This is a genomic window from Vibrio sp. S17_S38 (assembly GCF_014694375.1).
In the GTDB taxonomy this organism is placed as follows: domain Bacteria; phylum Pseudomonadota; class Gammaproteobacteria; order Enterobacterales; family Vibrionaceae; genus Vibrio.
This window is the reverse complement of the sequence record NZ_JAAUWW010000004.1, coordinates 57,672-173,014: the sequence shown is the minus strand read 5'-3', so window position 1 is coordinate 173,014 and position 115,343 is coordinate 57,672. Positions and strand designations below refer to the sequence as shown.

The following is a 115,343-nucleotide window of genomic DNA, read 5'->3' as shown; positions in this document are numbered from 1 at the left end:
TCCGTTTGTATCGTCATTCTTGATGAGCTTTACTGATTATGATCTTATGACCACACCAAACTTTGTGGGTCTGGATAACTATCAGTACATGCTTTTTGAAGATGATACGTTTTGGAAATCAATGAGCGTGACATTTATGTACGTTTTCTTGACCATTCCAGTGAAGTTAGCCTTTGCGTTGTTTATCGCCTTCATTCTTAACTTTAAGTTGAAAGGCATCGGATTCTTCCGTACCGCGTATTATATACCATCGATTTTAGGCAGTAGTATCGCTATCGCAGTATTGTGGCGTGCTCTATTTGCAATTGATGGGGTATTAAATGGCATGCTTGACGTCATTGGTATCGATCCAATTAACTGGTTAGGTGAGCCTTCTTTCGCTCTTTTATCCATTACTTTATTACGAGCTTGGCAGTTCGGTTCCGCGATGGTTATCTTTTTAGCGGCGCTACAAAATGTTCCACAATCTCAATATGAAGCCGCGATGATTGATGGAGCCAGCAAATGGCAGATGTTTACAAAAGTGACAGTGCCACTTATTACCCCCGTCATTTTCTTTAACTTCATCATGCAAACCACTCAAGCTTTCCAGGAGTTTACCGCGCCATATGTTGTGACGGGTGGTGGTCCAATGAAATCGACTTATCTCATCTCACTTTATATCTATGAAACCGCATTCAAATTCTTTGACATGGGCTATGGCAGTGCGTTGGCATGGGCATTGTTCGTCATTGTTGCCATCTTCACCGGCATCACGTTCCGCTCATCTAAGTACTGGGTATTTTATTCTGGCGATAAGGGTGGGAAATAATCATGGATACAATAACGAAAGACAATAATGTTATGAATAACAGTACCAAAGCCGACAATGCTGAAAACAACCGCACATTACGACGTGAAAAAATCAACGCTTTCATTCGTTATGTTGTATTAGGTGTCGTCGGGTTAATGATGCTGTATCCACTGTTATGGATGTTTACTGCAGCCTTGAAACCGAACCATGAAATTTTTACTTCAATGAGTTTGATCCCAAAAGAATGGAGCTTAGAAGGCTTTATCAATGGTTGGAAAACCGGCACGGAATTTACCTTTGGTCACTACATTATTAATACCTTTTTATATGTTGTGCCAAAAGTGTTCTTTACCGTCGTATCTTCGACCATTGTTGCTTATGGCTTTGCTCGCTTTGATATTCCATGGAAAAAATTGTGGTTTGGTACTTTAATCGCGTCAATCTTATTACCGCAAACTGTACTGCTTATTCCTCAGTATCTGATGTTTCGCGAAATGGGCTTGCTAGACAGTTATTTACCTTTGTATTTGCCATTAGCATTTGCAACACAAGGTTTCTTTGTCTTTATGTTGGTTCAGTTCTTACGTGGTATACCAACGGATATGGAAGAAGCAGCAATGATCGATGGTTGTAATTCACTGCAAGTCCTTTGGCATGTTGTGGTTCCGGTTATTCGCCCTGCGATTATCTCGGTGGCTTTGTTCCAGTTCATGTGGTCGGTGAATGACTTCTTAGGTCCGCTGATTTACGTATCAAGTGTTGAGAAATTCCCTATTGCTCTTGCATTGAAAATGTCTATCGATGTCACCGAAGGTGCGCGTTGGAATGAGATCCTTGCAATGGCTTCTATCGCTATCATCCCGTCAATTGTTGTCTTCTTTATGTCACAAAAATACTTTGTGGAAGGCGTCTCAAACAGCGGTATTAAAGGTTAATTTTGGAGTGACAAATTATGGCTCAAGTTCAATTTAAAAAATTAGAAAAAGTATATTCGAATGGTTTTAAAGCCGTGCACGGTATTGATTTAACCATTCGTGATGGTGAGTTCCTCGTTATCGTCGGCCCATCAGGCTGTGCTAAATCCACCACACTCCGCATGTTAGCGGGTTTGGAAACCGTCAGCGGCGGCGAAATCCGCATTGGTGACCGAGTGGTGAATAATTTAGTACCTAAAGATCGTGGTATTGCGATGGTGTTCCAAAACTACGCACTGTATCCACATATGTCGGTTAAAGAAAACTTAGCCTTTGGCTTAAAACTGCAAAAACTGCCTAAAGAAGAAATTGAAACTCGCGTACAAGAAGCGGCTGCGATTCTAGAAATTGAAGATCTGTTAGATCGTCTGCCGCGCCAGCTTTCTGGTGGTCAAGCGCAACGTGTGGCAGTAGGGCGCGCGATTGTAAAAAAACCAGAAGTGTTCTTGTTTGATGAGCCTTTATCTAATTTGGATGCAAAATTACGAGCGTCAATGCGTGTGCGTATCTCGGATATTCATAAGCATTTGAAGAAAGAGAAACACCCAGCAACGGCCGTGTACGTTACGCATGATCAGACAGAAGCCATGACCATGGGCGATCGTATTTGCGTAATGAAACTCGGTGAAATTATGCAAGTAGATACGCCAGAAGAGCTTTATAACAACCCTGTAAATATGTTTGTCGCAGGCTTTATTGGCGCACCAGAAATGAACTTACACGAAGTAAAACTAGTGGAAGAACAAAACGATTTATTGGTTGAAATTGGTGGACAGCGTATTCGTTTACCAGAAGAAAAAGCTCGTAATATTAAGCAAAGAAGTTATTCAAAAACCGTACTCGGTATCCGCCCGGATAATATTACGGTTGCAACAGACCAAGATGATGAAAATAAAGTCATTTCTGGTGAAATCATCCGAATGGAAAACATGGGACATGAAGTGTTTGTCTATTTCCGAGTGGATAAAAATACCTTCACGGCCCGTGTACCGGTTGATGTCGTAAAAGGTCAAGTGGGTTTTGAAATTGATCAAACCGTTAAATTTGCTGTGGATGTTACCAAAGCACACATTTTTGATGCAATAACTGAACAAAACATCTCATTAGAACGTCAATAAATACAAGGATAGAGAACATGAAAAAGCAGTTAATTACTACCGTCACCGCTTTAGCATTGGCAACAATGTCTGCGGGAGCTTATGCAAAAACGGAATTACGTATGTCTTGGTGGGGCGGTAACGAACGCCATCAAGCAACTAACGATGCATTAGAGCGTTTTCAAAAAGCCAACCCAGATATTTCTGTAAAAGCAGAATACACCGGTTGGGATGGCGCATTGACTCGTATCACCACTCAAATTGCGGGTAATACTGAACCGGATGTGATGCAAACTAACTTAAACTGGATGCCGATCTTCTCTAAAACGGGTGAAGGCTTCTATGACATGAACAAAGTCAAAGCTGACTTACATGCGGATAACTTCTCCGATTCAGCGCTCAATACCGTGACTTTTGGCGGTAAATTAAATGGTGTTCCTGTCAGCATGACATCACGTGTTTTTTACTACAACAAAGAGACATGGTCCAAAGCTGGTATTGCTTACCCAACTAATTGGGATGAGTTAATGGCTGCAGGCAAAACGTTCAAAGAAAAATTGGGCGATGAATATTACCCAATTGTGATCGAAGCTCGTGACGTGTTTGCTATGAACCGTTCATACATGATCCAAACGACAGGCAAAGACATCATCACACAAGATGGTAAATTGAATTATAGCCAAGATGAAATGACGAAATTCTTCGAGCTTTATACTAAGCAAGTTGAAGATCATGTTTTCCCATCGACTAAAGAATATGCATCGTACGGTCGTTCAAATCTTTATGAAATGCGTCCATGGATTGAAGGAAAATTTGGTGGTGTTTACATGTGGGATACCGCAATCACTAAATATTCAGATAACTTGAAACCGCCAATGGGACTTGAACTTGCACCATACCCAATGGCACCGGGGGCGAAAGATGCTGGCTTGTTGTCTCGTCCATCAATGATGTTCTCAATTGGTCGTAACACTAAGCACCCTGAAGAAGCAGCGAAACTTATCAACTTCTTACTTAATGATCCTGTTGGTGTGAAAGCACTTGGCTTAACTCGTGGTATTCCACTGAGTGCTGCTGGTGTGAAAGAGCTGAAATCTGACGGCACGATCCAAGAATCAAGCCTATCATTTGCTGGTTATAATCAAGCTCGTTCTTTACCTCAAACGATTGTTTCTACCCCTTACACCGATAATGCCCAGCTAATGGATATTTTCAGTGAAGAGATGCAAGCACTGGATTATGGGAAATCAACCCCAGAGCAATCTGCGCAAGAATTCCTTCGTAAAGGTAAGCGTATTCTAGCTCGTTTGACTAAATAATATTAAGAACCTAGTAATATTAAGGGCTTAGTAATACTAGGATCTTAGTAAGCTCAAGCGCTAGTAACATTAATAATCTAGAAACAAGCTTCAACTAAGTGTATCGCAGCATAGTTTTATCGAAGCTTAGATCCTATAGAAGATTCGTTTCTAGCACACTGCCTTTCACCCTATCTTGTGTAATCGTCAAGGTAGGGTGCTTTTTTGTTTTTACCCATTTGAACGATTAAGCGCAGTAATTAAGTTTTACTAACTAATCATCGATATGAAGGAGAGTGGATGTGCCTTCACTGAACAAGAACTTTTTGCTAGATAAAAAGCGTCGATTAAATAAAAAGAAAATCACTTGGGTGGTCTCTCAAGAAGAAAGCGTGGGCGATTTCAAATCTATTCAACAAGCAATAGATGCGCTTTCTGGAGATGATCTAAAGGATTCTTGCTACCAAATTATGATCAAAAATGGGCTTTACCATGAGCGCATACATCTCACACATAACAACGTGCAATTGATTGGTGAAGATGCCGAAAAAACTATTATTAGCATGAGTTTGTGCAATCAAATGATAGTGCAAGATGGCAGCATTCCCGGCACTTATGGCTCTAACGTTGTCAATATTGATGCTAAATGTTGTGAAATAAAGAATCTAACTATACGTAATGATTTTGATTTCATCACCAATCAACAACGTGATGTGGATGATCCCGAACAATATAAACATACCCAATCGGTTGCCTTATTATTGGGCCATAATGCTGATCAAATTCATTGTGAAAATATACAACTTATTAGTTATCACGACACCTTGTATGCGAGTGCAGGCCGTAGCTATTTCGATAATTGTATGGTGAGTGGCAGCATTGATTTTATCTTTGGTGCTGGGCAAGCGCTATTTCATGAATGCGATATTGTGGCACGCAAGCACCTAAATCCAGCTAAGGATAAACGCTGGGGTTATTTGACTGCGCCAAGCACTGATATTAATCAACCACAGGGATTTATCTTTCATCATTGTCGACTTTTAAAAGAAGAAGGCGTACCAAAGCTTAGTTATGCGTTGGGGCGACCTTGGCATCCTACGACTGTATTTGACGATGGTCGATATGCTGACCCTAATGCGATAGGGCATTGTGCTTTTTTAGAGTGCCAAATCGATGATCATATTTATGGTTGGGATCGGATGAGTGGGAAAAGTCTAACAGGTGAAATGATGTGGTTTGAACCTGAATCGGCACGCTTTGAAGAATATCAAAACATGGCTCTCACTCATTCTAATTTATCTCTATCCTTTTTTAGCCCCTTGCCAAGACAAAAGGCAGATCAATTAATGCAACAAGCACAATTTTCATTACAACAATGGTTACCCACTCTCAGATGCTTTGGGTAATATTTTTCTACTTTTCAGGAGTTTTCTATGCAACGTCAATCTTTTCTCCCGTTATTAAATGATTATTATCAACACGTTCTGATTCATGCGCTAAATCCTAATACACCATTACTCGCCGATGGTTTGGATACGTTAACCGATAAACCTGTGTATTGGACGTATCCTGACGGCAGTACTGCGATCATGAGTAATTTTGCCAGCCAGCAAAACTTCCTGCGTGGTTTATGTGGCATGACACAAGTGACCGGAAATGAAAAATGGCAACAAACGGCAGAGCAAGTAACTCATTACTTTTTGGATAATTATTGCGATAGCGCGAGTGGGTTATTTCATTGGGGTGGGCATAGATTTATTAACCAACAAACTGGTGAAATTGAAGGTCCTGCCAGTAAAGAGCGAGTGCATGAATTAAAGCATCATTTTCCTTTTTATGATTTTCTTCACCAAGTCAATGCAAAAAAGACTGAAGATTTTTTACATGGTTTTTGGGCATCACATGTGTTGGATTGGCAAAAGCTGGATCTCAGCCGTCATGGACAATACGGACAGAAACCGATTAATAATGTATTTGCCCATTATCAACCAGAGCCTGTTGTGGATCCTAACAAATGGCCGGAATTGCCCGAGACGGTGGGACTGACGTTTGTAAATGCGGCCACTGATTTAATTTATGCGGCTTGCCATTATTCGCAATATACCGATGATCAACATGCCGCAACGTGGGCGAAACATTTGTATCAGCAGTTTGTACTTGCTCGAAATCCGAAAACAGGCATGCCGGTTTATCAGTTCTCTTCGCCGAAGCAACGAGAGCCAATCCCTGAAGATGATAAGTTGACTTATTCTTGGTTTGGCGATCGGGCGAAACGTCAATTTGGTCCTGAATTTGGCGAAGTGGCTAGAGAGGCGAATGCTTTGTTTCGTGATTGCTGGCCTGTGGTAGTGGATAATCCACTGGCGATTTTACTGTGTGCGAAAAAGCTGAATGACCCAGAACTGGCTACAGGTGCGATTGCAGGCATTAAAGCCTACTTTGCTCATGCTTGGGATACCTTTGATAATCAAATGATCCCAATGTGGAATAATGGTGATGACCTGACGGGTTATATCTTTAAGCGCGATGGTTATTATGGCGAAAAAGGCACAGAACTTAAGCGTCAAGCAGCTGACCCCGCTTATCTTTTACCATTGATTCGTGCTTGTATTATGAGTGATGATTTTGAGCTTCGTCAGTTAATGGCGACCATGTTTGCTCGCTTTGAATTGGGTCTGATCAATCCTGAAACTTTAGTACTGAGCGAGATCAATCCACTCACAGAAATCGCCTCGCCATACTTGGTTTTTGCATTACTGGATTTACATCAACTAACGCAGCAAGAATTGGTGTTAACCCTTGCAGATTGTATTGCTAATAACATTGTTCAAGCGCATTATCACCGTGGTTATTTTGTGGAATCAAGCCTGCATAGATTTGCTCGTATTGATGATCCAGCACCGTATGCTTTATTGGCATTAGAAGCTTCCTATAAAGGGTGTTATGACCAATTAGCCGTGCAAATTTCAACGGGTGGATACTTGCATGGAGAAAGAGATATGCATGGTGAAATCAAGACGGTTTACGACCGCGATGTTATTTATGATTCGTTAATTGAAGAGGCCTAATGCTAAGTACACTGTCAACCCGATGGCCATTTTGTCATATTAGAAAGCGCCATTGGGTTTTGCTTCGTAAAGAGGTATTGCCGTTCTCTTGGCCTATTTTTATCGAATTACTTGGCGTGGTGCTCATGGGGATAGTGAGCACGATTTTGGTGAGCCGTTTAGGACAATCTCAAACCGCCGCGATTGGTGTCAGTGACAGCATGACCTATATTATTTATTCGGTACTAGCCGCAATAGAATTAGGTGGTGCGGTATTGGTCGCCCAATCTTATGGGCGCAGAAACAAACCACAAGCGATTGAACAAGCAAGACAAACGTTAAGCTTGAATATGTTGATTTCGACTCTTTTTTTAGTGGCGATTCTGCTCTTCGGTCAATCGATTTTAGGGATGATTGCCGTTGGCGCCGATCAAGATGTTATCCAACTTGCGGAAATCTACCTTACATCCATAGCACTCAGTTATCCTGCTCTTGCCATTATGCTTGCTGGCAGTGGAGTGTTACGCGCAGTAGGAAATAGTCGTTTGCCAATGCGAGTGAACATCCTTATCAATATTCTTAATATCATTTTCAGTTATCCACTTATCTATGGCTTTGCTGGTTGGGATGGTTTAGGTTTATTAGGTGCGGGGTTAGGTGTCTCTTGTGCTCGCTGGGTGGGGGCGATCATTATCTTAGTATACTTGGCTAAAAACGATCGTTTACCGATCCCATTTAAAAGTTATTTTTCACCTTTTAGCCGCGCAATATTAAAAGATATTTTAGGCATCGGGATCCCATCAAGTATTGAATCGTTAATGTTTAACATTGGTAAATTAATCACTATGTTAATGGTGGCAGGAATGGGGACGGTTGCTATGGCCGGTAACGTCATCGCCTTCTCTATTATCTTACTGATTAATATTCCCGGTAATACTTTAGGTATGGCAGGAACGGTATTAGTGGCGAAACGGCTAGGGCAAAATAAACCTAAAATGGCCTATCAAGAGTTGAAATTAATCTTCTGGGCTGCCACGATTTTACTGATTATTTCCACATTACTATTACTCCCTTTTATTCATCCTGTGATTGCGTTTTACACGACCGATCCAGAAGTGAGCAGTGTGGTCGTGAAGCTGTTTTATTTGAACGCAATTATGATGCCTTTCTGGGCTGCTTCTTTTGTTTTACCTGCCGCATTTAAAGGCGCAAAAGATGTAAAATCGACCATGTGGACGGCCATTTTTAGTATGTGGGGCTGCCGTATTTGCTGCGGTTACGTGCTGGGTATTGTTTTGGGATTTGGCGTGTATGGCGTTTGGATCGGTATGTATGTTGACTGGCTCGTTCGAGGCGGCATTTACTATTCTCGCTTGATTAAAATGACATGGCTGAAGAAGTTCTACTCGACGCGGGTTGGTTAAGTTTTACCCCACTGAAACTAAATAGATTGATTTGGTTTCAGTGGGAGCAGTATTGTGTATTTAATCTTTATTCCGTTTAAATTGATCATCCAACCAATTGAAAGCGGACTCTTGCATGTCTTTAGTAAAGGTATGTCCTTTATCCGGCCAGATTTTAGTCGTGAGCTTGTCTCCTGCATAATTTGCATTCCATACTTGGTGCATTTTAGCAAAAGCCTCATTAACTGAATCAATTGGGAACAGACTATCTTTCCCGCCAGCGTAAACCAGTAAAGGTTTGGGCGCACTCAAGGCTGCTACATCAGGATAATCCATATATTTACCTTGTTCAGGGTGCAGCATGCTAAAGGCAGAGTATCCTTTTAGCTGATTATTTCCCTGAACCATTAAGCCTTTCATCGTACCCATCCAGCAATCAGCAATTCCTGCGGTAATGGCATCAGAAAGTGCAGTGACTTGCCAAGCTCGGAATGCCCCCATCGAAAACCCAACTGCGGCGACTTTTTCCTTGTCTACTTGAGGCTGGCTTGCTAAAAATTCAGACGCACGTACATCATCGAGTGCAATGATGCCGGCAAATGAAGTACCTAGATTGAATAGGTTAGCGGCTAATGCTTGTTGTGATTCCATTTTAAAGCCGGGGACAGAACGATCTCCCCAACCGAGTGCATCAATGGATAAAACGACATAGCCACGCTTGGCTAATTCATCACCAGGGAAGCGACCAGAAAAGAACTTTTCACTCCATGCTTGTGATGAGGTTAATCGTGCATCGTTATTCCATGTTTGAACAAATTTTTCCTTTCCAATATCAAATTTACTGCCGTGATCGTGTAAAAATAGAGCTGCGGGAAATGGGCCTTTTCCTTTTGGAATTAACATTAACGCCATCACACGGCTTTCTTGATCGATATTGAATACGACTTTTTGCGCTGTGTAACTGCCGCGATCTATTTCATCAATCACGACCGGATTAAAAGGAGTGTTATCAGCATAAGGTAGGCTGAATTCCCGTGCTTTCATTAACCCTTGAGCTTTCCATATCTTCGGATCTTTGGTGTCATCTTTCCAGCCGAAAGGAAACGTCATACGATCTTTGAGTTGCTTATAAAATAAAGGAAAACTGCGATCTGGAGAGTCAATGGCTTGAGTTTGATAACTTTTACCAGCAGGTGCGGTATTTTCGACTGGCTTTATGGTATTAGCATAACTGAGGGAAGCGTGCGAGAGCAGTGAGATAAAAAGTATATTTTTAATCGGGGTCATGGAGCATGTCCTTATATTTTGTCTGATATTTCAAGTTGAGAACATCCTTATCTCAAATGAAAAAGCCTCATTTACTCAACGATTATGTTTAAAGTAAATAAGGCTTAATTTTTTTAATAATGCAGCTGAAAATTAACCGCGTAATTTTTCTGGGATCTCAGCAATGTAAATCGCTGGAACACCTTCAAAATCACTGGTAAATAATACGCCAGTATCACCCGGTGTAAATGATGGGTGAGGGTGGGTAATTTGACGGTCACCAGCTAATACATCCCAAGAAGTGCTGTGTTTGGCAAGCTTGGCATAGCTTTTCTTTTTCGTGTTTAGAATGTATAGGAATGGGTCATTTTCAATATCGTACCCTTCGCTGTCTGCTACATCGACAGGGGCATCACTGCCATCGCCAACCATCAAAGAACCATCGTAGTTACTCATTAGGTGGGAGCATTGTGGCATGATCATCACTTCTTCATTTTCCAGTGTTTCTGGATTCGCTTTGTAGATAACACGTTCGGTTTGACCTTTAAAGTAAGACACATAGGCCATCGCGCTACCATCTGGGATCCAGAATTCGTGAGTACAAGATTCGCCTTTTGCATGCGTTTTAATGGTTCTTACATTGCTGCCATCTTCATTGACAAGCCACATGCGTGAATCGACTAAATCGTGTGGACCTTCGTGACAAAAACCGATGGTGTTATCATCAAATGGGCGGAAAATAGGGTGACCAAGCCATGCATCTTCTTGATGAACAACATCTAATGCACCGGTTTGAATATCGACTTTAATTAAGCGACACGTTGGATTGGTGTGATAGAACTCGGCGAATTTTTCCCAAGAAGTCAGTGGTTGGTAGCAGCTTTTTTTGATTTCAATGCCTACTAATTTAGTACAATCTGAGTTGGCAACCCAAGTACCGTAACCTTTCCATTCTTCATCAACCGTGTAAATAATGGTTTCCTCTAATGTGTTTAAATCAACTTTCATCAGATTTAATTCATTTTTCACATAGAAGAAGGATTGATCATCGGTTGAGATAAAACCACCAAAAGTGTTATCGCCTTTGCCTTCGGTTAGCTGTGTAGCTTGTTTCGTTTTGATATCAAGCAAATAGTAATTACGGTTTGCTTGACCAGATGAGGTATCAAAATCACCAGCAAACAATAATTTACTTCCATCAGTGGTAAAGCATTTTTGATAGAAATAGTTACGGTGACAAATCACGTCCGTTGGGGTTAAACGTGTCACCTTATTGTTAGTATCTGAGTCGATAAAGGTTTCGTACTCTAAATCGATAATGTTGCCTTTAGCCATGAGAAATGCTCCGAAATGGAGCAGCCAACGTAAGAATGTTGGCTGCTAATTGGTAAATTAACTATTATGTTGTTTCGCTATTTATTACTTAGTTATCTAATTATTTGTGGCAAGTGATGGGTTATCCGCCTTGGCACTTTTCTTTAATAAATAACCAATGATTAAGATGGATACTGCACATGCTAAGAACAATCCTCGTCCCCATAATGGGTTTGGAATTAAGACCATTGCTGTTAAACCGTAGCCCATGTAGTTCACAAGAGAGCCTAGCTTATGACGTTGCATGCGATCGATTTCATCTTGGCCTTCTTCTGCTACACACTCGGTATCCACATCTTCAAAGAATGCTTTGGTGTTTTCGATGTTCACATCATTTTCTTCTTTATAGAACAACGTTGTGGCACAGAAGAAACCAGCCGTGATGAATAAGTGAGCCGCAATGGTAATCATAGTACGGAAGTCAGATGTCTCACGACCCGTTAATGAATCGATACCGAACCAGCTTGCAACGAAGTTTGGTGTGAAAACAGTTACCACTAAGTAAGATACAAGCATACCAACAATAACCGTTACCCAAGGTGCCCATTTTGGCGTTTTACGGATAATGATACCTAGGAATAGTGGTACTAAGATTGGTGATTGTAGCAATGTCGCGACTTGCATCATTAGATCGAACAAGCTTAGGTGCTTCAATGAGTTGAAGAACTGAGCCATCAAAATAACTAAGATACCGTTAACAAGACAAGCAACTTGACCTGCACGAAGTAATTCTTTGTCTGTAGCTTTACCTTTGCGAACCACGGTTGCCCAGAAGCTACGAACAAAGATCCCAGAGTTACGGTTTAAAGCTGAATCCATAGAAGACATCGTTGCTGCAAACAAACCAGCCATTAATAGACCAACGGTACCAATTGGCATGACTTCGCGAGCGAATACAAGGTAAACGGCATCGGCAGCTTTCGCACCAAGGTTTGGATAAGCGGCAGCTGCATCTGGGTATAGGATTGCGGTTGCCCAAGGTGGGATGAACCAAACAATGGCACCGAAGAACATCATACCAAGCGCCATTAATGCCGCTTTGCTGGCATTTTTAGAATCTTTTGCGTTAAGGAAACGATAAGATTCTTGCATGTTGTTGATACTTTGAAGTTGCTTCACAAGGAAGAACAAGCATGAACCGACAAGTAACATAGGGTAGTTCATGTCAGGGCCAATAAAGAAACCGCCAGGAAATTCAGTTACGATTTCACTTGGTCCGCCAACCACAAAGATAGCGACAACCGCACATGCAATTGAGATCACCGCAACCACAAGTGTTTGTATAAAGTCAGAAGCCACAACGCCCCATGCACCACTGATTAGCGAGATAGCTAATACTGCTGCGCCTGTTACGTAAATAGTGGTAATGATGTCAGCATCAAATACCGCAGAAGCAAACACACCTAAACCGTTTAACCATACGCCAGCGTTAATCACGCTTAATGGAATGATTACCCAAGTAAAGAATTGTTCGTTCACAGAGCCGAAACGACGACCGACTGCTTCTGTTGGCGTATCCACACGCATTTGGCGGAAGCGACGTGCAAAATAGAAATAAGCGAACACATAAGCGAGCATATTGCCGAAGAATACAAAAAGAATTGCAAAACCATCAGTAAAGGCTTTACCAGCTGCACCAGTGAAAGTCCATGCAGAAAATTGAGTCATAAAGGCTGTTGCACCTACCATCCACCAGAGCATTTTACCGCCCCCTCGGAAATAGTCGCTGGTGCTGTTGCTGGCCATTTTTTTAAAGAGAACACTGATCATTACCATTAAGGCAAAGTAACCAGCTATTACTAGATAATCGTAGTTCATAAAATCCATCCTGAAACGTTGTTTTAATTTTTATGAATGATACGGGTAAAAGTGAGATCAAAATGTGCGCGAAATCAAAACAAGGGTTCAATAATTTGTAACTTCGTGTGTAACTGTGATCTATGCCACGTTATTCAGCTTTAATTGATTGGGTAGAATACATTGTTGAAATAGGTCGCTTGGGTAGGGAAGTTGTCGGCAGGTTTTTATGGACAAGCCATGCAAGAAATACGGTACGCTTAGAAGTGGTTCATCTATATCTCTATCTTTCAAACAAAAAATCGAGCCACTCAAAGGCTCGATTTTTTGTTTTATTACTGCTGTAGGCAAGCTTGTGACTAATATTAATTAAGCAATAACTTGGGCAACACCAGCAACTAATACCGCTAACTCATCCCACTTTTCATTATCAATCAAATCATTTGGGATCATCCAAGTGCCACCGCAAGCAAACACGGCTGGAATCGCAAGGTAGTCATTCACATTTTTTGGGTTAACGCCGCCAGTTGGCATAAAGTTGACAGGGTAAACCGCCGTTAATGCTTTCAGCATGTTCACGCCGCCAGAAGGCTCAGCAGGGAAAAACTTCAATGTATCTAGACCCAATTCCATCGCTTGCTCAACGAGACTTGGGTTGTTCACACCAGGGATGATTGGCACACCACGTTGTTGGCAGTATTTTACTGTGGTTGGGTTCAAACCCGGGCTTACTACGAAATCCACACCTGCTTCAATGGATTCATCCACTTGCTTTGCGGTTAATACAGTACCTGAACCAATTAACATATCTGGGTAGGCTTCACGCATGTTGCGAATGGCTTGTGCTGCAGCTGGTGTACGGAAGGTAACTTCAGCGCAAGGTAGGCCGTTTTCAACTAATACTTGAGCCAGTTTTGCTGCTTTATTTGCATCATGAATAGCAATAACCGGTACCACTTTGATTTCACTTAGACGTTGATTTAACGTTTTCATTTTGAGTCCTTGAGAATGATTTCAATAAAATACAATTTAATTAAGTGCAGGCATTTTGTCGCTTGGGATAATAGCGCCCGGAAAACAAATCACGGTTCCTGCTAATGTGTGTCCCATTTTTGCGGATTCTTCTAATGTACCGCCAAGTAGGCGTTTAGCCAGATAGCCCGCACTGAACGAATCGCCCGCGGCTGTTGTATCGACAATACCAGATACAGGTTTCGGCGCGACTTCAATACGCGCCTCTTTGGTGATAACAAAGCATGCTTCAGCGCCACGTTTGATCACAATTTCACTTACCCCTAATGCTTGAGTACGATCTATCGCTTGTTGTTCAGCAGTATCACCGTATAGCATTTCTTCATCATCGTAAGTTAAGAAAGCAATATCGGTTAATTGCAACATGGTTTTATACGCTTGTTGGGCTTGCTCTTTACTTTCCCATAATGCTGGGCGGTAGTTATTATCAAATGCGATTTTACAGCCTTGCTCTTTACAGGCAGTTAAAACCATAAATAGTTTATCCAGAGCTTCCGATGGCAGAATCGCAAGGCTCACACCGCTTAAATAAATCAGTTGGTTTTGGCTTAATGAGTCAATGACGGCGTTGGTGTCTTTTTCGAGTAACCAGTAGCGTGCTGCGGCATCGTTGCGCCAATATTGGAAAGTACGCTCACCATCGGGTGTGGTTGAAATCGAATATAATCCGGGTAATTTTTTATCTGAGATATGAACCAAGTCGGTATTAATGGACTCATTTTTCCACGCTTCTAACATGGCGGCGCTGAACGAGTCTTTACCTAAACCTGTGACATAAGATGTGGTGAGCTGATGCTGGTGAGTAAGACGAGATAGATAAAGCGCAGTATTTAATGTATCACCACCAAAGCTTTGCTTGTAAGTCGCATCGCCTGTTTTTTGTAGTTCAACCATACATTCGCCAATGATGGCAATACGATTTGCTTGCATGGAAATTCTCCTTGATCAGTATGTAATTATTATCATCAATTACATACTTTAGGTCAATTAAATTGAAATTATGTTTCATAACTGTATGGGCTAGATCACTTTTTTGGCCAAAAAACAAAATAACGTGATCAATGCTGTAGTTTTATTTCTTTAATGGCCAGTATTTGAAAAAGATGTGCTCAGCCTGAAAGTTGACCTCATCTTTTTCTTTTTGGCTGCTATTCTTGTGCAAAATCTTAGCGATGGTGAGAGCGAATTCAAAGCTGACACCTAAACCGCGACCACTGATGAATTGATCATCAACCACCACATCTTGTTCTTGGTATTGTCCATCGGGAAATTTATCACGCAGATCGAGACTTGCGGTATATTTGTGATCACCAAGCAGTTGATGCGCCGCGAGCACTTTGGCACCAGCAGAACAGAGTGCACAGATGTATTTACCGGACTCGATATGGCGTTTAACAAACTCAATCACTTTAGGATTCGCGGTTAAGTTATCGGTGCCACTTGGACCGCCAGGGAGTAATACGGCGTCGTAAGTGTCATCCCATTTTTCTTCCAGCATCATGTCCGCTTGTACTGGAACATTGAAATAAGACAGTAACTGCGGGCTGTCTGCACAGGAAATAACATCTACATGGATAAGAGCCCGACGTAGTATATCAATACAAATCATGGCTTCTGCAATTTCGAAACCGTTATCTAAAAGCACTGCAATGCGTGGGGAATGACTCACGTTTCTATTCCTTCTTAAACAAAAAAGCCGACCACGAAGGTCGGCAAAAATAATAGGCTTAATTAAAGGGGGGATTAAGCTAAAACTTCGCGTACGAATGCTTTGATTTCATCATTTTGACAGTTGTCGAAGAAACATTTTTGGAAACGCTCGCCAGTTACGGCTGTTTTCACAAGTTCAGGGTCGATAGCACGTAGTGTATCAAGGTAGTTTTCTTTGTTTACTGCTGCTTTTACTTGACCAAGAATTCCCGCATTTTGAACTTGTGGCGCTTTACGCTCAACAGGATAGCCTTCACCGCGTGGGCCTGAGAATGCTTTTTCGAAGATATAACGAGCATTCAATTCTGCCGCCCAACCAAAGCCTTTCGCAAAAGCAAGTGCAAGCGCATTACCGTTGTTGATTTGATTGAAAAGGAAAGCATCGGATGGGTCTAGGCAGTAACCACAAGATACACCTGGGTGTAGGTTAAGTGACATCATTGCGCCTTGGCCAGTACCGCAACCTGCTACTACGAAATCAACGGCTTGAGAGTTAAGAAGCAAGCTCGCTTGGATACCAAGGTGAATGTAAGTTAGGTGATGATCGTTTTCATCGCTCATGCCTACGTTTGCAACAGAGTGACCTAGTGGCTCAACAACACTTGTTAGCTCATTTAAGATAGTTGCGTTTTTGCCAGCTTGGCTGTTTTCCATCATTAGTGCGATTTTCATTGTATTCTCCAGTAGGGCGAGCCTACATAAATTAAAATTTCTTAGAATGACCACTGTGGCGATAAGAGTGCTCACAGTGGTCGATTTTATATTCTGATTTTTAGCTTACAAAATCTTTACGCATTGGGGTAAAGGTATCGAGTAATACGCCCGCTTTTAAGCAAGTACAACCGTGCATTACATTGGGTTCTTTGTAGAGCGCGTCGCCTGCTTTTACAATCTTGGTTTCATCACCAATAGTGAATTCAAATTCACCTGATAGCACGTAAGTTAACTGCTCGTGCGGATGATTGTGCAGTGGGCCAATGGCTCCGTCTTCGAAGTAAACTTCAACCGACATAATATTGTCACTATAAGCCATGATTTTGCGTGAAACGCCATCACCTAGGTCTTCTAATTTAATATCTTTGTTATAAACAAACATGCTCAGTTGTCCTTTGTTTATAGAATGAAATAGTGGTATTAACGAGCTAACCAACCACCATCAACGGCAACAGTGTAGCCATTAATGTAGCTTGCTGCATCAGAAGCTAGGAACACACAAGGGCCGGCAACATCAGCAGGTGTACCCCAACGATCAGCTGGAATACGTTCAAGAATGGCTTTGCTGCGTTCTTCATCAGCGAGTAGAGCCGCTGTGTTGTTAGTAGCCATATAGCCTGGTGCAATAGCGTTTACGTTAATGCCATGTTTTGCCCATTCGTTTGCCATGGCGCGAGTAATACCCATAACCGCACTTTTTGATGCAGTGTAAGAAGGTACGCGAACCCCGCCTTGGAAAGAAAGCATAGAAGCGATGTTGATGATTTTGCCGCCATTACCTTGAGAGATAAATTGCTTAGCAACCGCTTGAGACATGAAGAATACTGTTTTTGAGTTAATGTTCATTACGTCATCCCAGTTTTGCTCTGAGAATTCAATGGCATCTTCACGGCGAATGATACCGGCGTTATTCACCAGAATATCAACTTTGCCAAACTCAGTAATAGCGGCATCAATAATGGCTGGGATTTCGTCTTGTTTTAGTAAGTTAGCGCGAACGTCTAAGAATTTGTGTCCCGCTGCCTTCATTTTTTCAATTGTTTCTTCTGGGGCCGTGTAGTTAACACCGACAATGCTACAGCCAGCTTCGGCTAAACCTAAAGCCATACCTTGCCCAAGGCCAGTGTCACAACCAGTAACGATAGCCACTTTACCTTGTAGATCAAAAGAGTTCAGAATCATAACGTGTCCTTAAATTCAGCTTTTCAGCCAGTAGGTTTATTGATATTGAGGTAAATCCTCAGCAAGTGAAATAACAATAGCAATAGTGAAACGCCATTTCAATTAAAAATAAAAAGCTGTTTCATAAAAAGTGACCTAAATCGTGTTTTATATATTAAAGTGATTTGTGTTTCATTTTTTTGAACCATGCATTTCAAAAAAATCGATAAAGGATATAGAATGATAAAACGATAACAATGATGACTGGCTTTTTAAGGTCTAATCAAATTCAAGGTCAACTCTAATGGAAAAAGCAAAACAACCCGATGCAGTGTCATCAGTCATGAAAGTGTTTGGTATTCTTCAAGCACTTGGTGAGCAAAAAAATATCGGTATTACCGAACTATCCCAGCGCTTACTGATGTCAAAAAGCACCACTTATCGTTTTCTGCAAACGATGAAAATGTTGGGCTATGTTGATCAAGAAGGTGAAGCCGATAAATATTCGCTTACTTTGAAGTTATTTGAGGTAGGAGCAAAGTCGTTAGAATATGTTGACCTAATTTCTTTAGCCGATAAAGAGATGAGTCATATTTCTGAGCAAACCAATGAAGCGCTGCACTTAGGGGCGCTAGATGTTGACCAAATCATTTATACCCACAAAATCGATTCTGGCTATAACCTACGCATGCAATCGCGTATTGGTCGCCGTAATCCACTTTATAGTACCGCTATCGGTAAAGTGTTACTGGCTGAGCGCAGCGAGTCTTTTGTGCGCGAAACCTTAAAAAATGTGAAATTTGTTAAGCATACTCAAAAAACTCATGACAATGTGGATCAGCTTCTTGCAGAGTTAAAGCGTGTGAAAGCACAAGGTTATGCGGAAGATAACGAAGAGCAAGAGCCAGGTTTACGTTGCATTGGCGCACCTGTGTATGATCGTTTTGGTCATGTTATTGCTGGGCTGTCGATTTCATTTCCAACCATTCGCTTTGATGAGAGCAGAATGCCTTATTATGTTGGTTTACTGCAACATGCATGTAAGCGAGTTTCTGAACAACTTGGCTATCATGATTACCCAATGGCAGAAGCTTCATAAGATTCTTTTCTCTTAGATGATGAAGATAATTTGAAAATAAAAAAGCAGCATATTTGCTGCTTTTTTTGTGCCGATTTTTTGTTTGGAGTTCGATTACATGATGCAATGCATAAAATTAAAACCATGTTTTGATATTATCGTTACACTTCAAGCCATCGGTGTTACATTTGATTCATTGAGTTGGATTGGTAGTAAAGCACTTATTCTAATCTGAGATAAATTGAAATGGGAAGTCGGACATCATGAGTCATGCATTATTACCCAACATCTACAACTTTATGGCTCGAATTGATCCATTTGATAAGTTGCCAGAAGCGGTGGTTCAAGAAGTTGTGCGTAAAGTTAAAATCACCTATTTGGCAAAAGGGGAGGAAATCCATTTTAGTTCGGGTTGTGATGAGCGTTTTCTTTATGTGATCCGCACTGGTGCGATTGAGCAAAGAATGCAAGATGGGTCTCTGCGAGCTCGTCTTGGTGAAGAAGATCAATTTGGTTTTACCTTTTTAGAACCTTTAGCCGACAGTGAAGATGGCTATCGTGCGGTTGCTTTAACTGACTCTCTTTTGTATTTGATCCCACATTCAATTTTGCAGCATCTTCTAGAACATAACCCAGAATATTCGGAATTTTTTGACTCTCGTGCACGGGCACGTCTTAACTCTGCGCTTTATCATGTTATGCCCAATGGCAAGGGGCCGTATTATAGAAAAGTGTCTGAAATTGCCAGTGAAAATATTGCTATTGTTGATAAAAACGTCAGCATAAAAGAGGTCGCTAAATTGATGCAAGATGAGATGCGATCATCTTGCGCGGTGATTAAAGATGGAGAAAATATTGTAGGGGTTATCACCGACAGGGATATGACAACCCGAGTGGTCGCTCAAGGCGTGAACACGGATTTACCGATTAGTGAGGTGATGACCACGAATCCACAGTTGATTCATGGTGATGCCACGGTGCTTGAAGCCATTTCATTGATGATGCAATTTAATATTCGCTGTCTGCCGGTGGTGTACGGTAAAAACGTGGTCGGGTTAATCACGACTACACATTTAGTGCATAACCACCAAACTCAAGCCTTGTTCTTAATTGAAAAAATTAAATATTCGAACTCGGTTCAAGCACTACAAACGCTAAAAGAAGAGCGTAAAACTATTTTTAATTCGCTGGTGGAAAGTCGTGTGGGATCAAATATAGTCGCATCAGTGATGTCGATGATCATGGATGCGTTCAATCGTCGTATTATCCAGTTAGCTGAATCCCAACTAGGCCCTGCTCCTTGTGATTATGCTTGGATAGTGGCGGGATCACATGCTCGTAATGAAGTGCATTTATTGTCGGATCAAGACAGCGCTTTAGTGATTGATGATTGTGCAACCACTGCCGATATGGCCTATTTCACCCACCTAGCCATGATCGTTTGTAATGGACTAGATGTGTGTGGATATCCGTTGTGTGATGGTAAATACATGGCAGCAACGCCCAAATGGTGTCAACGACTTTCACGTTGGAAAGAATATTACCGTAAATGGGTCGCCGCGCCAGAGTATAATAAGCTGTTAAATATCAGCGTGTTTTTAGAAGTTCGTTCTTTGTATGGCAATAAAGATTTAGTCGATGATCTGCAGCAGCATTTACATGATTGTATTGAGAACAGTAGCCGTTTTATTCCTTCACTGGTGAGAGATGCGGTCGAAACACAACCGCCATTAGGGATCTTTAATAATCTTGTACTTGAGAAAAGCGGTGACAATAGCCGTACTCTTAATATTAAAAAGTATGCGCTTAACTTAATTATTGATTTAGCCCGAATCTATAGTTTATCGGCCAAAGGAACTTTAACTGGAACCGAAGAGCGTTTCCAATACGCTTATGATCAAGGTGTAATGCAAGAAGACAGTTATAAAAATATTATCGGGGCCTATCGCTTTATCACTCAAGTCCGCTTTACTCATCAATGTGAAGCGTTAAAGCTGGGTAAAACGCCAGATAATCATATTGATCCAGAAACTTTTAGTAGCTTTGAGCGTAAACATTTAAAAGATGCCTTTAAGATTATTAATGAATTACAAGACGGCGCGAAGCTGCGCTTTAGTAAAGGCTAGGTTATGTATCAACGCTTAAAACAATTTTTTCACCCAATCACCAAGCTTGAGAAAAGCCGTAAAGCGTTAGTGATCCCTGAAGGTTGCTCTCAAGAGCTGCGCCGTTTATTACTCACGCCCTTGCCAAAACCAGATAAATGTTTAAATGATCTTGATTTTTTGGTGATGGATTTTGAAACCACAGGGTTAGATTGTTTTGAAGACAGTTTATTAAGTATTGGCAGTATTCGTATCGAAAAAAATCAAATCGATATGGATACCGCTGCGCACTGTTATGTGGATGATAACCAAACAATTAAAGCCGCGAGCGCGGTGGTCAATCATATTACGCCACAGATGTTGCTTGAAGGTGAGCAGCTAGATGAAGCGATGAATCGTTTATTTGCGAAAATGACCGGTAAAGTAGTGATGGCCCATGGCGCAGTGATTGAGCGCAGTTTCATGTTGTCCTATGTTGCCAAACGTTATGGCTTGCTTGAGTTGCCGATTATCTGGTTAGACACACTAAAAATTGAAAAGCATTTGGCTTATCACAATAAAGGCGAGAGTCTAGAATTGCAGTTAAATGATGTTCGTCAACGCTATGCGCTACCGACGTATTCTGCCCATAATGCATTGGTGGATGCGATAGCAACGGCTGAGTTGTACATGGCGCAAAAGATTAAAATTTTCGGTGCTCAAGCCAAAACCACTACGGTGGGGGAGCTATATTGCCGAGCTACTTGTTGATTCGCGGGTTCGATTCCCGCCGCACGCTCCAAATCTTCTCGCAACACACTTCTAATTTAGCCTATTAAAAAACAACACTCTTCATTGAGTGATTTTTTATGCCCAGTATCTTACTGATGGTGTTATAAAAAACGATCAATAGAAATTTGCTAGCACTTTAATTTAAATTGAGTGTAAACGATAAAGCTCTGACGGAGGGAAGCCGAATTTATTTTTAAAGGCTTTGCTGAAATGAAAAGCATCATAGAAATTAAGCTTAGCAGCTGCTTCTTGTACTGTGTATTTCTTATGCTTTATTAATGATTTTGAAGCAATCAGTCTAGTGTTTAAGTAATACTCTTTAGGCGTCTGATTTGTGTATTGTAAAAACATTTTCCTTAAGTGCTGTTCCGTACATTCTGCTAATTGTGCCATTTCTTTTACTGTCCACTTTTTTGTCATGTTCAAGTGTATCTGTGTGATAACCTCTTGCACCGTATTTAGCTTGTGATCTTGCTCTCTTACTTTGGTCAAGGTAAGCCAGTGATAAATCGTCTTAGTTAAGCTTGCGGCAGCTAAATGTTTGTATGTGGACTCCTGCTGCTTGAATAATTCAACAACTTGATTCATTTCTTTATGGAAGTATTCGTTATTAGTCAGTGATATTAGGTGGTTATAAACGAGGTTAATTGCTCCGTTTGGAATGAACTCCATTAAGAAAAGCTCCCAAATCAAACCCTTGCAGCGATATTTCTTTATAGAAGTTGGATGTAGAAATATAACGGTACTTCCTTCTAATTGCAGGGTTTCGCCAGAGCTTAGTTCAATTTCTCCGTGCCCCTGTTTTGTATAAAGCGCGATCACACTGCCTTCGATTAAAGGACGTAAACGATCTTTTGGCCACTCCACTTGATAATGTTTATCCGCAAATGTATTCCATAATGCTAATAACGTAATGCCGCTTGAAGTCACATTTTTATCAATTACTATCGGGATGTTGTAAGTTGTTTCGTTTTTTACATGCAATTGATGATTCATTCCATTCACTAATGAGGTCGACTGAACAAGAATTGATGATAGCAGCAATCAAAACCGAACCTTACTAAATATATAAAAAATTGATTCTGCTTCAACATACAAGGTAGCGATGTCGTTAATGTTATCTCATATGAATCCAATAACAGAAAATGGAGTTCAATATGTTCACCTTATTATCTTTTGTCTTTTTTACCGCACTGGTTGCCGTAATATCTTATATAAAAACAAGAAAAGACAACTTAAATACAGAAAGTGGATATTTTCTTGCAGGAAGAAGTTTGTCATGGTTTGTGATAGCAGGATCTTTATTCCTCACAAATATATCCGCAGAACAGTTAACCGGTTTGAATGCTAATGCTTTTGCGAATGGCGCCAATGTGATGGCATGGGAGACAACATCAGCATTGACTTTGATAGTGCTGGCATTTGTCTTTCTACCTCGATACTTAAAATCAGGCATTGCCACCGTTCCTCAGTTTTTAGAGTTACGTTATGGTAAGCGAATGCGTGTTGTTTCATCCGCTATTTTTATCTATGCCATTGTGATCGGCTTTCTGCCATTTGTACTCTATGCCGGAGCAATTACGCTCGGTAAATTGTTCAATATCAGTGAGTTGTTTGGTACGACAGATTATGTCACTACTTGGATTATGGTCATCGCTATTGGTGTTATTGGTGGTATTTACGCGGTGTTTGGCGGCCTCAAAGCGGTTGCGGTTTCAGATACTATTAATGGTGTTGGATTATTAATTGCGGGTATGTTAGTTCCTGCGATTGGATTATATCAACTAGGCTCTGGCAGTATGGGTGATGGATTCTCCATTTTGTTAACTGAAGCCCCAGAGAGAATGCAAGCGGCGGGTTTAACCGCGGATGCTAACATCCCTTGGCATGGCCTTATTTCAGGCGTTATGATCATCAATTTATTCTTCTGGTGTACTAACCAAGCGATCGTACAGCGTGCTTTTGCGGCTAAAAATTTGGCAGAAGGGCAAAAAGGCGTATTGGCTGCAGGCGCACTAAAAATTATTGGTATTTTGATGTTGGTTTTACCGGGCATTATTGCGTGGCACATGTTCCAACGAGGTATGATTGATATTCCATTTAAGATGATTGATGGCGTCCCATCTAATCTCTTAAACCGTGATATGTCTTACCCTATTTTGGTTCGTGAAGTATTGCCAACATGGTTAACAGGATTTTTTGGCGCGGCATTATTTGGGGCAGTATTAAGCTCATTTAATAGTGGTGTGAATAGCCTTTCAACCATTATCAGTTTGGACATTTATAAACAGCTGATTAAACCGAATGCTAGTGATATTGAAACGGTTCGTATTGGTCGCCTATTTGGTATCGCGACTATTATTATTTGCATCATTATTGCACCATTTATTGCGACTTCAGACAGCTTGTACACTCTAATGCGTACCATTATGGCCGTGATTAACGTGCCGATTTTTGCTGTATTACTGATGGGGATATTATCCAAGCGAGCACCCGCAATGGCCGGTTACATCGGTTTAGTGTTTGGTATGGTGTTCTTCTATGTGACTCATTTTGTATTAGGTGATGATTTAGGTTTCGTGAAACTACATTGGTTGAACCTAGTAGGATTAAATCTCGTGCTTATGCTCACCATTATGGCCATTGTTCGTTATATCAAACCAATGGATAAACCGTATGTGCAGGTTAATGCAGAAGTTGTTGATATCACGACTTGGAAGCATGGGAAATTAGCTGGCTGGTTATTGGTTCTGGCATTTGTACTGCTCTATACCGTGTTCTCACCACTGGGCTTAACATCACAGACTGGCTCTATGTTTAAAGTGATCGCGGCTACTGCAGTGGGTTTGGGTATCATGTATGTAATTTACAAATTATATAAGAAGATGACCTCTCCAGTGAAAATTGAGCCGCAATTCAATACACAAGAAAATTAATCCAGTCACCTATTAAGTATATAAAATACCTAAGCATGGTTTTTAATGTGAAATGTATTGGTCTTAATAGGTGAATTTCTGACACTCGTCTGTATTACTTACTCTGGGATTATAATGAAAAGACCTAACATTATTTTAATCATGACGGATACTCAAGCAACTAATATGGTTGGTTGTTATAGCGGTAAAGATTTGAATACTAATAATATCGATCAATTAGCGAGTGACGGCATTCGTTTTAATTCAGCGTATACTTGCTCACCAGTGTGTACGCCAGCTCGAGCAGGATTGTTCACGGGTATTTATTCCAATCAATCGGGTCCTTGGACCAATAATATTGCCCCAGGGAAAAACATTTCTACTATGGGTCGTTATTTTAAAGATGCAGACTATGACACTTGTTATATCGGAAAGTGGCATCTTGATGGGCATGATTATTATGGCACTGGTATTTGTCCTCCCGAATGGCACGAAGACTATTGGTATGATGGCGCAAATTATTTAGAAGAGCTAGATGATAAGCAGATTGCATTATGGCGAAATGGCTTAAATACCATTGAAGATTTAGAAACAAATCAAATTGATGAGACCTTTACATGGGCACATCGCATTAGTAACCGAGCGATGAATTATTTAGACACTAAATCGCCTCAGGATGATCAGCCGTTCTTGATGGTATTATCGTATGATGAACCTCATCATCCTTTTACTTGTCCTCCGCAATATTTAAAAAAATATCAAGATTATTATTACGATTTAGGACCAAAGGCGTTTGATGATTTATCCAGTAAGCCACAACATCACAAGCTATGGTCGCAAGCCATGCCAGCTCCAGTGGGTGAGGATGGGCTTTATCATCATCCGTTGTATTTTGCTTGTAATGATTTTGTGGATGATGAAATTGGCCGAGTCATTAATCATCTCGATCAAAGTGAGATTGATAACACTTGGATTATGTATACCTCTGATCATGGTGAAATGATGGGAGCGCATAAACTGATTAGTAAAGGGGCAGCAATGTATGATGACATTACTAATATTCCTTTAATTATTCGTCCGCCAAAAGTAGCACCAACAACAAATAGTGCTTGTGTCGCGGGTTCTCAAATACAAGCTCCGGTAAGTCACATTGATATTTTGCCAACCTTAATGCGTTTAGCGAATATTACACAACCAGCCATGCTACCTGGTGGCGATTTATTGAGCGTTGTTGAGCAAAATACTGACCGTAGTGTCATGGTTGAGTTTAATCGTTATGAAGTGGAGCACGATAGTTTTGGTGGTTTTATACCAGTACGTTGTTGGATCAGCCCTCGCTTTAAATTGGTATTAAATTTATTTACCAGCGATGAGCTGTACGATCGAGTCAATGATAAAGATGAATTGAATAACTTGATTGATGATCCAGATCATATGGTTATTCGAAATCAGATGCATGATGAGTTATTAGATTATATGGATACCATTCGTGATCCATTCCGTACCTACCAATGGTCAATGCGCACGTGGCGTACGGATTCACAACCACGTTGGATGGGATCGTTTAGACCAAGACCAGAGGATGGATATTCTCCTGTAGTTAGAGATTACGATACCGGAATGCCAACTCAGGGCGTTAAAGTAGAAGACAAAAAATTAAAGTTTTAGATCTCTAATATTGTGGTCAGGATAAATAAGGTAAAAGAATGAAAAGATGGCCGCCCTTGAAGTCTAACTGGATTGAGTTCTGCCATGGCGAGTAATTGTCATGTGATGGCTAAGCCTAGCAGTTCAATATGCAACTTGGATTGCAGTTACTGTTTTTATTTAGAAAAAGAGAAACTGTATCCAGACCAAAATCAAAATTGGCGAATGAATGACGAAACCTTAGCGCGTTACATTCAGAAGCATATTGATGCACAGGCAGGTTTAGAGGTGCAATTTGCTTGGCAGGGTGGTGAGCCAACATTAATGGGTGTTGGTTTTTTCCGGCAAGTGGTTGCTCTTTGTTCTCAATATGGCAGTAGCAAGCGTATCAGCCATACTTTTCAAACCAACGGTATTTTATTGAATGATGAATGGTGTGAGTTCTTTAAGCAGCATGATTTTTTAGTGGGTGTGTCTATTGATGGGCCGCAAGATTTACATGATGCTTATCGTGTAACTCGCTCAAAAAAATCGACTCATGTCAAAGTGATGGAAGGGATCCAATACCTTAAAAAACATCATATAGAGTTCAATACCTTAACGGTTGTACATGATATTAATGCTCAGCATCCTGAGCGGGTTTATCAGTTTTTAAAACAAATTGGGTCCACTTATCTTCAATTTATTCCGTTAGTTGAAAGAGAGGCACAAACTTTCATACAAGACTCTCAAGCCTTAACCTTGGTTCATCCTGGCGAGTCACAAGCTAAACTATTGCCTTGGTCGGTTGCCTCATGGCGTTATGGTGAATTTTTGAATGGCGTTTTTGATTGTTGGGTGAAACAAGATGTTGGTCGGATATTCGTCAATATGTTTGATTCAACTTTAGCGACATGGTGCGGTTATCCTTCGGGATCTTGTGTTACGTCGGAAACTTGCGGGCATGCGTTTGCTTTAGAGTCGAATGGCGATTTATATCAGTGTGATCATTTTGTGTATCCTGAATATTTGTTGGGCAATATTAATGAAGTCAGCATTAAAGAAATGAACAATAGCCAAGAGGCTAAGCAGTTTGGTGAAGATAAGATGAAAACATTGGATGCCGATTGCCTACAATGTGATTATAAATTTGCTTGTCATGGTGGTTGTCCAAAGCATCGATTTAGTGTGTCTCAAAGTGGTTATATCAATCACAATTATTTTTGTGAGGGGTATAAATCCTTTTTTAAACACACTGCGCCTCATATGAAATTAATGTCGAAGTTAATAGAGAACCAGCAGTCACCTGCGAATATTATGCAGGTCATTAAACATAACCCTAAGCAGCTTTATTCCATGTTTGAAATTTCTAAGAATAGCCCTTGCCCCTGCGGTAGTGGCGAAAAATTCAAGCGTTGCTGTTTGCAATAACGTTAAGTGCGAAAAGCAATAATCTACATTTATCATTTAGAGGATAGCAATCATGTGGCGCAAAACAGGTAAGGCCCCTGATTACCGATTTACACTTGCCAATGAGCGTACATTTTTGGCATGGATCCGTACCGCGCTAGCTTTTTTGGCCGCAGCTGTTGGGGTAGATCAATTAGCACCGAATATTGCACCAGAAGTGTATCGAGAAAGTCTTGCACTGATACTCAGCCTGTTTTCTGCCAGCCTAGCTTACTATGCTTATCGTCGTTGGTCTCATAATGAAAAAGCAATGAGGAATAATTCTGAATTAGCGTATACGCGAACGTTAACGGTTATAAGCCTCGTAATGATCTTCGTTGTCGCTTTTGTCGCTTATTTAATTTTGTTTTTATAATCATAATGATAAATAAAAAGCGTGCAGTGGATGGTGGGTTACAATCGGAAAGAACCTCATTATCGTGGTCCAGAACGATCTTTGTTTTATTGTTGGATGCCTTATTGGTGGTTAGGGTTGGTTACGCCAACCAAAATAGCCTGGTTTTTTATGCGGGAATGACGTTGGTTGCGTTGACGTTACTTTTCTACTTTGTGACAGTTTATAGGGCTCCTCAATTATTATTGGAGGGTGAGCTTACTACCAGTAATGCCATTTGGATGAAACGAATTATCAGTTTTCTATTAGGCGTTGCGGCATTATTAATTGCTTTATCTTGTGGCATGAATTTATACCACCAACTTTATTGAATGATTAGGTTTAATTATTATGTGATAAGCAGAGTGATATCAAATAAAGGGAAGTTAGAGATAAATAATGAACTACTGCCTAATATTGTTTCTTTTTTACAAATGATTTCGCCGTTTTCTTAATTACCTAAAATTGCGTTAAATGACATTGCTAAAACGATTGATATCTTATTAGGCCCAGAAGAGTAGCTATAAATTGCATCTGGAAGATGATCATTGAAACGTCCTGATCATACTTCAAACCAACCTCCTCCTAAATAAGCTTTGCAGCCACTTTTTGGTGATCCATAAGAAAAGCAGTGGCATTAAAATAACTTTAAGAGTGAAGTTGACCATGCTTTGTAACATGGTATCCACGAGTTGCTTGGTGGCATCTTCGACTTGGAACCAGAATTTTTTAGAGACAATATTTGAGGCGGCAGATTTAGCGTTGCTTAGGGTGTCGAGAACGTTGCCGCTAAAGTCATCCTGCGCCTTTCCTGCCAGTTGAGATTGAAGAGAGTGTTGCTGATCTTGTAGCTCTTTCATGTGCTTATTGTTATTCATTATTTTTATTTCAAGTGTGTATTGTTGCTGACTTAATACGGTAAGTTTTTGTTGGTATGTGGTTAATTCATCATCTGTTTTGAACCATCCAAGTTGTGATTTTTTGGACTTAATCTTTTGATTTAGTGAATTAATATTGCTTTGGTGCTGTGTATGTTGTTGTTCTAGTCGCTGCTGAGCATCTTTGGCGTTATGTAGTTGTACTGCAATCTCACCAAGTTGTTGCTGATAATTCTTACCCATAAGAGATTTCTGTAGTTCGATCATCTGGTTAGAATTTATTTCTAGCTGCTCTTGGTTTTTAGCTATGGCTGGATCGAGTAACAAAGATCCTGCCATGGAATTAAGCAACAGTGTAAAAAGAACGATGAATCGAATGCTGAAGAGGGTCAAAAAGAACTTAATACAATAATTTTTAATTTGGTTTGAAAAAGCATTAAGCCACAAGACAGATAAGGTAATAGCGCCAGCGACAGAAAGTAACCAATTAAACGCTTCTCGGCTGGCGATTTCAAATAAGACTTTTTGCAGTATGAGCGAACTTAGAGCCCATTTCATTACTTCCGAAAAATCCTCAACCATATCGTTTATTGGGTCAAAGATTTGGCCTAAATCTATACTTATAAAAGTGATATTTACGGTACTAGTTTGGATCACTGAAACAATGGCATTGATGGCTCTTGCTGTGCCAAATGCGATCCCAGCCTGTGAAATACTGCTATTAAGATATTGGCTGGTTAAGGTGGTTAATATTGGCAGCCATGCGAATAATATGCCTAAGACAATGATCAGACTAAAGAACCAAAGATTAAATTTTTTACTTTGAGTGAGAGGCATAGGATTTAGCGTGGTCGATGGTGTCTGTACTGGCATGGTCAATCCTAAAAGACATTCTTGAAAAATTAATCGTTAATGCAGTTTATATCTAAAATGACCTCACCGTGTATTGATGAGGTCATGAACTTGTAGTGAATCAATATAACTACCTATCTCTATACTTAGATAGGTAGCCAGCCAGATTATTTAGTAATGTACATCTCTCGGGTTAATCGATTGTGACCTGGATTAGTGACACTATAACCACCTACATTAGTTTGTTTGAGGACTGCTTTGGTTTCAAAATATATCGGCATGGCTGGCATCTCTTGAGCAAGAATTTGTTCAGCTTGATGATAAATTTCTAAGCGCTTTTGGTCATTCATTGTGGTTTTTGCCTGTGCCATTAATTTATCGTAGTTGGCATTTGACCATTTGCCCGGGTTGTAACCATGAGTCTCGAACATATCTAAGAAAGTGGAGGCTTCATTATAGTCACCGCCCCATTGAAAGCTGCTTAATGTGAAATCGGTTTCGCCCACTTTTTGTAAGAAAGTTTTGATGTCTTGATTTTCTAAATGCACTGTCACATTTAAGTTTTGTTTCAACATAGAAGCGACTGCGACAGCAATACGTTTTACTTTAGTATCGGTTGGATAATCAAATGTGACTTCTAATGGATGATCAGGGCCATAACCCGCTTGAGTAAGTAATGATTTCGCTTGTTCTACACGTTGTTGCTGAGATAGTGATTGCCACTCAACTTTTGGCAAAGAATAGTTAGCGGTTGCAGGTGGAGTGAAGGTGTAGGCTGGGGCGTAACCCATGTTCAAAATACGATTAGCAATTACATTACGATCAATGGCATAGCTAAAAGCTTTACGTACTCGAACATCATCAAATGGGGCTTTTGTGGTATTAAAACCATAATAATATTCTGCGATTTTGGGTGCAATAACCAAGGTTTCTGGGGCGGATTTTTTTACCTCAGCAATTTTATCAACCGACACGCTTCCTGTTAGGCTTATTTCTCCAGTACGGAAACGGTTGTATTCAGAATTAGCATCTTGCAATGGTAGATACGTCACTTTATTGATAGCGGTTTTATTATCATTCCAATATTGAGTATTCCGCTCCAGAACAATTCTTTCGTTGATAACATGCTCTTTTAATACATAAGCAGAGCTTGTCACAATATTTTGTGGTGAAGTCCAATTTTTGCCATATTTCTTTACCACTTTTTCAGGGGTTGGGAAAAATGATTCGTGGATAAGCATTTGGGTAAAATAAGGTAGTGCTTGCTCTAGAGTGATTTGTAGAGTTTGTGAGTCTAACGCTTTTACGCCTAGGCTATCAGAGGATTTTTTGCCGTGAATGATATCATTGGCGTTGAGTAATTTTGCTGCGCTATAATACCAAGCATAGGGAGCACCTAACGCTGGATCGATTAAACGTTTATATTCAAATTCAAAATCTTGAGCTGTGATTGGAGTCCCATCAGACCATTGAATATTAGGGCGTAAATGAAAGGTATATACTTTTCCATCTTTTGATGTATCCCAATGGCTTGCAAGGGAGGGGACGACATTTCCATCTTTATCAAAGCTCACTAAGCCTTCAAACATATCCTGAATAACATTAGAACTTGAACCCGTTGAAGAGAAAGCAGGATCAAGGCTCGGTGGCTCATCAAAATTACCACGAACCAGAGTTTGTTGGCTGGAGAGTTGAGTTCCTGTCGGAATATCGGCTGCAAACGCACTAGGCATCGCTAGCAAAGTACCGATTATCAATGATAGTTTCACCGCTTGTTGCGATGGATGAGTTGATGATAATAAGCTTGGTAGTAAGTGTAGAGGTAACATCGAATATCCCTATAATGATGATTTATTTATTACTCATATTAATATCAGAACAGAAGAGTCCAAGGTAGCTGTCTTGATAGAATTATTAGTTATAGGGTATGTTATGAGGTTTTTGAAAGCAGATTATGTGATAGATATTAAGTTTAGAAAGAACCAAAAAGTGCGGTAATACAACACTTTTTGGTCGACTTAAGCTTTATTTATAAATGTAATTATTAACAATATTTTCTAAGTATTCTTGCTTGCCTGATTCTTTTATTGGATTTATGTCGCTGTCGGTTGCTAATTTAGCTAGGCTTTCAAGTGATAGCTCTTTGTTTAAAATTTTCTTACCGAGATCTTGATTCCATCCTGCATAACGTTGTGAAATATTCTTCGCTAAAGTATCGTTTTCAATCATGGTGGCAGCCTTTTCAAGCGACAGTGCCATTGTGTCCATTCCACCGATATGACCATAGAAGAGATCTTCTCCATCAATAGATGGGCGGCGTACTCGTGAGTCAAAGTTAAAGCCACCAGTAGTAAACCCACCAGCTTTAAGAATTTCATACATCACAAGTGTATTTTCTTCGACACTGTTCGGGAATTGGTCAGTATCCCAACCTAATTGCGGGTCACCACGATTGGCATCAATGGAACCAAATAACCCTAGAGAGGTTGCAGTGGCGACTTCATGTTGAAAACTATGGCCAGCGAGTGTGGCATGGTTTGCTTCAATATTGACCTTAATTTCATTCTCAAGACCAAACTGCTTTAAGAATCCATAAACCGTGGCAGTATCGTAATCATACTGATGCTTAGTTGGTTCTTGTGGTTTGGGTTCAATCAAAATCGTCCCTTTAAACCCGATTTTGTGTTTGTGTTCAACCACCATATGCATTAAGCGACCCAACTGCTCTCGTTCTTGGCGAAGATCAGTATTGAGTAGTGTTTCATACCCTTCACGACCACCCCAAAGTACATAGTTTTCACCGCCTAAACGTTTGGTTGCACCCATAGCATTGAATATTTGCGTTGCAGCATAAGCAAATACTTTAGGATCAGGATTCGTACCAGCCCCTGCCATATACCTTGGATGGGTAAAAGCATTTGCGGTACCCCAAAGTAGTTTTAGTCCTGTTTCTGATTGTTTTTGTTCTAATACATCGGTCATTTGAGCGAAATTGTTCACATATTCTTTAAGTGAGTTTCCCTCAGGAGCAACATCAATATCATGGAAGCAATAATAAGGAATGTTAAGTTTAGAAAAAAACTCAAAAGCCGCATCAGCTTTCATTTTAGCCATTTCCATCGCATTACCAGGTTGTTGCCATGGGCGATCAAACGTACCGCTACCAAAAATATCCTGACCTTGCCAACAGAAATTATGCCAATAACAGGCGGCAAAGCGTAAATGATCTTTCATTGATTTACCCAAGATCATTTTATCTGCATCGTAGTGATGAAAGGCAAGTGGGTTAGTGCTTTCACTGCCTTCAAATTTAATAGGTTGAACGTTTTTAAAAAATTCAGTCATCATTTTCATTCCATGTTGTAAGGGTCATTAATCATTGACCTATAATCAGATTCTCTCAATTATGAAATTTAGTAATGAATTTAAGCTATTTATTTATTGTGCTCTACCTCTCAAAAAATATCGTACATATTAACGTTGTATGACCTAAGTTATTGATATCTTAATACTGGTTTCATGGGGCTTATAATATTTCACTATTTATTCTATTCCGGTCACAAATGATAAATATCATAAAATAATTATCATTTTTCGTAAGTTAATAATGGTTGGACTTGTAAATAAAGGTGCTAATGTTTTCTTGATAATTACGGTAGAACTATTTTTCGTAGGGTGAATAATCTGCAGAGAGGATAGATTTTATCTAACAACAATTTATTAATAGAACATATAGGTTAAACCTCTCAAGGATAAACAAAATGGCGGCAGTAGAATTTAAGAATGTAAGTAAAACCTACTCGGGAAATATTGATGTAGTGAAATCATTTAATCTACATATTGAGGAAGGCGAATTTATTGTTTTTCTTGGGCCGTCAGGTTGTGGGAAATCAACCACATTACGAATGCTAGCTGGACTAGAAGATATTACCGGTGGAGAAGTGATTATAGGTAATGATCTGGTCAATGATATGTCGCCAAAAGATCGCAATATTGCAATGGTCTTCCAAAGTTATGCTTTATATCCTCATATGTCGGTGTACGACAATATCGCTTTTGCTTTGAAAATGTCAGGCATGAATAAAGAGGCAATCCGTAAGCAAGTTAGGCCGATAGCGGATATGTTGCAACTGACTCCGGTTTTGGATCGTAAACCGCGGTCATTGTCGGGTGGGCAGAGGCAACGTGTGGCAATGGGGCGGGCAATGGTGAGAACGCCTGAAGTCTTTTTATTCGATGAGCCGCTATCCAATTTAGATGCCAAGTTAAGAAATGCGATGCGTGGGGAAATTAAAAGCCTACATAAAAAATTAAATAAGACCACCGTCTATGTAACACATGATCAGATTGAGGCGATGACTTTAGCTGATCGTATAGTCGTGTTAAAGGATGGAAGAATTGAGCAAGTTGGCACGCCAGAAGATATTTATCACCATCCGGTCAATACCTTTGTTGCCAGTTTTATTGGCAGCCCAACCATGAATTTGGTCGATGTCCAATTAGTAAAAAATCAACAGTGGAATGTGATGTTGGGAGAGAAATTGATCCCACTTCAAGGTGAATATGGGATTGAAAATGAGAATACCCATGTTGTATTAGGCATTCGGCCTAGCGATATCTATTTGGATGCCAGCGATATAATGTTCGGTGTTAAATTGTCGGCAAGCATCATTACCTGCGAACTCCTTGGAGCTGCCTATGAACTAGAAGTCAGTATTCAAGGCATAAAATTTGTTTTAGAGGTGAGTGCAGAAGGTGATATTCCGGAGGCCGGGGATATTAATGTTTATTTGGATTCTAATAAATTGCATATTTTTGATAACAATTCAGGCCAAGTGATTAATCTAAAATCAGATTCATTGGAATAAATTATTTTAGCCTCTTGTCTGGCGAAAATTGTAATCGACTTTAGGTGAATTATGGCAAAGTTATTATTACTCATTGATACCATGTTTTATTATGACCGTGAGGTTTTGAAAGGTATTAAGGCAAAAATAGATGAGCTTCAACTAAAATTAACTATTCATATTGAATCAATAGAAAATATACAAAGTATTATTGATCAGCAGTGGGATTATGTCATTGCTGATTATGACAAAGGAGACAAGTATAGAATCCTTTCTCGGCTTAATTCTCGAATATTATTATATTCCAGTTATACCATATTGCACCCACCAGAAAAGGTTTCAACATTAGTTAATGATAATCATCAGTTTGCTTGTTTAGCATTAGGGCAATTTATTCAAACAAAAATTAATCATGTTTCTTTTTATATGGATGTAAATGAATCTAATACAGGTTGGGCTCGTGAAAGAAAAGAATGTTTTATGGCAGAAGCTAAAAAGCTAGATTTACATTACATCGATACATTAGAGTCGATTAATGAACATCTATTTCCTCTTGGCGTTTATTGTGCCACTGACCGCAGTGCGAGGAAGTTAGCCAATTTATGCATGGAAAAAAACATATCAGTCCCCAATCAAGTTTCAATAATTGGAACGGATTATGATGATGCTGAGCGAGCCATTTCACCTTTGCCGCTGAGCTCCATTAATATTGATCCCTATTATCTTGGGCAGCGTTGCATGGAAGTGCTCTTAAAAGCGAAGAGATTTAACCGCTTTCTCCATGAAAAATACCAACCGATTAAACTCATTAATGAAAAATCGACAACGCCAACAGATGAAGGTTTCAATGATGAGATGGTAAATAAGGCCCTGTATTTTATTCATAATAATTACTATTTAAATATAAAAGTTCAGCAGGTTATTGATTATTGCCGTATTTCACGAAAAACATTAGACAATCGGTTTTTATCTTGTAAATCGATGACGGTTCACCAGTATTTGTCTGATCTCCGTATCCATAAATCAAAACGATTATTAAAAGACACACAAGATTCAATTGAGAGTATTGCGTTGCAATGTGGCTATCCAAATCAAAGTTATTTATATCAAGTATATCGGAAGCAATTGGGATACACGCCATTACAGTACCGAAAAGGAATGATACCTAGTTAGTTTTAAAGCGTTGGTAAATATAAAATTATCATATTTGGTTGATTGATTTATGAATTTGGCAAGTGTGCGGTAGATCTAATCCCTTTAACTATTAATGATTCATTATTATTTCCAGAAAATGTCCAATTATAATCATGGTAATAATATGAGTATTTATAAAGATTCTAATTACACAGTAAATGAGCGTTTGAATGACTTATTAAGTCAAATGACCATAGACGAAAAAATAGCTCAATTGGGTGCTCAATGGCTAATTTTAGAGCCTGATGGTGAGCATCAAGACCGTGAATTAGAAATGGGAGGGCAAGATGCTCGAAAACCCATTAAAGAAAGACTTCGCCATGGTTTAGGGCAAATTACTCGCCCACTAGGCACGCATTCTGTCGATGCTAGTGTTGGTATTAAAGCACTCAACCAATTGCAGAAATATTTGATTGAAGAAACTCGTTTAGGCATCCCAGCGATGTCACATGAAGAATGTCTCGTGGGATTGATGGCGAAAGGGGCGACACTTTTTCCGTCATCGTTAAATTTTGGGCATACATGGAATCCTGAATTAATTGAGCAGATGAGCGCTGAGATCGGTCACCAAGCGAGAAAAGTGGGTGCTCATCATGGTTTAGCGCCAGTTTTGGATGTCTCCCGCGATGTACGCTGGGGACGCACAGAAGAAACGTTAGGTGAAGATCCTTACCATGCTGGCATATTAGCAACGCACTATGTTAAGGGTTTACAAGGTGAAAACCGTGATTTGCTCGCCACATTAAAACACTATGTTGGCCATTCATTTAGTGAAGGCGCTCGTAATCATGCACCTGTTCATCTTGGTTATAAAGAGTTGAACGATTCTTTTATGCTTCCGTTTGAAATGGCGGTTAAGTTGGCAAATGCTGGGTCGGTGATGCCGGCTTACCATGATATCGATAATGAAGCTTGCCATGCATCGTCTTATTTATTGACTACAGTATTACGCGAGCAATGGGGTTTTGATGGGCTGATCGTTGCTGATTATGGCGGCGTAGAGCTGTTAGCTAGTCATCATGGAATTGCAGCTAATAATGCAGAAGCGGCTGCACTTGCTTTTAATGCAGGATTAGACATTGAGTTACCTGATGACGCATGTTCTCGTCACTTGAAAGTGGCATTGGACGAAGGATTAATTTCAGAATCTAAAATTGATGAAATTGTATCTCGAATTCTCAAAGTGAAATTTGAACTAGGGCTTTTTGAACATCCATATTGTGATGAGAGCAATACAGATTTAAGAAGTGATAGAGCAACAGAATTAGCCTATCAAGTTGCTTTACAGTCTATTGTGCTATTGGAGAATGACGGCACATTACCTTTGAATTCTCGTTGCAAAATTGCAGTGGTTGGCCCAACGGCAAACGATCAACTAGCGTTACTTGGTGGCTATAGTTTTCCTGTGCACTTAATTTTAAGTAGTTTTGAGGATGATACTAAAGTTGCCAAAACATTACTTGAAGCAGTACAAGACCAATTTGAAGATGTTATTTACAGTAAAGGGTGTGAGATTTTGACTCAAAGGCATACCAATGCGCCAGTCTTTCCTGGTGATGTTGATATGGCCACAGGGCAACAACTTGAGTCACCAGTTTCTCAAGACGCAAATTTGATACCTAAAGCCGTGGCAGCTATTGATGAATCTGACGTAGCTCTAGTGTGCGTAGGCGATCTTGCTGGCTTATTCCAAACCGGTACTGTCGGAGAAGGTTCCGATACTGATAGCCTTAATTTACCGGGCGTTCAACAGCAACTCATTGATGCTGCACTCGCGACGAATAAACCTGTGATTATTTTAGTCACTGGTGGACGCTCATATAATTTAAATGGTGCTGAAGAAAAAGCAGCCGCTGTTATTTTTGGTTGGGCTCCAGGGCAAGAAGGTGCACGAGCCATCGTCGATATTATGACTGGAAATCAATCACCTTCTGGCCGATTAACGTTATCAATACCTAAGAATGTTGGCGCAGTTCCTTATTACTATAACCATAAATTAAAAAGTGGTGGTACACCTATCGCGTATCATTTTGGTTCGAAATATAACTTTGGTTACGGCCTGACTTACAGCCAGTTTGATTATCAAAATATGCGTGTGGAACAAAGCAGAGTTGAGATGGGGGGTCGTATTAAAGTTCAGGTTGATATTCAAAACACTGGTCAGAGAGAGGGCTGTGAAGTGATGCAGTTGTATATCAAAGATAAACTTTGTTCATTAGTTCGACCTGTAAAAGAGTTAAAGGGTTTTCAGCGCGTTAATTTGAATGCAGGTGAGCACGCCACGGTATGGTTTGAATTACCAACAGACATGCTCAACTTTACCAATAATAACCATCAAAGAGTCGTAGAACCGGGCGAATTCGAAATCATGGTGGGTAAATCATCTACCGATATTCTATTGTCTGAAACTATTACTGTTACAGGTAAAGATAAAGTTTTGGATAAATATTGGAATATGGTCTGCCACAGCGGTTATTAAACATTATCTATTACACACGTTCTATTAATTATAGGATATTAAGATCTAGTTATTAATCGATATTTATCAAATGATAGTTAGCGAAAAATAATGGTTATATTTTGTTGGGTTTATGGTGGCGACGATTAAATTAATAAATTTAACGTATAAGAATGCAATATTTTTATATTATCTAGATGTTAAATGCTAATTGTAAAAATAGACTAAAGCTAAATACTATTTATTGAATGAATATTGGTGGGTTTATGGCATCGGTTCAGTTTAAAAACTTAGAAAAACATTATGATACGACCCAAGTTGTTAAAGGGATTGATCTATCCATAAAACATGGTGAATTTATAGTATTACTAGGCCCTTCAGGGTGTGGTAAATCAACGACTTTACGCATGCTAGCAGGGTTAGAAGATATTACATCTGGTGAGATTTTGATTGGTGATGAGGTGGTTAATGAACTTCATCCAATCGAAAGAAATATTGCCATGGTATTCCAAAGCTATGCCTTATATCCACATATGACCGTGGCTGAAAATATTGGCTTTAGTTTAGAGAATCTCAAGATTGATAAGACTGAACGTAAAGTAATGATATCTGAAATAGCCGAAATATTAGAGCTAACGGATTTACTTGATCGCAAGCCTAAAGATTTATCCGGAGGGCAAAGGCAACGTGTTGCGATGGGCAGAGCGATGGTAAGAAGCCCTGAGGTATTTTTGTTTGATGAGCCATTATCGAATTTAGATGCCAAGCTACGTGGGCAAATGAGAAAAGAAATAAAGCGATTGCACCAAAGAGTGAAAACCACTGTTATTTATGTGACACACGATCAGGTTGAAGCGATGACTTTAGCTGATAGGGTCGTCATTTTAAATCAAGGTAAAATAGAGCAAATAGGGACACCAAAAGAAATCTATGAACAGCCTAGAAATATGTTCGTTGCAAGATTTATTGGTTCTCCTGAAATGAATATTATAAAAATAGATAATAAAGATATAGTTTCAGATTTTTCTTTGAATCTGAATGGAGAGGGAAAGATTCATATAGGTATTCGTCCTCAACAATTATATCTTAAGAAATCACAAGTTAAATCCAACTTTAACGACATTTCATCAATTAGAGTCAATATTATTAATTATGAGGTTTTAGGCTCAATGGTTAATTTATTTTGTCAGTATAAAGATAAAGTAATAACAGTTCAGTCTGAATATATTGAAAATTTAAAGCGAGAGGAAGTCGATTTATTTTTCAGTAGAAATAATATTCATATATTTGATGAAAATAATAATAGAAACTAAAGGACTGACTATGAATATCTTTAAAACCTCAATGATTACAGCCGGACTTTCTGTAATCGCTGTATCAAATGTTTATGCGAAACCGGTAGAAATAACCGTAGCTTCTTTTCCTAACTTTAATCAAGTCGCTGAAAAGGTCGCACCAGAATTTGAGAAATTAAATCCTGATATTAAAATAAAATTCGTGAATCTTGCGTATGGCGACCACCATAATGCGATGACGACAGCACTTGCGACAGGAGCAAACTTGCCTGATGTGATGGCGATTGAAGCCAGTTATATTGGTCGGTTTGCACAATCTGGTGGGCTAGAAAATTTAAATGCCGCACCTTATAACGCAGGGGATTTTATTCAAAAAATAACACCATTCACAGTTGCTCAAGCTTCGGATGCTAAAGGAAACTTACGAGCTATTCCTGCTGATATGGGGCCGGGGGCTTTATTTTATCGTAAGGATATTTTAGATAAATCTGGTGTTAAAGAAGAAGATTTAACCAAAAGCTGGGATTCTTTTATTGAAGCCGGTAAGAAAATAAAAGAAAAAACTGGCGACTACTTACTGGCTAATGCTGTTGATATTAAAGATATTTATATTCGTTCTAATTTAAAAGATGGTCAGGGTATCTACTTTGATAAAGACCATAATATATTGGTTGATAGCCCTCGCTTTAAAGAAGCCTTCGCCTTAGCTAAAAAAGCACGAGATGCGGGCATTGATGCGCGAGTGACGCCTTGGACAAATGAGTGGACGGAAGGTTTACGCCGCGGCACGATTGCGAGCCAAATGATGGGCGCTTGGTTAGGTGGTCATTTAGAAGATTGGATAGCGCCTGATGATTCTGGATTATGGCGTACCGCTCAATTACCTGCGGGATCTTTTGCAAGTTGGGGCGGTTCTTTCTATGCCATTCCAGTTAAGGCAAAACAAAAAGCGGCAGCGTGGAAATTTATTAAATATATGACCACAACCAAGTCGGTAGAACTTATCGGGTTTAAAGAAATTAATGCATTTCCTGCGCTTTTAGAAGCTCAAAACGATCCATTCTTTGATGAATCTATCCCGTATCTTGGTGGCCAAAAAGCACGTCTTCAATGGAAAGAAGCTGCGATGAAGATCCCTGCTACCACAAAAGATAAATATGATGAATCGGCTCGTCAAATTGTGAACGATGCTTTAGAGAAAGTCTTAGAGCATGATGCAAATATTGACACTGTATTGGCTGATGCTGAAAAGCAAATCAAGCGTAAAGCTCGACGTCGTTAATTTTAATTTGGCAATGGCGTGAATGCTGCGTCATTGCCAGGATTTGGTGGCTCTATGATTTCTATCGCTGATCAATCAACACAATCGAAAAGAAAAAAACTGTGGTTAAGGAAAGGAAATAAGATCGCACCTTATCTTTTTATTAGCCCATTTTTTATTATTTTTGGTGTATTTGGCTTATTCCCATTACTTTTCTCCTTGTATTTGTCTTTCCATTATTGGGATCCAGCGGCAGGGCTTTCAGCAATGGAATGGGTCGGTTGGGACAATTATACCTTTGCACTAGAAGACGATTGGTTCCAAAAATCACTTTATAACACCTTTGTCATTGCGCTTAAGTCGGGGATCCCTCAGCACGTTGTTGCCCTGCCTTTGGCCTTTTTTATTCACACCAGTTTTACACGGTGGCGCAATACCGTTATTGGTCTGTATTTCATTCCTTATATTACCTCTACCGTGGCTATTTCATTGGTATTTACGACCTTATTTTCTCGTGACTTTGGCATGGTGAATCAGCTATTAACCACGATCGGTAATTTTTCTCTTTTTGATATGCATATTTTTTCTTGGCTATTTCCACAACAAAACGTGGATTGGACTCGGCCGGAATACACCAAAGATATGATTTCTTTCGTGGTTTTTTGGCGCTTTGTCGGCTGGAATACGGTGTTGTATCTTTCTGCGTTACAAACGATTCCTAAAGATCTTTATGAAGCCGCCACCATTGACGGAGCCAATCGTTACCAACAGTTTTGGCATATCACCTTACCGATGCTTAAACCAATGGCTTTCTTTGCCGTGACGTTGACCATCATTGGTAATCTCCAGTTATTTGAAGAACCTTTCATTATAACTGGCGGTACGGGAGGTATTGATCAAGCAGGGAAAACAGCTGCAATGCACATGTATATAACGGCCTTTGTGGAAAGTGATTTTGGTACTGCCTCTGCAATATCATGGATCTTATTTATGATCATTGCCGCCTTAACATGGGTCAATAACAAGCTACTGGGTGGGAGTAATCAATAATGAAAAAATTAGGCAAAGATAAACTGATTGCTTACGTTGTGGTACTGATTGGTGCCGTTATTATGTTTGCGCCATTTTACTTTATGTTCGTATTTTCGTCACAATCTAACTCGGGTATTTTATCGGTTCCGCCACCGATTTTCTTTGGTGACTATCTAATCGATAACTTTCATACTTTGCTCAAGTACTTACCTTATTTTTGGCATAACTTGGGTCTTAGTTTGTATGTGGCAGTGATTGTTACGGTACTTAATTTAGTCTTCTGTTCACTGGCTGGTTATGCCTTCGCCATGTTTGATTTCAAATATAAGAACCTGTTATTTGTCTGCATTATGGGGACGATGTTATTGCCTCCATTTTTGGGCATGATACCAACGGCGATGATCATGTCACAAATCGGATGGATGAATGATCCTAAAGCGTTAATTGTGCCAGCGGCATGTGGCGCGATGGGGATTTTCATGATGCGCCAGTTTATCGCCAGCTCTATTCCAAAAGAGTTGGTGGAAGCGGCGCGTATGGATGGATGCCGAGAATTTAAAATATTCTACCGCGTGATTGTGCCATTAATTACACCAGCTTTTGGCACTCTGGGGCTTATAACTTTCATTGGTACATGGAATAACTTCATGGGGCCTTTAGTGGTCATGAATGACATGAAAATGTTCACTATTCCTTTAGCTTTACGTGCGTTGCAAGGCACAGGGCAAGTTCCTTGGGGCGCAGTATCAATTGGCGCAGCAATAGCAGTATTGCCGTTATTGATTCTATTTTTATTAGCATCAAGAAGATTGATTGATGGCTTAACAGCCGGTGCAGTAAAAGGATAGGGGATTACTCTATTTCTAGAAAAATAAATGCCGCCTGATGGGTAACGTCAGGCGGCATTTTATTGGGTTTAATTTGTAGGTGGTTGTTTGGGGATTAATAGAGCTTATTATTTAGTTATGAAAAGTTTTTGGACAGAAATGAGTTAGGGCAACCTAGCCACATTGCAATTACATAGTGAATTTAGTCACTTAGTTTGAGGTGACATCATCACCTCACAAAGTAGCTGCTTTACACTGGATATTAAAAATTCATCTTGATAGAAGCCTGCTGCCACTGACAGTCCAACAGGTGCGTTATCTATATTTGCTATTGGTATCGATATTTCAGGCAAACGACCAATACCAGAAAACGAAGTGAACGACATAGTTCGGTCATAAAAATCTAGCGCAGTTTCCATATTCTCAAGTGAATGCTTTAATGGTGCAATCGTGGGTACTGTGGGAAATAAAACCAAATCTCCCTTTTTAAGAAACGAGGACATCTGGCGAAAATATCGCTCACAAAGCCGGAGGGAATCGCTAACCGATTTGCGATCAAACTTGCGCACCGTTGCATATTTCATAGTAAAAAATGGGCTAAGTTCAGGCGATTCATGTTCAATCCAGTTACCGACAGTGTTTGAGAACTCAAAAGTTTGTAATGGTCTTAATGCATTAACATTAAGCATATCAAGTGTTGCCTCCTCGCCAAGAATATCGCTCAGTGTAATAGAGACAACATTGGCTTCAATATTAACCAATAAATTGTTGATACTATCTTTTATAAGAGTAGATACCTCAACATCAGAGATATTAAAGGCATCTTCAAGCAGATAAATCGTTTCTATTTTTTGTGATACCACGCTTTCACTCTTTAATAGCGTTTGCATAACATCACTCAATACATTTATATCATTGGCAAAAGCCCCAACCGTACTCGTGCTAGGGACGAAAGGTAAGACACCAGCCTCCGATATTCGATGCATAGTTGGCCGCATGGCGTAAACGCCACACAAACTTGCAGGAACTCGGATTGAACCAGCTGAATCGGTTCCAATGGCAAAATCCACTAAACCACACGCAACTGCAGAAGCCGAACCACTCGATGAGCCTCCCGGTATTTTATCTGGCACTTTGGGGTTGATAGGTGTTCCAAAAAAGAAATTTTCGCCATCTAAACTGTATGTGAATTCATCGGATACCGTCTTCCCTAAACAGGTTGCTCCAGAGCCTAATAGCTGGTCAACACACAAGGCATTATATATGGCAGCCTTATGTTTATTTTGCCAAGATGGGCTCCCGTAGGAGGTTTTATACTGAGCAATATCAATATTATCTTTTACGGCAAATGTAAGCCCATTCAGTGCTCCATTGCTATATGGCTCTATCGTGAAGGTTTCAACAAATGCGCCAGAGGATAAAAAGTTATACATGGGAGCTCCTATCTTGATAATTGTAAAGCTGAGAGATTATTCGCTTTATAAATTTGAATGATTAAAATCGTAGGTCAAAACACTTTGTCTGGAATAACAATAACCCCCAGCTGCTCCAAAAGCTGCTCTTGTTGCCATGCACAAATTTTCACGCCAGTTAAATCCACTTTACGAGGTTCTAATCCATTTAATTCTGAATGAGTGAGGTCACACCCCTGAATTCGGCATTGTCCCCAGAAGTCCTCTGAAAATGATCCTCTGCTTAAATCTGATTCTTTAAAAGATGCCCCATGCAGGCTCGCTCCTATCCATTTATTTTCAAATAAATCGCACTTTTCAAGGCATTGCTTTTCGAAATTAGCATAAGACAAATTACAACCCGTAATATAAGCAGAACAAAAATACATTTTGTTAGAAACATGATTGACAAAGTTTGCCTGTGAGAAATTAGCACCTTTTAGATCACAGTCTCTCAATTCAAGACCAAAACAGTTTGCCCCTTGGAAATTCGCCATTGAAAGCATGCAATTCATGAATGAAGCATCTCGTAGGTCTGCATAGATAAAATTACATCCTTCAAAATCATTCGGCTCAATAAAAGTACAACCAATGAATTTGGCATCACGTAAATTCACTCGATTGAAATTACAACCAAAAAATTTACAGTGAGAAAAATGATGAGAGCTCAAGTCTTGGCCTGAAAAATCAATTTGATCGTACGTTTTATGGGAATAATTCAATGTTGTAACCTCTTGATTAAGTTAAATTAAGACTAACATCTACAGTTACGTTGACAACAAAATAAACCCCTTTAAAAACAAGCATTTGCACAGCACTAAAATAGCCAAAATAAGGCACCTAACGGACCCTACAAGACAGGAGAAATTGAGTCAGCTTATGCGGCAAGCCAGAAAAAAGTTTTGCGCTAGATAGGACTACATAGGCGGGGAGAATTTAAGATGATTATAATTTATGTAAGGTGAAATTTACTTGACGATTTCCATTCACACTTAGAAAGGTAAGTTGGTTTGGGGCATAAAGCAGTTAGCAACTCACCTTAGGAGATTCTGAACTACGCTCCTTCGTCACTATCCAGAATGACAACGTGGGGAATAGGCAAGTCGGTAAGTTAGTCCCACGTCGTCATCCCGTACATGAGCCTAAGCGAAGACGATACGGGATCTCGCTTTTATTTTTATTGTTTTAATCCCGATACACTTTTATTGAATATTCTCCTGCCTATAAAATATCCCTGCCTAGATCACACTTATTTCTGCTTAAATTCGTATCAGATCACGAAAAATAAAAATCATAAATTGAAAACAAAATCTTTCAAATGAGGAATATCTATTCCTGTCCTAGTTTAATGACAACTTTTACTAAAAAGTCACCCTAAAGAAATAGAACAATTAGGGATATGTATAACAACGAGGATGTGAATATGAAAAAAATACTAGGGTATGTATGCGTATTAGTGCTGGCATTAAGCAGTATGCCGTCATTTGCTAAAACAGTAAAAATAGGGATGGCAATCGATGATTTGCGCTTAGAACGTTGGCAGAAAGACCGTGATATTTTTGTTAAAAAAGCCGATGAGTTAGGGGCAGAAGTTTTTGTTCAATCGGCAAATGGTAACGAACAAACTCAAATGTCGCAGATTGAAAATATGATCTCTCGTGGCGTTGATGTGTTGGTTATTATTCCATACAACGGAAAAGTGCTAACCAACGTTATTAAAGAAGCGAAGGAAGAGGGCATTAAAGTTTTATCTTATGACCGTTTAATCAGTAATGCCGATATCGATTTTTATATTTCGTTTGATAATGAAAAAGTTGGTGAAATCCAAGCCCAAGCAATGCTAAAGCAAAAGCCGAAAGGCAATTACTTTTTAATGGGTGGCGCGCCAACGGATAACAATGCGAAGTTATTCCGTAAAGGTCAGATGAATATTCTGCAACCAAAAATTGACTCTGGTGATATCAAAATCGTTGGCGATCAGTGGGTGGATTCTTGGTTAGCTGAAAATGCATTGAAAATAATGGAGAACGCTTTAACGGCGAATGAAAATAAAATTGATGCCGTCGTTGCTTCTAATGATGCGACAGCAGGTGGTGCTATTCAGGCGCTTGATGCTCAAGGTTTAGCGGGTAAAGTTGCGATTTCTGGTCAAGATGCTGATCTTGCAGCGGTAAGACGTATCGTTGATGGCACGCAGACTATGACGGTTTATAAATCAATTTCTCAGCTAGCGAACAAAGCGGCTGAAATAGCGGTTGAACTTGCCAATGATAAAAAACCAGCAACTAATGCAAGCCTAAATAATGGCTTAAAAGATGTACCTGCTTGGTTATTAAATCCAATCGCGGTTGATAAATCGAATATCGATTCTACTGTCATTGCAGATGGCTTCCATTCAAAAGCCGATGTTTATCAAAAGTAAAATAGAAAGATGATGTTGATATTCAGGCGGTTAAAGTCTGAGTATCAATATCCCTTGTTCTCAGTTCTCTGGGTATGATTTTACAAGGAGTCGATATGCAACCGTTATTAGAAATGAAAAATATTAAGAAATCATTTGGCAGTGTGAAAGCGTTAGACGGGATTGATATCTCGTTAGCAAAAGGCGAAATATTATCGCTTTGTGGGGAGAATGGTTCAGGAAAATCGACCTTAATGAAAGTGTTGTGTGGGATATACCCATTTGGGGATTATGAAGGCAATATTTATTTTGAAGGTAAGCTTGTTCAAGCTAAAACGATTAAAGAAACGGAATCGTTAGGTATTGCTATTATTCATCAAGAGCTTACTTTGGTGAAAGAGTTAAGCATATTAGAGAATTTATTTTTAGGATCGGAAATAAGCCGGTTTGGATTATTAGATTTTGAAAAAATGCACCATAGAGCCATCGGGCTTTTAAAGAAAGTCAATTTAACGGTCTCCCCTGAAACTCGGGTGGGCGACCTTGGTGTTGGGCAGCAGCAATTGGTTGAAATCGCCAAAGCGTTATCCAAAAAAGCCAAGCTATTAGTGCTTGATGAGCCTACTGCGCCATTAACCGAATCAGAAACTAAAGTTTTATTGGATTTAGTTTTACAGCTTAGAGGGCAAGGCGTGAGTTGTATTTTTATTTCGCATAAATTGAGCGAAGTGAAAGCTATTTCAGATTGGATATCGGTGATACGCGATGGTAAACATATCGGAACGCGTACCGCGAAAGATATGACCACCAACGATATTATTACCATGATGGTTGGGCGTGAGATGAAGGAACTTTTTCCTCGAGAGGCGCATGACATAGGTGAAGAAATTTTTAAAGCGCAAAATATCTACGCGATGGATAAAAGTAATCCATCAGTTTATAAAGTGAGAAATGCGAATTTTAATTTAAAGCGAGGCGAAATTCTGGGCTTTTCTGGGCTAGTGGGCGCAGGGCGAACGGAGCTAATGGAATGTATTTTTGCGTGTTACCAAGGCAAGCATTCCGGTGAATACTTTTTTAAAGGTGAAGAACTTAAATTAAAAACCAGTAAACAAGCACTAGAAACGGGCATTGCAATGGTGCCAGAAGACAGGAAACGACATGGCATTATTCCTATCATGTCGGTTGGAAAAAACGTGTCTTTAGCTGGGTTAGATAAATTTTCTTCAAATGGTATTTTAAATGAAACACAAGAAGATCATGCCATTCTTGAATCGATAAAAAGCTTAACGGTAAAGACGCCCAATGCCGATCTCCCGATTAAAAACCTTTCTGGCGGGAATCAGCAAAAAGCTATTTTGGCCCGTTTCTTAATGATTCAACCTCAGATACTAATTTTGGATGAACCAACACGAGGTATTGATGTTGGCGCTAAATATGAAATTTATAAGCTAATGTTTCAGCTGGTTAAAGCTGGGATTAGCATCATTATGGTGTCGTCTGAACTACCCGAAGTGTTAGGTATTAGTGACCGAGTTATTGTGATGCATGAAGGGCGAATCAAAGGCAAGTTTATTAATCAAAATTTAACTCAAAAAATGATAATGGATTGTGCCTTGTCAGAAAGTGAAGAGGAAGTAGCATGAATCAGCAAGTGAAAGTTGGCCAAGTGCCGGACAATAATAAACCAGTATTTTTTCGGCTTAAAAAAGCAAATTTACAATTATTGGTGATGTCGATTGCGATCATTTTCATCATGCTATTTTTTAGTGTGATGACAGATTGGAGTTACCTTAGCCCGCGTAATGTGTCTAACTTATTTAGACAAACGGCCATTACTGGCATTCTTGCGATTGGTATGGTGTATGTGATTATCAGTGGCGAGATTGATTTATCGGTTGGCTCTATGATGGGGCTTTTAGGGGGACTAGCTGCCATTATGGATGTGTGGCTTGGCTTACCTTTAATTGTGACAATCTTTATTACGTTAATTGCAGGTTTCTTACTTGGGATGTGGAATGGCTGGTGGGTCGCTTATCGTAAAGTACCATCATTCATTGTTACTTTGGCTGGTATGTTGGCTTTTCGTGGGATCTTAGTGGGTGTAACTGATGGAACCACGGTTGCACCGACCTCGGAAGCAATGTCGATTATTGGCCAAAGCTATTTGCCGAATATGATAAGTTTGATCATTGGTATCGGTGGTCTGGCTATTTATTTTTCTTGGAAAAAACGACAAATCACCTTAAGAAAAAGTTATTCATTGAGTGTTGCGTCGGCATCAACCAATATCTCGAAGCACGTTTTAATTGGCGCTGCCGTTTTAGGTATTATTTTACTACTTAATGATTATCGAGGCGTTCCTACTCCAGTCTTGATTTTGTGTAGCCTATTAATTTTAGGCATGTTTATCTCCACTAAAACGAGTTTTGGTCGCCGAATATATGCTATTGGTGGCAATATTGAAGCTAGCCGTTTATCTGGAATTAATGTTGAAAAAACCAAATTATCGGTTTACGCCATTAATGGTGTCTTGGTTGCAATCGCTTCTTTGATTTTAAGTTCGCGACTGGGCGCAGGTTCTCCTTCTGCTGGTAATATTGCTGAGTTAGATGCCATTGCTGCGTGTGTGATTGGTGGCGCGAGTATGGCTGGTGGCGTTGGTACAGTCGTTGGCGCTGTCATTGGGGCCTTTATTATGTCGGCCTTGGACAATGGAATGAGCATGATGGATGTTCCAACATTCTGGCAATACATTGTTAAAGGCAGCATTTTATTGTTGGCAGTTTGGATGGATAGCGCGACAAAAAATAGCCATTAATATCGGCTCAAAAGATTCGCTTACTATGAAATAACCCCCAATGATTGAATAATCAACATTGGGGGTTATTTTTTGCTAGTTAGCTTTTTACTAGTTAGATTTTTGTTAGCTAGCTCAGTGAAATAGAGGTTTTAATTGTTTATATAGCTGCTGAAACACCTCACGTTTCGCTTTATAGCATTCTGCTTTTTCTGGGTTTGGTTGATGGCTTTGTATTATTTTAGGGACAGGGCAGATCATGTCTAAATTCGGCGTTGGTGTTATCGCCAGTTGCGCTAAACGTGCCGCGCCTAGTGCAGGACCCACATCACCACCTTGGCGGTAAATGAGCGGCATGCCAGTAATATCCGACAGCATTTGACGCCAATAGGCACTTTTTGTACCACCGCCAATTAAGGATATTTCCTCTGGAACATATTGCGTGACATGCAGCGCATCAAAACCATCGGCAAAAGCAAACCCAACGCCTTCTAATACGGCAAGCCCTAGATCGGCAGTATTGGTTTCATGGGTCATACCAAAGAACACACCTTTAGCATCAGGGTTATTATGTGGGGTTCTTTCTCCAGAAAGGTAGGGTAGAAATATGACTTGGGAGTTTGGGTTAGAATGCTGCTCAACTTCTGCTAATAGGCTCGGAACATCGGCCATATTGGTTAATTGAGCACACCAGTCTAAACAAGAGGCGGCGCTTAATGTGACCGACATAGTGTGCCAAGTATTTGGCAGAGCATGACAAAAGCTGTGTAGTGCGGACTCGGGGTTAGCGATAAAGCCATCACTGGCAGCAAAATACACACCGGATGTACCTAAAGAAAGCATCGCTTGTCCCGGCTTTGTGATCCCAACACCGATGGCTCCTGCGGCGTTATCTCCAGCGCCTGCTGCAATTGGAACAGACGGCATTCCCCATTGCTTCGCAATCGTTGAGCATAAGTATCCCGTCATTTCATTGCCTTCAAAAAGTTCGGGCATATTTGAGCGGCTTAAACCTGTTGCGGCTAGTAACTCATCATTCCAATCTCTTTTTTTCACATCTAGCCATAATGTACCGGCTGAATCGGACATATCTGAGGCAAAAATACCGCACATTTTAAATCGTAAATAGTCTTTAGGTAGGAGGACCTTATCTATTCTAGAAAAATTTTCAGGTTCATACTTTTGTACCCATTTCAGTTTAGGGGCGGTAAATCCTGGCATCATTAAGTTACCAGTGATTGTTTTGCTATTTGGTACTAAGACTTCCAGCTCTTCACATTCTTGAGCGCAGCGGCCATCATTCCATAAGATGGCAGGGCGAATAATATCGCCATTACAATCGAGCAAAGTTGCTCCGTGCATCTGACCGGATAACCCAATGGCTTTCACTTGGCTTAGATCGTGTGTTTGGCTTAACGCTACCATTGCTTCACATGTTGCTTGCCACCAATGGTCTGGATCTTGTTCTGACCACAGTGGTTGTGGCCTTGAAACGGTTAATGCAACTTGTTCACTTGCTAATACTTGTCCGCTTGCATCCATTAAGATGACTTTTACACCAGAAGTACCGAGATCAATACCGATAAACATAGACTTAACCCTAATAGTTATATTGAGATCACTCAATCATTCATCTTTGTACTCCATTCTACAATTATGTTTTTTAGTTCTCTTATTCAAAGATTTAATGTTTATTGCTTAAGTCACAGTTATCACTCGGTAAGACTTTATAATCTCAATATCATGGATAAGAATAAGTATAAAAATGGATAAGAAATTTAGAATCTCGCTGCTGTTTAATGCCAACAAAGTGTACGACCGACAAGTAATAGAGGGTATTGGGGAATACTTACAAGCGAGCCAATGTGACTGGGATATTTTCTTAGAAGAAGACTTCACCACCAATATTAATAATTTTAATCAATGGCATGGCGATGGTGTCATTGCTGATTTTGATAATCCCGAAGTGATTAAACAACTTGAAAATGTCACCGTACCGATTATTGGCGTGGGCGGGTCTTATCAATCTGAAGAGGACTATCCCGATGTCCCTTATGTTGCAACAGACAATTATGCCGTAGTTGAAATGGCATTTGAGCATTTAAAAAAGAAAGGTATAGAGAATTTTGCCTTTTATGGTTTACCTCAATCATATGTACATGGATGGGCACATGAGCGTAAGAAGGCTTTTTTACAAATTGTGGAAAAATCGGGATACAGTTCTTCAGTCTATTTGGGCAATGAAATCTCTCCACAAACGTGGCAATACGATATGAATCGGTTATCTGATTGGTTGCAACGTTTACCAGCCGGTACGGGAATTATTGCGGTGACTGATGCGAGAGCTAGGCATGTACTTCAAGCTTGCGATCATCTTAATTTAATGGTTCCAGACCACCTTTCTGTTATTGGTATTGATAATGAGGAATTAGCGCGTTATCTCACCCGCGTCTCTTTGAGCTCGGTTGGTCAAGGCTGTAAATCAATGGGCCATAAAGCGGCAAAAATGTTGCATAATTTATTAGAGAAAAAGTCTGCTCAAATGAATCAAGAACAGCCATGCAAAGTGGTTAAACATGCGCGAGTATTGGTTCCACCGACTCAAGTTTATGAGCGGCAAAGTACCGATTTTCAAGCGTTAAAAGATCCGTATGTGATCCAAGCCATGCACTATATTCGTCAACATGCATGCCGAGGTATCAAAGTTGAACAGGTATTAAGTTACGTTGGTATATCACGTTCGAATATGGAAGCGCGTTTCAAAGAAGAAAGAGGACATTCGATTCATCAAGAATTGCATGAATCAAAATTAAATCGAGCTGGAAATTTACTCGTCTCAACCGAGTTGCCTATATTGGAAATTGCCGATTTATGCGGCTATCCATCCTTGCAATATATGTATACCATTTTCAAAAAAACACATAATAAAACGCCCAAAGAATACAGAGAAAGAAGTTAAAATACTTCCCCTGCATTCTTTGAAACCACCATTATCAATGGCAGCAACTGCAATTACGTTTGTATTTACTCATTTTACCAATGCCGGGGTTGAAGGTGTTGGTGGGATCGAGCTGATGGTAAAACGCTTGTAAGTTATCTTCTGCTTCATAAAGATGACCAACATTATGCTCCGCTGGGTATTTTGCTCCTTTTTGTTTGAGCAGATCCAGCATGAGCGCTTTCATTTTTTTTGTGTCGGTGCCTTTCTTGAAGATATAATCTTGATGGAAGACATAACACATGAAATGGCCATAATACAAAGATTTCACCACATTTTTACTGATTTCTTCAGGCAGACTTTCGACCCAATTATGATCATTGCGACGAAGGGCAATATCTAGCGCTAAGATCTCTTCTACATCTTTACTATGAATAGTTTCATAACGAATGGCTGCGCCAGCCGCGGCGAATCGATGCAGTAATGCTTTTTTACCTTCATCAGGCGTACATGCGAAATAACCACTACCTGAGTTTTCTCCCCAGTTTTTGTCGAGATAAGCGGTGGCTTCTTCAATTCCTGTATCACTCATTTTTAAGATTAAATGATGCTGATATTTATCTCTAAAGGCCAACATACGTTTTGGTAGATGTTGAGGGAATGCTTTACTGGCGTAGTATAAAATGGTGTCGGGTAAATGCTTACTTATCAATGGGATATTACTGAGTTTATTCTCAATTTTTGCTTTTAAAGAAAAGAATTTTGGTAGGTTGTCTGTGCCTAAATGGTTAATGGATAGGAAAACATCTTTGCCATATTTTTCAGCTAGATCAAAAATATCGCGATGCATGTATTCACCCATTTCAGGCAGATTTTCAAATTGAGATAACATATCTCGTCTTAATTGGGTGAGCTTATTCGCATCATCCGTTCCAATATAAAATATCTGTTCTTTTTTAGGGATGGGGTAACTATCGATTCGAACGGCAAATACCGCTAATTTTCCGGCGCAGCCACTGGCTTCGTAAAGCCTGCGTTCATCGGCGTTAAATCGAGATGGGATATCAGATTCGACATCACGAACACGCGCTTCGTATTCTCTGTCTGAGGCCATGCCTACATCATGCTGAATATCTTCCGGTTTAATCTTTCCATTTTGGATATTAGTGAGAATTTCTTCCGGCGTGTCGCCTAATCCATTAATGCCAAGGTGGTTAATCAGGTGTAATTGTCCCTCTTTATCCACTTGAGCAAACAATGCGAGTTCAGTATATGCAGGACCTCGTTTGACCAATGCGCCACCAGAATTATTCGCAATCCCCCCGACAACAGTTGCACCAATAGAGGATGATCCAATCACAGAATGGGGAGCTCGATTAACACCACTTAGCACTTTTTGTAATTTATGCAGGCTTACTCCTGGCATGCAAACGGCTTGTACACCGCCATCCAAAAGATGAATCTCAGTCATGCGAGTGATGTTAATAATAACGACATTTCTATCATAATCGTTACCACTTGGCGCAGAACCTTCGGTTAAACCTGTTTTTGCAGCTTGCATAATGATGATGCAGTTTGATGCTACACACGCTTTAATTACGTTCCACTGTTCAAGTAAGGTTGTTGGGAAGACCACCGCAAGCGCATCACCTTGGCCCGAACGGAAACCAGATCGATAATATTCGGTTTCTTTTACTTGGGTTAAAACATTTTTAGTTCCAACAATAGACTGGAAATCTTTGATTAGAGCGTGGTTTTCCATTGTGATCCTCTACATTTATCGTTCGTATGTGGATCTTATCTTATCCCTTTTTTAAATGTATGTTGAGAGCATGCCAAGCATTTGAGGTTATTCCTATGAATATAATGAGATACGAATTTTATTCTGATATTAAAAAGGCTCTATCTGAGACTCGAAATGACGAATAGAGCCTTATTGTCATCTCTATTTATGAATAGGCAGGATAATCGCTATAGCCTTTTTCTGTTCCACCAAATAGGGTGCTCGAATCCAGTTCACTCAATGGGTAATCATGTTTAATTCGGTTTGGAAGATCTGGGTTGGCAATAAATGGGCGGCCAAAAGCGACCAAATCGGTTAAGCCTTTTTCGATTAATACCGCGCCACTTTTAGGGCTATAACCGCCCGCAACAATAATAGTTTTGCTGAAGTTTTGACGCAGTTGATGGCGAAAAGATTCAGGTACGACAGGCGCATCGTCCCAATCTGCTTCAGCAAGGTGAATATAAGCAATACCGGCTTGCTCAAACATGACCGCAGCATCCAAGATGGTATCTATAATATCTGGGCAATCCATACCACGAGCCGTGATATATGGAGCTAAACGAACCCCAACTTTAGCAGGGCCAATTTCACCACAAATGGCATCAACCACTTCAGTTAAAAAACGTAAACGGTTAATGCGGTCACCGCCATATTGATCTGTACGATGATTCGAGGTGCTGCGTAGGAACTCATCGATTAAATAACCATTACCACCGTGAATTTCTATACCATCGAAACCGGCTTCCATCGCATTGATTGCTGCTTGGCGATAATCTTCAACAATCTCTTTGATTTCTTCCGTTGAGAGTGCACGAGGAGTTGGGCAATCAACCATTGCGCCATTACCTTGTTCATCCGCTAGCCAAATCTGTGCTTGCGGATTTATTGCAGAAGGTGCAACGGGTAATTCACCATTGTGAAAGGCAGTGTGTGACATACGGCCAACATGCCAAAGTTGCAGAACTATTTTTCCTCCAGCTTTATGCACTGCATTTGTAACCAGCTTCCAGCCGTCGATTTGTGCTTGGCTATGAATACCGGGTGTAAAGCTATAGCCTTGCCCTTGTTGTGAAATCTGGGTTGCTTCCGTCACAATTAAGCCAGAACTGGCGCGTTGAGCATAGTAATCAGCCATGATTTGAGTGGGAATATTGCCCGGTTGAGCAGTGCGGCAACGAGTCATTGGTGCCATAACGATACGGTTATTAAGTTGTAATGCTTTTAGTGGTGAAAATAGTGATTTTAATGGGGTAGGCATAGCTCTATTCCTTATGCAATTAAAGCGATAATGTGCGTTGAGTTTTTAAAGTATCATTATCTTATTTGACCTGTTGTATTAAAAAAACTAGGATAAATGACAATCTCTTTCAAAAAATATTTAATAATGAAATCCCTTCAAGATTTAAAAATATTTATCATGACCGCAAAGCTTGGCAGTTTATCGGCAACCGTGCGTCAATTTGATCTAACCCCAGCGGCAACCAGTGTGTCATTGAAGCGTTTAGAAGCAGATATTGGTGTGATGTTGTTTGTGCGTTCCACTCGCAATTTACGTCTGACTCATGAGGGTGAGATATTTTTACAGCATGCAGAGCAAGCCGTGGAGTTGTTAGAAGGTGCGGTCAGTGAGTTTGCTCATGGTCACTTGGCAGTTCATGGCACATTGAATCTATCGATTCCTTCTGATCTTGGTCGTAATCGAGTATTGCCATGGTTAGATGAGTTTCAGAGCTTATACCCTGCGATTCAACTTCGATTACAGTTATCAGACCGCTTAACCAATATGTTTTCGCAACCTGTCGATATAGCATTGCGATATGGCGAACCTCCTTCTTCTAATATTATTGCTTTAAATGTTGCGCCTAATAATTCTCGCGTGTTATGTGCCTCGCCAAGTTATATAGAGCAGCATGGCATGCCCAATTCTCCTGAAGATTTAGTGCAGCATAATTGTTTGTGTTTTATGGTGGGCGAGAATGTGCATGACCGTTGGTATTTCAGCCAAAAAGGCATGGAAAAAAATATTCGAGTGAGCGGGGATCGTATATCAGACGATGGTGATGCAGTGCGACGTTGGGCGGTAGCAGGGAAGGGCATTGCCTATAAATCGGAATTGGATTTGTATGATGATATTCAGACAGGGCGACTGGTGACATTGTGTTCTGATTGGCAATGTGAAGCCGCACCATTAAATCTAGTGTGCGCCGATCGGCGGTTACTTAATCCAAGCGTGCGGACATTGCGTGAATTTTTGCAGGAAAAGTGTAAGCAAGGCTGAGATGTACGCAACTTAAAATAATACGATCCTTGTTCGTTATTACCTGCGTTAGATTTACATAAATAAAAAAGCCGCAGACGTTAAGTCCTGCGGCAGTAGGGGATTTAAATGGTGCTTATGATTACTTAAATTACTTTATAAATAATGACAAAGTGTAAGGGGTGTCATTATTTGAGAATTAATTAGCAGTCAGTATCTTCAGCGTTTACGTCTTCTTTGACTTTCTCACAACCATCTTCAATGGCATTACCAGCATCTGTAGCCATATCATCAGCTTTGTCTGCCGCATCATCAGCACTATCAGACATGCTATCGCCCATTTCATCTAATTTGTCACCCGCTTGATCTGCAGTGTCTGACGCAGATTCTTGAACATCATTAGCGGTGTCATTCATGCTTTGGCCTGCATCATCAAGTGCTTGCTGAGTCTGAACCGTAGCTTCGTCAACTTTATCTTTTGCTTGATCATTTGAGTTGTTATCACATGCTGCAAGTGCAAATGTAAAAACAGAGGCGATGGTAATAGACTTCAACCAAGATAACTTAGTCATATTGACTCCTTAAAAATACATAAAACATAAAATAGTATGGAAACAGACATACCGTATATTTTTTATTATAAATTGCTGCTTCCAATTAACTGTATCTCATATATTCAAAATAGCGATAGTTGATACGGTAATTTAACCCTTACATAACAATCTATGACCTTGATTTTACTTTGTAACTGTAGGCTTGAGTTTAGTTTGTAACATTTTACGTTTTTAATCTATTCCCATATAGAAAGTGTGACTTTATTGTGTTTTATTAGAGGAATTGAATCTTCATTAAGCGGTTAATTGGTAAAATCTATTAGATTAATTTTCTAAATCGATTGGTTTGTTTTGAATGATAGGTCTAACCTGTTTGTAGTCGTCAATTAGCCTATAGTTTAACTAGTCTAGCTTATGGTTTATCTAGTCGTTTAACAAATTTGACGTAATTTTATGAAGATCCGTTTTCAAATTTTTGGATTGAAATAACTTAGAAGGAACAATGTATGTCTAATCAAGGTAAATGCCCATTCCCACATGCAGCAAGTGGCGGTACAAGCAACAAGGATTGGTGGCCAAACCAATTACGCTTATCCATGCTTAGCCAGCACAGTGAAAAATCTGACCCAATGGATGCAGATTTTGATTATGAAAAAGAGTTCCTCAGTTTAGATTTAGACGCGATTAAAAAAGATCTGAATACCTTAATGACAGATTCTCAAGACTGGTGGCCTGCCGATTTTGGTCACTACGGTCCTTTATTCGTTCGTATGGCGTGGCACAGTGCAGGGACGTATCGTCTGTCTGATGGTCGTGGTGGCGCTGGTTCTGGTCAACAACGATTTGCGCCTTTAAATAGCTGGCCTGATAACGTTAACCTTGATAAAGCGCGTCGTTTATTATGGCCAGTGAAACAAAAATATGGTCGTAAAATTTCGTGGGCTGATTTATTTATTTTGACAGGAAACGTGGCATTAGAATCTATGGGTTTCAAGACCTTTGGGTTTGCTGGCGGTCGTAAAGATGTGTGGGAACCAGAAGAAGATGTGAACTGGGGTAATGAAACCACATGGCTTGAAGATGATAAGCGTTACTCTGGTGAACGAGATCTTGATAATCCATTAGCCGCTGTGCAAATGGGCTTAATTTATGTGAACCCAGAAGGCCCAGGTGGTAATCCTGATCCGCTTGCTGCTGCTGCAGATATTCGTGATACGTTCGCTCGAATGGCGATGGATGATGAAGAAACGGTAGCCTTGATTGCAGGTGGACACACCTTTGGTAAAACCCATGGTGCGGGCGATGCAGCTCTTGTTGGTGCGGATCCGGAAGCTGCCGGTCTTGAGCAGCAAGGTCTTGGTTGGAAAAGTAGCTTCGGTACAGGTAAAGGCGGAGATGCGATTGGGAGCGGTTTAGAAGTTACTTGGACTCAAACCCCAACCCAATGGAGTCATTACTTCTTTGAAAACTTATTTGGTTATGAGTGGGAAAAAGAAAAAAGCCCAGCGGGTGCGTGGCAGTGGATCGCGAAAACGGATGAGACCAGTGTTCCTGATGCACATGATGATGCCAAAAAACACAAGCCAACTATGTTAACCACCGATCTATCATTACGATTTGATCCTGCTTATGAAGCCATTTCACGTCGCTTTCTGGAGAATCCAGAGCAATTTGCCGATGCATTTGCACGTGCTTGGTTTAAATTAACACATAGAGATATGGGACCAAGTGTTCGTTATCTCGGTAAAGAAGCACCAACAGAAGTATTAATTTGGCAAGATCCAATTCCTCACTGTGATCATGAATTAGTCAATAGTGAAGATGTGGCAGCGTTGAAACAAAAAATATTAAGCTCAGGAGTACCGATTTCTGAGTTGGTTGAAACCGCTTGGGCATCAGCCTCTACATTCCGTGGATCCGATATGCGTGGTGGTGCGAATGGTGCGAGAATTCGTTTAGCGCCACAAAAAGATTGGGAAGTGAATAATCCTAAGCAGTTAAAAAAAGTACTGACAGCATTAGAAGCTATTCAACAAGCCTTTAATCAATCTCAAACAGGCGGCAAAAAAATATCGTTGGCTGACGTGATTGTGCTAGCTGGTAATGCGGCGATTGAAGTCGCAGCAGAACAAGCTGGACATGATGTTGAGGTACCATTTACCGCAGGTCGAATGGATGCATCAGCAGAGCAAACCGATGCCTCTTCATTTGATTACCTTGAACCAGTGGCAGATGGCTTCCGTAACTATACAAAAGCCGTTCCGTCTGCACCCGCAGAGCATCTGTTGGTCGATAAAGCGCAGTTATTAACATTAACCGTACCTGAATTAACGGTATTAATCGGTGGGTTGCGAGTTCTGGATATCAATCATGAGAAATCTCCAGTTGGTGTCTTTACCGATCGTAAAGGTGTATTAAGCAATGATTTCTTTGTGAATCTACTCGATATGTCGACTAAGTGGGAAGCTTCTGAAGATAAGAAATATTATAAAGGTGTTGATCGTCAAACTGGCGTTGAAAAATGGCAAGGTACTCGTGTTGATTTGGTGTTTGGCTCAAACTCACATCTACGAGCGATTGCGGAAGTGTACGCTACTCAAGATGCGGAACAAAAATTTGTAAACGATTTTGTGAAGGCTTGGGTGAAAGTGATGAACTTAGATCGTTTTGATATCTAATGTTTAGTTTTTAATATCAAAGACTAGAGCGTTGATTCTAGTGCATTGATAGAAGTACATACTAAAAGGCCGATTTGGATTTATTCTGAATTGGCCTTTATCCATATTAAATGTAAGTATTTATCAATGAATTACTCAGCTATAATCGCGCCAAATTTTATGGCAATAAAAAAGAGATGTTATGAGTCAAAGTGATGTTGTTGTTTGTGCTTTATATAAATTTGTTGAAATTGAAAACCATCAAGCGTTGCAAGAGCCATTGCGCCTATTGATGGAACAACATCAAATTCGAGGCACATTATTGCTTGCCCATGAAGGGATTAATGGAACAGTAGCATCGAACCGTGCGGGTATTGATACATTGCTGGCGTGGTTTGAAGCAGAACCTCGCTTGCAAAACATTAGTCATAAAGAATCTTATAATGATGAAATGCCGTTTAATCGTTCTAAAGTAAAATTGAAGAATGAAATCGTCACCATGGGCGTTGAAGGAATCGATCCTAAGCATGTGGTTGGCACTTATGTAAAACCTAAAGAGTGGAATAGTTTGATTTCTGATCCAGAGGTTTTTGTGGTGGATACCCGAAATGACTATGAGATTGAACTGGGTACTTTTGAGCGAGCAGTTAACCCAAAAACTGAGACTTTCCGTGAATTTCCTGATTATGTAAAAGAGAATCTTGATCCGGCTAAACATAAAAAAGTCGCTATGTTTTGTACTGGCGGTATTCGTTGTGAAAAATCAACAGCATACTTAAAAGAGCAGGGTTTTGATGAGGTTTATCACCTTGAAGGTGGAATCTTAAAATATTTAGAAGAAGTGCCACAAGAAGAAAGCTTATGGCAAGGTGACTGCTATGTATTTGACGGCCGTGTGGCAGTGAATCATCAGTTAGAGCAAAGCGTTTATGAATTGTGTAATGCTTGCCGTCTTCCTATCACTGAAGCGGATAAAGAATCTGAAAAGTTTGAGCAAGGCGTCAGTTGCCCTAAATGCTTTGGTTCGCATTCTGATGAACAAATCGAACGTTTCCGTGAACGTGAAAAACAAGTAGAACTTGCTAATCAACGTGGTGAAATTCATGTAGGAAGCGATGCAGTTAAATTGATGGAACAAAAGCGCCAGCAGAAATTACAACGTAAATCAGAGCAAAGACGTTCGCGTAAATAGAGCGATATTATCGCCAACACATGTTTTTTTGGCCTAATATTAATTTCTAATAAAAGTTTTATATTATAAAAATAATTAATTATCAGGGAGATATGCATGATTGTTGGCTTGGACATTGGTGGAACAAAAATTGAAGGGGTTGGGCTAGACAGCCAAACCTATCAAACCCTGATTAAACATCGTGTGCCTACAAATAAAGAAACCTACCATGCGTTTATTGACTCAACGATGGCGGTAATTAATGAATTGGCTAGACAGGGCGAGATTGAATCGATTGGCATTGGTTGCTGCGGTTCAATCGGCAATGATGGCTTGATGCAAGGCGCTAATATTTTGGTCTTAAATGGTCAAGATTTTATTGGCGATTTACGATCGCGAATTAATGTTCCTATCGCCATTGCTAATGACGCTGATTGTTTTGCACTATCTGAGTTTAAAGATGGCGCGGCAATTGAAGCGAAACAATCTTGCGTAGCGATTATCATCGGTACCGGCTGTGGCTCTGGCGTAATTATAAATGGTGGGTTAGTCACCGGATTAAACAAGCTCGGTGGAGAGATCGGACATAATCCATTACCACATTTTAATCCTGATATTGATGGTGCACCTGTGCAGTGTTATTGCGGATCAATGAATTGTAATGAAACCTTTTTATCTGGCACTGGTTTTGAGCGTTTATATGCACAGCAATATGGTAAAGATAACCAAAGAATAATATCCTCAAAAGAAATCATGGAATTACATTCTCAAGAGGATAAGCAGGCCATTGCTCACTTTGATCTTTATTGCGATCAATTAGCCCGAACTTGTGCCACCATCGTTAATTTTATTGATCCTGAAGTGATTGTGCTCGGTGGTGGGATGTCGAATATCGATGCTATTTACCCATTGGTTCAACAAAAACTCAATCGTTATACTTTTAATAAATCAGCGATTACTCAAGTGGTTAAAAACGTACATGGAGATTCATCCGGTGTACGAGGCGCTGCATTTTTGCATTCATTTCCTCACTGATTAATATTTTTCGTTCATCCTTTCCAAAGTAAGTATAGTAAGAATTAAACCGTGATCCTTCATTAAAGGCTTGCGGTTTTTTTTGTCTGTTTTCATCATTTTCTTTCGTGCTATTGATTCTTATCTCATCATTTCTAAATTCTATACGACAAATTGTATACAATAATGTCTTAAAGATTAATTGGTTATAAAATTGTTGCAAAAATGTAATCTATAAAAGTTGACTCATTAGTCAGGAAAGCTAATACTTATTTCAAATGAAGTAGAAGATAAACCTGAATATCAGGTGGTCAGATACTAATAATAAAAATGAAGTAATGCGCCATACTTAGATTATCTAAAGTGGATATGATTTGTGATGAAGGCGAAATGACGATACAGGGAGTTAACGTGATTACATTCTTACTTAATCAAACATTAAAACGTGAAAGTGACCTTTCGCCGAATATGACGGTGTTGAATTATCTTCGCACTGAGATTAAAAAAACCGGGACCAAAGAAGGGTGCGGTTCGGGCGACTGCGGTGCTTGTACTGTGGTTTTAGGCGAGTTAGTGAATGGCAAGCTTGAATATCGTAGTGTGAATTCATGCTTAACGTTTGTCTCATCATTGCATGGTAAGCAATTGATCACGGTTGAGGATCTTCAGAATAAATCGTCATTGCATCCTGTGCAAAAAGCATTAGTGGATTTTCATGGTTCACAATGTGGTTACTGTACACCTGGTTTTATTATGTCGATGTTTGCACTGAGTAAAAATAAGCCCAATGCCGATAAAGAAGATGTGATGGAATCTTTGGCAGGAAATTTGTGTCGCTGTACGGGTTATCGCCCAATTGTTGATGCCGCGCTTTCATTAAGCTCAGACAAACCTTTGCTTGACCAATTTGCTGAACTTGAGCAACAAACAATTGCCAAGCTTGAAAAAATTGATCGCAAAGCCTTGCCGATGGTGCAGGGTAATTTAACCAGTTTCTCTCCAACCAATATCGCAGAGTTAGCCGATTTATATCTACGCCATCCGAAAGCAAAGCTGGTGGCTGGTGGTACAGATTTAGCGTTAGAAGTGACACAATTTCATCGTGAAATCGAAACCTTAATTAATGTCACTGGCGTGGCGGACATGAAAACCATCACGGAAACGGAACAAGATATTGTGATTGGCGCGAATATGCCGATCAGCGATTGTTATTCAACATTGGCCAAATACTATCCAGACTTTGGTCAACTGCTTCATCGTTTTGCCTCTTTACAAGTGCGTAACCAAGGTACTATTGGGGGGAATGTCGCCAATGCGTCTCCTATTGGTGATACCCCCCCTCTTCTTATGGCGTTAAATGCACGCATTACCTTACGTAAAGGTGAGCAAACTCGCACTTTGCCGATTGATGATTATTTCATTAATTACAAAGTGACAGCTCAGCAAGAATCAGAATTTATTGAAAAAATCTTCATACCGAAACCATTGGATTCCAATGCAAAATTCAGTGCTTACAAACTGGCTAAGCGTTTAGATGATGATATTTCAGCCGTCTGTGGTGCATTTAATTTGACGGTTGAGAATGATGTCGTTACTGATGCAAGAGTGGCATTTGGTGGCATGGCTGCGACTCCAAAACGAGCAACATTATGCGAGAAAGCATTAATTGGTAAGGCGTGGAATAAACAAACCGCTGAAGATGCGATGTTCGCAATGGAGCAAGACTTTGAGCCTCTGTCAGATTTTCGTGCCAGTAAAGAATATCGTAGTAAAACGGCTTGCAATATGTTGATGCGCTTTTTCCTTGAGCAACAAACAAAAGCAATCACACAAATGAATAGCCAAAAATTTAAACAAAATAGTATTGAAACGAGGGTCACGTCTTATGTCTAATCACAACAAAAAAACATTAAGTTACGATGAACTTATGACTCAATACAAACAAGACTTGAAAACGGGTGTAGGTAAGTCAGTTAAACATGATAGTGCAGATAAGCAAGTGACAGGTGAAGCTATTTATGTGGATGATCGTTTGGAATTTCCAAATCAATTGCATATATATTGCCGCCTAAGTACAGAGGCACATGCCAAAATTATCAGCATTGATACCAGCCCTTGCTACGAAATTGATGGGGTTGAGATAGCGATCACAAGCAAAGATATTCCGGGTCAGCTGGATATTGGCGCGGTGTTCCCTGGCGATCCATTATTGGCTGATGGCATTGTGGAATATTATGGTCAGCCTATTATTGCTGTTGCGGCTAAAGATATGGAAACGGCTCGTAAGGCGGCGCTCGCGGCTAAGATTGAGTTTGAGCCTTTGCCTGCCATTTTAGATGTGAAAGAAGCGCTTGAGAAAGAATTTTTCGTGCATGATACCCATGTTCAGCAACGTGGCGATTATCAAGCTGCATTAGACTCAGCAAAGCATGTGCTAGAAGGGCATATTAATGTTGGCGGCCAAGAGCATTTCTATTTAGAAACTCAAGCCAGTAGCGTCGTCCCGAGTGAAGATGGCGGGGTGATTGTTTATACCTCAAGCCAAAACCCAACCGAAATTCAAAAAGTTGTGGCAGAAGTGTTAGGCGTTTCGATGCATAAAGTGGTGGTGGATATGCGCCGCATGGGTGGAGGTTTTGGTGGTAAAGAAACCCAAGCGAATGCCCCTGCGTGTTTGGCTGCGGTGATCGCTCGTTTAACCGGAAAGCCTGCCAAAATGCGTTTATGGCGTAATGACGATATGACCATGACAGGTAAACGTCATCCATTTTATAACCAATATAAAGTCGGGTTTGATGATGATGGACGCATCACTGGAATTGACTTATCGGTAGCAGGAAACTGTGGTTATTCGATTGATTTATCGCATTCGATTGTCGATCGCGCGATGTTCCACTCGGATAATGCTTATTATCTTGGTGATGCAAAGGTGGTGGGTTATCGCTGTAAAACTCACACTGCATCTAATACCGCTTATCGTGGTTTTGGTGGCCCGCAAGGCATGATGACGATTGAACATATCATGGATGAAATTGCGCATCATCTTGGAAAAGATCCATTGACGGTCCGCAAGCAAAACTATTACGGGCTCGAAGATAGAAATGTTACCCACTATTATCAAACAGTTGAAGATAACTGCTTATTCGAGATCACCGAGCAGCTAGAAAAAACCAGTGAGTATCAAAAACGCCGTCAAGAAATCGCGCAATATAATGCCAATAGTCCAATCTTAAAGAAAGGTATCGCCTTAACGCCGGTGAAGTTTGGTATTTCATTTACGGCAACATTCTTAAACCAAGCCGGTGCTCTGATCCATATTTATACCGATGGTAGTATTCACTTAAACCACGGTGGTACGGAGATGGGGCAAGGGCTAAATATCAAAGTAGCGCAAATTGTGGCGCAAGAATTCAGTGTTGATGTTGACCAGATTCAGATCACCGCCACCAATACCGATAAAGTACCGAATACCTCACCAACAGCTGCATCATCCGGCACCGATTTGAATGGTAAAGCGGCTCAAAATGCAGCGTTAACCATTAAAGCTCGTTTAATTGAATTTGCAGCAAATTATTACAAAGTAACGCCTGAAGAAGTGGTATTTAACAATGGTATTGTGCAAGTTCGCGAGCAATTGATCCCATTTGCAGATTTTATTCAGCAAGCTTATTTCAACCAAGTGTCGCTATCGAGTACCGGTTTTTATCGCACTCCTAAAATTTATTACGATCATGAAAAAGCGTGTGGTCGCCCATTTTATTATTTTGCGTATGGGGCTTCTTGTTCTGAAGTGATTGTGGATACCCTAACGGGCGAATACAAAATTCTGCGCACAGATATTTTGCATGACGTAGGCGCATCATTAAACCCTGCCATTGATATTGGTCAGATTGAAGGTGGGTTTATTCAAGGTGTCGGTTGGTTAACCACAGAAGAGCTAGTGTGGAATGAAAAAGGTCGCTTGATGACCAATGGCCCAGCAGGTTACAAGATCCCAGCCATTGCGGATATGCCAATTGATTTTAGAACTGAGATTGTACAAAACCGAACTAATCCAGAAGACACGGTATTTAATTCTAAAGCGGTGGGTGAGCCTCCGTTTATGTTGGGTATGTCTGTGTGGAGTGCATTGAAAGATGCGGTGCATGCCGTTGCGTTGGAAAATGCAAAGTCAGGTGACAACGTCACAGTTCAGCTGGATACACCTGCCACACCAGAGCGAGTGCTATGGGCAATGGAAAAGGCGAGATCGGGGAGCTCTATGGTTAAAGCAGCTTTAGTCGATAACCATCGAGTACAAGCCTAAATGAGTTTATGGTGTTTTTGATACTCGTAATAAATAACGTGTTATTCCAGAAGCGAGGGACGACCTGTTTGGAATCTCCTAAAGTATTTGGCTGCTTTACCAGTTATTGATTACTGATGGAGATCCTGAACTACGCTCCTTCGTCGCTATTCAGGATGACGGTTTCATTGCTTATTACAAGGAAATAGCTATGTCTAGTTATGGAAGTGAACATTCGAATTCGACTAGCCAAGTCTCTTGGATCCAACAACTTGCTTTGTTAGAGCAACAAGGTGAAGAGTGTATTCTGGTTTCCGTATTGGAAGACAAAGGATCAGTGCCTCGTGACGCAGGAACCAAGATGATCGTCACTCGCAAAGAGCTTTATGCCACGATCGGTGGCGGTCACTTAGAACACCTTGCCACACAAATGGCACGTGAAATGTTGATGCAGATCGGCAATGGCCAAACGGATAATAAAATCCATATAGAACGCTTTAATTTAGGTGCACGCTTAGGGCAATGTTGCGGCGGAATGGCAACCTTGAGCTTTGAACCAATTGGCTTTAATCAACATCACCTAGTGTTGTTTGGGGCAGGGCATGTTGCCAAAGCGTTAGTGAATATTGTGCAAACATTACCGTTTAAAATCACTTGGATTGATGAGCGTGAAGCCGAATTCCCAACGCAGCTTACGCCAAATGTTCATAAGCTAGTCAGTGAGGACCCTGTAGGTGAAATTAAGCACATGCCAACCAATAGTTACTACCTAGTGATGACGCATAACCATCAATTAGATTTTGATTTAGCACGAGAAATCTTAACTCACGATAAGTTTAGCTATTTCGGCATGATTGGCTCTCAAACGAAACGAAAAAAGTTTGATATGCGGTTAGCCCATCGAGGTTTTGAGCAAGATTTGATTGAAAAAATGCAATGCCCAATTGGGATTTCAATGGTAAAAGGAAAGCATCCTGCTGAAATAGCTGTGTCGGTTGCGGGTGAATTGATCGCTCATTATCAAGGGCAACAACTCGAACAAAAAAGACCAATAAAACAACATGGATTGGTTGGCTAGAGACATTGGTTAAATAGATACATGAGTTAAATGGATGCATTAGTTCAATAGAGAGAAAATTCGGATTCGGAAACCAACCGCGCCGTTAACATAATTCACAAGGAAGTATTTTTATGCCACACCATAAAACCGCGTATCGTAGCGCCATCATTCAGATTATTGCTGATCCAAAAGATGTCGGTATTGAGCAATCGTATCGTTATTTTGAAGATGGCTTACTGGTTGTTGAAAATGGCAAAATCATTGATGTTGGCGATCATATGGAAACCATTGCTAAGCACAATGGCGACATGAAAATGATTAATTATCAGGATAAAATTATCACTGCGGGCTTTGTTGATACGCATATTCATTACCCACAAACCGGCATGATTGCTTCTTATGGTGAGCAGCTTCTAGACTGGTTAGAAAACTACACTTTTCCAGAAGAAGAACGGTTTAAAGATCCTGAGTATGCGGCCAAAGTGGCAAAGATTTTTCTCGATGAACTGGCAAGTAATGGCACCACGACAGCATTGGTCTTTGGGACGGTGCACAAACAATCGGTAGATGTGTTTTTCCAAGAAGCCAAGCGCCGTGATTTACGCATGATTTGCGGCAAAGTATTAATGGATCGTAATGCGCCAGAGTATTTAACCGACACCCCAGAAAGTGGTTATAAAGACTCAAAAGATTTGATTGAAAAATGGCATGGTAATGGACGTTTATCTTATGCTGTCACACCTCGCTTTGCACCGACTAGCAGCCCTGAACAATTGGCGACCGTAGGGCAGTTATTGAAAGAATACCCAACGGTTTATATGCATACACATTTGTCTGAAAACAAACAAGAAATTGAGTGGGTAAAATCATTATTTCCAGAGCGTGAAGGCTATCTTGATGTATATGATCATTATGGATTGTTGCACCAACGTTCAGTGTTTGCCCATGGTGTTCATTTGTCAGACTGTGAATGTCAGCGTCTGTCTGAAACTGGTTCAGCTATTGCTTTTTGTCCAACCTCAAATCTATTTTTAGGCTCAGGACTGTTTGATCTAACCCGCTTAGAAGAATATGGCGTTCGGGTGGGAATGGGTACGGATGTTGGCGCAGGAACTAGCTTTTCACTGATGCAAACCATGAGCGAAGCTTATAAAGTGATGCAACTGCAACAGCAAAAATTGCATCCGGTAAAATCTTTATATCAAGCGACATTAGGTGGGGCGAAGGCACTATATCTAGATGATAAAATTGGCAGCTTAGAAGTGGGCAAAGAAGCGGATTTTGTGGTACTTGAACCTAATGCTACCACGTTGATGAAGTTTCGAATGCAACAAGCGAAAACCTTAGAAGAGAAGCTGTTTGTATTAATGAGTTTAGGCGATGATCGCACCGTTCATGCTACCTATATCAATGGTAATCTGGCTTACAAGCAATAACCCTCCTACACAATAACGTCGAATATATTGATATACGACGTTATTGTTATAATTTTCAGCCGGCGACTGGTGCAATCTCTAACGTCAAACACGAGGCATTTTCTTCTGATAAATGAATCGTATTGTTCGCTACTCTTGCGTATTGAGCCGAACCTTCTGGCTCTCCACTATTTGGATTAACGTCAAATTTGGGGAAGTTACTACTCGAAATATCTAACCTAATTTTATGCCCTTTAGAAAATAAATTACACGTTGCGAAGGCTTCAACCTCGATCTTGTAAATATGCCCTTGCTGTAGACGCTCCGGTTGTTGCCATGATTTATGGTAGCGACAGCGGAAAATGCCATCAGTAATATTCATCGCAAAGCTTTGTGGATAATCTTCGTTTGATGGGGCTATATCGAGCAACTTGATGGTGAAATCGGTATCTGGCGCATCACTTTCGATAAAGAGTGTGGCTTTTACATTGCCCGCCACTAATATATCTTCATGTAAAGGCTGTGTTTCAAAAGATAAAATATCGCTTCTGTTATTGATTGGCTGTTCGCTTCCGGTACTTCCAAAAAATCGTGGGTCTTCAATTTGATTAAAGGCGCCTCCAACAAAGACTGGTTTGCCAGACGTTAATGAACCGCCTAATGTCGGAACCGGTTTTTTGGGATCAAACGAGTATGTGATAGCGGTTGGTATCATTTCTTTAGACTGATGTAGCGAATAATCTTTATTTAAATACCAGATTTGTGTGTTGGTTTCTGGTAGTGGCCATTGTGATGAGTGGATCCACTGGCCACCGTGGTTTCTTTTATGTTGCGGCGTTTTATTACCAGCGCCACCACCCATTTGGAATATTTTCACTGCGGTATCTTTGCTATACTCCCCATCAAGTAGCCAGCGAGTGAACCAATCAATTCTATACTGCAGCCAATTTTTACCTACATTGCCATCAAATGCAGCTTTCTCACTAAAATCCACATCACCGCAATGAGTAATGTTACGGTCACCATGTAGCCAAGGTCCCATAATCAAAGAGATAGGTGCTTTTTTATGAGCAGATAAAGCATTGTAGTTATCCAACGTGCTTTTGACATAAACGTCATACCAACTCGACATCAGTAGGATAGGGATATCGGGAATGTTTTGATAACTCTCTAAAGAATAAATACCTGACTTTTTCCAAAAAGAGCTAAATCGACCGGCTTCCCATTGCTGTAATAAATACTCTTCATATTCAGGTAAGTGCTTAATTGGAGAGTGACCCTTAGACCACGGCATTTGCTTAAACCATTCAATAATATCTTCATTACTAAGCTGTTCTTTAAGTTTAGGATCTGCTTGAGCTTCGGGGCTAACTAAAGCTTGTCGATAAGCCCAAGTCGCTTGCTTTAGTTCAAAAGCTCCCCCTTGGCGAATGCCACACTCATAGGCACTGGAAAAACCACCAGAGTCGAGCGACATACATTGCAAACCTGGAGGGTTTAAACACGCTAAAGCCATTTGTGTATGTGCGGCATAAGACAGTCCCATGGTGCCAATACTGCCATTACACCAAGGCTGTTGAATTAACCACTGGCAAGTATCAAAGCCATCTTCTGCTTCGTTGATGTACTTGATAAAAACGCCTGAAGATTTATAACGACCGCGACAATCTTGAAATACGCAGGCAAAACCTGCATTAGTAAAAGCTTTCGCCATTTCTTCTCGACTAATCAGATGACCTGATAGATCCACTTCTGAGCGTGAAGCCGCTTCTTTGTTATAGGGTGTTCTTTCTATTATAACGGGCCAGGGGCCTTCAGAATGTTGTGGTAAATAAACGTCAGTAGCAAGCTGCTCTCCATCACGTGTTAATATCATTATATCCAATAATTTTTTCATGATTTTACTACCCATAGACCGCTAAACTAAGCGATAAAAATGCCATAGCGCAAAGAATAATGATTAAAAAGAATGGGAAGATATAACGCGCCCATTGTCCCCATCCAACCTGAGCGGTAGCAAGGAATATCAATAATCCGCTTGATGTTGGCGTTATGATATTAGTGGCACCGTTACCCATTAAGAATGCTAAAACGGTCGTTTGTGGATCGACACCTGCAAGTTGCCCAAGTGGGCCGAGAATTGGCATGGTAACGGCAGCTTGTCCTGACGTGGACGGTATAGCAATATCAATCAGTAGTTGTGAAAAAAACATCCCGTAAGCGGCTAGATTTGAATTATTCTCACCAACTACCGAGGCGAGTGAATGAATGATGGTATCTAAAATTTGCCCTTTGGAAAGCAAGATGGCAACCGCAGTTGCTAAACCGATTAACACCCCTGCGATTAATACTTTTTTCATACCAGACACAAAAGCATCAACGGTTTCATTGGCCGTTAAGCCGCCTACTATGGCAAATAGAATGCCTAAGGATAAATAGTAAGCCGATAGCTCATTATATTTCCAATGCCACGTTTGAGATGCGTATACTAAAAAACCGATACCCATCGCTAATGTTAATAAAACCCATGTATGACGAGCGGGCAATTTGGTTGAATTCCAGCTCATTTCTATCGTGCTATTTTTTGCTTCTTTTTTAATACTTCGTAAAACATAAAGAATTCCGATAATCATTAGAACAACATACACAAAAATGCGCATCCCCATACCACTAAAGACTGGAACACCCACTAATGGTTGAGCGATAGATAGGGCATAGGGGTTGGTAATTGATGCCAAATAGCCTACTTTAACGGGAATAGCGACGATAGCGAGGCCAATTAAACTCGACATTCCCATGCGATTCGCCATCGCAACGACCATAGGTATAACGAGTAAATACTCCTTGGCCATGCCCATAAACGTACTACCCATTGAAAAAATGATCATCATGGCAGGAACCAGTATATAAACATTCCCTTTGGTCGCCGATAGCATCCGTTCCAGGCCTGTTTCAATCGCTCCCACTTTATTTAATACGCCAAACATGCCACCGATAAACAGCACCATGAAAATCATGCCGGATTGTTTGTTAATGGCTTCTGGAATACTAACCAATGCATCAAGTAGGCTGACAGCATGGGCGGCTTCTTTTTGAGGGTAAATATTGATTAAATTAACCGGCGACACACTTTTTGCAAGTACTTGATAGGTGCCCGGAACAATCAACTTACCATTTCGTTCGAATTTTCCTGAATCTAAGAAATAAGTCATTAACACGGCGGCTAAAACGACCAATAATAATATAATGACAGGATTCATTGATTTTTTAGTTTTAGAGCCAGCTTGACTCATTAATGTTGAATCTTTTATGGTCACTGTTGAATTCCTTTTTCAATTAGCGATAACTGAGAAACTGTGGGCTAAGTTTGATCCATTCACAAGCGTATGACGATATGTCATTGATATATGCAGGTAAGGCATAATGAATATAAAGCAACTTATGGCTCTGAAAGCAATAATGGAAACAGGCACAACAAAATCAGCAGCATCACACCTTGGGTTATCACAATCAGGAGTGAGCCGCTTACTCACCCAACTAGAATCTGAGTTAAAGCTTGAATTATTCGAGCGAAGAAAAGGTCGGTTAATCGTGAAACCAGAAAGTCGAAACTTACTGGTTAATGCGCTTCAATCTTTAAACCAATTAGAGCGGCTTTATGATGAGGCTGTCGATATTAAAAAAGGCAGCTTACAAAAACAGGTAATTAAGTTAGCCGTCCCTTATACGTTCACTTCATTTATTATTCCTAAGTTGGTTACTCAAATTTTAGAACATTATCCTAATGTATTGGTCGAGTTGATCACGGGAAGTTATTCATTTATAGAACAATGTGTTGAGTCAGGGAAGGCGGACCTTGGATTTACTCGTGTATATAATAATCCAAGGTTTGAATACACTCCGGTGGCATCTGGCACGTCCCTTTGTATTATGCCACGTAAACATCCTTTATCTCGCTATCATACAATTACAGCTGAACTTTTGAATGGTTTGCCTTTGATATTGCTTGGGAAAAAAAGTGCTTCACGTAAAGATATCGATGCCTTTTTTATGGAGAACAATATTAAACCCCAAGTGATCGTCGAGGCTCATTCAGTCGATGTTGCGTGCTCTCTAGTGGCAAACAATCTTGGAATTTCAATCGTCAATAGTGTTTTACTCAAAGGTGGTGATTATTCATCGATTGTATTTAAGCCTATTATCGATCTTCCCCGCTACCAATATGGCTTGATTACTCATGTAGGATCAGAATTAAATGATTTTGAATCCGAGTTATATGCCAAAGTGGGAGATTGGATGCGTCACTTACTCAATTAAATTCAACGTGATTAATGTCACGTTTTTTTTGGATTTTATGGTGGAGTTGAGAATTGAATTTATGAAATGTGTGATGTTCCATATTGGTATTCGCTTTTCATAATAGACTTTATCAGTGAGGTTCATAGGGTGATGCAACTGTCACTCAACATATCCGCTGTTTAAATTCGTTATAAAGCCAGATGCGTGCAGGTAAATTGGTTGCTTAATGTTAGTATTCAGATTAATGTCGAGTTCGCTAAGATATGCAACGACTCACTTAGAACCTGAATGTCATGCCAACATTCGATTGGAATTGGTTGACCCAATCAGACTCAAAATGGATGAGGCATTTACTATTGCCTTGGTCGCTATAACACAAGGTTGAATTGTTATTATCAACCGAGGTACCAAGCCATCGAATTTGCGCATTCAATGCTAGGTTGGAGGTCATTCGATACTCTAGCCCAGCAAACTGTCGCGGAAAAGCCAACGTTATTATCGACCCAATCAGCGTCAACATAAGACCCACCGAGACCAACACCAATATAACCTGAAAAGTTTTCTGAAATCGGCATATCTAAACTGCTTTGAAAGTGTAGATATTGAATGGAGGACTTTACATCCAGGTCCTCTAATTGTGTGCTTTGTCGGGAATAGAATAATCCAACACGCCCTTTATCTACGGGTACTTCAATCGCAAGTGCAAAGCTATTTCTTCCTTCCATATCATAGGTGTTACCGCTGTCGTCCTCAACACTCCCACCTAAGGTATAACCAATCATTGGCGTTATTATTAAATCGGCGTAGCTGCTGCTAGTTGTTATGCAAAGTAAAAGTAAGCTATATCGTTTCATTGCTAGGCCTTGTGATAAGTGGGTTAAGCCGAGTGTCAATATATTTTAGTGGCATGATAAATAATATTAACGTTGTTTTGTTCTATTACTATTTGGATCCGTGATGTGGTCGATGAATCTGATGCTTAAATTTAAATGATCGCGTGCTTTTATATAACGTGCGATTCCAAATAAGAACAAAAAATAAAACCAACATGAGTGTAACTTTAGCTAATAAAGCTTTACAATTCAGAGCTGAGTATATGCTCTAAGTCTTTGGCTTTACTTCAAATATACAGTTGAATGGTTTGAGTTTATCGATAAGTAATACGTTAAATAACCTTATGATACGAGGTTTAGCGGCAAAAGGAGTTGTAATGAAAATCAAAGCTACTCAAGTAATACTATTGAACATGTTATGTGCTCCAATGGCTTGGGCTGAAACCCCAAGTGCTTATGACCTGTGTTTGCTGGACAAAATAAAACAGCAAAATGGTGATGATACTATTGCTAACCTACGAAAGCAGTGTGACTTGGATAACGTAACGCAAACAACGGTAGGGAAAGATAAACCAGAAGGAAACTTAGCGACTGAACGATATCGATCTGAACGTGAAACGGCATTCGAACCTTTTGTGATGACCGCTCATCGCCTCAACTATTTATTGCCTATTACGTACAGCAACAAAATTAATGAAAAAGCTTATGAGGGCACGGAGTGGTCTGAAGGGCTAGAACATGCAGAAGCAGAATTTCAAATTAGTTTTAAAGTACCTCTTAACTATGGCGATCTCATGGTTGAGGGCGATGCGCTGTATTTTGGTATGACGCTTAAATCATTTTGGCAAGTCTACGCAGATGAAATTTCTCGCCCATTTCGTGAAACCAACTATCGACCAGAAATATTTTATGTTGCTCCTACTGCATGGACCCCTTTTGATGGTAAAACGGCGTTAGGTTTTGGTATTGAACATGAGTCGAATGGTCAACGACAGGATTTGTCTCGCAGTTGGAATCGTATTTATGCACAGTTTTATTATGCCAAAGAAAATTTTGTAGTTGCGGTTCAACCTTGGTGGCGCATTCCTGAAGATGAGAAAAAGGACCCGATGGATTCTGACGGTGATGATAATCCAGATATCGAAGATTACATGGGACATTTTGAACTAACCAGTGCTTATAAAGTAAATGATTTCGAGTTTTCTTTTTTAGGTCGAGAAAACTTTGCCACCCATAAAGGTTATGCTGAAGTTGGTGTTACATTTCCTATCTGGGGGAAAGTTAGGGCTTATGCGCAATATTCATCTGGCTACGGAAGCAGCTTGATTGATTACAACCAGAACCAGCAGAGAATAGGCTTAGGTATCGCGATAACCGGTTTATTGTAATAGAAACCTCTGATTGATGAGGTTGTATTTATCCCTAAATGCCCAGTAATCAGGGCATGATTTTTGAGTATATAAAACTTTCCAATGCAATATATTTCACACCACACTAAAAAATGGTTCTTACGACTATTGGCACAACTGGGAGTTGTTCATAACGATAGCCAAAGTATCTCCACGATCCCTTTACTTGAACGGTCCAAAGTCGCGATGGCGGCATTTGTTACTATTTTTTTAGTCACAATTATTGGTACCCAAATGCAAGACCCAAATGCGGCACTAGTGTTATTAGGGTCAATGGGTGCATCAGCGGTTATTATTTTTGCCTTGCCAAGTAGTCCATTAGCGAAACCGTGGAGTTTTGTTGCCGGACACACGATTGCTGCCGTTTTAGGGATTAGCATGACAATGGTGATTTCAGATTTTGCATTATTAGCGAGCCTGACTATCGCTATTATTTTAATGTTGATGTACATTTTCGAGTGTATGCATCCACCGGCAGCGGCCACGGCGTTAGTACCCGTTATTGCGAGTCGTAATATTGATGTTGGGTATGATCTGCTTATTCCAGTGATGTTGAATGTGGTGGTTTTTCTACTTGTCAGTTTGATTTTGAATCGCTGGGTTTTACGTAGAAAACTATCGGTTTTACCTGAAAAATTTGATCCTGTTCATCTACATAATGATCAAAGCCCGCTTAAAAGACTGGGATTACAACAAGAAGATTTAATGCAAGCGATCAACAGCTTTGACACGGTTTTGGCTGTTAGTGAACAAGGCTTGGAACAAATATATCAACAAGCTCAACGCCATGCTTATCAACGACGGAGTGGGGAAATATTAAGCCGAGATATTATGTCACAAGATCTGATCACCATTAATCAAGATGCTTCGTTAGGTCAAGCGTGGAAGTTATTGCATAAACATAAAATCAGCATGTTACCAGTGGTGAATGAACAACAAGAATTGCTAGGTGTGATTTCTAGTGTCGATTTTCTAAAAAACCTAACCGTACCAAGTTATTCAGGTTTACTGAAACATTTAAGTGGTATGTTGGTTAAACGTAAGCATAAAAAAGAAGTGAACAATCGAGTACAAGATTTGATGGTCACGGATGTTATTGCCGTCAAAGACACCGACCATATTGTCGCCTTAGTGCCTTTATTATCAGATATCGGATTACACCATATTCCCGTGTTGGATGATAAACAAAAACTGTGCGGTATTATTACGCAATCAGATTTAATCGGTGCCTTGTATTCTGTGAATCAAAAAGCGTCTTAGTTTTCTTGATTCTGCTTACTTTATTAATGCTGATTTTACTATCACAAAGCCAATAGCCCCTAAAATTGCACCGGTTATTTTATCGATATAATAGGATATTTTAACGAATTTATTCCGTACTTTAGGTGCAGAAAGGAGATAGATGATTGCCATATCCCAAACAAAGACAATGGTCGTCATCCATATACCTAAGCCTAGTTTGAATGAGAAACTTACGTCGTTCGTTAATACAACTGTAAATAAGCTGAGATAAAATAATAGATTTTTAGGGTTGAGTATTCCTGATATAAATCCAGTCATAAACTCTCGTACAAATGTGGCATGGTGGAATTCAGTCTCTACGGAAGCCGTAATATCAAGCGCATTATATGAATGTTTTCGTGCTCGTAATGCCTGTATAGCGAGATAAATTAAAAAGAGCCCGCCAATAATCTTTAACGTGATCATTATGGAGACTGAAGCTGCTAATATGGAACCGACCCCAACGAGGCACAGTCCAATATAAACCGCATTTGCAGATGCAATACCAAGGGCAATACCTATCGCTCCATTCTTATTGTTTTTAATGGCACTTTTTACGACTAATATAAAATCAGGTCCAGGGCTGAGCAAAGCAAGAAAATGTGCGATTGCAACGGTGAAAAAAATACCTAATAAGCTGACATCCATGCCATTGTCCTCATAATTAATCAGTTATATAAACTAGCATGCATCATTTATTGTGAATAGTTTTCGCACAAATATTATCGATATTTACCCATTAATGTTATTTATTGGTAAGGCTTACTGGCCATTAAATCATTGTATTTTAGCGTTAATCCGAGTGTTTGACAGCTTTGCTCTGCATTTATCCATTTACTATCTTCACCGTTATTCATAAATTTTGGAATAGTGAGATTTAAGTGCTGTGCCATTGTTTGGTAATACTGCTCGCGGGTTGGATGAGTATGAGCCGCAAGGTGTAGCACTTTGCGGTCTGGCCATTGCATGATCATGCACTGTATTGCTGCGATGATATCCTGCTGGTGGATTAAGTTCACGGGTGTTAAACCATTCTCAAGTGCTTTTCCCATTGACTCATAACGCTTTACTATGTGTTTGGCAGGGTGACGTTCGGGGCCAATTAAACCGGATAAACGCAGCACAATTAGATCATCTTGCCATTGTCGGCGTAATTCATTTTCGAGCCAAACATGTGCATGACCAGACTCGGTATTGGGGTTAGTTGGTGTATCTTCCGTTATCTCGCCTTGGCACTCTGCATATACGCTTGTCGTGCTAATGAAAATTATTTTTTTTGTGCCGTTATGCTTAGCGAGATCTGATAATTGTATGACATTCTTCTTGAATTGCTCTGAGCTGTTCTCCACTCGTCCTGGTGGTACGTTAATAATTAAAACATCGGTGCTGAAAAAGGTCATCAAGTCGGGGTTTTTATTAATCGTATCTATTAAAGGTAGTTGAATTGTGACGCCTTGTATTCCGTGGGTTTTTAGGGTTTTAATATCCTCAACATTACGTTTTGAACCATAAACAGAGTAACCTTGAGACGCTAAATTTGTCGCAAGTGGTAACCCAAGCCATCCACAGCCACAGATGCTTATTTTTTGATTTTTATTCATAAATTGATTTGCCTCTAAAAATTATCTTGATAAATGTTAAGCAGAAAACACTATGAAATGAGAAAATGAGTATGATGACCTTTAATTCGTTTCACAATATTTTATACCCGTCTTACTTGAAGCAGCAGCTTTGTTGGCTACGCTCGTTCACTTCACTTACTTAGTGAACTAAGCTCACGGGGCTTCACTTGCTTGCCGCCTCACTGCAACTTCAATTACTTTGGGTATATAACCATATTTCGAGTAGCTAATGGCAAATAAACTCAGTGACTTCAGCGTTCAAACGCTTATTAATAAAGATCTAATTGATAAGCAAATGCAGTGTAAAGAACTACTGTATGATTTTAATCACTCAAGACCAAGCGAAATAGAACTACGTCGAACTATTCTGAATAAAATCATTACTAATTATCAAGGTACACATATTGAACCGCCTTTTATTTGTGATGTTGGACAGAATTTAACCATAGGTAAGGGGGGGTTTATCAATTATGGATTAATCGTATTAGATATTGCGCCCGTTACTATTGGCGATCATGTATTGATTGCGCCAAATGTACAGCTTTGCGCCGCTAGTCATCCGATTTTATTAAGTGAGCGCATACAACCCTTTGCATGCGGTGAACCGATCACGATTGGTGATTGCGTTTGGATTGGTGCAGGTTCTATCGTATTAGGTGGCGTGACCATTGGCAGCAATAGCGTGATTGGGGCAGGAAGTATGGTGATAAAAGATATTCCAGATAACGTGATTGCCGTCGGGAATCCATGCAAAGTGATTAAAACTATCGAGCATGGTGAAATGCCAACCCAAGAAGATATTGATGCGATTTTAGCCAAGCATGGCTTAGATAATTGGGTTTAGAATATTGGATTTGAGAATGGAGAAGGTGGCACCATTGCCGATAAGCTTAACGTTAATTCGCGGTTTTCCCGGTTCGGGGAAATCAACGCTTGCGAGAAAGTTAACCCAAGAGACAGGTGCGATTCATTTAGAAACCGATATGTATTTTGTTGATAGCACAGGGCAGTATCGCTTTGATTTCAAAAAACTGAATCAAGCGCATAAGTGGTGCCAACAGCAAACGCGCCAACATTTAGAACAAGGTTTCAGTGCCATAGTGTCTAATACTTTTGTCTGTCAGTGGGAAATGCTGGCTTATAAAGATATAGCACAGGCGGTTGGCGCGGAACTCTATATTCAAGTTTGCCGAGAACAGTTTGGCAGTATTCATAATATTGAGGCGAAAACTATAGCGAATATGAAACAGAAGTGGGAAGAGTAGAACAATTAGGCTAAATAGTAATGGAAGTCGCAGCTTATTAGCTAATTTTAAAATGCCCTAGAAGTTGTCATTCTGGATAGTGACGAAGGAGCGTAGTTCAGAATCTCTTAAAGCGTGTTGCTAACTATTTTATGCCCCAAAGTGTGTTACTCAGTAACCCTACAAGTGCCACAATGGTTATCTTTTTCCATATATTTTCTTATTTGAAAGCTAGTTATACTGTTTATTAGCGCAACTTGAATTTGTCCATACGATTAATAATTGTAAATAAACGATCAGATCGAGACTTGGGCATTTAGTTCATTTCTTATTCATCGTTGAAATTATTTATACAAATTTTATGTTCTAAGGGGAAATATGAGGCAGCAGTATCATTTAAGAAATAGCGATAAAGGGCTTTTGTCTTGGGATGTGTTCAGGTTAATAGAATTAGCCAAAGAATTAGATGTTGTAAACCTCTCTTTATCTGAAATATCTGAGTTAGATGAAGAATTTTGGTATGACCTTGGTGGAGTACGCCCTACATGCAGAAATATCGTTGAGCATGCTGAACTGATCCGTAATACAGACTTATCCTATCCCATCATTTTGTGCCATGAAGGTCGTATTATGGATGGGATGCATCGAGTCTGCAAAGCATTAATGTTAGGTGACATTCACATTAAAGCGGTTAAGTTTAAGTCTTACATCGAACCTGATTATATCGGTATCGAGGCAGATAAATTGCCATATTAATTGATGAGCGTTATCCTCTGTAGGCACAACTTTTCTTCGTATTTCTAGGTTTGTAAATTCACTGTGTTACTACAATAGTGTGGTTAACTCTTGAGGTGTATTGTGGTTAAAGTTTCAACAGTAAATAAAATGGAATCTCTTACAAAATATTTCACATCAAAAGAAATAATGACATTCTATGTAGCTCATCCAAGTGATAGTTATTTTGTGGAAGGTGTTCCACCGATAGAGATGGTAGAAGTTGTCCCTTATAATCATTTATGGCCAAACATTTATGAGAATATTGCCTCAATTATTAAACAAAAATTAGGTGTGAATGTTGAGACCATTGATCATATTGGTTCTACTGCAATACCAGAAATTGCGGCAAAGCCAATCATTGATATTGATCTTTCCGTATGTGATTCAGAAAATGAGCAATGTTATCTTCCTGCTCTGGAAGAGTTAGGCTTTAAACTTGTTGTTCGTGAACCTCGTTTTTATGGACATCGTTTATTTCATCTTGAAAACCCGAGAGTGAACTTGCATGTATTTACTTTTCGTTCTCCTGAAGCAATTCGACATTTATTATTTAGAAACTGGCTTCGAGAATCAGAAGAAGATCGTCAGGTGTATATAAATGCAAAGCTAGATGCAGTCAAAGGCTGTGAATTGGACATTGAAAAATACCATAAAAATAAACAAGATATGGTGCATTATATATATCAAAAAATATTTCAAGCATTAGGTTTTATCAACGTAGAGGATGAACATGAAATATCCAAATTCAAATGATAAAGAGCCAATGAAAGGGTTTCCTCAAGTTGGTTTCCTTAAAAATTTCATTACATCACCCAATATATTAGTGGGTGATTACACTTATTATGATGATCCTGAAGGTGTTGAAAGGTTCGAATCAAATGTGCTTTATCATTTCCCATTTATTGGCGACAAATTGATCATTGGAAAATTTTGTTCCATTGCAAAAGATGTCAAATTCATTATGAATGGTGCAAATCATAAAATGTCAGGTTTTAGTTCTTATCCTTTTTACATTTTCGGCCACGATTGGTTAAAAAGTTTACCTGCTGAAAATGAACTACCATTCAAAGGCGATACTAAAATTGGTAATGATGTTTGGATTGGCTATGAAGCAACGGTTATGCCTGGCGTATCCATTGGAAATGGTGCAATTATTGCGAGTAAATCAGTTGTTGTGTCCGATGTCCCTGATTATGGCATCGTTGGTGGCAATCCTGCACAAATCATTAAATATCGTTTTGATGAAGCTACAATACAACAATTACTATCTATTGCTTGGTGGAATTGGAGCACTGAAAAAATAACTGAAAACCTTGAGTTGATAGCGAACAATGATTTAAATGCACTATCTCAAGTAAGTGACTTATAACAAGCAATTGAAATGGGCGTTAGATGACTAGCGGTACAAATAGCATGATCATAATTAGAAAATACGAAGAATCAGATGCGTGGGCTCTATGGGCGATCTTTTATCACACGATTCGCAATGTGAATATACGCGACTATTCACAAGCTCAAGTAAAGGCATGGGCTCCCGATAACTTAGATCCTAAAGTTTGGCAGCGAAAAATGGATTCTATTACCCCTTTTATCGCTGAAATCAATGGGGACATTGTTGGCTACACTGACCTCCAAGAAAATGGCTTAATTGATCATTTCTTTTGCCACCATGAACATCAAGGCAAAGGCATAGGGCGTAGCTTAATGGAGCATGTGCTGAACGTTGGTAATCAACAAGGAATCGACAAGTATTATTCTGAGGTCAGCATCACAGCTCGTCCATTTTACGAGAGGTTTGGATTTAAAGTTATCCAAGAGCAAACAGTTGAAGTGCGTGGTCAAAAACTACGTAACTTTGTCATGGAGAAAGTCAGCTAACAAATAATAAGGATAGGTGTCGCGCAGCCGACTGTAGTGGATAAGGGAATTAGGGCTGCCGCATGTAAGGTGGTCATACGGTTGTAATACTAGAAGTAATTCGAAATGTATAAATATCTCTATGGTTCGTAACTCACTTTTGTCCAGAGGTGAGTTAGATAATCAAGGCTAACTTAACCTTGGATCAACGTGAGTTGATACTTAATTTTATCAAACGATAAGCTCATCTTTTACCAAGAAAGAATTTGATGAAGAACATCACAATAAAGTAGATACATCGCGATATCGAAATTAAAAGCAGATTGAATGGACGTTCAAATATCATCTCGCCTTTAGCCGTAACTAAGGTTTATTCATGGTGGGAAGGTTATTTTACTCTTCTAAAAACGAACGCAGCATTTTTTCATAATCTTCAATGCTTTGCGCGCCTGTTAGGCCTTCTTCATTGTTAAACACCATGGTCGGTACACCACTGATCCCCATTTCATGCCATTGATTTTCAATTACATCAATCTTGTCATGTTCTGATGCATCGTTTAAATAGGCTAGCATTTCATCGGCATTCAGGCCGACACTTTCACCAATTTCTAGAAGTACTTCAGTATTTGAAATATTCTTTCCTTCAGTAAAGTAAGCTGTGAAAAAGGCGATTTTTAATTGGGTTTGTAGGCCAAGTTCGTAGGCGTAATCTAATAAAATATGGCATTGACGAGTGTTGTAGATTCGAGATTCTTCAGAGAAGTTGAATTCAAAGTCGACCGCTTTACCATATTCGATTAAACGTTGGCGATTTTGTTCACTTTCTTCAACACTGGCACCATATTTTCGGGCTATATGATCGCGTAGATTCTCACCTTCGACGGGCATGTCTGGATTTAGTTCAAATGGATACCATTCAATTGCAATTTTATCTTGCCAATTATTTTTGACCACGGCGTCTTTTAAATGCTTAACGCCAATTACGCACCAAGGGCAGACCACATCTGAAATAATATCAATTTTGAGTTTTTTATCGGACATACTGCATCCTTGCCGTTTTTCGAAAGTGAGGGAGCTATTATGAAAGTTAGATATTGAGAGTCAATAGTAATAGATAACAATATTAACAATAAAAGTGTGATTAATGTCGGGGATAGCATTTAGATGATGATTAATTAATCTAACCGCTTCTTAAACCGGAGTGACGCGATCACTATTCCAACTACACTAAACCCTAATAACCATAAGGCATCATAGCTCATGTCAAGGATGGCAGCATCACGTAAAACGATGCCACGAATCAAACGCATAAAGTGGGTGGCAGGTAGGATCTCGGAAATGTATTGCGCCACAATTGGCATTCCATCATAAGGAAACATAAATCCTGAGAGTAAAATTGATGGTAATAAAATAAACACGGTCATTTGCATGGCTTGCAGTTGATTCGTCGCGATGGTTGAAAGCACTAAACCTAGCGTTAAACTTGCCAAAATAAATAATAAGGTGGCAGTGCCAAGGGCGATTAAGCCGCCTTGAACGGTAATGTTAAATAAGAAGTAGCCTAATGCCAGAATAATGGTAGTTTGTAGGATCCCGATGAATAAATACGGTATCACTTTACCGATCATTAATTCAATAGAACGAACTGGCGTGGTGATCAGCATTTCCATATTGCCTCGTTCACGCTCGCGTACAATCGCCGCTGAAGTAAACATGATCATTGTCATAGTGAGTATCACTGCGACGAGTCCGGGTATGATATTGACGGCGGTACGCTGTTCGGGATTGTATAAAATGGTGGTAGCGAAGGTAGGTGTTATTTGATTAGCCGGTTTGTCTAATAACTCGGTTAGTGGCATCGACCGTAAGCCTTTAATTGTTGATGCGATAATGGTGTCAGAGCCATCCACAATCCACTGGGCAATTGGTCGACTAGTTTCTCCACTGGTCGAACTGGGTGTGGATTGACCTATGCTGTTACTGCGCACGAGTCGTTGAGATAAATCGTGGGGAATATAAAGCACTGCTCTAATTTTAGCGCTTGCGATGTCTTTTTGCGCTTGGTTTAAATCGGTATATTGTTTGGTAAAAGTTACGGTTTGAGTGGCCTCAACAGTTTGGATAAGCACCCGACTTAATGTAGTTTGGCTTAGATCAACCACGCCAACGGGAATATGACGTACATTGGTGTTTATCGCATAACCAAAAAGCAGTAACTGAATAATGGGGATCATAATGATCATACGAAAGGTCATTTTATCGCGTTTAAGCTGCAATAATTCCTTAAAAAAGATGGCTTGGATACGAGATAAAAACATCATTGCCTGCCATCTCCTGTACAAGTAACAAAAACATCTTCAAGGCTTGGGCGTACCAGTGAGAATTGCTCAGGCTTGAAATCATAAAGCGGTGGTTGACTGTTCAAAAAAGCTAAAGGGTCATGTTGAGTGTTTTTGATTAAGACTCTTAAGCGAGAGCCTAATTGCGCGGCGCTGATGACTTGTGGCAGTTGAATAAGGTGCTGCTTTAATTGGCGTAAATTATGACTCTCAATTTCAACTACATGTGCGCCAAGCTGACTCATTAGTTCATCGGGCGAGCCATCGGCACGTTTATGGCCTGATTCTAAAATCGCCAGTTTATGACAACGTTCGGCTTCATCCATGTAATGCGTGGACACCAAAATTGATGTTCCTTGTTCGCATAAATCAAATAACTGTTCCCAAAACTCACGGCGGTTTTCAGGATCAACTGCCGAGGTTGGTTCATCTAAAAACAGTAGATCAGGTTTGTGCAGTGTAGAAGCGGCGAGGGCTAAACGCTGTTTTTGACCGCCACTCATGCTGCCAGCCATTTGTTTCTTGCGTTGGTCTAAGTCGTAAATAGAAAGAAGTTCTTCAATACGTTTCTTTTGCTCTTTAGCTCCCAAGCCATAAATCTTAGCGATAAAGGTTAAATTTTCTTGTACGGTGAGATCGTCATAGAGTGAGAATTTTTGCGTCATATAGCCAATCTTCATACGCAGCTTTTCAGCATCTTGCGGTAATTGATGACCAAGCACTTGAATATTACCACTGGTGGGACTCAATAAACCCGTTAGCATACGGATTGCAGTGGTTTTTCCTGAACCATTAGGACCAAGAAAACCATAAATTTCGCCTTTCTTGACTTGTAAATTAAGTGCATCAATTGCTTTTAATTCACCAAAGTTGCGACTTAATTGTTCAGTTTCAATCACAAATTCACTCATGGCTGATTTGTTCATGGTAAGTCTACTTGAACCGGAATGCCTGAAGGCAGTTTTGCATAATCATCGGGGAGTTGAATTTCGGCTAAATACATTAAATGAGCGCGATCTTCTTGGTTTAATGCATAGTAAGGTGTAAAGGCCGGTTCACTTGAAACCCAAGTTACTTTTCCTTTAATGGCTTTATCTAAGCCATCCACATGTAACATTAAATTGTCATTGATATGAATATTGACGCGTTTTGGTTCGGGAATATAGACGCGAGCATAAGGCGCTTTGCTGGCGAGTAAAATTGCAACTGGACTTCCTGCGGTAACACGTTCTCCTAGGTTCCACGGTAGGTTGTCTAAAATTCCATCTCGGCTGGCGGTGATGGTTAAGTCTTCGAGTTTCTTATTCTCAGCGGTAAGTTGTGCGCGTTGAGTTTTAAGCTCTGCTTTTGCTATGCGAATATCTTCTTCTCGATTGCCCGCAAGTAAGGCGTTGAGATTTTCTTGATCACTATTGAGCTTTGCTTGAGCCGAGTCACGAGTAGCAAGCGCTTGGTCAAGATCAGATTGACTGGCCAGTTTGCGTTTGACTAAGGCTTGTTGGCGTTTATAAGTAGCTTGTGCATCTATTAAATTGGCCTTAGAGCCTGAAACATTCGCTTTAGACGCGGCAATATCTTCTTCTCTTGGGCCTTTCTTTAGTTTATCTAAGTTGGCTTTTGCTTGAGCGACTTGAGCGTGCGCTTTATTGACGAGTGCTTTTTGGTAAGTGTTATCGAGGCGAACTAATACCGTACCTTTTTTTACAATTGAGCCTTTCTTTACCGGTAAATCTATTACCACTTCATTGGTCACTGCCGTTTGTGCAATGCGATCACGTTCTAGAGTGCCAAGAGCTTGGGAAGGTGAAGAACCAAAATTACAACCGCCCAGTATAAGAGCGATGCTTAATACCGCACTGGCTTTCAAATAGTTATAAATGGATTTCATAATGATCCTTATACAGTAGAAGGCGGTGGCGAATTTTCATTTGAGTTACTTTGTGTTCTGACTGCAAATTTATTGGCAAGAGAATAGAGCTCTGGCAGCATTCGATATACTAAATGCAATTGCTGTAAAATGAGGCGCACAGATTCATCATCCCCTTCACGCCACTCACTTAATCGTTTGTCCAAATCGCTACTTAAGGATTCGGGGGTTATATCGTTATTCTGGGTAAATAGATGCTGCTCTAAACGCTCTAAATTATCGTGAATGCCTTTATGCGCTTCTAATATCAATAGGTGTGTTTCTTGAGCGTCAATACGCTTGCGATGTGCACCTAATGCTGAAATATAGCTCAACATGGCATGATTTAAGGTCAAGAAGCGGAAACTTTCATCTGTGGCTTTGCGATATTTATTCGGTTCTGCCAGCATGTTACTGATGGTGGTACTTAGTGTGGCATCCATATTATGCGCGACACGACGAGCAAGACGATAATTGACATCATCACGCTTACCTACTCGATATTGACCTATGATTTGCCCAAGATAATTTTTATTCGAGTGAATCGCTTCAGACATCACCCGGTGCAATTTCTTTGCTTCCCAATCGGGTAATATATAACGCACTGCAAATACAGCCAGAATACAACCGATTAGTGTATCGACTAAGCGAGGTAAAATGACAGCGTATCCTTCGCCGAGTTGGTTGAAGCAAAATAAAACCAGCAGTGTGATAAAAGCGGTGGCCGAGCCATAGTTATTCATTCTAAACGCGAAAAACAATGTCCCTGAGACCACTAAGAAAACCAGTTGGCTTTCTTGTGAAGGGAATAGGGTTAATAACGCTCCACCGACAAGTAATCCTGCAATCGTGCCAATCACTCGTGCGATAAGTTTATGGCGTGTGGCACTAAAGTTGGGTTGGCATACGAATAAGCTGGTGAGCATGATCCAATAGCCACGTTCTAAATCAAAGCCTTTGATAATGCCGTAGCCAATGGTGAGAACAATCGACATTCTGAGTGCATGGCGAAATAACATTGAATCTTTATTGAGATTATTTCTGATCCGTTGCCACATGATTTTGGGGGTGTGAGCTGTGGTGTCATGTAAAGAGTAATCATTGGCTTCATCGCTGGTATTTTCTAATCTAATTTTAGTGGCATCAGGGTTGCTCACATTGGACAACTGTTTTTCAACCGTGACTAGGTTATTAAAAAGATAAAAGAGCTGCGCTAAAGGTAGCTTCCATTCTGGTTTTTGTTGATCTTTTAGATATTGCATTGAAGCTTGTAGCTCATCTAAAGCGAGAATGGAGTCACCATCGTAGACATATTGTGATCCTGTTTCTAATGCTTCTGAAATATCGCGGCACGCTTTGGCTTGAGACAGTATAAGGTGCTTAAAGCGAAACAAAACATCACTACGAGAAAAGTGTTCGGCCAATTCTTGATATCGATAATGGGTAGAGCTGATGCGTTCGTGAATATCTTGAGCAAGGAAATATACTTGTAAATATCGATCGCTTGGGCCGTCAACATGCCCACGTTTAGAACGATTTAATAAGGTAGTTTTAGCTTGGTTAAGTGCATTCACAGTATTGGAGTTAAGCTTTGTTTCTAAAATTCGATAAGGTTGAGGCGTTAATCCTAATACAGGATGAAATAACTCACTTTTACCCTCGAGATATTGAGCAAGCTCATCAAAAACGTTAGCTAAACCTTGCTGTACTGGTTGCATAGGCCAGAAAATTTGCCACACCATCGATACGAGTGAATACCAAGCAGCCCCGATAAGTAGCAAGATTGGCTGAGTCCATATATCGGTGCTGATATGAATTCCGAGCATGGTGTAGATGGCTAATAATAAGGATCCAAAAGCAATGCTAGCATAGCGAGGACCAATAGCACCGAGCATAATGAAGCCAAAGGTACTCGTAAAAAGCCCTATGGTGAACAATAAAGGATATGGAAATAAAATCTCGATAGAAAAGGAGGCAATGGCGAAGCAAATAAAGGTGAGAAAGAGTGCTTTTATTCGCCCTGTGAAGCTGTCGTCAGTTTCGGCCAATGCGGCGGCGATGATGCCTAAAATTAATGGCGTAATCTCTTGAGTAAACTGATAGTACCAACAAGGCAGCACGATCCCAAGTAGAGCAATTAAAATACGAACGCAGTAATTAATGGTTTTATTCGACCAATAATGACGAAATTGACTGAGTGTATGCACCATAAAATCCAAAAGAATCCTAATGATATTAATGGCTTTGAGTATAGCGCTTTCATCCAATAAACCCTAGTGTAGAAATTTGATCATAGATAATGAAAATAGTGTTTTTTAACAATTTTATTCTGCTTACTGGTATTATTTACGACAAAAGCGATCAGAGGTCGTGGTTTTAGCTTGTATATGCCGATTTTAGTGAAGGAAACCCCATGCAGTTAAGTGCGAGTCGAATGGCTCAGTTTTTTATTCAAAATGAATATCATCAAGTTGAATTGAAAGATCAATGTGTGACGTTATCGTCCGCCAACGATGAAGTTCAAATTCCTTTTGCTGCATGGAATGGGGATATTACGGTTGAACGAGGTTTAAAGTGGGGCAATTTATATTTTCACGCTCACCAAGAAGACGATCATCAATTACAGTGGCTAGTTCAAGGTTTACCTTGGCAAGATTGCCAGCACTTTGCCAAATTAGCGGTAAGTGAATACCGTGATTGGCAAAAGGATCAAAACGATACTCTCGCTGAATTGCTACCATCTTGGTTAAAACAGTTACAAGAGCTAGTGAATCAACCTAATTATTTAACGCATTCAGCCATTAATAATTGGATGAACGCTATTTGTGATGATTTAGGAAAAAAAGAATTAGAGCTATCAGACATCATTCATATTTTTCCTAATATCAATGAACAAGATGATCATGAATCGTTGTCTGCGGGCATGTTAGTGATGGGCGGATTAAAACGTTGGTTAACGCATCCTGAATTATCGATTGAGCAACGAAATCAAGTATGGATCCAAAATCAAACCAATGAATGGAGTGAGTTTTTCAAGCAATGTGAACGTTCACCACTTAATCCATCGCAACAAAAAGCCGTTTTACTCAATGATGACCATACACTTATCTTAGCTGGAGCAGGCTCAGGAAAGACAAGCGTTCTCACCGCGAAAGTAGGTTACTTGTTACAAAGCGCTCAAGCGACAGCTGATCAAATATTGATGGTGGCTTTTGGGCGAGAAGCGGCTAAGGAAATGAAACAACGCTTACAAGATAAGTGGGGTAATGAAGCAAAACGAATTCAAGTTCATACCTTTCATCAATTAGGGTTAAGCATTATTCGTCATGTGGAAGGAAATGACGTCGAAATATCACCACTCGCAACAACGCCAGCTCAAAAAACAGCATGGTTCTCACAATGGTTGAAAATGCACTGGATGACAGAAACTAACTTTAAACGTTGGCAGAAACATCTAGCTGAATGGCCGATTGCTTTTTTACGTGGTGATATAGAACTCGGTTCACATGTTGAAAACCCAAAATTACTCGCCTGGTTAGAGCAGCAAGTTGATCAGCTTTCTTCATTGCAAAACAGCAAAAAAGAGCTTCAAGAACGATTAATTGAACGCGAAGATTACCCACGATTAAGTAGTGAGTTAACGCTTGCATGGCCAGCGTACCAAGCATGGCAAAAAATGCTCAAAGAAGACAATCAAATTGATTTTAACAGTATGATTTTCAAGGCAACTCAATATGTTAAACAAGGTAAGTTTACGCCTAAATGGCATTTTTTAATGGTGGATGAATATCAAGATATTTCACCAAGCCGCTTAGAATTATTGGATGCAATCTGCCAAAGAACGCGTAATCAAATCACAATAGAACAGACTAAACTGACTCAGCCATGTTCGTTATTTGCTGTTGGGGATGATTGGCAGGCGATTTATCGATTTGCGGGCGCAGATGTTGATTTGACCACTGGTTTTAAAACGCGTTTTCCTCATGCTCAAATTCATTATTTAGATACAACTTACCGTTTTAATAATCAAATCGGTGATGTGGCGAATCGTTTTGTACAATCGAATCCGTATCAATTACCGAAAAATCTAAACAGTCATAAGCATCAAACACAAAAAGCGGTCACTGTTGCTCCGATGCATCATCTTGAAACTATTTTAGATGAACTTAATGTTAAACAAACTACAAGACGTAAAACGGTACTGGTATTAGGTCGTAACCACTACCATGAACCGAAAGAGTTAAAAACATTACAAAAGCAGCATTTGCATGTCGATATACAATTTAAAACGTGTCATGCCAGTAAAGGCCAAGAAGCGGATTACGTAATTATTGTATCAGCAGATGACGGTCAACTTCCTGCTGTCGAACGTCAACAGCATTTGCATGATGCGTTATTGTCGGGTCGGGATAATTTTCCATTTGCAGAAGAGCGTCGGTTGTTTTATGTCGCAATGACCCGCGCTAAAGAGCAAGTATGGATCCTACACAATGCGAAACCTTCAGTGTTTGTTGAAGAGTTAAAAGCAGGACGATATCCAATTAATGTGAAGAAAAGATAATTATATTTTTGAATAAAAAGGATCGGTCGAGGTAAGTTATTACGTCACCGATCTTTTTTATGCTATTGATCTTTTTTATACCATCGATTTATTAGACATCAATAAATCAGAAGACCATAGGTATGACGGAGAGAGTAAGCAATCCCGCCATTGAATAGTTAAACCATTTCAACCTCAATGGATTACTTAACCATCCTTGTAATTTTTGCCCTGCGAATGCCCATAAGCTCATTGAAGGAACATTGATCAAAGCAAACATTAATGAGACGAATAATACTCCTTGCCAATTTTCTGAGGTGTTGTAAACGCTGACAGCGGTTATTGCCATGGTCCAAGCTTTTGGATTGATCCACTGAAAATTGGCTGCCGCGATAAAGCTCATCGCTTTATATTGTTCATCAGTATTATTAGATTTCGATTGCGCGATTTTCCACGCTAAATAGAAAAGATAAGTGATACAAAGCGCATTCAAAATATGATGAAGAAGTGGATAAAAATTAAACACCCTCATTAATCCAATCCCAACCATAATCACCATGAAACTAAAGCCAAATATGATGCCCAATATATGTGGGATCGTGCGCATGAAGCCGATGTTAGCCCCAGAAGCCATGACCATAATATTATTCGGTCCTGGGGATATTGTCGTAATCAACACAAAAGTCAGTAAAGCGAGCAATTGTTGAAGTTCCATTAATTTCATTCCAATAAATGACTGATTATGTGTTGTATGTTATGCGTATTTTCGATAAATTTTATGCCTATTTCATGTGCTATTAACTCTAATTGAGCAATAAAATTAAATTATGGATAGGTTTGACGACAGAATATTGCAAGAGCTTCAATTGCATGGGCGCTTGTCCAATGTGGAGCTATCAGAAAGAATAGGTTTATCGACTTCCGCAACTTTGCGCCGCGTACAAGAGCTAGAACGAAGTGGTGTGATTCAAGGTTATCGAGCAATTTTGGATGCAGAAAAACTAGGCGTAGGGTTTATCGCTTATGTCACCATTGGTTTATCTAGCCATAGCCAGCAGTCACAAAAAGGTTTTGAGGAGCGGGTGTTGTTAGCTAAAGAAGTGACGGAGTGTCATAACATTACGGGTGGCAATGAATATTTACTGAGAGTTGAAACTCAAGATTTAAGTAGTTATAAAAAATTTCATTCTAATGTTTTAGGTGAGATTTCACAGGTAAATTCAATTACGACATTGGTGGTTATGGATTCCCCTAAAGATCGTAGTTAAAGCCCCCAATAAATTCATATTGGGGGATAACGCTTTGAACACTTTAACCTGGGTGTCCATCGGCTCTTGGTTTACATAACATTGGGCCAAATTTAAGTAGAAATAAAGCAAAAGCATAAATCCATAATGCCGCTGAAATATTGATCATCGTCATCATGTGTTCTGGCCAAAATGCGACACCAACACCTCGAATGATTGCCGCTAGTACGATAGCTAAAAACGCATGCCACATTGCGGGGCCTTTGTAGATTTCGTGTCCGGTATGTCCCATGGTAACTCGAGTGATCATCGCCAAAATCAAACCACCAATCGCACCAATGGCAAGCACATGGATCATATTGTGTGAAACAAAATAGCCATTATCGAGAATGCCCAGTAATGCTAAACCTTTGATCAATAATCCCACAGGAATGCAGACATAAGCAGTGTGCAGCGACCAAACTAATGGTTCTTTAAAGGTCGTCCAAGGTTTCCACCGTAAGAAGCGGGAAAATTGCATTACGCCTGTAAATACCATCAATGTTGGGTTAATGCTCGCTGCGGTAATAGGAAAGAAACTTAAAATAAATAAACACACAAGTGGGGTGTTGGCCGCAGCATCGAGCCATAATAATGGATTAGCTTTTTCAAAATTCATGCGCTTAGCCGTGAAAAAGGGAATCACACGTCCACCCATAATTGAAATCAACAGTACAAACCACCAAATCATCGCTTCCCATACGGCAATCGCAGGAAAAGGCGGCATGCCCTTAATCGTGACGTATGCAGAAAAATTTGCCACAATCGCAAGTACAAAGAATGGTAAGAAAATCAGATTACGATAGCCTTTTGACTTGACGACTCGAAATGAAATTTCATACGCGACCGCCGCAAGAAATAACGTTTCAATGATCGATATCATCCACAATGGAGTGGGCGTCCAAAATAGCACTCGCGGCAATATCCATAATAAAACAATGATACCTAATCGAGTACTTTTAGTGCCATTAACACCAGTCCAGTTCTGAACAGCGGTTAATAAGAAACCCGCCACAATCGCCATCGCAAAACCAAAAATCATTTCATGGACATGCCACCAAAGCGCAGGAACATGTAGTTGGCTTGGTTGCCCATGCTGAAATGCATAAACCCAAATCGCAATCGCAAGTGGGGCGTAAATCGTACCAAGTAAAAAGAAAGGTCGAAAGCCAAGCCGTAATAGTGGCGTAATTTTATCTTCGATGTTTTTATCGGTTATGTTCATCATTAAAGAAGATCCCTAGCAAAGTAATTTGATGTACCGTTAGTTAATACTAATATAGTAGGCATTAATCATGCCAATATGTAATATATTGATTTTACGTTATTATTTTTATTGTTGATAATGTTATGATGTTATTTAAACATCGTCGTGTTAGTTTTAATACTATTCTTGTGTTGCTGATTTAAATCACCGATCTATTTCTTTATTTATTATTAACTTATGAGTAACATTTATGGTTAAAAACACATCATCTGAACATGTGTTATTACAAATTGCGTTGGAGCTTAATGCGAGAACACCGACGGTTCAGCATTATCAAAAGTTAATTGACGCATTGCAGCAAATTTTACCTTGTGATGCTTGTGCGTTATTTATTTTAAACCAACAACGCCATCTTGTACCTGTTGCCATGAATGGATTATCTAATGAAGTGTTAGGACGTACTTTTTTGCCTGAACTCCATCCACGACTTGAGATGATTTTACAGAGCCGGACGCCTATACGCTTTCCTAATCATTCGGAATTACCTGACCCATTTGATGGATTATTAAGTGATGATCCTAATCATAAAATTGATGTGCATTCGTGTATGGGTTGCAGCCTATATGTAGAAGATACACTCGTGGGGGTATTAACATTAGATGCCCAAGCAACGGGGGCTTTTGATAACATTGAAGATTCAACAGTAGAAACGTTTGCGACTTTAGCCGCTGGGATAGTGCGTAATATCAGTTTGTTTGAAGCATTAAATAAAGCGAATCATCAGCAACAATCAATCAATCAATTACTGATCGATGAGGCTCGAAATCGTGGCGGAAAACTGGTTGGGATCAGCCCACAAATTCAGCGTTTATTAGACAATATCAAGATGGTAGCAAAATCTAATTATGCCGTTCTTATCAGCGGTGAGACGGGGACAGGGAAAGAGCTAGTCGCGCATCAAGTTCACGCTCAAAGTCTGCGTTCTGATAAACCTATGGTGTATGTAAACTGTGCCGCACTGCCAGAGTCGATTGCGGAAAGTGAGCTATTTGGTCATGTAAAAGGTGCATTTACAGGCGCTAACTCTCATCGCGCGGGTAAGTTTGAACTGGCCGATGGCGGGACGATTTTCTTAGATGAAATTGGTGAATTGCCATTACTGTTACAAGCGAAATTGTTACGAGTGATCCAGCAAGGTGAAGTCCAACGAGTTGGTGCGGATAAAAATAATTTGATTGATGTGCGTATTATTGCAGCGACTAATCGGGATCTTGATAAAGAGGTCAGTGAAGGGCGTTTTCGATCAGATTTATTTCATCGGTTGAATGTGTTTCCCATTCATGTGCCACCCTTACGTGAACGAGAAGGGGATATTCCGGTTTTAATCGGCCATATCCTCGATACAATTCGGACTCAATTTCAATTAAAAACGTTGCATATTCATCCTTTTGCTTTACAGAAACTTGAACAGCAACAATGGCTTGGTAATGTTCGGGAGCTTGAGCATGCCTTGATGAGAACAGGTCTTAGAGCCATGCAAGAACAATCTGAGTTAATAGAGTGGCGTCATTTTAATAGCGATCTGGAGTCTGTTAATTTAGCTAAAAAAGTTAAATCATCGAAAGTGACATCTTCACTATTACCGATGGAATCCGTTCCTATGCGCACTGCCGTTGAAACATATCAAAAGCAACTTATTGAACATGCGCTGCAACAAAGTGGTGGTGTGTGGGCTAAAGCGGCGGAATTCTTACAAATGAATAGAGGAAGCTTATACAAAATGGGAAAAAAATTAGGTTTGTAGCTTCTATTTAATGAGCCGATTAACCGAATGAAAAGAGCAAGTGTGAATGGGCTTATCGGTCTTTAAAATGATGTATAGTAGACTTTGTTTTGAATAATAAGTCATAACTAACTGATTTAGCATACATCAATATATTCGTTCTTAATTTTCAACTTTTACGAGCACACTCTATTATGATAAAACCTGCCACTGTCACCATACTCTTATTTTCTGTTTTAACGCTAGTAGGGTGTGATCAATTGAATAATGATTTCAAATTCGATAAGCAATCAGGCACGATTACCGGTTATCTTTCCAATGATAAAAACCTCATCATTCCGAATGATTTGGATGGTGTTCCAGTCACTGCTATCGGTACCAAGGCGTTTGCTGGTATTGGTTTAACAAATGTGGTTATTCCTGATTCAGTAACCGCTATTAATGAATCTGCTTTTGCTAATAATGCTTTAACGAATGTGATTATTCCAAATAATGTTACGGATATAGGTAAAACAGCGTTTGCTAATAATGCATTAACCAAAGTAGTTATTTCTAATTCAGTTATCGTTCTTGGTGATTGGGCCTTTGCAAAAAACGCTTTAACAACAGTATCGATACCAAAATCTGTGGTCATTATTGGTGAAGGGACGTTTGCGGATAACGATTTAACGAGTGTAATAATTCCAGACTCAGTGACAACGATCGGCAAGGGAGCCTTTGCTCAAAATGCCCTAATTAATTTATCAATTCCTAAATCAGTTACTGCTATTAGTGATTGGGCCTTTGCAAAGAATGCTTTAACAAGTGTGATAATACCTAATACAGTAACAAATATAGGCAAAGGAGCTTTCGCTTATAATGAATTACCTAGCGCTGTACTAACATTAGATGATGTGAATTTTGACAAGAATACGGGAACGATCTTGGCTTATAATTCGGATAAAAAAAACATAGCTATTCCTAATGAGCTAGATGGTATTCCTGTGACGGCTATTGGAGATAGTGCTTTCTTATTTAAAGGGTTAACGAGCGTTAAAATACCTAATTCATTGCAGAACATCGGTGATGGAGCATTCAGTGGTAACTATTTAATTCAAGTAACCATACCAGATTCAGTCGTATTTATTGGTGTTGAGGCTTTCAGTGGCAACTATTTAACAGATATGGTGATACCTAGCTCAGTAAAAACGATCGGAAAGAATGCGTTCGATGACAAAGTAACCATTAGCAGGAAGTGATAAATAGGTTCTCTGTAGTTGTCATATTTGAGATACAAAAAAAATCGCCAATGGCGATTTTTTCGTTAGGATTACTTTAAATAATGTATGAATAATTATTTTGAAGTATCACATGCACCAATAATAGCTGGAATAGAAATGGCAGGTACAAGTAAGTAATCAGTTGAACAAGTGCCAGCTTGGTTAGTTACAGTACCAGTACAGCCTGCAAGAACCGTTAGTGCAATAGCAACGAAAGCTAGTTTTGTTTTTGTAATATTCATTATAAATCCCTATATTTTAATATTTGTATTGAGTAATAAAGTTTAGCAATATATCAATGATATATCAAATTATTTCATTTGATTTACTGGTTTTATTTTAGTGCTAAGGCAATTGGTTCTTACTTAGTCTTAGTGATGATTTTATTTGGCCTTTCCTTGTATTCGTCAGCGCTTGTTTCTCCATAGTCTAGGGGATAATCCCGTCCAACTTTTAAAGTGGCGACTAAATACTGCAATATCCGCATAGCCCAGTTGTAGTGCTAATTCTGTAATGGTTTGAGTACCGTATGCGAGTTCTTGTTGAGCAATTTCCTGCCGAGTTTCTTGCAATAGCCCTCGGTAGTTTTTATGGGCATTTTTTAACTGGTTTTGTAAGCTGCGTTGATGAAGACCAAGCGCACTGGCGATCCGTTCAATGCAACATTCACCTGTCGGCAATAAATGGCGGATTAAATTTTTAACCTGATCCGTTAAATCTTCTGGATAGCGGCTTTGTAAATCATGTAGATGGCTTTCAAGTAGATGGTTAAGTGCTTCCTCATCTTGATGGTTACGATGTGAAAGTTGAGATGATCGGATGCGAATACCATTAAATGCACTATCAAAATGAATGATGGGTAAGTTCTTTTGTTGCTGTGGATCATCATTTGTCTGTGGATTTGATTGGCATAAATAAAGAGTTAAATTTTGAACTTCAATATTGAGTAAACTCGCTATAAACATTGCTAATTGGCATACGCTGAGTTGGATCAATTGAGTTATTTCTATATGTTCTCCAATATTAATGGATAAAGCTAAGTTAACGTATTCTCCTTTCTCTTGGATTTTTATGTGCGCCCCCGACGCATGTAAATACAAATATTCGTTTGCTCGATCTAACGCAGCTTCAATAGTCTCCATCCTCGAAACTAACATGGGTAAATCACCTAATACTGCCTGAGTTTGCCTCTGCGCCAATTCAATTCCGAACAAAGGACACTGACATTGAGTGGCCGCTAACTCAAATAATTCAGCTAGTTTCGGATAGGCCAAATAAGTATTTGGATCGCGAAATTGTGCTTGGCGTAAACCAACCTTATGCATTAATTGAATTGGGTTCTTATTTAATTCTAAAACCAATTGTTCAAATTGTGTTGCTGCGCCGCTACGTACTAGATGCATACCAATCCTGTGATTCCGGTCAATATTTGTTTCGTAATATATCAATTATCGCTCGTAAAACATCAAGTAAATGTCTAAATATTGACCTAGATTGTATTTACAACTTGTTAACATGAAATGAGAGGGCGCTATGAGTTTAAATCAAAAAATAGCAATTGTGACAGGTGCTGCTGGTGGGATTGGGCAAGAGATTGTTCGGAAGTTATTGAGTAAAGGTGTCAAAGTTGTCGCCGCTGATTTTTCAATTGAAGGCCTGAAAGTCTTTGATGGTGTTGACGATGAACAGTTAAGCACATTTGTGGTTGATGTGACCGATTACCAACAAGTTCAAGCGATGGTTCATCATTCCGTAGCTCAGTTTGGTCGCCTTGATATTATGATAAATAACGCCGGTATCGGGGCGCCAAAACCCTTGCTAGAGCATGAGCCAAAGGCCGATTTCGATCCTGTTACACAAGTGAATCAACATGGAGTGTATTACGGAATTTTAGCCGCCTCCCGCCAGTTTAAATCCCAAGAAAGCAAAGGTGTGATCCTTAATACCTCATCGGTTTACGCCAAGATGGCTTCTGAAATGACGTTTACTTACAACGTGAGTAAAGCTGCCGTGGACATGATGACCAAATGCGCTGCGTTAGAACTTGCCCCCCTAGGTATTCGAGTGTGCGCTATTGCACCGGGACGTGTTGATACTCCTATGCTGCATCAATATAAAGCGCTTGGTTTATGGGAGCATATTCGCAAAGAACAGATGCGAAAAACGTTTACCCAACCAAGTGAAATTGCCAATGTCGTTGCTTTTTTAGTCAGTGATGAAGCGAACTGCATTAATGGCTGTACAGTTTCAGCTTCAGATGGATTTGATCAGTTTAAATATCCGTTATTAGATTAATGAAAAATAAAAACATAATTGATAAACACAAAGTTTAAGAAGCAAAATAATAAAAAAGAGGAATGTATTATGGCTTTACCAGACGTGATTCAACATCAAGATTTTCTACTCACTCTAAATACTAATGAAGAAAACATAATGAAAGATGCGCTGCCAGGCGTTGATGTATTTCCACTTTTTCTCGACGCAGAAAATGGCACTTGGGTTATACGAGCAAGGTTTAAACCGGGCGTGACGCTACCAAAACATTTTCATACAGGTGTGGTGCACTTCTACACGCTAAGTGGGACTTGGCATTACCTAGAATACCCAGAGCAACCACAAACGGCAGGCAGTTATTTATACGAACCGGGCGGCTCTATACATACTTTCCATTGCCCTGAAGATTCAGAAGGTACGGATGGATTTATGGTGGTTCAAGGAGCGAATATTAATTTCGATGCCAATGGCAACCTAATGAATATTATGGATGCAGGTTGGATTGAGCAAGTTGTTATCGCTGCCGCCAAAGCTCAAGGTATTGTTCCTCGTTACATTAAGCCGGGCGGAATAGCCGCTATGAGTGATGCTTAATCAAGGAGTCTGATATGGAACAAATGAATTCGATTGTCATGCAAGATGGCGCGGTACATTTAGTGCAATCTTCGGTTCCTAAGCCTCAAGCTGGGCAAGTATTAGTCCGAAGTTTGGCGTGTGGTATTTGTGGATCTGATCTGCATATTACTCGCCATACGAGTGATGTATTTTCAATGTATCGTAAATTAGGTGTGATGGATCCAACCATGGATGATCATACGGGTGTGATGCTTGGACATGAGTTTTGCGCCGAAATCGTTGAATATGGGCCGGATACGCAGCAAGCATTTGCGAAAGGAGCCAGAGTGACATCGGTACCGATACTTATGTCGCAACAAGGTGCTGGCGTTGGGGTAACTCCGGGGTTATCCGGTGCATATTCTGAGTATTTTATTTTGGATGAAGCGTTGCTATTGGCGGTTCCGGATACTTTGCCTTCAGAGGCGGTGGCATTAACCGAGCCTCTTGCTGTTGGGCTCCATGCGGTTAATCGCAGTGAGATTAAGCCTAATGATGCCGCATTAGTCGTAGGGTGTGGGCCGATTGGATTGGCGACGATTTCTGCGCTGAAATTACGCGGAATTAATACAATTGTTGCTGCGGATCTGCAAGACGATAAATTGCATAATGCACTGGAGTTTGGTGCAAGCCACAGTGTTAATAGTGGTGAACAAGATGAAGTGGTGTTTGCCACCGAGCATATGCGTGAAGGAAAGCTTTTTATTTTTGAATGTGTCGGTATAACCAAGTTGATTAATAGCTTTATTCAACGTGCTCCAGCCCAAAGTACATTAGTGATCACTGGTATCCATACTGCGAATTTAAGTGTCAATTATGCTTATGCCACCGTTAAGGAGTTGGATTTTAAATTCACTTATTACTATCAACCTGAAGAGTTTAGTCAATGCCTTAGTGCGTTGGCAGAAGGCAAAGTGCCTTGGCAAAAAATGCTCACTGGTAAAGTTGGGATGGATGGTGTAACCGATCCATTTCAGCAATTAATGTCACCGAATGAGCATATTAAGGTGATTATTGAACCTTGGCGTAACGGTGCATTGGAACGAATATGAAACTAATTGAAAAATAATCGTTGTATTTATAACATCGGTCGTTGTATTTATAACATCGCTCATCATAGTTAATGGATTGTTAATTTGTTTTAAATCAATAGTTTAAATATTGGCACGCATCCTGCTACACAGTGATTAAGTTTTTATTGGCCGTGAATTTATTTTTTTAAATTCATCGGCTCTATTTTTATTTACCACTGGAGCTTCAAACTATGTTCTGTATTCAATGTGAACAAACTATTCGCACCCCTGTATCAAGCGGTTGTTCTTATTCTCAAGGTATGTGTGGAAAAACAAGTGATGTATCTGATCTGCAAGACATCTTAGTCTATGTATTACAAGGTGTGTCTTTTTGGGCTGAGCTTGGTCGCGAATATGGCATTATCGATTCTGAAATTGATGAATGGGCACCAAAAGCATTCTTTTCTACTTTAACTAACGTTAACTTTGATGAAGAACGCATCATTGAATTTTCAAACCAAGCTTATCAATTCAAAGTTCGCCTTGAAGAAAAGGTACGAGCGGCTGCATTACTAGCAGACAAAGCATTACCAGAACTCTCTCCAGCAGCAATTTTTGCGCTTCCAACAGATCGTGAATCTCTCCTCAAATTTGCGCCATTAGCGGCGGTTAACCGTGGTCATGAAACCGTTGATCCTGATGTTATGGGCCTTCGTCTTCTTTGTCTTTATGGCTTAAAAGGTGCAGCTGCTTATATGGAACATGCCCGGATTCTTAATCAAACTAGCGTAGAAATCTTTACTGAATATCATCAGATCATGGCGTGGTTAGGTACGGAACCACAAGACTTGCAAGCCTTGTTAGATTGCTCTATGCAAATCGGTATGATGAACTACAAAATCATGGAAATCCTTGATCGTGGTGAAACGCTAACTTATGGCCACCCAGCGCCAACTCAAGTAAACGTAAAAACTAAGAGTGGTAAATGTATCTTAGTTTCTGGTCACGACTTGCATGACCTTGAGAAAATCTTGCAACAAACTGAAGGTAAAGGCATTAATGTTTATACCAACGGTGAAATGTTGCCTGCGCACGGCTATCCAGAGTTAAACAAATATCCACACCTTGCTGGTAACTACGGCAGTGCTTGGCAGAATCAACAAAAAGAATTCGCTAATTTCCCTGGCGCAATCGTGATGACCTCAAACTGCCTAATTAACCCTGAAGTGGGTCAATACGCTGATCGTCTATTTACTCGTAGCATCGTAGGTTGGCCTGGTGTTGCTCATCTGGAAGGTGATGATTTCTCTGCTGTGATTGACTGTGCATTAGCGCAAGAAGGCTTCGAGCATGATGAAATTGAACACATGATCACGGTTGGGTTTGGTCGTAATGCTTTGATGGAAGCTGCTCCTGCGGTTATCGATCAAATCAAACAAGGTAACATCAGCCACTTCTTTCTCGTTGGCGGTTGTGATGGGGACAAAGTTGAACGTAACTACTTCAATGAGTTCACAAAACAAACTCCAGATGACAGCGTTATCTTAACTCTTGCCTGTGGTAAATTCCGTTTCAATAAAGAGCAACATGGTGAAATCAACGGCATTCCTCGTCTATTAGATGTTGGTCAATGTAATGATTCTTACTCGGCAATCCAACTGGCTCTTGCGCTGGCCAATGAGTTTGATTGCGGTGTCAACGATCTGCCGCTAACACTGGTTCTTTCTTGGTTTGAACAAAAAGCGATTGTAGTTCTACTTACTCTTCTTGCGTTAGGCATTAAAGGTATCTACACCGGTCCAACCAAACCTGCATTCTTAACCGATAACCTAATGGCAGTGATGCAAGAGAAGTTTGATCTTCGTTCAATCTCAACGGTTGAAGAAGATATGAAAACTATCTTAGGTGAAAAAGTCGCGTAATTATAACCGTCGTATTTGAAGCTGTAGCTTCGTTGCAGCTTCAAATTTTGGATATAAATAACTGCACCATCATCTTAGAAACGAGAGAATAGTATGAAGAAATTCCAATGGCCTACAAATGGCCCTGTCACTTTAGTCTGCAAACGAAAATGGGCTGAAACTTCAAATAGTGTGAGCTTTACTCTAGCGCCTGAATCTTTTGAAGATCAAGGTGTTGTGTTTGATTTCATTCCTGGCCAATTTATTACTTTAGGAATAGATATCGCCGGAAAAATGGAATACCGCGCTTATTCATTAAGCTCAATGCCAAATCAAACTGAATTACAATTAACCATCAAGCGTGTCGCGGGCGGTAAAGTTTCCAATTACATCGTTGATAACCTAAAAGAAGGGCAAGCGGTATCGGTTTTAAAACCAGTAGGTCAGTTTCATCTTGATCATCATTCTAAAGATCAAGCCCATGGTGAGCGTATTGTTTTGCTTAGTGCCGGTTGCGGTATTACACCTGTTATGTCGATGGCAAAAACGCTATTGGCAAATAAAGATGACAATACAAATATTCACTTTATTCATGCTGCTACGGAAATCGACCAAATCATCTATCATCAAGAACTATTAGCGATGGCTGAGCAGCATGAGCGTTTTCATCTTGGTATCATGCTTGAAGATGCAAAGGGCAGTGATTACTCAGAAGGGCGCTTAACACAGGCGGCATTGAAACAATATTGTTCAGATATTGCAGAGTGTACGGCTTTCTTATGTGGTCCTGTTGGTTTTATGGGCGCAATGCAAGAAAGCTTACAGGCTCTTGGCATGAATATGGATCACTTCTATCAAGAAAGTTTTACGCCGTCTGAATCCATTCAGCCAGATGTGGATCTGAATGATGGCGACAAAAAAGTAGAAGCCTTAGCCAATGCAACTATATTTGTTCCAACTTTTGGTGCTCAAGCAGAAGCGAAAATTGGCAGTGCGTTAATCGATGCATTAGAAGCGGCAAAAGTGCCAGTGATCGCTGCGTGTCGTAGCGGTATTTGTGGGTCATGCAAGTGTAAAGTGACAAAAGGAAAGTTTACTCGTACCAGTATTGAAACTTTAACAAGTGATGAACTGGATCAAGGATTCGTGTTGGCATGTTCTTGTCTAGTTGAATCCGATTTAGAGGTGGCGTTAAATTAATTTGATAGAGCGAAGTTTATCTAGTGATCTGTTTAAGGTAAATGCTTGTGAGTGATCATGCTATAAACTCGGTAAGATAAAAATGCCCCTAATGCTAAAGATGGAAAGATAATTGCTAATTCTTTGGGGTACCCGACCTGGATAAAAAAGTTGATTGGGTTGATTAAATTTGGATACTGCATAAAGTAATACTGGGGTGAGGAGAGCACAGCTAAGAGATAAAGAATAGCAGGAGGGAGTAAGCACCCTAATGCAAAGAAAATGGTCATAAGTAACGTTCTAGCGACAATGTTCATATGAATTACCTCACTGTGACGTGGGCTTATCAGTAAATAACTGAAATACTCATACCAATTATAGTACATTCAAATAATCGGTTTTTATCTGTTTTAATTTCCCCTGAATACTGAAATTAACTTTAAAATGAGTCTCAAAATCGTGATGCTTTTTATATAACCAGTGAATTAATGAATTGGGCTGAAAGCAAAACAGGCAGAACTCTATTATGAGATCTGCCTGTTTGCTTTGGTTGCATGATGCGCTTAATACCAGTTCTGTTTCTTTCTTAAAGATTCCCACCAACACCAATGCTTGGGTTGATATAAACAGGACCAATTTTAAAAGGAACTCCAATATCTAAGCTCGCGTACGGTGTACAAGATGCCATGACTAAGACCGCTGCGGTTAATATAATAATTCGTTTTAGATTATTCATTTTAGAGACTCCTGTACTACAAAACCTGCACCGGCTGGATCTCGAACGATCGCCACTGTTCCGTTATGAACCAATTTTGTTGGTGCCATTAAAATATAGCCACCATTTTGAGTAATCTTTTTAACCGTCGCATTTACATCATCAACTCGGATGTAATTAACCCAAGTTGTGGCGACATCTGCATTGGGCTTTTTCACAAAACCAAATGCAGGCTTATTATTGATACTTAAAAATGGATAGTCATACTTGTTTAAGCTTTTCGTTTCTGCTTTGTAATGACCAAGTTTTTGATAGAAAGATTGGCTTTGATTGATGTCTTGAGTCCAAACTTCTTGCCACATCCAATTACCTGATTGTTTTTCCAAGGCGTCTGGATCGCCATTGATGGTATTTAAAATAGAAAATACAGCACCTTGAGGATCTTGAATAACGGCCATGTCACCACGTCCTTTTAACGTGGTTTTTTTAATTAAAATTGTTCCACCTGCATTTTTAGCTTGAGCAAGAGTGTTGTCGACGTTATCGGTTGAAATAACTGGTAACCAATAATTGGTACTGCTAGTTGTCGGGAGAGTGGCCATTCCGGCTATATAATGGCCTTGATATTGGATCAAACTGTAATCATCGCTAATGGTTTCAAATTTCCAACCAAAAACATTTTCATAAAAGGGTTTTACTTGATCTGGCGCGGTGGTGGCAAGGTCTCGCCATACTACGGATCCTGGGGTTTTCATCGCACTATTACTTAGTGCTGGAAATGTTATGGATGGTGAATCACTGCACGCGGCAATGAACAAAGACATTGCTACAACCGGCAATGTTAGCCATTTTGTAAGTTGTAATTTCATCTGATAGATCCTTGTTTTAACACTTATGGAATTATATGAGAACTTACCATAAGTGCCAGTTTTAAAATAAAATTAATGATTAAATTAGTATTAAAAAATCAAGATAAATAGCGTAACTAGATATATACTTTTAAATACTCCCTTATCTAAGTGGGAGTGGATGTTTTTACTTGCCTGTTTAAAGTGTAAAGAAGATAAATAATTTAAATACAATAAGAAATAAGTGAGCGTCTTATGTTGAAACAATTATTGATATTAAGCTTGGGTGTTTTACCAATGACGGTATTCGCACAGGCTGATGAGAAATTTATGACGGGGCAGAAAAAAGCCGCGGTTTGCATGACTTGCCATGGCAAAGAAGGTATTTCCAGTATCGCTATTTATCCTAATCTACAAGGACAAAAATTTGAATATCTGGTCACGACATTAAAAGCTTATCAACGTCGTCAAAGAGCGGGCGGGCTAGCTTTAGTTATGTATGAACAGGCTGACAGTTTGACCGAGCAAGATATGAAAGACATCAGTTATTTCTTTTCCAAAGTAACCAGCGAATCTGAATCAAAGTAAAATTTCAGGCTGTTTTATTAACAAGGAGGTGAACAATGGAATTGAATTACGATATGAAGGTGGTGAAATACTTCATCATTACCAGTTTGATCTGGGCGCTACTTGGAATGACGGTAGGGTTAATTCTTGCTGCTCAACTTTATTGGCCAATACTCAATTTTGATTCTGAATATTTTCAATTTGGCCGATTACGTCCTTTACATACATCTGGTGTTATTTTTGGTTTTGTGGTGAACATTTTAATGGGAACGTCGCTTTACATCGTGCAACGTACCAGTAGAACCGCATTATTTAATAAAAGCTTAGCTTGGATTGTGTATTGGGGATGGCAACTAGTGTTGCTACTGGCATTAATTACGCTTCCTCTTGGTTTTACATCATCAAAAGAGTACGCGGAACTAGAGTGGCCGATTGATATTCTCATCGCGGTGGTCTGGGTTATGTACGCGGTGCTATTTTTTGGCACCATTGCAATACGAAAGGTAAAACACATATTTGTTGCCAATTGGTTCTTTGGTGGCTTTATCATCGTTATTGCTATGATATTTATTGTAAATAACTTGGAATTACCGGTTAGTGCGACGAAATCTTATTCTGTTTACGCAGGCACACAAGATGCGATCGTGCAGTGGTGGTGGGGCCATAATGCGGTTGGTTTTCTTTTGACTGCTGGCATCATAGGAATGAATTATTATTTTATTCCCAAAGCGGCTGAACGACCAATTTACTCTTATCGTTTATCCATTGTTCACTTCTGGGGGTTAGTCGGTTTCTATACTTGGGCTGGAACTCACCACTTAATTTATTCCTCTGTTCCTGACTGGTTGCAAAACCTTGGCATTATTATGTCGTTATTATTATGGCTACCATCTTGGGGGGGAGCATTTAATAGCTTAATGACATTACTGTCTAACAAAGAAAAGCTAAAGCATGATTATGTGATGCTGTTTTTCCTTTCTGCGGTTCTTTACTACGCTCTAGCAACCTTTGAAGGTCCACTATTAGCTATCCGTTGGTTTAACATGATTGCGCATAATACACAGTGGATTATTGGTCATGTTCACTCTGCTGCATTGGGTTGGGTTGCGATGTCGGGCTTTGCCGTGTTTTATTATTTCATTCCTAGATTATGGGGACGCGAAAAAATGTGGTCTAACCGCTTGGTTAAATGGCATTTTTGGATGGCACACATTGGTATCGCTATTTATGCAGTTGCGCTTTGGATTGCTGGTATTGGTCAAGGTTACATGTGGCTTAAACAGCATGATGATGGGTCACTTGCGTATAGTTTTGTTGAATCAATGGATTTTGTTGCGCCTTGGATGTTAGCGCGTTTCTTTGGTGGTGGGCTTTTTGTTAGTGGGGTGGTTATTATGATTTATAACCTTTATCGCACTTTATCGTTACCGATAGAAACATCGGCATTTCCAGAGGTTGGATCGCCAAAATCTGCACCAATGGTAGAAACAAATCAAATCGAGGAGGATAAAGCGTATGTTAAATAAAGATTTTACCCAATCCGTTTTGATATTGATTTTATCGATAATTATTGTGGCAAGTTTTTCGCTATTAACTTGGGTGATCCCTGATTTATTTATGAAGGGTGAGCAAGTTAAAGTCTCCACAGCAAAGCCATATTCGGCATTAGAACTAGCGGGGCGCGATATTTACATCAGTGAAGGCTGCCATACTTGTCATACGCAAATGGTCCGCCCTCTACCAGCTGAAGTCGCACGTTATGGAAAAGCGACAACAGGATCAGATGATATTTATGAATATCCTAACTTGTGGGGTTCGGAGCGAACCGGGCCCGACTTGGCTAATTTAGGGCGAAAATATTCAGATCGCTGGCACGAAATTCATCTTATGGATCCTCGTGCCGTGGTGCCGACTTCGATAATGCCATCTTATCCGTGGTTATTTGAAAAGAGACTGAATGGTGAAGATATTGCCGATAAAATGAAAACGCTACGAGTTTTAGGCGTGCCTTATACCGATGATGAAATTGATCGGGCTCGTTTGCAGGTAAAAAATAAAACCTACGCTGATGCATTAATCAGTTACCTGCAAAGTCTAGGGAAATAGGGAGGCAGTATGTTAAGTACATTTTGGAGCACGTGGGTCATTGTCCTAACTGTCGTTTTTATGTTGGGTATGATGTATGTCATTTGGCATTATTGGCATAAAAATAATGAAGCGGATGAAAATAAAGAACTTCATAATTATGATGGCATTGGCGAAAATGATGCTAAGTTGCCGAAAGTATTACTCTATTCTTATTTGATCGCTTTTATTGGCAGCGCCATTTTCTTTGTACTGTATCCAGGTATGGGGAACTGGCAAGGTTTAATGAAGTGGCACTCAGATGATGCTCTGCAGCAACAAGACACCAAAATCATTGATAAAAATTTGGCCGAATTAGAGTCAGGTACATTGACGTTAACCCAACTCAGTCAAAATAATGAAGTTGTAGATTACGGTAATCGTTTGTTTCAAACTCATTGCGCAGCGTGTCATGGTGCTAATGCTCAAGGGCAAATGCATTTTCCTAATTTAACCGATGATGAATGGATTTATGATAGCAGTGATAAAGGCATTATTGACTCGATCACTTATGGTCGGCATGGCGTTATGGTTGGTTGGAAAGATGTTCTAACTGCTCAGCAAATTGACGATGTATCGACTTATGTAGCCAGTCTACAAACTAACCGTGCGGTTCCTGCGGCAAAAGTGCAACGTGAACAAGGTCAGCAACTATTTGAATACAATTGCTCTGTTTGTCATGGTGATAATGGCAATGGAAATATTCACATTGGCGCCTATAACTTAACGGATGACACCTGGGTGCATGGTGGGAGTATTGCTCAAATCCAAAAGACAGTACGTGAAGGATTAGACTCGGTTATGCCCGCCTTCGATAAGCAATTATCTAGCGCTCAAATAACGGCAGTTGCGGCGTATATCATTTATCAAAAGTCACAAAATCAACAAGATTTGGCTGGGTTAGATGCTGCTCAAGTGAAACGAGGTGAATACCTTGCCTATGCGGGTGACTGTGTGGCTTGTCATACGGCAGAAGATGGAGAACTGTTTGGCGGTGGATTACCTTTCCCTACGCCATTTGGTACCTTGTATTCAACCAATATTTCGACCCATGTTGAGCGAGGGATTGGCAGTTATACTTATCAAGAGTTCCACGATGCGGTACGTTTAGGCGAGGCAAAACATGGTAATTTATACCCGGCCATGCCTTATACGTCTTATCAGTATATGACTGAGGAAGATACCAAATCATTGTGGGCTTATATGCAATCGTTGACTCCGGTAAACAGTCCGAATATTCCTAATGGCATGATATTTCCAACCAATATTCGTTTGGGAATGTGGGCTTGGAATATGGCGTTCTTCGATGAAGATAAGTTGGAATATCCGGAAGACCAAACAGATGCTTGGAAACGAGGAAAATATCTAACGATGAGTTTTGGTCACTGTGCCGAATGCCATACACCGCGTAATATTGCTCAAGCTCTAGAAGCCGGGCAACCGTTCCAAGGTAATATTATCGACCATTGGAATGCGCCAGATATCACTGCCAACGAGTTACATGAACATGGCTGGGAAGTGAAAGATATTACCGATTTTTTGAAAACGGGCCACTCAGCGAAAGGGACTGCGTTTGCAGGTATGGCGGATGTTGTAAAAAACAGTACCCGTTATATGACGCGTGATGATCTTGATGCGATTGCTGAATACCTGCTAACTGGGGATGAAAATAATCGTTTGGATCCAAATACCAGACCTTTGCAACCAAGTGGATTTAGCGTCGAGGATAAGAAAACCAAAGAGTATGCGATTTTTGCAGAAACCTGTGGTGCTTGCCATGGTCCCGACGGTAAAGGGCGTGAAAATATTGCTCCAGCCTTATTAGGTAATGGCATTATCTCGCACTCGGAACCATATAATACGGTCGCGGTGGTATTGCGTGGTTTGTCGCCTGATTATCTGGAACCTAATCGTGATTACATGCCAATGAGCAGTTTTAACGATATTGCTGGAGATGCCGAAATGGCTCGAATGATCAGCTTTATTCGCGATAAACTGGGTGCACGCTCTGAACCTGTGACGACAGAGATGGTAAAAGAGATTCGTATTAGTCTTGAAAAAGGTGGTATTACAGGCGGCTTCCACGAGGTGAAATAAAGTATTCACGAGGCGAGCGCTATGGACTTAAAATTATTGGGGTATAGCTTTATCGTTAATAAAGCTGCTGCTTCAAGCTCAAGAATATAAAAACTCTAAATCATCAGTAAGGTAATCTTACTGGTGGTTTTTTATGACTTAGATAATGAGCTTTATTGGGAGAATTTACCTGGCTACCAATCCATTTCTTACCAATCCACGTCGTACATTTTTGCATAACTTCCCGAAGCGGTTGAGCTCATCAAAATCAGGCAGTTGATCTTTTTTGAGTTTCGATTCCCAATAAATTAATTCACCCTCTACTAATTCTAATAGTTTTCTTGGGCAGCCTACGCAAGTATCACCACAAATAGAGGCTTCTGGGGCATCTAATGGAAAGTCCTTTTTTACCGTTTCAATGATATCGAGCATAACGGTTTTGCGGTCAGGTTTAGCCATGATGAACTCCTGCTTGTACGATAAATTTATTATATCAAAAATAGTTTGGGTTTTTATATACTGACTTGGAGGTAGTCATATAGAAAAAGCCAGCATACTGAAAATAGATGCTGGCTTAAAAAGGTACGGTGTTGATCTAGATTTTAACGGCGGTTACGCACGATTTGGTAGCGGCGGGTTAGATATTCCACTGGCACACTCCAAATATGAACTAAGCGACAGAAAGGGAATAGCAGGAACATGGTCATACCCAGTACGATGTGTACTCTGAAGATCATGGCGACCCCATCTAAATGCGTTGAAGAATTCGCACCAAACGTCATCACTGATTGTGCCCAGCCCACTAATTTCATCATTTCACTGCCGTCCATGTGTTGGGCAGAAAAAGGAATGGTTAGCACGCCTAAACAAGCTTGGATCACTAGTAAGGTCAAGATGCCAATATCAGCAAAACTTGATGTCGCCCGAACGCGTGAATTAGTTAAACGGCGTTTTAGCAGCATTGCGCCACCCGTTACCGTCATCAGTCCACATGCACCACCTGCAATCATCGCCAATTGTTGTTTAGCTGCAATGGTAATGAAAGGAGCGTACATCCAGTGTGGCGTTAACATACCGACAAAGTGACCCGCAAAAATGCCTAAGATCCCAACGTGGAATAGGTTAGACGCAATGCGCATGTAGCGTTTGTCATCTCGGCTACTCAGCATTTGGCTAGAGCCTGCACGCCAAGTGTATTGAGCGTAGTCATAACGGATCCAACTGCCAATAAAAAATACAGCACTGGCGATGTAGGGATACACGTCAAAAAAGAACGTATTTAGAAAACTCATTGTTGGCCTCCAGATGCTGAAGTTGATGATACAGTTGACGTCGGAAGTGAATCCAAGCTGACATATTGTGGTTGTACGCTGCCAGCAAAACGTTTTTGGTGCATATTTTGCTCAGCAGACGCACAACCTTCTTCACCTAAGAATTTGATTTGCTCTTCTTCCCAAACTGCATCTAATGCTTCGGGCGTATCGTCGCGTTCTTCTTTTTCTACATTACTATTTAAATGCTCAGGACGAACTTTTGTGCCTGATAACTCAAGTAATAAAGTAAACAAGTGGCGATAAATGCTGTCACGCTTTTCTAAACGAGCGCCAAGCAGCGCAAGAATAGGAGCGATGTCGGCTAAACCTTGAATCGATTCTTCACGCGTCTGCGTGGCTAAATATTCAAGATAAACCGGTAGGTAATCAGGTAGCTCAATACTTTCGATTTGAAGCCCTGCGGATTTGTACTGATCCATCAAGTCGATCATGGCTTGGCCACGATCTCTTGATTCACCATGCACGTGTTCGAACAACAATAATGATAATGAACGACCGCGATCGAACAGTTCAATGTAGTTAGATTGAGCATCCAATAAATCTTGCTCAGTCAGTTCTTCAATGAAGGTGTACAAACGACTCATCTGAGCGGGAGAGAGAAAAATCATCTCAGAGATGTCTTTCATCAACTCGTCTTTGTGTAACCAGATCTCACGATCTGGATACTCAAGCAAGAGAGAAATAATTTTTAGATTTTCCATTATTTCGCTCCTTTATTGTTTACATCTGAGGCATCTATAAATTGAACACTATTTTGAGGGGCAGTTTTTGGATCAATGTTGATAGCATCAATGCGTTTGCTGTCAAATAGATTAAATTTGTTTTCGCTCCCGCCGCCGTGACAACCGTCACCAAAGCTAAACCCACAGCTACTTTTTTGTGCATAAGCACCGGTATCATCAAGCGCGCCTGGGAACGATTCTTTGGCCATTTCACGGTGGCTTGCTGGGATCACGAAACGATCTTCGTAGTTAGCAATCGCAAGGTAACGATACATTTCTTTCGCTTGAGCTTCGGTTAATCCCGCTTCTTCAAGTGCAGAAGTATCGATAACACCATCAACGGTTTCTGCGCGTTTGTAATGACGCATTGCCAGCATACGTTTTAATGCGCTGAGAACTGGTTTTTCATCACCTGCTGTTAGCAAGTTAGCCAGATATTTCACTGGAATACGCAGTCTTTCAATTTCTGGCAAGATGCCGTCGCCGTCAAGTACACCCGCATCCGTTACCGCTTGAATTGGCGATAGTGGCGGTACATACCACACCATTGGTAGGGTGCGATATTCTGGGTGAAGAGGAAGGGCTAATTTCCAATCAACTGCCATTTTGTAAACTGGTGATTTTTGCGCAGCTTCAATGGTGCTCATTGGAACGCCTTGCGCTAAGGCTTCTTTAATCACAGTAGGATCGTTTGGATCTAAGAACACATCCAATTGCTCTTGGTAGAGATCGGTGACCTTCTCGGTTGATGCTGCTTGTTCTACTTTGTCAGCATCGTAAAGCATCACGCCAAGGTAGCGAATACGGCCGACACAAGTTTCAGAACACACGGTTGGTTGACCTGCTTCAATACGCGGGTAGCAGAAAATACATTTTTCAGATTTTCCCGATTTCCAGTTGAAGTAGATTTTTTTGTATGGGCAACCAGTTAAGCACATACGCCAGCCGCGGCATTTGTCTTGATCGATTAAGACAATGCCATCCTCTTCACGTTTATAGATTGACCCACTTGGGCAAGTTGCGACACAAGCGGGGTTCAAACAATGTTCACATAAACGCGGCAAATACATCATGAAGGTGTTTTCAAATTCACCGACGATTTCTTTTTGTTTTTGCTCGAAACCAAATGCATTCAAGTTGTAATCTTTTGAACGTTTTGAATACTCGCCACCAAGAATCTCTTCCCAGTTTGGTCCGTTTTCAATTTTGTCCATACGCTTGCCTGTGATCAAAGAGCGTGGGCGAGCGATAGGTTGATGTTTGCTTTCTTTGGCATTTTGAAGATGCTCATAATCAAAAGTAAAGGGTTCGTAGTAATCATCAATGCTTGGCATATCTGGGTTGTTGAATAATTTTGACAATACGCCAACTTTGCCGCCCATTTTAGGCTCAATTTTGCCATTGATTTTACGGATCCAACCGCCTTTCCACTGGTCTTGATCTTCCCAATTTGCTGGGTAGCCGACACCGGGTTTACTTTCTACATTGTTGAACCACGCATATTCCATACCTTCACGGCTGGTCCATACGTTTTTACAAGTGACTGAACAGGTATGACAGCCAATACATTTGTCTAGGTTAAGCACCATGCCGACTTGAGAACGGATTTTCATGCTTATTTCTCCTGTCCAGTTTGTGTTTTATTAGACGGTTGAGCGATTGCTTTTTCTTGATCGTAATCGTTGTTTTCGTCGTCTAACCATTTCACGTCTTTCATCTTACGCACTACAACGAATTCATCGCGATTAGAACCCACGGTTCCGTAGTAGTTAAAGCCGTAAGATTGCTGAGCGTAACCACCAATCATGTGGGTTGGTTTTGGCGTGATACGAGTAACCGAGTTATGAATGCCACCGCGTTGTTTAGTGATTTCCGAACCAGGAATATTCACTAAACGTTCTTGGGCGTGATACATCATCACCATGCCTTCAGGCACACGTTGACTTACAACTGCACGAGCGGTTAGGGCGCCGTTGCTGTTAAACGCTTCGATCCAATCGTTATCTTCAATACCAAGTTGTTTCGCATCATCTTCACTCATCCATACAATTGGACCACCGCGAGATAGTGTTAGCATTAACAGATTTTCACTGTAAGTAGAGTGAATTCCCCATTTCTGGTGCGGAGTAATGAAGTTCAACGCTTTTTCAGGGTTGCCATTGCTCTTCCTGTTGATTTCACTTTGTACTGAGCGAGTATCAACCGGCGGACGGTATGCCACTAAGCTTTCGCCGAAATCACGCATCCATTGGTGATCTTGATACAACTGCTGACGACCAGACAGGGTACGCCATGGGATAAGCTCGTGTACGTTGGTGTAACAGGCGTTGTAAGACACATGTTCATCTTCTAGACCAGACCATGTTGGGCTTGAAATAATCTTGCGTGGTTGCGCTTGAATATCACGGAAGCGGATTTTCTCATCTTCCTTATTCAAGGCTAAATGAGTATGGTTGATACCGGTTTTCTTACCCAGTGCCGCCCAAGCTTTTACTGCTACTTGACCGTTAGTCTCTGGTGCAAGTGACAGGATCACTTCGGCTGCGTCAATAGCACTTTCAATCAGTGGACGACCTTCAGCAGCGCCTTTAGTTTTGGTGTAGTTCAGCTCTTTGAGGAAATCGACTTCAACTTGAGTATCCCAGTTGATGCCTTTGCCGCCATTGCCTTCTTGATCCAAAATCGGGCCAAGTGAAGTGAAACGCTCATAAGTATTTGGATAATCACGAACCACGGTTTTAAGGTGTGGCGCAGTTTTCCCCGGGATCAGGTCACATTCGCCTTTTTTCCAATCTCTTACATCAAACGGTTGAGCAATCTCAGCGTTTGAATCGTGTTGAATTGGTAGCGAAACAAGGTCGGTTTCAATACCAAGGTGGCCAACACAGACTTCAGAGAATTTCTTCGCAATGCCTTTGTAGATTTCCCAGTCACTTTTTGCTTCCCAAGCCGGATCAACAGCGGCTGAAAGAGGGTGGATGAATGGGTGCATATCTGAAGTATTCATGTCATCTTTTTCATACCAAGTGGCAGTAGGAAGGACGATGTCAGAGAATAAACAGGTGCTCGACATACGGAAATCAAGCGTCACAACAAGATCAAGCTTGCCTTCGGTGCCATTATCTTTCCATTCGATTTCTTCTGGTTTCACTTTACCTTGCTGACCAAGATCTTTGCCTTGAATACCATTTTCAGTACCCAGCAAATATTTCAGCATGTATTCATGGCCTTTACCTGATGAACCTAATAGGTTTGAACGCCAGATAAACATATTACGCGGATGATGGTCTTCTGGTTGCTCTGATGCAAACTTGATGCTGCCATCTTTTAAGTTTTTCACCATGTAATCTTCAGAACTTAAGCCTTCTGCTTTGGCTTTCTCAGCGACATGCAGCGGGTTAATATTGAATTGTGGTGATGATGGTAACCAACCCATGCGTTCTGCCTTTACGTTCATGTCGAGCAAGCTTTCGCTGTAACGCGACTTGTCGGCAAGCGGAGAAAGAAGATCATTCGAATTAACTGTCTCATAACGCCATTGGCTTGAATGGTTGTAGAAGAATGAAGTGCCATTCATGTGACGAGGCGGTTTCTGCCAATCTAGACCAAAGGCAAGGGGTTGCCAGCCAGTTTGAGGACGCAGTTTTTCTTGACCAACATAGTGCGACCAACCGCCACCACTTTGACCAACACAGCCACAAAATACCAACATGTTGATGATGCCACGGTAAGACATATCCATGTGGAACCAGTGGTTCAAACCTGCGCCAACAATAATCATTGAACGGCCACGAGTTTTCTCGGCATTTTCACCAAATTCACGAGCAATCTTGATGATTTCAGCGCGATTTACGCCAGTCACTTGTTCAGCCCATGCAGGAGAATAGGCTTTCACT

The 115,343-nt window shown here is 40.2% G+C and carries 96 protein-coding genes and 1 pseudogene (2 of these 97 cut by a window edge); 56 read left to right on the top strand and 41 right to left on the bottom strand.

Going from position 1 to position 115,343, the window contains the following annotated elements; all coding sequences use genetic code 11:
• The 7 genes from HC725_RS05090 to HC725_RS05060 all read left to right on the top strand — a co-directional run.
• Positions 1 to 811, top strand: partial view of a carbohydrate ABC transporter permease gene (locus tag HC725_RS05090; RefSeq protein WP_190330690.1) — the 3' portion only. 74 nt of this gene lie to the left of the window's left edge; only the last 811 of its 885 coding nucleotides appear in the window; its start codon lies beyond the left edge, outside the window; its stop codon occupies positions 809 to 811.
• Positions 812 to 813: 2 nt separating this feature from the next.
• The gene (locus HC725_RS05085; protein WP_190330689.1) at positions 814 to 1,728 is read left to right on the top strand and encodes a carbohydrate ABC transporter permease; all 915 of its coding nucleotides are present in this window, start codon (positions 814 to 816) and stop codon (positions 1,726 to 1,728) included.
• Between the two features lie 17 nt (positions 1,729 to 1,745).
• Positions 1,746 to 2,885, top strand: a complete 1,140-nt coding sequence (locus tag HC725_RS05080) for an ABC transporter ATP-binding protein (RefSeq protein WP_086958828.1) — start codon at positions 1,746 to 1,748, stop codon at positions 2,883 to 2,885.
• Positions 2,886 to 2,902: 17 nt separating this feature from the next.
• Entirely contained in the window at positions 2,903 to 4,183 is a 1,281-nt protein-coding gene (locus HC725_RS05075; protein WP_190330688.1) for an ABC transporter substrate-binding protein, read from the top strand.
• 281 nt (positions 4,184 to 4,464) lie between these two features.
• On the top strand, positions 4,465 to 5,568 hold the full coding sequence (locus tag HC725_RS05070; RefSeq protein WP_190330687.1) for a pectinesterase family protein: 1,104 nt from the start codon (positions 4,465 to 4,467) through the stop codon (positions 5,566 to 5,568).
• A 27-nt stretch (positions 5,569 to 5,595) separates the two neighbouring features.
• Entirely contained in the window at positions 5,596 to 7,230 is a 1,635-nt protein-coding gene (locus HC725_RS05065) for a pectate lyase (RefSeq protein ID WP_190330686.1), read from the top strand.
• Entirely contained in the window at positions 7,230 to 8,633 is a 1,404-nt protein-coding gene (locus HC725_RS05060) for an EmmdR/YeeO family multidrug/toxin efflux MATE transporter (protein ID WP_190330685.1), read from the top strand. Before HC725_RS05065 ends, HC725_RS05060 begins: the two co-directional genes overlap by 1 nt.
• Before the next feature lie 60 nt (positions 8,634 to 8,693).
• Here HC725_RS05060 and HC725_RS05055 read toward each other — a convergent pair whose 3' ends face one another.
• The 9 genes from HC725_RS05055 to kduD all read right to left on the bottom strand — a co-directional run bounded on the left by HC725_RS05055 (position 8,694) and on the right by kduD (position 17,687).
• A complete protein-coding gene (locus HC725_RS05055; protein ID WP_190330684.1) occupies positions 8,694 to 9,899 on the bottom strand; it encodes a dienelactone hydrolase family protein in 1,206 nt (401 codons plus the stop codon).
• 132 nt (positions 9,900 to 10,031) lie between these two features.
• Positions 10,032 to 11,213 carry an oligogalacturonate lyase family protein gene (locus HC725_RS05050; RefSeq protein ID WP_190330683.1) on the bottom strand — a complete coding sequence of 394 codons (1,182 nt, stop codon included), beginning with the start codon at positions 11,211 to 11,213 and terminating at the stop codon, positions 10,032 to 10,034.
• A gap of 96 nt (positions 11,214 to 11,309) precedes the next feature.
• Positions 11,310 to 13,070, bottom strand: a complete 1,761-nt coding sequence (locus HC725_RS05045; protein ID WP_190330682.1) for a sodium:solute symporter family protein — start codon at positions 13,068 to 13,070, stop codon at positions 11,310 to 11,312.
• Positions 13,071 to 13,418: 348 nt separating this feature from the next.
• Positions 13,419 to 14,042 (bottom strand): bifunctional 4-hydroxy-2-oxoglutarate aldolase/2-dehydro-3-deoxy-phosphogluconate aldolase, encoded by a 624-nt coding sequence (locus HC725_RS05040; protein WP_089111149.1) that lies wholly within the window; start codon positions 14,040 to 14,042, stop codon positions 13,419 to 13,421.
• Between the two features lie 36 nt (positions 14,043 to 14,078).
• The gene (locus HC725_RS05035; protein WP_190330681.1) at positions 14,079 to 15,011 is read right to left on the bottom strand and encodes a sugar kinase; all 933 of its coding nucleotides are present in this window, start codon (positions 15,009 to 15,011) and stop codon (positions 14,079 to 14,081) included.
• Positions 15,012 to 15,153: 142 nt separating this feature from the next.
• Complete coding sequence (locus HC725_RS05030; RefSeq protein ID WP_190330680.1) at positions 15,154 to 15,750, bottom strand: DJ-1/PfpI family protein; 597 nt, start codon at positions 15,748 to 15,750, stop codon at positions 15,154 to 15,156.
• A 74-nt stretch (positions 15,751 to 15,824) separates the two neighbouring features.
• The gene (locus tag HC725_RS05025; RefSeq protein ID WP_190330679.1) at positions 15,825 to 16,463 is read right to left on the bottom strand and encodes an RpiB/LacA/LacB family sugar-phosphate isomerase; all 639 of its coding nucleotides are present in this window, start codon (positions 16,461 to 16,463) and stop codon (positions 15,825 to 15,827) included.
• Between the two features lie 100 nt (positions 16,464 to 16,563).
• Positions 16,564 to 16,887 (bottom strand): cupin domain-containing protein, encoded by a 324-nt coding sequence (locus tag HC725_RS05020; protein ID WP_089111146.1) that lies wholly within the window; start codon positions 16,885 to 16,887, stop codon positions 16,564 to 16,566.
• A 38-nt stretch (positions 16,888 to 16,925) separates the two neighbouring features.
• On the bottom strand, positions 16,926 to 17,687 hold the full coding sequence (gene kduD, locus HC725_RS05015) for a 2-dehydro-3-deoxy-D-gluconate 5-dehydrogenase KduD (protein ID WP_089111145.1): 762 nt from the start codon (positions 17,685 to 17,687) through the stop codon (positions 16,926 to 16,928).
• 283 nt (positions 17,688 to 17,970) lie between these two features.
• Here kduD and kdgR point away from each other — a divergent pair, with 283 nt between their 5' ends.
• The 3 genes from kdgR to HC725_RS05000 all read left to right on the top strand — a co-directional run bounded on the left by kdgR (position 17,971) and on the right by HC725_RS05000 (position 21,599).
• Positions 17,971 to 18,765, top strand: a complete 795-nt coding sequence (gene kdgR, locus HC725_RS05010; RefSeq protein ID WP_190330678.1) for a DNA-binding transcriptional regulator KdgR — start codon at positions 17,971 to 17,973, stop codon at positions 18,763 to 18,765.
• 242 nt (positions 18,766 to 19,007) lie between these two features.
• Complete coding sequence (locus HC725_RS05005) at positions 19,008 to 20,870, top strand: DUF294 nucleotidyltransferase-like domain-containing protein (protein ID WP_190330677.1); 1,863 nt, start codon at positions 19,008 to 19,010, stop codon at positions 20,868 to 20,870.
• Positions 20,871 to 20,873: 3 nt separating this feature from the next.
• Positions 20,874 to 21,599 carry an exonuclease domain-containing protein gene (locus HC725_RS05000; RefSeq protein WP_190330676.1) on the top strand — a complete coding sequence of 242 codons (726 nt, stop codon included), beginning with the start codon at positions 20,874 to 20,876 and terminating at the stop codon, positions 21,597 to 21,599.
• A 162-nt stretch (positions 21,600 to 21,761) separates the two neighbouring features.
• Here the strand turns inward: HC725_RS05000 and HC725_RS04995 are convergent, their stop codons facing one another.
• Complete coding sequence (locus HC725_RS04995; RefSeq protein ID WP_190330675.1) at positions 21,762 to 22,616, bottom strand: helix-turn-helix transcriptional regulator; 855 nt, start codon at positions 22,614 to 22,616, stop codon at positions 21,762 to 21,764.
• 161 nt (positions 22,617 to 22,777) lie between these two features.
• Between HC725_RS04995 and HC725_RS04990 the strand changes: the two genes are divergently transcribed.
• From HC725_RS04990 to HC725_RS04970, 5 genes are all read left to right on the top strand, one after another.
• Positions 22,778 to 24,556, top strand: a complete 1,779-nt coding sequence (locus tag HC725_RS04990; RefSeq protein ID WP_190330674.1) for a solute:sodium symporter family transporter — start codon at positions 22,778 to 22,780, stop codon at positions 24,554 to 24,556.
• Between the two features lie 114 nt (positions 24,557 to 24,670).
• Positions 24,671 to 26,203 (top strand): sulfatase-like hydrolase/transferase, encoded by a 1,533-nt coding sequence (locus HC725_RS04985; protein ID WP_190330673.1) that lies wholly within the window; start codon positions 24,671 to 24,673, stop codon positions 26,201 to 26,203.
• Between the two features lie 84 nt (positions 26,204 to 26,287).
• Positions 26,288 to 27,592 (top strand): anaerobic sulfatase maturase, encoded by a 1,305-nt coding sequence (locus HC725_RS04980; protein WP_190330672.1) that lies wholly within the window; start codon positions 26,288 to 26,290, stop codon positions 27,590 to 27,592.
• 52 nt (positions 27,593 to 27,644) lie between these two features.
• Positions 27,645 to 27,986, top strand: coding sequence for a YidH family protein (locus HC725_RS04975; protein WP_194687872.1), 342 nt, complete (start codon positions 27,645 to 27,647; stop codon positions 27,984 to 27,986).
• A gap of 5 nt (positions 27,987 to 27,991) precedes the next feature.
• Positions 27,992 to 28,336, top strand: a complete 345-nt coding sequence (locus HC725_RS04970) for a DUF202 domain-containing protein (RefSeq protein ID WP_190330671.1) — start codon at positions 27,992 to 27,994, stop codon at positions 28,334 to 28,336.
• A 237-nt stretch (positions 28,337 to 28,573) separates the two neighbouring features.
• Here the strand turns inward: HC725_RS04970 and HC725_RS04965 are convergent, their stop codons facing one another.
• The 3 genes from HC725_RS04965 to xylA all read right to left on the bottom strand — a co-directional run bounded on the left by HC725_RS04965 (position 28,574) and on the right by xylA (position 33,082).
• Positions 28,574 to 29,755 (bottom strand): hypothetical protein, encoded by a 1,182-nt coding sequence (locus HC725_RS04965; protein WP_190330670.1) that lies wholly within the window; start codon positions 29,753 to 29,755, stop codon positions 28,574 to 28,576.
• 146 nt (positions 29,756 to 29,901) lie between these two features.
• Positions 29,902 to 31,563, bottom strand: a complete 1,662-nt coding sequence (locus HC725_RS04960) for a peptide ABC transporter substrate-binding protein (RefSeq protein WP_190330669.1) — start codon at positions 31,561 to 31,563, stop codon at positions 29,902 to 29,904.
• Between the two features lie 196 nt (positions 31,564 to 31,759).
• Complete coding sequence (gene xylA, locus HC725_RS04955) at positions 31,760 to 33,082, bottom strand: xylose isomerase (RefSeq protein WP_446751349.1); 1,323 nt, start codon at positions 33,080 to 33,082, stop codon at positions 31,760 to 31,762.
• A 413-nt stretch (positions 33,083 to 33,495) separates the two neighbouring features.
• Here xylA and HC725_RS04950 point away from each other — a divergent pair, with 413 nt between their 5' ends.
• From HC725_RS04950 to HC725_RS04920, 7 genes are all read left to right on the top strand, one after another.
• Complete coding sequence (locus HC725_RS04950; RefSeq protein WP_190330668.1) at positions 33,496 to 34,602, top strand: ABC transporter ATP-binding protein; 1,107 nt, start codon at positions 33,496 to 33,498, stop codon at positions 34,600 to 34,602.
• A 51-nt stretch (positions 34,603 to 34,653) separates the two neighbouring features.
• Positions 34,654 to 35,754, top strand: a complete 1,101-nt coding sequence (locus HC725_RS04945) for an AraC family transcriptional regulator (RefSeq protein ID WP_190330667.1) — start codon at positions 34,654 to 34,656, stop codon at positions 35,752 to 35,754.
• A gap of 145 nt (positions 35,755 to 35,899) precedes the next feature.
• Positions 35,900 to 38,254 (top strand): glycoside hydrolase family 3 N-terminal domain-containing protein, encoded by a 2,355-nt coding sequence (locus tag HC725_RS04940; RefSeq protein ID WP_190330666.1) that lies wholly within the window; start codon positions 35,900 to 35,902, stop codon positions 38,252 to 38,254.
• A 245-nt stretch (positions 38,255 to 38,499) separates the two neighbouring features.
• Positions 38,500 to 39,546 (top strand): ABC transporter ATP-binding protein, encoded by a 1,047-nt coding sequence (locus HC725_RS04935; RefSeq protein ID WP_190330665.1) that lies wholly within the window; start codon positions 38,500 to 38,502, stop codon positions 39,544 to 39,546.
• A gap of 10 nt (positions 39,547 to 39,556) precedes the next feature.
• Positions 39,557 to 40,810, top strand: coding sequence for an ABC transporter substrate-binding protein (locus tag HC725_RS04930; RefSeq protein WP_190330664.1), 1,254 nt, complete (start codon positions 39,557 to 39,559; stop codon positions 40,808 to 40,810).
• 54 nt (positions 40,811 to 40,864) lie between these two features.
• Complete coding sequence (locus HC725_RS04925) at positions 40,865 to 41,839, top strand: carbohydrate ABC transporter permease (RefSeq protein ID WP_190330663.1); 975 nt, start codon at positions 40,865 to 40,867, stop codon at positions 41,837 to 41,839.
• Positions 41,839 to 42,669 (top strand): carbohydrate ABC transporter permease, encoded by an 831-nt coding sequence (locus tag HC725_RS04920; protein ID WP_190330662.1) that lies wholly within the window; start codon positions 41,839 to 41,841, stop codon positions 42,667 to 42,669. The genes HC725_RS04925 and HC725_RS04920 overlap by 1 nt, the downstream gene beginning before the upstream one ends.
• A gap of 185 nt (positions 42,670 to 42,854) precedes the next feature.
• On the opposite strand, the gene HC725_RS04915 is transcribed toward HC725_RS04920, so the two are convergent.
• Both HC725_RS04915 and HC725_RS04910 read right to left on the bottom strand, forming a co-directional pair.
• Positions 42,855 to 44,081 (bottom strand): amidase family protein, encoded by a 1,227-nt coding sequence (locus tag HC725_RS04915; RefSeq protein WP_190330661.1) that lies wholly within the window; start codon positions 44,079 to 44,081, stop codon positions 42,855 to 42,857.
• 74 nt (positions 44,082 to 44,155) lie between these two features.
• On the bottom strand, positions 44,156 to 44,821 hold the full coding sequence (locus HC725_RS04910) for a QnrC family quinolone resistance pentapeptide repeat protein (protein ID WP_190330660.1): 666 nt from the start codon (positions 44,819 to 44,821) through the stop codon (positions 44,156 to 44,158).
• Positions 44,822 to 45,522: 701 nt separating this feature from the next.
• Between HC725_RS04910 and xylF the strand changes: the two genes are divergently transcribed.
• The 3 genes from xylF (at position 45,523) to HC725_RS04895 (ending at position 49,321) form a co-directional block, all read left to right on the top strand.
• Positions 45,523 to 46,521 (top strand): D-xylose ABC transporter substrate-binding protein, encoded by a 999-nt coding sequence (xylF, locus tag HC725_RS04905; protein WP_190330659.1) that lies wholly within the window; start codon positions 45,523 to 45,525, stop codon positions 46,519 to 46,521.
• Between the two features lie 95 nt (positions 46,522 to 46,616).
• Positions 46,617 to 48,146 carry a xylose ABC transporter ATP-binding protein gene (locus tag HC725_RS04900; protein ID WP_190330658.1) on the top strand — a complete coding sequence of 510 codons (1,530 nt, stop codon included), beginning with the start codon at positions 46,617 to 46,619 and terminating at the stop codon, positions 48,144 to 48,146.
• Positions 48,143 to 49,321 carry a sugar ABC transporter permease gene (locus tag HC725_RS04895; protein ID WP_190330657.1) on the top strand — a complete coding sequence of 393 codons (1,179 nt, stop codon included), beginning with the start codon at positions 48,143 to 48,145 and terminating at the stop codon, positions 49,319 to 49,321. The genes HC725_RS04900 and HC725_RS04895 overlap by 4 nt, the downstream gene beginning before the upstream one ends.
• Positions 49,322 to 49,435: 114 nt before the next feature.
• On the opposite strand, the gene xylB is transcribed toward HC725_RS04895, so the two are convergent.
• Positions 49,436 to 50,890: a xylulokinase gene (xylB, locus tag HC725_RS04890; protein ID WP_190330656.1), complete on the bottom strand. Its 1,455-nt coding sequence runs from the start codon at positions 50,888 to 50,890 to the stop codon at positions 49,436 to 49,438.
• A gap of 175 nt (positions 50,891 to 51,065) precedes the next feature.
• Here xylB and HC725_RS04885 point away from each other — a divergent pair, with 175 nt between their 5' ends.
• On the top strand, positions 51,066 to 52,259 hold the full coding sequence (locus tag HC725_RS04885; protein WP_190330655.1) for a XylR family transcriptional regulator: 1,194 nt from the start codon (positions 51,066 to 51,068) through the stop codon (positions 52,257 to 52,259).
• Positions 52,260 to 52,293: 34 nt separating this feature from the next.
• Here HC725_RS04885 and dld read toward each other — a convergent pair whose 3' ends face one another.
• Together dld and HC725_RS04875 are read right to left on the bottom strand one after the other, a co-directional pair.
• Positions 52,294 to 54,000 carry a D-lactate dehydrogenase gene (gene dld, locus HC725_RS04880; protein ID WP_190330654.1) on the bottom strand — a complete coding sequence of 569 codons (1,707 nt, stop codon included), beginning with the start codon at positions 53,998 to 54,000 and terminating at the stop codon, positions 52,294 to 52,296.
• A 187-nt stretch (positions 54,001 to 54,187) separates the two neighbouring features.
• A complete protein-coding gene (locus HC725_RS04875) occupies positions 54,188 to 55,282 on the bottom strand; it encodes an alkene reductase (RefSeq protein WP_190330653.1) in 1,095 nt (364 codons plus the stop codon).
• Between the two features lie 96 nt (positions 55,283 to 55,378).
• Here HC725_RS04875 and HC725_RS04870 point away from each other — a divergent pair, with 96 nt between their 5' ends.
• Positions 55,379 to 56,302 (top strand): LysR family transcriptional regulator, encoded by a 924-nt coding sequence (locus HC725_RS04870; protein ID WP_274601384.1) that lies wholly within the window; start codon positions 55,379 to 55,381, stop codon positions 56,300 to 56,302.
• 182 nt (positions 56,303 to 56,484) lie between these two features.
• On the opposite strand, the gene HC725_RS04865 is transcribed toward HC725_RS04870, so the two are convergent.
• Positions 56,485 to 56,853, bottom strand: coding sequence for a hypothetical protein (locus HC725_RS04865; RefSeq protein ID WP_190330651.1), 369 nt, complete (start codon positions 56,851 to 56,853; stop codon positions 56,485 to 56,487).
• A gap of 488 nt (positions 56,854 to 57,341) precedes the next feature.
• Between HC725_RS04865 and katG the strand changes: the two genes are divergently transcribed.
• The 7 genes from katG to guaD all read left to right on the top strand — a co-directional run bounded on the left by katG (position 57,342) and on the right by guaD (position 68,458).
• A complete protein-coding gene (gene katG, locus HC725_RS04860; protein WP_190330650.1) occupies positions 57,342 to 59,513 on the top strand; it encodes a catalase/peroxidase HPI in 2,172 nt (723 codons plus the stop codon).
• A gap of 181 nt (positions 59,514 to 59,694) precedes the next feature.
• Positions 59,695 to 60,684, top strand: coding sequence for an oxygen-dependent tRNA uridine(34) hydroxylase TrhO (trhO, locus tag HC725_RS04855; protein WP_190330649.1), 990 nt, complete (start codon positions 59,695 to 59,697; stop codon positions 60,682 to 60,684).
• A 96-nt stretch (positions 60,685 to 60,780) separates the two neighbouring features.
• Complete coding sequence (locus HC725_RS04850) at positions 60,781 to 61,698, top strand: ROK family protein (RefSeq protein WP_190330648.1); 918 nt, start codon at positions 60,781 to 60,783, stop codon at positions 61,696 to 61,698.
• 390 nt (positions 61,699 to 62,088) lie between these two features.
• Positions 62,089 to 63,570, top strand: coding sequence for a xanthine dehydrogenase small subunit (gene xdhA / locus HC725_RS04845; protein WP_342365923.1), 1,482 nt, complete (start codon positions 62,089 to 62,091; stop codon positions 63,568 to 63,570).
• Positions 63,563 to 65,983 (top strand): xanthine dehydrogenase molybdopterin binding subunit, encoded by a 2,421-nt coding sequence (gene xdhB / locus HC725_RS04840; RefSeq protein WP_190330646.1) that lies wholly within the window; start codon positions 63,563 to 63,565, stop codon positions 65,981 to 65,983. Before xdhA ends, xdhB begins: the two co-directional genes overlap by 8 nt.
• A 190-nt stretch (positions 65,984 to 66,173) precedes the next feature.
• Positions 66,174 to 67,040 (top strand): xanthine dehydrogenase accessory protein XdhC, encoded by an 867-nt coding sequence (gene xdhC / locus HC725_RS04835; RefSeq protein ID WP_190330645.1) that lies wholly within the window; start codon positions 66,174 to 66,176, stop codon positions 67,038 to 67,040.
• Between the two features lie 113 nt (positions 67,041 to 67,153).
• The gene (gene guaD, locus HC725_RS04830) at positions 67,154 to 68,458 is read left to right on the top strand and encodes a guanine deaminase (protein ID WP_190330644.1); all 1,305 of its coding nucleotides are present in this window, start codon (positions 67,154 to 67,156) and stop codon (positions 68,456 to 68,458) included.
• Between the two features lie 55 nt (positions 68,459 to 68,513).
• On the opposite strand, the gene HC725_RS04825 is transcribed toward guaD, so the two are convergent.
• Entirely contained in the window at positions 68,514 to 70,334 is a 1,821-nt protein-coding gene (locus HC725_RS04825; RefSeq protein WP_190330643.1) for a CocE/NonD family hydrolase, read from the bottom strand.
• A gap of 7 nt (positions 70,335 to 70,341) precedes the next feature.
• Positions 70,342 to 71,754, bottom strand: coding sequence for a YfcC family protein (locus HC725_RS04820; RefSeq protein WP_342365922.1), 1,413 nt, complete (start codon positions 71,752 to 71,754; stop codon positions 70,342 to 70,344).
• Between the two features lie 106 nt (positions 71,755 to 71,860).
• On the opposite strand from HC725_RS04820, the gene HC725_RS04815 reads away from it, so the two are divergent.
• Complete coding sequence (locus HC725_RS04815; protein ID WP_190330642.1) at positions 71,861 to 72,754, top strand: LysR family transcriptional regulator; 894 nt, start codon at positions 71,861 to 71,863, stop codon at positions 72,752 to 72,754.
• A gap of 259 nt (positions 72,755 to 73,013) precedes the next feature.
• On the opposite strand, the pseudogene HC725_RS04810 reads toward HC725_RS04815, so the two are convergent.
• Positions 73,014 to 73,590, bottom strand: a pseudogene (locus tag HC725_RS04810) (outer membrane protein).
• Between the two features lie 356 nt (positions 73,591 to 73,946).
• Between HC725_RS04810 and HC725_RS04805 the strand changes: the two are divergent.
• Both HC725_RS04805 and HC725_RS04800 read left to right on the top strand, forming a co-directional pair.
• Positions 73,947 to 74,957 (top strand): phospholipase A, encoded by a 1,011-nt coding sequence (locus tag HC725_RS04805; RefSeq protein ID WP_190330641.1) that lies wholly within the window; start codon positions 73,947 to 73,949, stop codon positions 74,955 to 74,957.
• A 129-nt stretch (positions 74,958 to 75,086) separates the two neighbouring features.
• On the top strand, positions 75,087 to 76,238 hold the full coding sequence (locus HC725_RS04800; RefSeq protein WP_238928428.1) for an HPP family protein: 1,152 nt from the start codon (positions 75,087 to 75,089) through the stop codon (positions 76,236 to 76,238).
• 15 nt (positions 76,239 to 76,253) lie between these two features.
• On the opposite strand, the gene HC725_RS04795 is transcribed toward HC725_RS04800, so the two are convergent.
• Complete coding sequence (locus tag HC725_RS04795) at positions 76,254 to 76,907, bottom strand: LysE family transporter (RefSeq protein WP_190330639.1); 654 nt, start codon at positions 76,905 to 76,907, stop codon at positions 76,254 to 76,256.
• A gap of 101 nt (positions 76,908 to 77,008) precedes the next feature.
• Positions 77,009 to 77,860, bottom strand: coding sequence for an NAD-dependent epimerase/dehydratase family protein (locus HC725_RS04790; RefSeq protein WP_190330638.1), 852 nt, complete (start codon positions 77,858 to 77,860; stop codon positions 77,009 to 77,011).
• Positions 77,861 to 78,110: 250 nt separating this feature from the next.
• On the opposite strand from HC725_RS04790, the gene HC725_RS04785 reads away from it, so the two are divergent.
• From HC725_RS04785 to HC725_RS04760, 6 genes are all read left to right on the top strand, one after another.
• Positions 78,111 to 78,725, top strand: coding sequence for a sugar O-acetyltransferase (locus HC725_RS04785; RefSeq protein ID WP_190330637.1), 615 nt, complete (start codon positions 78,111 to 78,113; stop codon positions 78,723 to 78,725).
• Positions 78,726 to 78,741: 16 nt separating this feature from the next.
• Positions 78,742 to 79,146: an ATP-binding protein gene (locus tag HC725_RS04780; protein WP_203219064.1), complete on the top strand. Its 405-nt coding sequence runs from the start codon at positions 78,742 to 78,744 to the stop codon at positions 79,144 to 79,146.
• Between the two features lie 357 nt (positions 79,147 to 79,503).
• Entirely contained in the window at positions 79,504 to 79,881 is a 378-nt protein-coding gene (locus HC725_RS04775; RefSeq protein ID WP_190330636.1) for a hypothetical protein, read from the top strand.
• A 102-nt stretch (positions 79,882 to 79,983) separates the two neighbouring features.
• Positions 79,984 to 80,655: a GrpB family protein gene (locus tag HC725_RS04770; protein ID WP_203219063.1), complete on the top strand. Its 672-nt coding sequence runs from the start codon at positions 79,984 to 79,986 to the stop codon at positions 80,653 to 80,655.
• A complete protein-coding gene (locus HC725_RS04765; RefSeq protein WP_190330635.1) occupies positions 80,633 to 81,271 on the top strand; it encodes a Vat family streptogramin A O-acetyltransferase in 639 nt (212 codons plus the stop codon). Before HC725_RS04770 ends, HC725_RS04765 begins: the two co-directional genes overlap by 23 nt.
• Before the next feature lie 44 nt (positions 81,272 to 81,315).
• Entirely contained in the window at positions 81,316 to 81,780 is a 465-nt protein-coding gene (locus HC725_RS04760; protein ID WP_190330634.1) for a GNAT family N-acetyltransferase, read from the top strand.
• A gap of 372 nt (positions 81,781 to 82,152) precedes the next feature.
• On the opposite strand, the gene HC725_RS04755 is transcribed toward HC725_RS04760, so the two are convergent.
• The 5 genes from HC725_RS04755 to yccS all read right to left on the bottom strand — a co-directional run bounded on the left by HC725_RS04755 (position 82,153) and on the right by yccS (position 88,214).
• Positions 82,153 to 82,800 carry a DsbA family oxidoreductase gene (locus HC725_RS04755; RefSeq protein ID WP_190330633.1) on the bottom strand — a complete coding sequence of 216 codons (648 nt, stop codon included), beginning with the start codon at positions 82,798 to 82,800 and terminating at the stop codon, positions 82,153 to 82,155.
• A gap of 134 nt (positions 82,801 to 82,934) precedes the next feature.
• Positions 82,935 to 84,080, bottom strand: coding sequence for an ABC transporter permease (locus tag HC725_RS04750; protein ID WP_190330632.1), 1,146 nt, complete (start codon positions 84,078 to 84,080; stop codon positions 82,935 to 82,937).
• Entirely contained in the window at positions 84,077 to 85,009 is a 933-nt protein-coding gene (locus tag HC725_RS04745; protein ID WP_190330718.1) for an ABC transporter ATP-binding protein, read from the bottom strand. The genes HC725_RS04750 and HC725_RS04745 overlap by 4 nt, the downstream gene beginning before the upstream one ends.
• A gap of 11 nt (positions 85,010 to 85,020) precedes the next feature.
• Positions 85,021 to 85,986, bottom strand: a complete 966-nt coding sequence (locus HC725_RS04740) for an HlyD family secretion protein (protein WP_190330631.1) — start codon at positions 85,984 to 85,986, stop codon at positions 85,021 to 85,023.
• 8 nt (positions 85,987 to 85,994) lie between these two features.
• Positions 85,995 to 88,214, bottom strand: coding sequence for a YccS family putative transporter (gene yccS, locus HC725_RS04735; protein WP_190330630.1), 2,220 nt, complete (start codon positions 88,212 to 88,214; stop codon positions 85,995 to 85,997).
• Between the two features lie 203 nt (positions 88,215 to 88,417).
• Between yccS and helD the strand changes: the two genes are divergently transcribed.
• A complete protein-coding gene (helD, locus tag HC725_RS04730; protein ID WP_190330629.1) occupies positions 88,418 to 90,565 on the top strand; it encodes a DNA helicase IV in 2,148 nt (715 codons plus the stop codon).
• A 106-nt stretch (positions 90,566 to 90,671) separates the two neighbouring features.
• Here helD and HC725_RS04725 read toward each other — a convergent pair whose 3' ends face one another.
• Positions 90,672 to 91,259, bottom strand: a complete 588-nt coding sequence (locus HC725_RS04725; protein WP_190330628.1) for a LysE family translocator — start codon at positions 91,257 to 91,259, stop codon at positions 90,672 to 90,674.
• Between the two features lie 112 nt (positions 91,260 to 91,371).
• Between HC725_RS04725 and HC725_RS04720 the strand changes: the two genes are divergently transcribed.
• Complete coding sequence (locus HC725_RS04720) at positions 91,372 to 91,812, top strand: Lrp/AsnC family transcriptional regulator (protein WP_190330627.1); 441 nt, start codon at positions 91,372 to 91,374, stop codon at positions 91,810 to 91,812.
• Positions 91,813 to 91,855: 43 nt separating this feature from the next.
• Here the strand turns inward: HC725_RS04720 and HC725_RS04715 are convergent, their stop codons facing one another.
• Positions 91,856 to 93,058 carry an NnrS family protein gene (locus HC725_RS04715; RefSeq protein WP_190330626.1) on the bottom strand — a complete coding sequence of 401 codons (1,203 nt, stop codon included), beginning with the start codon at positions 93,056 to 93,058 and terminating at the stop codon, positions 91,856 to 91,858.
• A gap of 229 nt (positions 93,059 to 93,287) precedes the next feature.
• Here HC725_RS04715 and norR point away from each other — a divergent pair, with 229 nt between their 5' ends.
• Together norR and HC725_RS04705 are read left to right on the top strand one after the other, a co-directional pair.
• Positions 93,288 to 94,841, top strand: coding sequence for a nitric oxide reductase transcriptional regulator NorR (norR, locus tag HC725_RS04710; RefSeq protein ID WP_190330625.1), 1,554 nt, complete (start codon positions 93,288 to 93,290; stop codon positions 94,839 to 94,841).
• 173 nt (positions 94,842 to 95,014) lie between these two features.
• Complete coding sequence (locus HC725_RS04705) at positions 95,015 to 96,058, top strand: leucine-rich repeat domain-containing protein (protein WP_190330624.1); 1,044 nt, start codon at positions 95,015 to 95,017, stop codon at positions 96,056 to 96,058.
• Between the two features lie 95 nt (positions 96,059 to 96,153).
• Here HC725_RS04705 and HC725_RS04700 read toward each other — a convergent pair whose 3' ends face one another.
• Positions 96,154 to 96,321: a DUF4223 family protein gene (locus HC725_RS04700; protein ID WP_190330623.1), complete on the bottom strand. Its 168-nt coding sequence runs from the start codon at positions 96,319 to 96,321 to the stop codon at positions 96,154 to 96,156.
• A 165-nt stretch (positions 96,322 to 96,486) separates the two neighbouring features.
• Positions 96,487 to 97,482, bottom strand: a complete 996-nt coding sequence (locus HC725_RS04695; protein ID WP_190330622.1) for an AraC family transcriptional regulator — start codon at positions 97,480 to 97,482, stop codon at positions 96,487 to 96,489.
• Positions 97,483 to 97,612: 130 nt separating this feature from the next.
• Between HC725_RS04695 and HC725_RS04690 the strand changes: the two genes are divergently transcribed.
• The 5 genes from HC725_RS04690 (at position 97,613) to HC725_RS04670 (ending at position 103,082) form a co-directional block, all read left to right on the top strand.
• Complete coding sequence (locus HC725_RS04690; protein ID WP_190330621.1) at positions 97,613 to 98,374, top strand: SDR family NAD(P)-dependent oxidoreductase; 762 nt, start codon at positions 97,613 to 97,615, stop codon at positions 98,372 to 98,374.
• Positions 98,375 to 98,443: 69 nt separating this feature from the next.
• On the top strand, positions 98,444 to 98,947 hold the full coding sequence (locus HC725_RS04685) for a 2,4'-dihydroxyacetophenone dioxygenase family protein (protein WP_190330620.1): 504 nt from the start codon (positions 98,444 to 98,446) through the stop codon (positions 98,945 to 98,947).
• 14 nt (positions 98,948 to 98,961) lie between these two features.
• Entirely contained in the window at positions 98,962 to 100,020 is a 1,059-nt protein-coding gene (locus tag HC725_RS04680; RefSeq protein WP_190330619.1) for a zinc-binding dehydrogenase, read from the top strand.
• A 212-nt stretch (positions 100,021 to 100,232) separates the two neighbouring features.
• Positions 100,233 to 101,903, top strand: a complete 1,671-nt coding sequence (gene hcp, locus HC725_RS04675; RefSeq protein WP_190330618.1) for a hydroxylamine reductase — start codon at positions 100,233 to 100,235, stop codon at positions 101,901 to 101,903.
• Positions 101,904 to 101,996: 93 nt separating this feature from the next.
• A complete protein-coding gene (locus HC725_RS04670) occupies positions 101,997 to 103,082 on the top strand; it encodes a hybrid-cluster NAD(P)-dependent oxidoreductase (protein ID WP_190330617.1) in 1,086 nt (361 codons plus the stop codon).
• Between the two features lie 32 nt (positions 103,083 to 103,114).
• On the opposite strand, the gene HC725_RS04665 is transcribed toward HC725_RS04670, so the two are convergent.
• The 3 genes from HC725_RS04665 to HC725_RS04655 form a co-directional block, all read right to left on the bottom strand.
• Positions 103,115 to 103,378, bottom strand: coding sequence for a hypothetical protein (locus tag HC725_RS04665; RefSeq protein ID WP_190330616.1), 264 nt, complete (start codon positions 103,376 to 103,378; stop codon positions 103,115 to 103,117).
• A gap of 269 nt (positions 103,379 to 103,647) precedes the next feature.
• Complete coding sequence (locus tag HC725_RS04660) at positions 103,648 to 103,797, bottom strand: hypothetical protein (RefSeq protein WP_190330615.1); 150 nt, start codon at positions 103,795 to 103,797, stop codon at positions 103,648 to 103,650.
• On the bottom strand, positions 103,794 to 104,645 hold the full coding sequence (locus tag HC725_RS04655) for a VOC family protein (RefSeq protein ID WP_190330614.1): 852 nt from the start codon (positions 104,643 to 104,645) through the stop codon (positions 103,794 to 103,796). The genes HC725_RS04660 and HC725_RS04655 overlap by 4 nt, the downstream gene beginning before the upstream one ends.
• Positions 104,646 to 104,879: 234 nt before the next feature.
• Between HC725_RS04655 and HC725_RS04650 the strand changes: the two genes are divergently transcribed.
• From HC725_RS04650 to ccoP, 4 genes are read left to right on the top strand one after another with little or no spacing between them, the layout of a single operon-like run.
• Entirely contained in the window at positions 104,880 to 105,212 is a 333-nt protein-coding gene (locus HC725_RS04650) for a c-type cytochrome (protein WP_190330613.1), read from the top strand.
• Positions 105,213 to 105,247: 35 nt separating this feature from the next.
• Entirely contained in the window at positions 105,248 to 106,717 is a 1,470-nt protein-coding gene (gene ccoN, locus HC725_RS04645; RefSeq protein ID WP_190330612.1) for a cytochrome-c oxidase, cbb3-type subunit I, read from the top strand.
• Positions 106,707 to 107,297, top strand: a complete 591-nt coding sequence (gene ccoO / locus HC725_RS04640) for a cytochrome-c oxidase, cbb3-type subunit II (protein ID WP_190330611.1) — start codon at positions 106,707 to 106,709, stop codon at positions 107,295 to 107,297. The genes ccoN and ccoO overlap by 11 nt, the downstream gene beginning before the upstream one ends.
• A 9-nt stretch (positions 107,298 to 107,306) precedes the next feature.
• Positions 107,307 to 109,412 (top strand): cytochrome-c oxidase, cbb3-type subunit III, encoded by a 2,106-nt coding sequence (gene ccoP / locus HC725_RS04635; RefSeq protein WP_190330610.1) that lies wholly within the window; start codon positions 107,307 to 107,309, stop codon positions 109,410 to 109,412.
• Between the two features lie 165 nt (positions 109,413 to 109,577).
• On the opposite strand, the gene HC725_RS04630 is transcribed toward ccoP, so the two are convergent.
• The 5 genes from HC725_RS04630 to HC725_RS04610 form a co-directional block, all read right to left on the bottom strand.
• Complete coding sequence (locus tag HC725_RS04630; protein WP_190330609.1) at positions 109,578 to 109,850, bottom strand: hypothetical protein; 273 nt, start codon at positions 109,848 to 109,850, stop codon at positions 109,578 to 109,580.
• Positions 109,851 to 109,993: 143 nt separating this feature from the next.
• On the bottom strand, positions 109,994 to 110,683 hold the full coding sequence (gene narI / locus HC725_RS04625) for a respiratory nitrate reductase subunit gamma (protein WP_190330608.1): 690 nt from the start codon (positions 110,681 to 110,683) through the stop codon (positions 109,994 to 109,996).
• Positions 110,680 to 111,426: a nitrate reductase molybdenum cofactor assembly chaperone gene (narJ, locus tag HC725_RS04620; protein WP_190330607.1), complete on the bottom strand. Its 747-nt coding sequence runs from the start codon at positions 111,424 to 111,426 to the stop codon at positions 110,680 to 110,682. Before narJ ends, narI begins: the two co-directional genes overlap by 4 nt.
• Positions 111,426 to 113,060, bottom strand: a complete 1,635-nt coding sequence (narH, locus tag HC725_RS04615; protein ID WP_190330606.1) for a nitrate reductase subunit beta — start codon at positions 113,058 to 113,060, stop codon at positions 111,426 to 111,428. The genes narJ and narH overlap by 1 nt, the downstream gene beginning before the upstream one ends.
• A gap of 2 nt (positions 113,061 to 113,062) precedes the next feature.
• On the bottom strand, positions 113,063 to 115,343 hold the 3' portion of the coding sequence (locus HC725_RS04610; RefSeq protein WP_190330605.1) for a nitrate reductase subunit alpha. The gene runs 1,502 nt beyond the window's last position; 2,281 of the gene's 3,783 nt are visible here — the last part of the coding sequence; its start codon lies off the right edge, out of view; its stop codon occupies positions 113,063 to 113,065.

Coding starts and splice junctions, on each gene's coding strand:
- HC725_RS04965 (WP_190330670.1), bottom strand. CDS start 29,755: ATGCCAGTACAGACACCATCGACCACGCTAAATCCTATGCCTCTCACT.
- xdhC (WP_190330645.1), top strand. CDS start 66,174: ATGTCTAGTTATGGAAGTGAACATTCGAATTCGACTAGCCAAGTCTCT.
- xdhB (WP_190330646.1), top strand. CDS start 63,563: ATGTCTAATCACAACAAAAAAACATTAAGTTACGATGAACTTATGACT.
- norR (WP_190330625.1), top strand. CDS start 93,288: ATGGTTAAAAACACATCATCTGAACATGTGTTATTACAAATTGCGTTG.
- HC725_RS04945 (WP_190330667.1), top strand. CDS start 34,654: ATGGCAAAGTTATTATTACTCATTGATACCATGTTTTATTATGACCGT.
- HC725_RS05060 (WP_190330685.1), top strand. CDS start 7,230: ATGCTAAGTACACTGTCAACCCGATGGCCATTTTGTCATATTAGAAAG.
- HC725_RS04935 (WP_190330665.1), top strand. CDS start 38,500: ATGGCATCGGTTCAGTTTAAAAACTTAGAAAAACATTATGATACGACC.
- HC725_RS04750 (WP_190330632.1), bottom strand. CDS start 84,080: ATGATGTTTTTATCTCGTATCCAAGCCATCTTTTTTAAGGAATTATTG.
- HC725_RS04850 (WP_190330648.1), top strand. CDS start 60,781: ATGATTGTTGGCTTGGACATTGGTGGAACAAAAATTGAAGGGGTTGGG.
- HC725_RS04805 (WP_190330641.1), top strand. CDS start 73,947: ATGAAAATCAAAGCTACTCAAGTAATACTATTGAACATGTTATGTGCT.
- HC725_RS04685 (WP_190330620.1), top strand. CDS start 98,444: ATGGCTTTACCAGACGTGATTCAACATCAAGATTTTCTACTCACTCTA.
- HC725_RS05040 (WP_089111149.1), bottom strand. CDS start 14,042: ATGAAAACGTTAAATCAACGTCTAAGTGAAATCAAAGTGGTACCGGTT.
- HC725_RS04715 (WP_190330626.1), bottom strand. CDS start 93,058: ATGATGAACATAACCGATAAAAACATCGAAGATAAAATTACGCCACTA.
- narI (WP_190330608.1), bottom strand. CDS start 110,683: ATGAGTTTTCTAAATACGTTCTTTTTTGACGTGTATCCCTACATCGCC.
- HC725_RS04950 (WP_190330668.1), top strand. CDS start 33,496: ATGGCGGCAGTAGAATTTAAGAATGTAAGTAAAACCTACTCGGGAAAT.
- HC725_RS05085 (WP_190330689.1), top strand. CDS start 814: ATGGATACAATAACGAAAGACAATAATGTTATGAATAACAGTACCAAA.
- HC725_RS05055 (WP_190330684.1), bottom strand. CDS start 9,899: ATGACCCCGATTAAAAATATACTTTTTATCTCACTGCTCTCGCACGCT.
- HC725_RS04745 (WP_190330718.1), bottom strand. CDS start 85,009: ATGAGTGAATTTGTGATTGAAACTGAACAATTAAGTCGCAACTTTGGT.
- HC725_RS05025 (WP_190330679.1), bottom strand. CDS start 16,463: ATGAAAATCGCACTAATGATGGAAAACAGCCAAGCTGGCAAAAACGCA.
- HC725_RS04755 (WP_190330633.1), bottom strand. CDS start 82,800: ATGTCCGATAAAAAACTCAAAATTGATATTATTTCAGATGTGGTCTGC.
- HC725_RS04700 (WP_190330623.1), bottom strand. CDS start 96,321: ATGAATATTACAAAAACAAAACTAGCTTTCGTTGCTATTGCACTAACG.
- HC725_RS05035 (WP_190330681.1), bottom strand. CDS start 15,011: ATGCAAGCAAATCGTATTGCCATCATTGGCGAATGTATGGTTGAACTA.
- HC725_RS04785 (WP_190330637.1), top strand. CDS start 78,111: ATGGCAAATAAACTCAGTGACTTCAGCGTTCAAACGCTTATTAATAAA.
- HC725_RS04825 (WP_190330643.1), bottom strand. CDS start 70,334: ATGAAAAAATTATTGGATATAATGATATTAACACGTGATGGAGAGCAG.
- HC725_RS04915 (WP_190330661.1), bottom strand. CDS start 44,081: ATGTATAACTTTTTATCCTCTGGCGCATTTGTTGAAACCTTCACGATA.
- kduD (WP_089111145.1), bottom strand. CDS start 17,687: ATGATTCTGAACTCTTTTGATCTACAAGGTAAAGTGGCTATCGTTACT.
- HC725_RS05045 (WP_190330682.1), bottom strand. CDS start 13,070: ATGAACTACGATTATCTAGTAATAGCTGGTTACTTTGCCTTAATGGTA.
- HC725_RS04985 (WP_190330673.1), top strand. CDS start 24,671: ATGAAAAGACCTAACATTATTTTAATCATGACGGATACTCAAGCAACT.
- xylB (WP_190330656.1), bottom strand. CDS start 50,890: ATGTTTATCGGTATTGATCTCGGTACTTCTGGTGTAAAAGTCATCTTA.
- HC725_RS04705 (WP_190330624.1), top strand. CDS start 95,015: ATGATAAAACCTGCCACTGTCACCATACTCTTATTTTCTGTTTTAACG.
- HC725_RS04790 (WP_190330638.1), bottom strand. CDS start 77,860: ATGAATAAAAATCAAAAAATAAGCATCTGTGGCTGTGGATGGCTTGGG.
- dld (WP_190330654.1), bottom strand. CDS start 54,000: ATGGAAAACCACGCTCTAATCAAAGATTTCCAGTCTATTGTTGGAACT.
- HC725_RS04925 (WP_190330663.1), top strand. CDS start 40,865: ATGATTTCTATCGCTGATCAATCAACACAATCGAAAAGAAAAAAACTG.
- HC725_RS04795 (WP_190330639.1), bottom strand. CDS start 76,907: ATGGATGTCAGCTTATTAGGTATTTTTTTCACCGTTGCAATCGCACAT.
- HC725_RS05020 (WP_089111146.1), bottom strand. CDS start 16,887: ATGTTTGTTTATAACAAAGATATTAAATTAGAAGACCTAGGTGATGGC.
- HC725_RS04665 (WP_190330616.1), bottom strand. CDS start 103,378: ATGAACATTGTCGCTAGAACGTTACTTATGACCATTTTCTTTGCATTA.
- HC725_RS04920 (WP_190330662.1), top strand. CDS start 41,839: ATGAAAAAATTAGGCAAAGATAAACTGATTGCTTACGTTGTGGTACTG.
- narH (WP_190330606.1), bottom strand. CDS start 113,060: ATGAAAATCCGTTCTCAAGTCGGCATGGTGCTTAACCTAGACAAATGT.
- HC725_RS05050 (WP_190330683.1), bottom strand. CDS start 11,213: ATGGCTAAAGGCAACATTATCGATTTAGAGTACGAAACCTTTATCGAC.
- HC725_RS04655 (WP_190330614.1), bottom strand. CDS start 104,645: ATGAAATTACAACTTACAAAATGGCTAACATTGCCGGTTGTAGCAATG.
- hcp (WP_190330618.1), top strand. CDS start 100,233: ATGTTCTGTATTCAATGTGAACAAACTATTCGCACCCCTGTATCAAGC.
- HC725_RS04630 (WP_190330609.1), bottom strand. CDS start 109,850: ATGGCTAAACCTGACCGCAAAACCGTTATGCTCGATATCATTGAAACG.
- xylF (WP_190330659.1), top strand. CDS start 45,523: ATGAAAAAAATACTAGGGTATGTATGCGTATTAGTGCTGGCATTAAGC.
- HC725_RS04725 (WP_190330628.1), bottom strand. CDS start 91,259: ATGGAACTTCAACAATTGCTCGCTTTACTGACTTTTGTGTTGATTACG.
- HC725_RS04990 (WP_190330674.1), top strand. CDS start 22,778: ATGTTCACCTTATTATCTTTTGTCTTTTTTACCGCACTGGTTGCCGTA.
- HC725_RS04875 (WP_190330653.1), bottom strand. CDS start 55,282: ATGCCTACCCCATTAAAATCACTATTTTCACCACTAAAAGCATTACAA.
- ccoN (WP_190330612.1), top strand. CDS start 105,248: ATGGAATTGAATTACGATATGAAGGTGGTGAAATACTTCATCATTACC.
- HC725_RS04690 (WP_190330621.1), top strand. CDS start 97,613: ATGAGTTTAAATCAAAAAATAGCAATTGTGACAGGTGCTGCTGGTGGG.
- ccoO (WP_190330611.1), top strand. CDS start 106,707: ATGTTAAATAAAGATTTTACCCAATCCGTTTTGATATTGATTTTATCG.
- yccS (WP_190330630.1), bottom strand. CDS start 88,214: ATGGTGCATACACTCAGTCAATTTCGTCATTATTGGTCGAATAAAACC.
- guaD (WP_190330644.1), top strand. CDS start 67,154: ATGCCACACCATAAAACCGCGTATCGTAGCGCCATCATTCAGATTATT.
- HC725_RS04775 (WP_190330636.1), top strand. CDS start 79,504: ATGAGGCAGCAGTATCATTTAAGAAATAGCGATAAAGGGCTTTTGTCT.
- HC725_RS05065 (WP_190330686.1), top strand. CDS start 5,596: ATGCAACGTCAATCTTTTCTCCCGTTATTAAATGATTATTATCAACAC.
- HC725_RS04980 (WP_190330672.1), top strand. CDS start 26,288: ATGGCGAGTAATTGTCATGTGATGGCTAAGCCTAGCAGTTCAATATGC.
- HC725_RS04895 (WP_190330657.1), top strand. CDS start 48,143: ATGAATCAGCAAGTGAAAGTTGGCCAAGTGCCGGACAATAATAAACCA.
- HC725_RS04780 (WP_203219064.1), top strand. CDS start 78,742: ATGGAGAAGGTGGCACCATTGCCGATAAGCTTAACGTTAATTCGCGGT.
- helD (WP_190330629.1), top strand. CDS start 88,418: ATGCAGTTAAGTGCGAGTCGAATGGCTCAGTTTTTTATTCAAAATGAA.
- narJ (WP_190330607.1), bottom strand. CDS start 111,426: ATGGAAAATCTAAAAATTATTTCTCTCTTGCTTGAGTATCCAGATCGT.
- HC725_RS04995 (WP_190330675.1), bottom strand. CDS start 22,616: ATGAATCATCAATTGCATGTAAAAAACGAAACAACTTACAACATCCCG.
- HC725_RS04865 (WP_190330651.1), bottom strand. CDS start 56,853: ATGACTAAGTTATCTTGGTTGAAGTCTATTACCATCGCCTCTGTTTTT.
- HC725_RS04815 (WP_190330642.1), top strand. CDS start 71,861: ATGAATATAAAGCAACTTATGGCTCTGAAAGCAATAATGGAAACAGGC.
- katG (WP_190330650.1), top strand. CDS start 57,342: ATGTCTAATCAAGGTAAATGCCCATTCCCACATGCAGCAAGTGGCGGT.
- HC725_RS04695 (WP_190330622.1), bottom strand. CDS start 97,482: ATGCATCTAGTACGTAGCGGCGCAGCAACACAATTTGAACAATTGGTT.
- trhO (WP_190330649.1), top strand. CDS start 59,695: ATGAGTCAAAGTGATGTTGTTGTTTGTGCTTTATATAAATTTGTTGAA.
- HC725_RS04870 (WP_274601384.1), top strand. CDS start 55,379: ATGACAATCTCTTTCAAAAAATATTTAATAATGAAATCCCTTCAAGAT.
- HC725_RS05075 (WP_190330688.1), top strand. CDS start 2,903: ATGAAAAAGCAGTTAATTACTACCGTCACCGCTTTAGCATTGGCAACA.
- HC725_RS04975 (WP_194687872.1), top strand. CDS start 27,645: ATGTGGCGCAAAACAGGTAAGGCCCCTGATTACCGATTTACACTTGCC.
- HC725_RS04930 (WP_190330664.1), top strand. CDS start 39,557: ATGAATATCTTTAAAACCTCAATGATTACAGCCGGACTTTCTGTAATC.
- HC725_RS04765 (WP_190330635.1), top strand. CDS start 80,633: ATGAAATATCCAAATTCAAATGATAAAGAGCCAATGAAAGGGTTTCCT.
- HC725_RS04720 (WP_190330627.1), top strand. CDS start 91,372: ATGGATAGGTTTGACGACAGAATATTGCAAGAGCTTCAATTGCATGGG.
- HC725_RS04650 (WP_190330613.1), top strand. CDS start 104,880: ATGTTGAAACAATTATTGATATTAAGCTTGGGTGTTTTACCAATGACG.
- HC725_RS04900 (WP_190330658.1), top strand. CDS start 46,617: ATGCAACCGTTATTAGAAATGAAAAATATTAAGAAATCATTTGGCAGT.
- xylA (WP_446751349.1), bottom strand. CDS start 33,082: ATGATGACTGAATTTTTTAAAAACGTTCAACCTATTAAATTTGAAGGC.
- HC725_RS05000 (WP_190330676.1), top strand. CDS start 20,874: ATGTATCAACGCTTAAAACAATTTTTTCACCCAATCACCAAGCTTGAG.
- kdgR (WP_190330678.1), top strand. CDS start 17,971: ATGGAAAAAGCAAAACAACCCGATGCAGTGTCATCAGTCATGAAAGTG.
- HC725_RS05080 (WP_086958828.1), top strand. CDS start 1,746: ATGGCTCAAGTTCAATTTAAAAAATTAGAAAAAGTATATTCGAATGGT.
- HC725_RS04885 (WP_190330655.1), top strand. CDS start 51,066: ATGGATAAGAAATTTAGAATCTCGCTGCTGTTTAATGCCAACAAAGTG.
- HC725_RS04670 (WP_190330617.1), top strand. CDS start 101,997: ATGAAGAAATTCCAATGGCCTACAAATGGCCCTGTCACTTTAGTCTGC.
- HC725_RS04740 (WP_190330631.1), bottom strand. CDS start 85,986: ATGAAATCCATTTATAACTATTTGAAAGCCAGTGCGGTATTAAGCATC.
- HC725_RS04970 (WP_190330671.1), top strand. CDS start 27,992: ATGATAAATAAAAAGCGTGCAGTGGATGGTGGGTTACAATCGGAAAGA.
- HC725_RS04660 (WP_190330615.1), bottom strand. CDS start 103,797: ATGAATAATCTAAAACGAATTATTATATTAACCGCAGCGGTCTTAGTC.
- HC725_RS04680 (WP_190330619.1), top strand. CDS start 98,962: ATGGAACAAATGAATTCGATTGTCATGCAAGATGGCGCGGTACATTTA.
- HC725_RS04940 (WP_190330666.1), top strand. CDS start 35,900: ATGAGTATTTATAAAGATTCTAATTACACAGTAAATGAGCGTTTGAAT.
- HC725_RS04760 (WP_190330634.1), top strand. CDS start 81,316: ATGATCATAATTAGAAAATACGAAGAATCAGATGCGTGGGCTCTATGG.
- ccoP (WP_190330610.1), top strand. CDS start 107,307: ATGTTAAGTACATTTTGGAGCACGTGGGTCATTGTCCTAACTGTCGTT.
- HC725_RS05005 (WP_190330677.1), top strand. CDS start 19,008: ATGAGTCATGCATTATTACCCAACATCTACAACTTTATGGCTCGAATT.
- HC725_RS04960 (WP_190330669.1), bottom strand. CDS start 31,563: ATGTTACCTCTACACTTACTACCAAGCTTATTATCATCAACTCATCCA.